Genomic DNA, 97,467 nt, shown 5'->3' with positions numbered 1-97,467 from the left:
TGACCTGCGCGATCTGGCACAACGACCACACCGGCCAGCCCGTCATGCGCTCACTGACCGCCTACGACCACTAACCCTTCGCATCACTCATCTAGAAGGCAGGCAGAGTGCGCCACCGGTGGTGGCGCACTCTGCCCTCCCGGCCGCTACGCCTGGCGTATGCGTTGCGTGCGTCGCCGGGGCCGGGGCCGAGGTCGGCCCGGGTGGCGGAGGGTGGTCACCCTCCGGAGCGGTCCTGGCGCAGGCGGGCCGAGGCGAAGGCGGCGATGAGCCAGCCGAGGCCCAGCAGCGCGCCGCCACCGAGGCCGACCGTGGCCACCGGGGCTCCGGCGCTCGCGAGCATCAGGGCGGGTTCCTGTACGGCGGGTTCCTGCCCGGCGGGTGCCTGCGCGGCGGTGTCGCGCGGGGGAACGGGTGCGGGGTGGGTGCCGGCGGGGTGTTCGGCGGCCGACGTGTCACCGGGGGCGGTGCCGCCGGGGTGGTTGTCCCACTGGCCGGGCCCGGGGTGGTGGTCGCCCCAGCCGCCGTGGCCGCCGGAGTTGTGGCCGTCGCAGCCGCCGTGGTCCTGGTCCTCGCAGGGGGTGCAGGCCACGATCGTCACGGTGTTGCTGGTCGCCGTCACCGGGGTGCCGTCGGGGGTGGTCCCGGTGACGGTCGCGGTGTCGGTGATCCTCCCGGCCTGCACGTCGGCCTCGGCGGTGGAGTACGTCGCGGTGCAGGTCGTGGACGCGCCCGGGGCCAGGGTGGTCATCGGGCAGGAGACGGCCGGCGTGCCCGGACCGGAGTCCGTCACGGCGAGCGAACCGAGCGTCGTGTCACCGGTGTTGGTGACGGTGAAGGTGTAGTGCAGGGCCTGGCCGGCGGCGGAGAACGAGGTCTCCTGGACGGCCTTGACGATCTTCAGCCCGGCGTAGGGCACGGTCACCTTGTTGCTGGTTGAGGTGACGGTCCGGCCTCCGGGGGCGCTGCCGGTCACCTGGGCGGTGTCGACGACCTTGCCCGCGGCGACGTCGGCGTCGGTGGTGACGTAGGTCGCGGTGCAGTTCTCCGAGGCGCCCGGTGCGAGCGGGCCGGCCGGGCAGGTGACGGTCGGCGTGCCGGGGCCGTTGTCCACCACCCCGATGTCGGTCAGCGGCTGGGCGCCGGTGTTGGTGACCGTGTAGGTGTAGTGGATGGTCTGGCCGGCGGCGGTGTACTGCGCCTCGGCGGCCTTCTTCACCACCGTGACCGCGACCAGCGGGGTGTTCACCTTGTTGCTGGTCGTGGTGACGCTCTGGCCGCCCGGGTCGGTGCCGGTGACCTGGCCCTGGTCGGGGACGTTCTGGGCGGCGACGTCGGCGGCGGTGGTGACGTAGGTGGCCTGGCAGGTGGTGGACTGGCCGGGCGCGAGCTGGTTGGTGCCGCAGCCCGAGACGGTGACGCCGGGCGTCAGGTCGGTCACCGTCACGCCGGTCAGCGCGACCTGGCCGGTGTTGGTGACGGTGTAGGTGTAGTTGAGCGTCTCGCCCGGGGCCTGGAAGTTCGGCTGGACGGCGGACTTGGTGATGGTCAGCGCCCGCAGCGGCACGACGACCTGGTTGCTGGTCGAGGTCACGGTCTGGGTGCCGACGGTGCCGGTGAGGTTCGCCGTGTCGGTGATCGTGCCCGCCGTCGCGTCCGCGGCGGTCGCGGTGTAGGTGGCGGTGCAGTTCTCCGTGGCGCCGGCCGCGAGCGGGCCGGGCGGGCAGGTGACCGTCGGGGTGCCGGGGCCGGTGTCGGTGACCACGATGTTCGTCAGCGGCGCACCGGCGTTGTTGGTGACGGCGTAGGTGTAGTGGATCGTCTGCCCCGCGACGAACGAGCTCTCCGCCGCGGACTTGTCGATCGTGGGGGTGGGGACGTTGACCAGCACGGTGGTGGTGCAGCCCGTCGCGGTCGCGCAGGTGCCGCCCGCGATGGTGGGAGCGACGCTGTTGGTCAGTGCGTAGTTGCCGGTGTCGGGGCTGTTGACCGTGACCTGGTACGCCACGGTCACGGTGGACCCGGCGGCGGGCGGTGCGGTCAGCGTGCCCGACCAGGTCAGGGTGTTCCCGGTGACGGCGGCCGTTCCGGAGCTCGCGGTGACGGAGCCGGGCACCAGCGTGGCGTCCGTCAGCACGGCGGAGAGGTCGTCACTGAAACCCGCGAAGGTGGCCGGGTTGGTACCGGTGTTGGTGACGGTCTCGGTGTAGGTCAGGGTGTCGCCCTCGTTCACCGGGCCGGTCGGCGACACCGACTTCGCGACGGTGTAGGAGGTGCCGGCCGGAAGGTTGCAGTTCCCGCTGTCCTGGGTGGAGGAGGCGCCGTAGAAGGGGTGCCCGGTGTTGGCGATCGTCGTGGTGGGCAGCGTCGCGGTCGAGGAGGCGGTCGGGACCGAGTTCAGGGTCTCGATGGTGCCGTTCGCGCGGAAGACGTAGACGGTGCCGCCGGACTGGGCGAGACCGTAGATGGAGTTCGGCGTGGTGCCGATCTCGGTGATCGTGTTGTTCGGGTGGATGCGGAAGTAGCTGGTGGGGTTCTGGAAGAACGAATCGAACGCGACCCCGAGGACGTCGCCGTCGGGCAGGGTGACGAAGTCGCCCGAGGAGACGAGCGTGGCGGGGTAGGCGACGGGGAACAGCGTGCTCACACCGGTGGCCGGGTTGAGCGTCCAGATCTGGTTCGAGTCGAACGATGCGAGGAGCAGGGTGCCGTCGGGCCGGGAGCTCAGCGCGTTGAAGGTGAATCCGTCGACCGCGGCCGGACCGGTGATCACCACCGAGCTGGTCTCCGCACCGGTGGCCGGGTTGATCGTGTACAGCGTTCCCGGGTTTTCCTGCCAGGACACCCCGTACAGCGTCGTGCCGTCCGCACTCCACGCGATGTCCCCGTAGTCCCGCACCAGCGGCACGTCGGACAGCTGCGTACCGGTCGGGCTGTACGAGTACAGCTGGTCACCGCCGCCGCCGGTGTTCGCCCACACCGGCACCGGCTGACAGGTCAGCGCCCGGGGGCCTGACTTTCCGTCCGCGCCGTTCGCGCGGTCCGCGTCGTCCGCAGGTGAGGCGGCGGCAGGTGAGGCGGCGGCAGGTCTGGCGGATGCCGTCTCCCGTGCCGGGAAGGCGTGCGCCGGGAAGGCCTGTGCCGAGCCTCCTCCCCAGCCCGCCGTCATGCCGATGACCGCCAGCCCGATCGCCGCGGCGAGCCCGCCGCGCGACCGGCCGCGTCTGATCCCTGCCATACCGTCTCCGTTCCAGTCGGGCGTGGTCACCGCAAGGCGCCACGCCGCAGCATTGGGATAACGCAAGGTGTTTTTGTGAACACTTTGAGTAACGTGACATGGGTTGGCTCGGGCCGCCATCCGGACCCGAATCGTTTGAGACTGCCGGGTGTCGGCCACCTGGCCCCATCGCGGCCCTTCGCGTGGTGCCCCGGCTGCCGGCGATCCTTCGGCCCGCGCCGAAGAATCCCCGGCCTACCGTCGATTCCCGTGAACACCATGACACCTGGCAGCACACGCACTGACGCACGCACCGATGGCTCGGCGGGCCCGGACCACGTGGCCATCGCGCCGAGCATCCTCTACTTCGGCACACCCGTCGTCCTGCTCTCCACGGAGAACGCGGACGGCAGCGCCAACCTCGCGCCGATGTCCTCGGGCTGGGCCCTCGGCCAGGTGATCGTCCTCGGCATGGGGGCCGAAGCGCAGACCGCGCACAACCTCCGCAGCCGACCCGAGCTGGTGATCAACCTGCCCGCGCCGACTCAGTGGCCGGCGGTCGAACGACTCGCGCCGCTCACCGGGCGCACCCCCGTACCCGCGAACAAGCAGGACACCTTCCGGTTCGAGCGGGACAAGTTCGCGGCCGCGGGACTGCGGCCCGAGCCCTCCGAACTCGTCCGACCGCCGCGGGTCGCCGAATGCCCCCTGCAACTGGAGGCCCGTGCCGCCCGGATCCAGCCCGACGCCTCCGGCGGGTTCCTCATCGTCGAAGCCCACGTGCTCAAGGTCCACGCCGATCCGCGCATCGTCGTCCCCGGCTCCCAGCACGTCGACCCGGCCCGCTGGAGCCCGCTGATCTACAACTTCCGCCACTACTACGGACTCGGCCCCGAACTGGGCCACAGCTTCCGCACCCAGACGCCCCGTTGAAGCCGTTCTGCCGTCCTGCCCGTCAGCCCCAGCTGCCAGGGTGACGGGCATGGACCTCGACACCTTCTGGCAGATCATCGATGACACCCGCGCCGACGCCGCCGACGAGAGCGAACACGCCGACGCACTCACCGAACACCTCGCCGGCCTGGCGCCCGATGAGATCGCCGACTTCGACCGGCACTACGCGCAGCAGAAGGCCCGCTCCTGCACCTGGCTGCTCTGGGGCGCGGGCTACCTCGTCAACGGCGGCTGCAGCGGCGACGGCTTCGACTACTTCCGCGACTGGCTGATAGGTGCCGGCCGCACCCTCTTCGAACAGGTCCTCGCCGACCCGGACAGCCTCGCCGAACTCCTTACCCCCGACCAGGAGGAACTGGAGGCCGAAGACCTCGCCTACGCGGCCACCCACGCCTACCGCCGACTCACCGGCACCGACCTTCCCTCCAACGACACCACCTCCGGCCCCCCAACCGGCGAACCCTGGGATGACGAAGACCTCCCTACCCTCCTCCCCCACCTCTCAGCCCGCTTCGCTGTTTAGCCCCTACTCTCCATACCTGGCGCCGTTTCCACCTCGGGGAATTATGTAGACCAACCGTCATATTCGCAGCCCCAGCCCGCCCGGGGCGCCGCGCAGGAAGTTGGCCAGCCCGACTCCCTGCGCGCAGGGGAGGGGGTTCGCGCCCACCGCGAGTCGACTATGTAGACCGGCCGTCATATTCTGCGCTGGCGATGAGGCGGATCGCCCCGAGCTGAAACTCGCGGGCGTGGTGATCCTGCGTCCTGGGGCGATGTGTGACTGCGATCGATGGATTGCGATTCCGAGCCCTGGCTTGCGAGACGGGCGATCTCTCCGGTTAATCGGCGCCGGCGGGCAGGAGTAGGAGCTTCCCGCGGGCATGCCCGGTCAAGCTGATCTCAAGGGCCTTGCGCCAGTCCGCGAGGGGGAAGGTTCCGGCAACCGGCACGGTGAACCTGCCTTCGGCAGCCAGCTGTGCGAATTCGGGGAAGACGCCGAAGAGTTCGTCGTCGGTCCGCTTCGCGGGGTCTTCGTGAAAGGTGTCGCGTACCCCGAGCTCTGCCGCTGCGGCCATGTCGGAGCAGGTCAGCACACGCTTGGGATCGCCGCCGACGATCTCGACGAGTTCGGGCAGGGCGCCGTTGGGCGGCGCGGTGTCGAAGGCCAGGTCGACCTGGCCGGAGCCAAGGGCCTTGACCCGCTCGGCCAGGCCTTCGCCGTAGCCGACCACTGTGGCTCCGAGGGTGCGCAACTGCTCGGCGTAGGTCTCCCCGGCGGTCGCGATCACCCGCGCTCCGCGGATGACGGCGATCTGCACGGCCGCGTAGCCGATGGTGGTTCCGGCGCCGTTGATCAGGATCGTGCTGTCTGCGGCCAAGCCGATTCGCGCGAGGTGCCAGGACGCGGTGCTCAGCGCCATCGGGAGCGCGGCGGCCCGGGTGAGGTCCAGGCCTCCGGGCACGGCGAACCAGTGATCCAGTACGGCGTGGTCCGCCGCTCCGGCGCTCGGCTGGCGGGCGAAGTCGGCGGTGCCGAACACGCGGTCACCGACGGCCACGTCCGTGACGCCCGTGCCGACGGCCTCGACGATGCCCGAGACGTCGCAGCCGATGCCGCGCGGCAGGGTCCCGGGGAAGAGCCCGCGGCACAGGGCCCAGTCGGCCGGGGCCAGTCCGCACGCGTGCACGGCGACGCGGATGCGGCCGGGCCCCGGCTCGGGCACGGGAGCGGTCTCCAGGCGCAGGACGTCGGCGGGCTCGCCGTTCTCGTGGAAGCGCAGCGTGCGCATGGTGCCCGGTGCGGAAGCGGGTTCGGCCATGAGGTCCCCTCCAGAGTTAATCGGAACGCGTTCCGTTTCTGCTCGGGCCTAGACTAGCCCAATGACCCACTCAAACGGAACGCGATCCGTTTAGACATGACCATCGACCCGTCCCCGGCGGCTCAGCAGCAGCCGCGCGCCGACGCCGCGCGCAACCGTGAGACCGTGCTCGCGGCGGCGACCCGCGCCTTCGCCACCCCCGACACCGAGCCATCGATGCGCGCGATCGCCCGACAGGCGGGCGTCGGCGTGGCCACCGTCTACCGCCACTTCCCGACTCGGGAAGCGCTCGTCGACGCCGTCTATCAGGACCAGGTCGTCCGACTGACGGCCGGGGCACGCGAGTTGCTCGCCAACCATCCGCCCGCGCGGGCGCTGCGGCTGTGGATGGACCTGTTCGCGGAATGGCAGGCCACCAAGCACGGCATGACCGACACCCTGCTCGCCATGATCGATTCCGGCGAAATCTCCCTCGCTCACACCCGGCAGGAGCTCCTGTCGGCCATCACCACGATCCTCGATGCCGGTGCCGCCGCTGGGGACATCCGCACCGACGCTCGCGCCGTCGACGTCTCCGCCGGCATCCTCGGCATGCTCGCCGTCGCCGCCAAGTCCGCAGACCCCGCCCAGGCCCGGCGCCTGCTCGACCTCCTCATGGACGGCCTCAGCCCGCGCTGAGGCGCCACCAGACACTGACACCGCAGATCCGGCTATCCATCGTGCCCATCGGCTCAGCGGAGCCCGGCCCCCGTTCCCCCTGCTCACTCCTCCTGCCGGCGCTGGCCCACCACGCCGACAACCTGCTGGCAACCTGTCAACAGTTCGATCCTTCACCGACAGGCGCCACGGTCGGACGGCCCCTCGCAAGTAACGCTCGGAACGGCGCGCAAACTACAAGTCGAAGCCGCAGCTCGAAGCCGACGGACTCGCAAGCTGTCCATCGGAGTCACACGATGCCGGACGGATCGGGGGAGACCTATCCGGCCAGGCGGGGGAGGGCCGGGATGTGCCGTTGCCCTGGCCGATCTTCTTGTCGCAGCAGGCGCGGGAGGCTGGGTCGCCGAGTGAGGCGCACGCGGTGGCCCGGCCCCTATCGGCGGTCTACCGATGCCTCGGGCCTGGTGCCACCACCCCTGGATCATGCGAACTACGGGGGGCAGTCATGCCGGCCCGGAGGCCGGGAGCTCCGCTGCGGGGCCGCGAAGAAGACATCCGCCAGACGCTGGTTCTCGACCCGGCGGACCATGACCGCGTGTCTCTGCCGGAGGCTCGCGCGATCGGCGCTGATCCGGTGTAGGCCGGGAGGGGGCCGAGGCCGAGTTCCAGGTGGATTCCTGGCGCGCAGGGGCGGAGAATTCAATGCGCTGCGAAATATATCCTGGATGCACGTTTTGCGCCTTGAATGATTTTGCGGAATACGGCCCGTACCATAGGCTCCCCCGTCATGAGCGACGCCCCTGAAAAGCGCCACTGGCGCACGACCCTATTCCTCTGGGTCGGCCTTCCCTTCATTGCCGTCATCGGCATCACCAAGGCCGCACCGGACCTTGTGCCGGCCTGGCAGGCGCAGAGCGGCAGCGGGGTCGTCGGAACGTTCACCGCCGCCCGCACGACCTGCAGTCACGGGTCCTGTGACTTCTACGGGACTTGGACGTCGGCGGATGGCGCCACCGTCCGCACCGACGTCCTCCTGTACGACGAACCGGATTCCCTGCAGATCGGCGGAACGGCCGCGGCGCGGGATTCCGGCGCCCACGGCGGCGTTTTTGGCACGGGGGGCGGCTCCTCCTACCTGCTGGTGACGGCCTTTGCCGTCGGCGGTGTGGCGGCGGCAATTGCCTGGCCGGTTTTTCTCTGGCGAACCTGGCGTGATTGGCGCAAGCGCCGGAATCCCTTGCCGACGGCCGCTGAGGCAACCGCCTGACCCGGGGCTCGGCGCATGCCGGGCAGACCCGGGCTACGGCGCGACGAGGCCCCGCCGACCGGACCGGCAGTCGTGCGGCGCGTCGGCCGTTGGCTGACGGATCTCATCGCGACAGATGCGATCTCGCGTACCGCGCGAGGGTGAGGGTCGGTAGACCGGTCTGCATATTTCTTGGTCAGTGGGTGTGGTGGTAGGTGGCGAGGGTGGTGAAGGCGGCTTTGGGGTCCCAGGGGAGGTCGGGGTAGGTGGTGCCGGAGCGGTCGGCGTAGACCTTGACGATGCCGTAGCTGGCGAGGTCGAGGTCGTCGTGGGGATCGGCGTCGGGGCGGTGTACGTGGTCGTAGAGGGCGAAGGTGAAGACGAAGGTGGCGTCGATGCCGCCGGCGTCGAAGGCCTCCAGCAGTTCGCGCAGGCAGGCGGCCTGGCCGGCCTCGTCGCGCTCGTACACGCCCTTCAGGCGGACGGGGCCCTCGGCGTCGTACTCGACGATGTCCAGGCCGAGCGCGCCCCGGTCGCCCGCGCCGCGGTAGCCGGCGGAGCCGAACTCGGTGATGGCGACGGGCTTTCCCTGCGAGGCCAGGTCGTGGACGCCGTCGGCGAACCGGTCGGCGGTCTCGGCGGAGCGGTAGAGGTCGAGGGAGATGAGGTCGAAGGGCGTCCAGTCGACGCGCTCCAGCGGTACGGCGGCGTAGGTGACGCGCCCGCCGAAGCGCTCGCGGACGACGGCCACGGCCTCGCCGAGGAACGCGTTGACCCGGCCGCTGACCGGTCCGAGGTGTTCGCGGACGAGCTCGGGCCGGCTGAGCAGGGCGACGCGTTCGTCCGTGGTGTCGCCGGGCAGGAATCCCGGGTTCATCAGGCTGAGTTCGGCCCCGGCGACGAACACCACCTCGGCGCCGCGCCGCCGCAGCCGTTCCGCGCGCTCGGCGCAGTCGGCGAACAGGGCCAGCAGCTCGTCGGCGGCGAGTTCCAGCGGGTACGGGGAGTACCAGACCTCCAGTCCGAGGTCGGCGGCGAGTCCGGCGGCGAGTTCGATCCGGTCGGGGTCGCCGCCCATGATGCGGACCGCGTTGCAGTGCAGGTCGTCGCGGATGATGCGCAGTTCGCGTTCGACCTCCTTCGGGTCGAACCGGCTGCGGGAGTACGACCCGTTCCTGACGAATCCGGTGTCGTAGCTGATGCCTTTGGCGCGCACGGTGTCCTGCCTTCCTGGGGTGGGGCGGGGAGCGGGCATATACGGTACGGCCAGTACCCTAGTTGGCGCGGGTTGGAGAAGGCAAGAAGGATGGGAAGGTAGGGGGCGGTGCCGGCGGCAGGGCCGGACTGGATCGGATCGGACGGGACGAGGGCCATGGCCGGGCAGACGCGGCGGCGCGGGGCGGCACTGGAGGAGGCGATCCTCCAGGCGGCGGTGGCGGAGCTCGCCGAGTCCGGATTCGCCGGGCTGACCATGGACAAGGTCGCCGCCCGCGCCGGCACCAACAAGAACGCCCTCTACCGCCGCTGGCCCAACCGCCTGGCCCTCGGCATCGCCGCCTACAAGCAGCTGGCCACCGCCGCCGTGCCCCCAGACACCGGTGAACTGCGCGGGGACGCCCTGGAGTTGCTTCGCCAGGCGAACCGGCACTGGAGCTCCCCGCTCGGCGCGGTCCTGCGCGAACTCCTGGCCGCCGCCGGTGGCGCGGCGGAGTTCCTGGCGCAGCTCCAGGACCAGTCCGGCGAGGCCGCGGCCGCCCCCTGGCTCACCGTCCTGGCGCGCGCGGTCGCCCGCGGCGAAGCGGCTCCCGAGGCGCTCCACCCCAGGGTCGCCACGGTGGCGGTGGTGCTGCTGCGCAACGAGTTCGTGGTGCGGGGCGTGCCGACCGCGCCCGACGACGTCCTGGTCGAGATCGTGGACGAGGTCTACCTGCCGCTGATCCGGCGCCGCGGGCCGTCGGACGTTTGAACGGGCACGGCCCTGGAGCGGCGCCCGGCGGGGCTCGTCGGTCGGGCTGAGGGCGGCGCGGGCCTCCGGGTTCAGGAACTGCCGAGGTAACGGGCCTCCAGGTACACCGTCCGCTCGGTCTGCCCGGGGTCTCGGTGTCGGAGTCGAACCCCGTCCTGGCCCCCTGCCCGGGCCTCCAGTGGACGGGACGGGCCGGCAGTCGACAACGGTGCCAGGACCGGCGGCCTGGCCTTGTCCTTGCCCGAGGCGTTGCGGCCGTTACGCCAGCGCTTACCCGTGCGCAGGTTGATCCCGACGCGTGCGCACGCGTCCCGACTGCTCAGGCCCTGGTCCATGAGTCGGAAGTATTTCTCCTGCTCACAGACCAGGGTCCTCGCCCCCTGAGCCACCGTCCGGTTCTTCCGGATCTCGAACATCGCACCCCTTGAACTGGGGTGTTGCAACGATCCCTAGAACCCAAGATCCCCCGGAGGGGGCCGCACCGCAATGCCGGTGGCTTTGACGGTTTCCAGGGCGAGTTTTCGCAGGTCGGCACCCTGTGGAGCCCGTTTGAGCCAGTGGCATCGGGCCTAGCCGTTCCCGGCGACCAGGGAGTTGGTGAGCCGGTCGGCGACGGTGGCGTCGAGGGGGGCGTGGCCGAGGAGGAAGCGGTACCAGAAGACGCCGTAGACCTGGTCGACGATCAGGTCGAGGTCGGTGTCGTCGGCGAGTTCGCCGCGTTCGCGGCCGCGGGCGAGGAGGTCGCGCAGGGCGGTGCGGCGGCTGGCGGTGAAGGTCTGCATGAGGTCGGCGAGGTGGGGGTCGCGGGCGGCTTCGCGGACGAGGGTGCGCAGGGCGGGGGCGGTGGTGTCGCGCTGGGAGCCGTCGAAGGTGGTGGTGATGAAGGCGTGGAGGTCGGTGCGCAGGGTGCCGGTGTCGGGGCCGGGGACGTCGTGGTCGGCGCGGTCGGTGAGGGCGTCGAGCAGGACGGCGCCCTTGGAGGGCCACCAGCGGTAGACGGTCTGCTTGCCGACGCCGGCGCTGCGGGCGATGGCGTCGATGGTGACGGGGGTGCCGTCGGACTCGGCGAGCAGGTGCAGGGCCGCGTCGAGGATCGCCTGGTGGGCGGCCTCGTTGCGGCGGCGTCCGGTGTGCGGGCGGGCTTCGGTCATCGTGTTCCCTTTCCTCTTCCCCCGCTTGACAAGACTAGCAGTCTCGATAACATTATTGACGGAACTAGCGGTCTCGACAAGAGAAGGACACGCCACCATGAGCACCACGTCAAACCTCTTCACCGGACAGCGAGTCGTCGTGATGGGCGGCAGCTCGGGCATCGGCGAGGCCGCGGCCACCGCCTTCGCCGCGGACGGCGCCGAGGTCGTGATCACCGGCCGCGGCCGGGACCGGCTGGACGCCGCCGTCGCCCGGATCGGCGGCAAGGTCGTCGGCCACCAGCTGGACGCGGCCGACCCCGAGGCCGTCGCGGTCTTCTTCGCCCGGTCCGGCACCGTCGACCACCTGGTCGTCGCGGTCAGCGGCGCGGCCGGCAGCGGCCCGTTCGCCCAGCTCGACCTGGCCGACCTCGCCACCGGGTTCGACGCCAAGTTCTGGCCGCAGGTCCGCGTCCTCCAGGCGGCGCTGCCGCACCTGCGGTCGGACGGATCCGTCACGCTGATCACCGCCGCCTCCGCCCGCGCCGCGATCCCCGGCACCGCCGGACTCGCCGCCATCAACGGCGCGCTGGAGGCGATGGTCCCGCCGCTGGCCGTCGAACTCGCTCCGCTGCGGATCAACGCCGTCTCGCCCGGCGTCATCGACACCCCGTGGTGGGACCGCGTCCCGACCGAGCAGCGGACGGCGCTGTTCGACGGCCTCGCCGCCACCACCCCGGTCGGCCGCGTCGGCCGGGCCGAGGACGTCGCGCAGGCGATCCACCTGCTGGCCGCCAACACCTTCGTGACGGGCGTGGTGTTCGACTGCACGGGCGGGGCCAACCTGCCCACCGGGCGCTGAACGAACCGCGGGCAGGCCGCGCCCGGCCCGGAGTCGTCTCCGGGCCGGGCGTCGTCACGGTGCGGCCGTACGGTGCGGCCATGCGCGTTCGTGGGCCCGGCCCCCGCCGAGGCGGGGGCCGGGCCGTGGGGCGCGGTCAGCCCGCGTACTGGGCGAAGATCTTCGCGAACTCGTACGGCTGCTGAGCGATGTTGGTGCACTTGGAGAGCGAGCCGCCGGTGCAGGCGTTGGCGTCGCGGGTGGCGTCCCAGAAGGCCAGCAGGCCGAGGTGGTTCTGCCGGGCGAAGGTCACCAACTGCTGGGCGGCGGACTGGTTGTAGATCTGGTGGTCGTCGTTCTCGCCGATCATCGGGGTGACGCCGACCATGGCCCACAGCTGGGCGTCGGTCTTCGCCGGGTAGAGCGCCTTGAGCTGGCCAAACAGGGCTTGGGCGGCCTGCACGGCGGCGTTGCCGTAGTCGGTGCCGGTCCGGTAGTAGTCCATCGCCATGATGTTCACCAGGTCGACGGCGACCCCGGCGTCGCGGGCGGACTTGACGATGGCGACGCCTTCGGCGGTCAGGCCCTCGGGCAGGACGGGCAGGGTGAAGGAGACCTTGAGGCCGGGGTGGGCCTGCTGGAGCTTGGCGAGCGCGGCGGAGCGGCGGTCGTTGGAGGCGGTGTCGGCGATGGCCGCGCCCTCGATGTCGAAGTCGACGTAGCGCAGGTTGTAGGCGTTGACGACGGCGTCGTACTCGGCGAACAGCGAGTCCACGGTGGTGCAGGCGGCGGCGAGTTCGGTGCCGCTGGCGCCGCCGAAGGAGAGCTTGACGTCGCCGCCGGCCGCGCGCAGCGCGTCGATCTGGTCCTTGGCCCAGCCGGTGCGCGGGTCGTAGGCGTTGAACCAGCTGGCCTTGCAGCCGACGCCGGTGACGAAGCCCATGGTGTAGGCCTTGAGGTTGCCGGACTTGGCCATGTCGGGCATGGACGGGGTGGGCCAGGCGCCCATGTCGATGTAGGGCGCGACGGGGAGGGCGACGTCCGGCGGCGGGGTGGTCGGGCCGCCGGTGGGCGTGCCGGTGGGGCCGCCGGTCGGGGTGCCCGAAGTGGGCGGCGGGGTGGTGGGGTTGCCGCCTCCGGGGCCGGTGAGCGTGATGTCGTCGGCGAGGTAGGCGCCCTGCCCGTACCAGCCGTGCAGGTAGACGGTGACGCTGGTGGTGGCCGGGCCGGTGGTGAAACTGGTGGACAGCTGCTGCCAGTTGGCGCCGCCCGGCGTCCAGATGGCCGGGTCGGTGACGCCGCTGCCGGTGGCGCCCAGGTAGACGTACTGGCCCTGCACCCAGGCGCTGAGGTTGTACGTGGTGTTGGGCTGGACGGTCACGGTCTGGCCGCACTGCGCGGTGTCGCTCGCGCCGACCGCCCCCTTCAGCGCGTAGCTGCCGCTGTGCGCACCGGAGTTGACGACGCTGCCGGTCCCGCCGGAACAGCTCCACGGGCTGAGCGTGCCGCTCTCCAGGCCCGGGTTGGCCAGCAGGTTGCCGTCGGCGGCACCGGCGTTCCCGGCGAGCGTGGCGAGGCCGCCGGCGGCGAGCGCGGTGGCGGCGGCGATGCTCAGCAGCTTGGTGCGACCGGCGGGGCGGCGGTGCGTGGGGGCGGGCTGGGGCGCGCTGGGCATGGGGGTGCCTCTCGGGACGTGGGGCCGCCCGCGCCGCGAAGGGGGAAACGCGGGGCGGGCGGCAGCATGGGGGCTGGTCCGGTGCGGGGGAGGAGCGCGGTGCTGAGCATCAAAATGGACTAGACCAGCTGTGCACGTCAAGCACTTCCGGGGCATCGGAAGCCCACTGGGGGAAGGTTTTAGGAACGGTTTAAGGCGAGCAGGTGTAGCTCGCGGGCTGGGAGTACTCGTTCCCGATGAGGGTCTTCTCGTCGTTGCTGATCGCCTTGATCGCGAATGTGTCCGGAACCGCCGCCAACGAGTCCGCCACCACGCCGTCACGCCACAGGACGGGCCTCGGAGTCGACCCGACGTACTTCGTGCCGCCCACGATTCCGTTGCCGCCGATGGCACTTGCCGTGATGGCGCCCGCGCCGATGGTCCGGGTCAGCGAACCCTGGGCGTCCCATTCGGCTTCGGCGTAGCTCGTGTCGTTGTTCGTGTCGCCGACGATGCGCCCGTTCCGGATCGCCCCAGGAGTGCCCGTGGCGTTGGAGCCCTGTGCGGCGAGCGCGTGCCACTGGCCGTTGATGTCCGAGACGAAGCCGAACGAGTCGGTGGACCCGACGATCCTGCCCTGCTCGTCGATGCCGTTGAGGAAGAGGAAGCTGCCCGCCGGGAGGGGCGGTTCGCGGGCGGAGGCCCGCCCGCCGGTTCCGGACCGGCGGGCGGGCGGTTCAGCGGATCACCCGCAGCACGGCTTGCACTCCTTGACCTGGACGTCGTCCACGACCGGGCCGGCCGCGCCCGCGTTGGTGCTGGCGAAGGTCAGAGTGGTGGAGGCGTTCCGCGCGACGAAGCTGAACTGGCGCCCCACGTAACCCATGTTGGTCGGCGACTTGCCGGTGATGTCGAAGGAGAAGTCCTGGAAGTCCTGGCCGTCGACGAGCACCCGGCCGGTCTTCACGGTCGGTGCGGCCGACGTGTTGCCGGCCAGCGCGTACGTCACGGAGTAGGTGGCGCCCGGGACGGTGGTGAAGGTCTGGGCGACGGCGCCGGTGGTGGCGCCGTTGAGGTCCACCGACTGGTCGCCCTCGGCGGCCTGCCAGAACCCGGCGCCGATCAGGTCGACGCTGCCGGTGGTGACCGTCCACGGGCCGATGGTCTGTCCGGCGTTGAACTCGGCGAAGCTGTTCGCCGGGGCCTTGGGCGACTCGAAGCTCCCGTCGTCGAAGCGGCTGAGGGCGCGGTGGCCGCCGGCGGCCTGCGCCGGGACGGTCACGGCGGTGGCGGCGGCCACGATCACGGCGACGGCGGCGAGGCGGGTGCGCGAGAACGTCATTGGGTTCCTCCCCAACGGGATACCGACTGGATGAGCCGATGATCGGCTGTGCCCAGAGCGTCCGCCGCCGCCGCGAGCCCTGCCAAGACCGGACGGGTGGCGCCCGGTGGTGCGGAGGTTCCGCCGACGGGCTCCCGCACGCCGGTTTGACGGGTGATCACCCGGCGCCGACCCGGTGGCCGACCTGCGCCCGCCCGGCGGCGGGCCGTGGTGTGAACGCGCGGTTCGGATGGTCGTGTCCGCTCGCATGGTGGTGAAGTCCGTCGCACGCGCTCCGCCGGCACCTCGGGCGCATCCCACCTCCGGGTGAGCCGAGGGCCGCTCATACGATCAACGCCCCCTCTGGCGGTCGGCGGATCGGGAGCGGATCGGGAGCGGATCGGGAGTGGATCGGGAGTGGATCGGGAGTGGATCGGGAGTGGATCCGAAGCGCGTCCGGACGGGCTTGACCTTGAGTGCACTCCAAGGTGAAAGCTGGACGCGTTGATCCACCGCAGCACCCCGCGAGCGGCCAAGCACACCACCACGATCGGAGCACCGTCATGCGCAACGCCACGTTCGGTACCAACGGCCCGGAGACCGGCGTCATCGGCCTCGGCTGCATGGGGATGACCTGGGCCTACGACGTGCAGAACCGGGACGACGAGAACTCCGTCCGGGTGATCCGGCAGGCGCTGGACCTCGGTGTCACCCTGATCGACACCGCCGACATGTACGGCCCCTACACCAACGAGGAGGTGGTCGGCGCCGCGCTGGCCGGCCCGTACCGGGAGCGCGCCTTCCTCGCCACCAAGGTCGGCATCGTCCCGGGCGGGGCCGGCCAGTCGGCCCGCGACGGCAGCCCCGAGCACGTGCGCCGCTCGATCGACGACAGCCTGCGCCGCCTCGGCACCGACCACGTCGACCTCTACCAGCTGCACCGGGTCGACCCGGCCGTCCCGATCGAGGAGACCTGGGGCGCCCTCGCCGAGGCCGTAGCGGCCGGCAAGGCCCGCCGGATCGGGCTCTCCGAGGTGACCGTCGAGGAGATCAAGCGGGCCCAGTCGGTGCACCCGGTGGCGTCCGTGCAGTCCGAGCTCTCGCTCTGGACCCGGGACGTGCTGGCCGAGGTGCTGCCGTACACCGAGGAGCAGGGCATCGCCTTCCTGCCGTTCTCGCCGCTCGGCCGGGGCTTCCTGACCGGCAGCATCGCCTCCTTCGACGAACTGCCCGCCGACGACTTCCGCCGCCGGCTGCCGCGCTTCCAGCAGGACGCGCTGAAGGAGAACCTGGCACTGGTCGGCAGGGTCAAGGAGGTCGCCGAGCGGACCGGCGCGACGCCCGCGCAGGTCGCGCTGGCCTGGGTGCTCGCGCAGGGCCGGTACGTCTTCCCGATTCCGGGCACCAAGACGCCGCGCTACCTGGTGGACAACGCGGGCGCGGCCGAGGTCGTGCTCTCGGCGGCCGACCTGGCCGACCTGGACGCGCTTCCGACGCCGACCGGCGAGCGGTACTGAGCGGCGAGCGGTACTGAGCGGAGGGCGGTGCTGAGCGGAGGGCGGTACTGGGCGGCGGAGGCTGCCCGGGCCCCGGCCCGGATCACCCCCCCGCCTCGGACCGCCGTCAGGCCTCCCGGACCCAGATCAGCTGCCGCCCGGTCTCGGCGGGAGCCCTGACGGCGGTCTCGGCGACCCGGTCGAGCCGGTAGCCGAGCTTGCGCGGGACGGCCGCGCTGGCGCCGTTCGCCTCGTCGCAGTGGATCTCCACCCGCGCGATGCCGGGCAGCGCCAGGGCGGCCTCGGTCAGCGCCCCGGCCGTGGTGGTGGCGATGCCGCGGCCGGCGTGCCGGGCGGCGACCCAGTAACCGATCTCCAGTGCGCCGGGGCCGATCCGGCCGTGCAGGCCGAGGGCGCCGACCACGCCGCCGGGTTCGGTGTCCAGGCCGACCAGGTACATGAAGTCGGTGCCGGCCTCCCAGGCGAGGGAGCCGGCCCGGGCCAGCTCGGCGGTCTGCGCCCGGGTGGGGGGCTCGGCCGCCCACTCCATCCAGGGCCGCAGGTGGTCCAGGTTGGCGCGGACGGCCTTGTTGAGCGCCGCCGCGTGCGTGCTGCGGCGGCGCTGCAGCGAGATCCCGCCGGGCAGCCGCAGTTCCTCGGGCGGCCGCCCGGCGGTGACGGCGGTGGGGCCGGGCACGTGGAGCGGGGTGGGCGGGTACTTGCAGGACCGGGACTGCGGGTGGCTCATGACCGCGATTATGTCCTTGGCCGGGACCTGTCACCAATGAATTCCGGACGGCCTCCCACCAGGCCTCTCGTCAGTCCCCGCCGCGCCCCGGCCGCACCCCCGGCGCACCGGGGCGCACCCGCGCCCGGCGCTCAGAGCCGGATCAGCACCTCGTCCAGCTCCTTGCGCCGCAGATCCGGCACCCGCGCCCCCTCGGCCGGGTAGCCGACCGGGATGACGTACGCGGCGCGCTCCTCCAGCGGGCGCTCGCAGACCTCGTTGAGGAACTTCATCGGGCTCGGCGTGTGGGTCAGCGTCGCCAGCCCGGCCTGGTGGAGCGAGGCCAGCAGCAGTCCGACCGCGATCCCCACCGACTCCTTGGTGTAGTACGGGCGCGGCGAATCGGGCCCCTTGTGCACCTCGAACACCACGATCACCGCCGGGGCGTCCTCCAGGAACGGCTTGCGCCAGTCGGTGCCGATCGGCGCCAGCGCGGCCAGCCACTCCTCCGACGCCCGGTGCGCGTAGAACTCGCGCTCCTCGACCTCGGCGGCCTCGCGCAGCCGCCGCTTGCGCTCCGGGTCGGTGATCACCACGAACCGCCAGGGCTGGACGTGCGCGCCGCTGGGTGCGGTGTTGGCGGTCCGGATCGCCCACTCGACGACCCCGTCCGGGATCGGGCGGGTCGCGTAGTCGCGGACGGTCCGGCGCTGCGCCATCACGTCGTGGAAGGACCTGCTGCGGGCCTCGGCCTCGTGGGCCGGCACCGTCATCGGGGTGAGGGGGACGGTCGGGTAGGGCGTCCCTGCCACTGCACTGTCAACCATGGCCGACAGCACAGCACATGACGGCCGTGCCGGGAAGAGGTCGAGACCAATCCGCAGATCAGGTCCGTCCGGCGGGTCCGTCCAGCAGGCCCACGCGGCAGGCCCACGTGGCAGGCCCACGCGGCAGGGCCGCCCGGCGGGGCCGCCCTGCCGGACGGGACTACAGCTCGTGCACCCGCCCGTCCCGGACCTCGATCCGCCGGTTCACCGAGACGGTGTCCAGCATCCGCCGGTCGTGGGTGACCAGCAGCAGGGTCCCGGTGTACGAGCCGAGCGCCGCCTCCAACTGCTCGATCGCGGGCAGGTCCAGGTGGTTGGTGGGCTCGTCCAGCACCAGCAGGTTGACCCCGCGCGCCTGGAGCAGCGCCAGCGCGGCCCTGGTGCGCTCGCCGGGGGAGAGGGTGCCGGCCGGGCGTTTCACGTGCACCGCCTTGAGGCCGAACTTGGCCAGCAGGGTGCGCACCTCCTCCGGCGTGAACTCCGGGACGGCGGCGGCGAAGGCCTCCGCCAGCGGCTCGCCGCCGAGGAACAGCCCGCGTGCCTGGTCCACCTCGCCGACCACCACACCGGAGCCCAACGAGGCGCTGCCGCCGTCGAGTTCGAGCCGACCGAGCAGAGCGGCCAGCAGCGTCGACTTGCCCGCGCCGTTGGCGCCCGTGATGGCGACCCGGTCCGCCCAGTCGATCTGGAGGTCCACCGGGCCGAAGGCGAAGTCACCGCGGCGGGCGACGGCCGCGCGCAGGGTGGCGACCACCGAGCCGGAGCGCGGCGCGGTGGCGATCTCCATCCGCAGCTCCCACTCCTTGCGCGGCTCCTCGACCACGTCCAGCCGCTCGATCATCCGCTGGGTCTGCCGGGCCTTGGAGGCCTGCTTCTCGGTGGACTCGGCGCGCTGCGCCTTTCCGATCTTGTCGTTGTCGGAGGACTTGCGGCGGGCGTTGCGCACGCCGTGCTCCATCCAGCCGCGCTGCATCCGGGCCCGGGCCTCCAGCCCGGCCTTGGTGTCGGCGTACTCGTCGTACTCCTCGCGGGCGTGCCGGCGGGCCACCGCGCGCTCCTCCAGGTACGCCTCGTAGCCGCCGCCGTACAGGTTGACCTGCTGCTGGTGCAGGTCCAGCTCCAGCACCTTGGTGACGGTGCGGGCCAGGAACTCGCGGTCGTGGCTGATCAGCACGGTGCCCGCGCGCAGGCCCTTGACGAAGGCCTCCAGCCGCTCCAGGCCGTCGAGGTCGAGGTCGTTGGTGGGCTCGTCCAGCAGGAAGACGTCGTAGCGGGAGAGCAGCAGCGAGGCGAGGCCGGCCCGGGCGGCCTGGCCGCCGGACAGCGCCGTCATCGGCAGGTCGAGCGAGACTTTCAGGCCGAGCGAGTCGGCGACCTCCTCGGCGCGCTCCTCCAGGTCGGCGCCGCCCAGCTCCAGCCAGCGGTCCAGGCTCGCCGCGTACGCGTCGTCGGCGCCCGGGCGGCCCTCGACCAGGCCCTCGGTGGCCTCGTCCAGCGCGGTCTGCGCGGCTGCCACGCCGGTGCGGCGGGCCAGGAAGTCGCGCACCGACTCGCCCTCGCGCCGCTCCGGCTCCTGGGGCAGGTGGCCGATGTTGGCGGTCGCCGGGCTGAGCCGCAGCGAACCGCCCTCGGGGGTGTCCAGCCCGGCCAGCAGCCGCAGCAGCGTCGACTTGCCGGCGCCGTTCACGCCGACCAGGCCGATCACGTCACCGGGGGCGACGACCAGGTCCAGGCCGGAGAAGAGGGTGCGTTCGCCGTGGCCGGCGGCGAGGTCCTTGACTACGAGTGTGGCGCTCATGATGAGCCCGATTGTAGGAGGAGCGGGCCGGGTGGCGGAAAAGCCCGGGGCCGCGGCGCGGCTGCCGCGACCCCGGGGACCGGCCACGCGGGCCGGTCAGGAGGTCACGTGGACTTCTCCGAGAAGTAGTCGGACATCCGGGCTTTCGGTGCGCCGAAATTCGGTTGCCCGGGTCCGGTGCCGTGCGTAGCGTGGACGGAGTCATCCGCCAGACAAGGAGAAGGCCGTTGCTCTACTGAGGTCCCGAGACACCGCCCCCGCCGCGCAGGCCCTTCGCCGCGCGGTGTGCGAGTGTGCGACCTCAGTCACGGCCCCGTGGCGAGCCCGATCCGGCTGATCCGGATCCGCCCCGCCCTCCCCCCGGCCGTACCGGCCCGCACCCGCGGTGTCTCCCCGTGTTGCTCATCGTTCCCTTCGGCAACCACCCGGGAGGCCCTCCATGGCACAACCCACCACCGCCGTCCTCTGCACCGATCTCACCTTCGAGTGGCCCGACGGCAAGCCCGTCCTGGACGGCTTCCACCTCGCCGTCGGCCCCGGCCGCACCGGCCTGATCGGGCTCAACGGCGCTGGCAAGTCCACCCTGCTGCGGCTGATCGCCGGCGAGCTGACCCCGACCGGCGGCACCGTCCGGGTCGACGGCGAACTCGGCTACCTGCCCCAGGGGTTGACGCTGGACACCACCGTGCGGGTGGACGAGGCGCTCGGCATCCGGGCCGCCCGTGAGGCCCTGCACGCCATCGAGTCCGGGGACTCCGACCAGCGCCACTTCGACGCCGTCGGCGACGACTGGGACGTCGAGGAGCGCGCCCGCGCCACCCTCGACCGGCTCGGCCTGCACCGCCTCGGTCTCGACCGCACCACCGGGGAGCTCTCCGGCGGCGAGGCCGTCCTGCTGCGCCTCGCCGCCCTGCTGCTGCGCCGCCCCGCCGTCCTGCTGCTCGACGAGCCCACCAACAACCTGGACCGGACGGCCCGGGAGCGGCTCTACGAGACGGTCGCCGGCTGGCACGGCGTCATGCTGATCGTCAGCCACGACCGTGAACTGCTCCAGCACGTCGACCAGATCGCCGACCTGCGGGACGGCGCGGTCACCTGGTACGGCGGCAACTTCGCCGAGTACGAGCGCACCCTCGCCGCCCAGCAGGAGACCGCCGAGCGGCTGCTGCGCAACGCCGAGGCGGACGTCGAGCGCCAGAAACGGGACTTGACCGAGGCCCGCACCCGGCTCGACCGCAGCGCCGGCTACGGCAAGAAGCGCTCGGTCACCCGCAACGACCCGCACATCTTCGCGGGCAAGCTCAAACGCCAGGGCCAGGAGACGGCCGGGCGGCTCCAGGGCATGCACACCGAGCGGCTGGAGGAGGCCCGGCAGCGGCTCACCGCCGCCGAGGAGGCGGTGCGCGACGACGCCGAGATCCGGATCGACCTGCCGCGCACGGCCGTCCCGGTCGGGCGCACCGTGCTCACTCTGCAGAAGGTCCGGCTGCCCTACGGCACCATCGCGGACCTCGACCTGCGCGGCCCCGAGCGGATCGCCCTGGTCGGCCGCAACGGCTCCGGCAAGACCACCCTGCTGCGCACCATCGCGGGCGAACTCGCCCCGCTGGAGGGCGAGGTCGGCACGCCGGTGCCGTTGCGCCACCTGCCGCAACGGCTCGACCTGCTGGACGACAAGCTGACCGTGGCGGAGAACGTCAAGCTGTTCGCCCCCGCCGCCGGGGACAACGCGATCCGTGCCCGGCTGGCCCGCTTCCTGTTCCGCGGCGGCCGGGCCGACCAGCCCGCCGCCACCCTCTCCGGCGGCGAGCGGTTCCGGGCCACCCTGGCCGCGCTGCTGCTGGCCGACCCGCCGCCGCAGCTGCTGCTGCTCGACGAGCCGACCAACAATCTGGACCTCGCCAGCGTCCGCCAGCTCACCCAGGCGCTCGCCGCCTACCAGGGCGCGCTGATCGTGGCCAGCCACGACGTGCCGTTCCTGCGCGGCCTGGGCCTCACCCGGTGGCTGGAGCTGGACGGCGAACTGCGGGGGGTGGATCCGATGTAGGGGGAGCGGTACGGCGCGGGCGGCCTCGCCCGCGCCGCGGCCGCTACTGCCCGCCGAGGACGTGGCGGGCCGTGCTCAGGGCGGAGTCCTTGAGCCCGGCCAACTCGTCATCGGTGAACACCGGTGTGCGGATGTCCGGTGGGATGCCGGGGCCGTCGAAGGTGCTGCCGTCGGGCGTGAGGTACTTCTCGTTCGGCAGCACCACCATGAAGTCCGGCGAGAGGGTCTTGATCAGCACGTCGGAGAAGACGCCCTGGGTGTTCTCGCCGATCCGGACGACGTGCGGGGAGCGGCCCATCAGGGTCTGGGTGAAGGTCTCGGCGGCGCTGATCGACAGTGAGGAGGTGAGCAGGGCGACGGGGCCGGTGAAGTGCTCGGTGTGCGCGGGCCGCACCACGACCGGCTGCGGCCGGGTGAACTTCGTGGGGTCGGCCGGGTCGTCGCGGGCCACCTTGCGGTAGGCGACGTACGGGCGGTCGGTGAGCCGGGCGGCGATCTGCTGCCCGAGCGCGTCCGAGCCCCCGCTGTTCAGCCGGACGTCGATCACCAGGCCGTCGAGCCGGTCGGGGTCGGCGAGCAGGGCGTCCAGGGCCCGGTCGAGCTCCTTGGCCTGGGCGGCGAATCCGCCGGTCGCGTAACCGTCGAAGCCGCTCACCCGCAGGTAGCCGACGCCGTCCGGGAGCCGGCCCACGCCCAGTTGACTCACCCCCTGCGCGTTGACGGCGAACTCCTGTTCGGGGCCGGTCAGTTGTGCGTCGACGGCCTTGCGGGCCGCGTCCCGCAGGGCGGGCGTCGACTTCAGCGAGCCGTCGCGCCGACCGGAGTAGACGCCGGTCGGGCCGGTGCCGGTCACCCGGGCCAGACCGGTGTGCGCGTCCTTGAGCGGGGTCAGCAGGTCGATGAAGATCTGCTGGAGCTGGTCGGTGGTGGTCGCCGGAGTGATCTTCGCGCGCTGCTCCTCGCGGGCAGCGTGCCAGTCGATCCCCTTGGCGGCGAAGAAGGGGTAGTTCTCCTCGAAGGTCTCCCAGAACCGGTCGAAGACCGCGAGCGGGTCGTCGGGGGCGGGCCGGGTGCACAGCGCCGGCAGCGCGTCCAGGCGGCGCAGCGTCTTGGTGCCCGTCCCGCCCTCCTCGGCGTCGGTCGCCCGGCGCCCGCCCGGCTGCGGAGTGAGGGTGACGGCGTTGTCGCCCAGGACGTACCGGACGGTGCCGTCCCGGCCGGGGGCGCCGTCCTGCGTCCCGGTGACCCACCCGGGCACGCAGCTGTGCGTCGTCACGTCGTAGGTGGTCAGGCTGCTCCCGGAGACCACGGCCACCAGGCCGTACCCGTCCATCTGCCAGACCCCTTGCAGGGACCTGCCCCGCCCGTCCTGGCCGTCGGCCCGCGTCGCGGCCACCCCCGGCGCCGCCACCGCGACCGTCGTCGCGAGCGCCACCGCCGTGGCCGCCACCGCCCAGCCGACCGCCGCTCTGCCCACGGCCGCCCCGCTCGCAGCCCCACCTGCGGCCCCGCTCACCGTCGTCCCGCTCGCCGCCGCCCTGCCCACTGCCCTGCGCGTCATCTCCGGCCTCCGCCGAACCGCCCGGCCTCCCCCGCGGAACCGCTCCGCCGCCTTGCCCCCGACGCTACGGCGGCCCCCACCGCCCCGGCGTCATCCCGCGCGCCCGACCCCCGCCCGACTTCGGGGCTACCCGCGGCTCCGCCGAAACCACTCCATGGGGGTATCGACAGCAAACCCCTTTGACGGCGGGTGAAAATCCTCCGCCGGTGGTCCCAACTCCGGTGTGCTCCAGTACCATCGGCGCCATGCCTGCGCTCAACATCGAGTACACGGAGCACGAGCTCGCCGCGATCCGCGAGGCCGCCGCCGCGGACGGGAAGAGCATCAAGGCGTACATCCACGACCTGAGCGTGCGGGAGCAGCAGCGGCGGGTGTTCGTGGACCACGCGGTGGCGTTCTGGAAGTCGCACCGGGCGGAGTTCGACGCCGCGTTCCCGGAGGACGCGCCGGCGGCGTGAACGGCGCGGCGGGGGTGCGGGGATGATGCTGCTCCACGTCGACCTGCGCTGGCTGCTCGACGTGCAGGAGCTGGCCTCGCCGGAGGACCTCAGCGTGCGGGACTACTCCGCGCTCCAGGCCGCCGTCGCCCGGCACCGGGTGAACACCGCGCAACTCGGCCACGACGCCGACGCCGCCTGGTGCGCGGCCACCCTGATGCACACCATCGTGCTGCTGCGCCCCTTGCCGGTGCGCAACAACCTGTACGCCTGCATGACGACGGCCGCGTACATGCACGCGGCCAAGGAGGGCATCGACCCGCCGTACGGGGCGCTGGTCGAGCTGGCCCGTGACATCGCGGCGGGCGGGGCGGACGTGTTCGCGGCGGCCGACCGGATCCGCTCCTGGCGGATCTGAGGCCGGCCGCCGCGCGGACGGTCACCAGGGAAGGGCGTCCCCGGAAAGCGCCCCGGGGGAAGGGGCGCCCCCGAGAGGGGCCGTCATCCGTGCCCGGGGATTCAGGACTTGGTGGACCTCAGCTTGCCCGCGACCAGCGTTCCCAGCCGGTCCAGGCCGACCACGGCGGCGGCCAGCACCACGAACTCGACCGTCAGCAGGGCTATCTGGCCCCAGACGTAGCCGTAGCCCTTGGTGGTGGGATCGAAGAAGAAGTACGGGTAGGGCGTCGGGTAGTCGTCGAACAGCGCGTTCCGGGCGAGCACGATCGCCGCGTAGCCGAGCGGGAAGGCCAGCCAGAGCGGGATGTCCTTCCAGGCCGCCGCGTTGCGCGGCTTCAGCACCAGCCAGTCGGCGATCACCATCACCGGCGTCACGTAGTGCAGGAAGAACGACGACCAGTGCGCGAGCTTGTCCGGCCCGCTGACCAGCCCGGGCAGCGGGTTGGCGCCGTGCTGGAGCAGGACGTGCGAGACCAGCCCGGTGATCAGTATGTACAGGGAGGCGGCGCCGCGAAGCCGGGGCGCGGGCGCGTCCACGGTGTCGCGCTTGAGCATCCAGTACACGGCGCCGATGAAGTAGCCGAGCACGATGACGTTGCTCTGCACGGTGAAGAACACCAGCGGCGCGGTTCCGAGGGTCAGGCCGAGGCCCGCCGAGAGCACGATGCCCATGCGCCACCACAGCGCGGGGCGGGTCCGGACTGTCATGCGGCCACCAGTTCGTTTCAGGCGATACGGGAGGTATCGGACGGTTAAGGGGGAAGATCGCACTCTACTCGCAGGTAGCGGCGGGACGGAAGAAACGGTCCTGCTCGGGGCCGGTCTCGCCGGACCCGCCGGACTCCGCGGCGCCGCCGACCCCTGGGGCGCCAGAGCCCCCTGAGCCCCCCTCGGCTCGACCCGGCAGGACGAAGCCCGACTCGTACACCGCGATCACCGCCCGGGTGCGGTCGCGGGCGCCCAGCTCGGCGAGTGGCGACGATCAGCAGCAGGAGGGCGAGGCCCAGCGCCGGGCCGGTGAGCATCCAGCCGGGGAATCGGTCCTCCCGGTGCCACCGCGCCCGCCGCCAGGGCCGGCAGCAGCCCGGTCGGCGCCGCGCGTCCTCCCTGGTCCTCATGCCGTCCACGGTCCCGTCGCCACCCGGGCCGACGCGTCAACCCGGCGAACGCTCCCGCTCCCCCTCCAGGGGGATCTTGCCCTGCGACCATCCTCCCGGGCCGGGGGAGCGTCGTTGACCCGGGCACACGCCTCACGAGACGCGCAGGTGGACGGGAGAGGACACCGCCATGGCCGAACCGTCCGTACCGGTACCGCCGCCCCGGTACCCGCACCCGCCCCTGCCACCGGTCGCCCCGGCGGCGCCCGACCCGCTGCAGCAGCTCATCCAGGCCCAGGCCGGTGCGCCGCGCGGCGACGCCACCGCCTACCTGCGGGCGGGGGCGCACCTCGACCCGGCCTTCCGGGACGCGGTGATCGAGGAACTCGCCGAACACCCGTACCGGGTACCGCCGCCGACCCCCGGCGTCGACCTGGCGGCGGTGCTCAAGGAGTGCTACGCGGCCCGGCGGCAGGCGGTGGGGCGGGCGGTGCTGGTCCTGCTGGCCGCGGCCGTGCTGCCCGTGCTCGTGGTGTGCGTCGTCGTCTCCCTCGTGGCGTCCGGTCAGGCCGGCGTGCCGCACGCGCTCGACGTGCTGGTGCGGCTCTGGCTGCTGCAACTGGCCGTCCCCCTGGTGTTCGTGGCGGCCTGGCTGATCCGGTCCGACCGGCCCCGGCGCCGCCGGAGCGGCACCTGGCTGGCCGTCGGCTGCCTGCTCGTCGCGGTCGAGGTGCTCGGGTGGCACTGGATCGCCGCCCTGCTCGCCGTCTGGTTCGCGGCGTCCCTGGCCGGCCGGCGGCGGCTCGAACAGACGCTGTACGAGCTCGGCACCGGCCGGGCCGCCACCCCCGAGGACCCCCTCCGCAAGGACCTGTACGAGCGGCTCGCGCGGCAGCAGGCCGACCCCGACGTCGTCTACAGCGACTACGCGCCCTTCGTCGGCGCCGGGATCGAGATCGACCACTGGTCCTTCGCCGACGACCTGCTGCCCGAGGTGGCCAAGGCCGAACCGGACTCCACCGCACAGGCGTTGACCGTCCCGGCCGTCCACGCCCGGCTGCGCACCGAACTCGCCCGCCTCGGCGCCACCGCCACACCCGCCTACCCGGGCGACCGCCTGCACGGGATCGCCGTGCACGACCTCGTGTTCAAGAGCGGCAAGCGCCTCGGCCCCGCCGCCGACTGGTGCGGCCACGGCCCCGGCACCGCGTTCGCCGCCCTCGCCCCGTACGCGGCCCACTGCGCCGCCGCGCCGAACGGGGGCGGGCCGGACCCGGAGCACTGGTGGGTGGAGAGCGTCGACCTCGCCGCCGAGGAACGGCTGCGGCACTACCTGGCGGTGCGGATCGCGGGCTGGCGCGAGGAGATCGTCGTCACCGTGTTCGTACGTGCCCAACTCCAGGGCGGACAGCTGTTCCTGGAGAGCAGGGCCTTCGTGCTGCCGCCGATCGCGCGCGCCTACCACGCGATCGACACCGCGGCACCGCCCGCCGATCTCGGTGACTGGCTCGGCCTCTGCGCGGCGTCCCTGGCGGCGCTGCCCGCTCTGGTGGCGGGCTCGGTCGGCGTGCTGCGCCGCGCCGCGCGCAGCCGGCGGGCCGTCGGGCGCAACGCGCTCCGCTACGCCCGGATGTGCCGGGAGAACCGGCTGGTCGACCACGGCCCCACGCTGTCCGTCCGGGAGCTGGGTGCGGAGCGCGCGTACCAGCAACTGTTCCAGGAGATGGACGTCCAGCGGTACGTGAAGTGCGTCAGGGCCCGGATCGTGTCGGCCGTCGGCGACTGCCTGCGCGACCACGGCTACCGGACGGACGGGGCGGAGCAGTTGCAGCACGTGGTGATCAACAACGGCGTGCAGGTGCACGGAGACGTCCACGGCGTCGTGCAGAGCGGGGACGCGGCCAGCGCCTCGTACCGGACGCTCACCACCCCGGCGCCGCGCGTCGGCGGCACCCGGCAGGACTGAACGGCACCAGGAACAAGCGGCACCAGGAACAGGGGAGCAGTGTGAACGGCGACGGCCACGGGATCAGCATCACCGGCAACGTCACGGGCATCGTGCAGAGCGGCAGCCACGCCCGCGCCGAGTACACCCACCCGCAGACCGCCCCCACCCCGGGCGAGGCACCCGAACTGCGCGCCCTGCTCACGGCGGTGGAAGCGCTGCGCGAGCGGCTGCGGGCGCTCGCCCCGGACGAACTGCCGCCCGCCGCCGCGGAGGTGGCCGGGCAGGCGCTCGACGAGCTGGCGGCAGCCGCCCCTGAGGACCAGCAACGGGACGGCGGCCGCGTCAGGCGCGCCGTGTTCACGCTCACCGGCGCCCTCGGGGCCGCGACGGCCCTCACCGAGGCCCTGCGGGCCCTGACCACGGCCGCCGCCCCCTGGTTCTGAGGCCCGCCCGCAGGCCTTTCGCCTGTCTGCCCGCCTGCCCGCCTGCCCGGCCTCTGGGCTCAGGCCGTCCGGTGGATCAGCCGGTCCTCGTCGTCGGTGCGGCCGTCCGGGTCCGGCAGCAGCCCGAGCCGCTCGGCGAGCCGGCGGGACGGCACGTTGTCCGCGTGGATCAGGGCGACCACCGGCACGCCGGGGAAGCGCGGCAGCGCCTCCGCCATCGCCGCCCGGGCCGCCTCGGCGGCGTAGCCCAGACCCCAGGCGGACGGCCGGAAACGGTAGTAGAGGTTGAACACCCGCTCGCCGTCCAGCGTGTGCAGGTAGAGCCCGGCGAACCCGATGACCGCCTCCGGCTCCGCCCGGGTGGACACGGTGCAGTACCCCACCCCGTCCCGCGCCCAGTCGGCGACGAAGCCGTCCAGCATCTCCCGGCTCGCCGCCCGGTCCCGGTGGGGCCCGTTGGGGTTGTAGCGGTTGGTCTCCGGATCCCCGTGGATCGCGAACACCGCCTCCACGTCCCCCTCCTGGGGCCGGCCGAGGACCAGCCGCTCGGAGGCGGTGACGATCGTGCGGGCGGCGGGTCCGGTGGCGTGTCCGGTGGCGTGTTCGGTGGTGGTCATGGCGCTTCCCCCGTGTCGTGCGTAATAGGTCTACCGCACCTTAGGTCATTACCCCGACAGCCGCCCGACCATTTCCGCCCACCCGCCCCGGCTACAGGATCGGCTCACACCCGATCGCCTTGCCCCCGGCGGTGAGGAACTGGCGCATCAGGTCCATCTGGTCGGGGAACAAGTAGTGCTTGTCGAGGGTGGGTTCGTACCCGCCGTCGACGGAGAAGAAGACGTCCCGGCCGTGGCAGGTGACGACCAGCTCGGCGGGTGTTTCCTTGCCGATCTGATGGGCCCGCCCGAATTCGGACGGACGTGCGCCTTCCTTCTGGTCCAGGGCGGTGGTCCGTGGCTCCGTCGTGATCGCGAAGGTCTGCGGCAGAGTGCCCAATGACCGCCTGGTGATCGTGCAGGACCAGATCGGGTCGGACGCGGTGGTCACCTGCTGCTGGTACGGCCATTGGGCCTCGGGGTCCTTCGCGGGCGCGAACCCGGGCAGGCCGCAGAGCTCGGCCCAGTTCGGCGCCGCCTCGGCCCCCTTGGCCGACAGGCTCTTCGGCATCGGCAGCTTCTGGTCCGCGCACCGGTTCGCCTTGGCGGCCCTGTTGGCGAAGGCCACGGCCAGCCGGGCCCTGGTCTCGTCCCGGCCCTCCTCGACGGTCTCCACCTCGGCGCGCAGACCCTTGTCGCACCCCTCGGGGAGCAGGGCCCACGCCTTTTGAGAGGTCACCGAGCCGACCGAGCCGCCGGAGAACAGTCGGGCATCCGGGGCGGCCAGGTCGTGCGGGCCCTTGGTGTCGAGTGCGATGGTGAACCACACGGTCTTCTTGGCCGTCTCGAACAGACCGGAGCTGACCGTGGCGGAGCAGCTGTAGCCGGAGGAAGCCGCCATCGTCGAGTGCTTCTCGCTCTTGTGTTCACTGATCCGCCCGGACCCCAGCACATCGTGTACCTGGCCCGCCGTGGCCGCCCCGTCGCACACGCTGTCCGGCCCGCCGACGTTCGTCAGCCGGTACAGCAGGAACCACGACACCCCCACCACGAAGACGGACAGCACCGCTGCTGCCCGCACTCGCAGCCGCCAGGTGGTGAACCCGCGCGCAGTCAGCGCGGCGTCCAGGCGCTTGCCCATGCCCTGCGTGTGCCCGGGCTCCTCGTCCGCTTGTTGCGTTGCCTGCTTCATATCGCCCTCTCAGCGTCCGCCCAGCGCATTGCGGTAGGTCCCGTTGACCCCGGTGCTGTAACTGCTGGACACCTGGAACAGCAGGTTCTGCATCACGCCGCTGCTGTCGCCGATCTGCTTGTCGGTGAGGCCGGCCAGTTCGGCCCGCTTCCTGATCATGGTGTCGAGTTGGTTCTCACCTGCGGAGAACATCTTCGCCATCTGCTCCTGCGCTGACTTGTCCTCCTCGGCGTTGAGCCCGTTCGCCCATTCCGACGTGCCGACGTCGACGAGCCGCTGGACGTAGTCCCCCACGACCGGGATGGGGGTCAGCGGAGTGCCGATGAGGTGGTAGTTCACCTTCGCCGCCCAGTTGTTCTTGAACACCGCGTCGTCGTGGTGGTGGGTGATGACATCCGACTGGGTGCCGCTGAGGACGCCCAGGACCTGTCCGGCCTCGTGGACGAACCCCTCGATCCTGGGGTTGGGGCGCCCGGCGCTGTCCGGACCGAACGCATCGGTCGGGAAGGTGTCGAGCCGCCGGGCCAGTTCCTGGCTCTCGGCGTAGTGGATGGTCTGGAACGCCTCCGGGTCCTCGGCCACTCCTCGGATGGCTCGGATCATCTGGTCCCGGTCGATGGCCAGTCCGCTGGTCTCGGAGTGTCCGCCGAGCTTCTTCCCGAGGACCTCGTACGTGTCGGGCGCGTAGTCGGCGATCATGTTGGCGAGCGGACGGCGCATCACGGACGGCAGTTCGGTCGCGTGACCTGCGGTGTCGCCGCCGAACGAGGTGATGGCCTCGGACATGATGCGCGCCATCGCCGCGTCGTGCGGGCGGGCCGGAGGCTGGTTGCCATGGGGGTCCCGACCTGTCGTGGCGGCCTCCAGGGCGTCACCGAACGCGGCGCGGGAGGTGTTGCGGGCGAGGCCGCTGTCGAGGTTCTGCTCGTTTCCCTGGAAGGGCCACTTCCGGTCGTGCAGCAGGTAGTCCAGGTTCTTGCTCTTCCCGGGGTCGAGGAAGTCCTTCGACGCCTCGGGGGTGCGGCTCAGAGCCTTCATCAGACCGCCCATGGGGTCGGTCTGGTCGGCCAGGGTCTCCCAGTTGCGGCCCCAGAGGTCCTCGCCCTTGGTCTTGCTGGTGCGCTCGTAGTCGACCAGGTCGTTGCCGACCTTGAGCAGGAACGCCTTGTCGTACGTCCCCTTCGCCCCCATCAGCGCCGTCAGCGCCGGGTAGTTGTCGTTGAACCCCGCCGCGGAGCCTCCCGGGCGGCGGGCGGCGGCCAGCAGGCCGTCCTCCCAGGCCTGGCCCATTCCGCCGTCATGGGTGGCCGTGGCGAGCACCACCGACAGGTTGCCGTAGACGTCCTGGTAGCCCTTGGCGTTGTGGTTGCCGTGGGCGAGGCCGTCGTAGACCTTGCTGTACTCCAGCAGGGCATCCGGGCCGGTCTTCCCGCCGTAGTCGAGGCCGTTGAGCAGCGTGGTGGAGAAGTCCTTGTTGCCCGCGTTGGCGGCCATGATGTCCTGCAGCTGCTTCAGCTGCGGATCGCTGAGGCTGCCGGCCTTGGCCATCAGGTCCTTGGCCCGGTTGGCGTCGGCGACCGGGCCGCCGCCGTAGGGCGTGGGGTTGAAGGCCGTGGTGCTGGTGCCGATGTCGCCCTGGAGCGCGGCGGTGGCCCGCTGGTCGGCGGAGTCGGCCTTCTCGACGGCCTTCGTCAGCCGGGCCGCGATGGCCTCGGCCTTGGCCGCGAGTGCCTGAGCCAGCTTCGCGCCGTCGGGGTCGTTCCTCGCCTCCTTCGGCAGGGTCCAGTTGACCTGGCCGTCCGCGGCGACGGTCATGTTGTCGCCCTGGGCGTCGTGGATCGCCGTGTCGAGGTCGCGGCGGGCGGCGGCGAAGTCCTCGGCGGCGGTCTTCATGATCGCGGCGAGGGCGGTGGCGACGGCCGAGGCCTGCTTGAAGTCGCCGTCGACGGCCTGGAGCGCCTTGGTCGCGTCGTCGGCCGCCGCGCCCTTCCAGCCGGCCCGCTGCGCGGTGCTGGTGAGGTCCTTGGCGACCCGGCCGTCCAGCGAGGTGAGGGCTTTGGCGACGCCGGCCCAGGCTTCGGCGGCGTCGGTGATCCCGGAGAAGTCGGCCTCGTGCAGTTCCTTGAAGGACACCATGTGTCCGGTTTCCCCCTTCTGGTCTTCCAACTGCTGTTCTTCTGGCGCCGGACAGGATCTAGCGGCCCGCGCGGAGGTCGGCGGCGGTCGCGGCCTCGTTGGCGCTGTAGGACTGCTGGGTCCGGTCGAGGTTGCCGGCGGCCTTGCCGAGCGTGTCGTGCAGGGCCTTGCACTGCTGCATCCAGCGCTCGGTGCAGCCGGTGAGGGCGCCGCCGAAGGAGAAGCCGCGGATCCTGGTCGACGCGGTGCTCGCGTACTCGGTGAGGCTGTGTGCGCCGGGCCCGGCCTTGCCGTTCGCGCTGTCGAGGTCGGTGGCGATCTGTCGGGCCATCCCGGCCGAGGCGTTGAGCTCGTGCGGGACGTCCAGCCGGGTGGTCACCGGGCCCGGGGCGAGGACGGGCGCGGGCGCGTTGCCGCCGCCGGACTGGACGGGTGGGGCGTACGGCGCGGTCCTGGTCGGGCCGGGCGCCGGATCCGAGGCCGGCGCGACCGGCCCGGTGGTGAAGTACGGGCTAACCATGTGTGTGGAACTCCTTCTCGTCGAGAAGGGGTCGATCCCCCCTGTGGCATGACGACGGTACAGGGACCCTCCGTCAGTGCACTGACGCACCCTGCGTGTTCGCGGTCGCACGGCGGGTGGATGGGGGAGGAGGTCTTGTTACCGGCGGGTCGCTTCTCTATCATCACGGGTGTTACAGCTTTACTGTCAAACCCAGAAGGGTTCTGCAGCCAGTGCGTGACACGAGCAGTGCGCCGGGTGCCACGGCCGCCGGCCCCGGCCCGTTGGCGGGGGTGCGGGTGGTCGAGCTCGCGGGGATCGGGCCGGGGCCGTTCGCGGCGATGCTGCTGGCCGACCTGGGCGCCGACGTGGTGCGGGTGGACCGGCCGGATCCGTCACCGCTGGGCATCGATCCGGCGTACGACGTGACCAACCGGAACAAGCGGTCGGTGCTGGTCGACCTCAAGTCCCCGGCGGGGCCCGGCCTGGTGCTGGACCTGGTCGAGCGCGCGGACCTGCTGATCGAGGGCTACCGGCCCGGGGTCGCGGAGCGGCTCGGGGTCGGGCCGCAGCACTGCCTGGCCCGCAACCCGGCGCTGGTGTACGGGCGGATGACCGGGTGGGGGCAGCAGGGGCCGCGCGCCGCCGGCGCCGGACACGACCTCGGGTACGCGGCGGTGGCCGGGGTGCTCGGCCTGGTCGCGGGGCCGGGCGGGCCCGAGGAGGCGCCCGGCATCCCGGCCAACCTGCTGGGCGACTACGCGGGCGGCTCGCTCTACCTGGTCGTCGGCCTGCTCGCCGGGCTGCACCACGCCAGGAGCACCGGCGCCGGCCAGGTCGTCGACGCCGCGATCGTGGACGGCGCGGCGCACCTGTCCAGCATGCTGTGGGGGCTGCTCGCGGCCGGCCACTGGCAGGACCGCCGGGGCGCCAACCTGCTGGACGGCGGCGCGCCGTTCTACGCGGTCTACCGGGCGGCCGACGGCGGGCACCTGGCCGTGGGGGCGCTGGAGCCGCAGTTCTACGCCGAGTTCGCCCGGCTGCTGGACCTCGGCCCGCAGGCGCCCGGGCAGTACGACCTGGCCCGCTGGCCCGAGCTGCGGGCCCTGATCGCCGACCGCTTCGCCACCCGGACCAGGGCCGAGTGGGAGGCCGTCTTCGCCGGGTCCGACGCCTGCGTGGAGCCGGTTCTGACGATGCGTCAGGCCGCGCGGGAGGAGCATCTGCTGGCGCGCGGCACCTATGTCGAGGCGGGCGGTGTCACCCAGCCCGCCCCGGCCCCGCGCTTCTCCGCCACCCCCGGCACGCTGCGCCGCCCGCCGGCCCGGCCGGGCGCGGACACCGCCGAAGTGGCCCGCGACTGGGCCGTCCCGTCCCTCGACTCCGACAACTCCGATGCAGGACAAGGAGCGTAGCGTTGCAGCGCGAGATCTTCACCGAGCAGCACGAGGACTTCCGGGCCGCCGTGCGGGCCTTCCTCGCCAAGGAGGTGCTGCCGCACTACGACCGCTGGGAGAAGGCCGGCATCGTCGACCGCTCCGCCTGGCTGGCGGCCGGCCGCCAGGGCCTGCTCGGGATGGCCGTCCCCGAGGAGTACGGCGGCGGGGGCGCCCCGGACTTCCGCTACGCCGCCGTGCTGGCCGAGGAGTTCGCCCGGGCCGGCGCCTCCGGGCTGGCCATCGGCCTGCACAACGACATCATCGGCCCCTACCTCACCTCGCTCGCCACCGAGGAGCAGAAGCGCCGCTGGCTGCCCGGCTTCTGCAGCGGCGAGCTGATCACCGCGATCGCGATGACCGAGCCCGGCACCGGCTCCGACCTCCAGGGCATCCGCACCCAGGCCGTCGACCGGGGCGACCACTACCTGCTCAACGGCGCCAAGACCTTCATCTCCAACGGCATCCTCGCCGACCTGGTGGTCGTGGTCGCCCGCACCACCCCCGAGGGCGGCGCGCACGGGCTGAGCCTGCTGGTGGTCGAGCGCGGCACGCCCGGCTTCGAGCGCGGCCGCAACCTGGACAAGATCGGCCAGAAGGCCCAGGACACCGCCGAGTTGTTCTTCGAGGACGTCCGGGTGCCGAAGGCGAACCTGCTCGGCGAGCTCAACGGCGGCTTCGTCCACCTGATGCAGAACCTCGCCCAGGAGCGGCTGACCATCGCGGCCGCGGCGATCGCCGGCGCCGAGTACCTGGTCGAGATCACCACCGACTACGTCAAGCAGCGCGAGGCCTTCGGCCGCCCGCTGGCCAAGCTCCAGCACGTGCGCTTCGAGATCGCCGAACTCGCCACCGAGTGCGCCGTCACCCGGGCCTTCGTCGACCGCTGCATCACCGAGCACAACCGCTACGCGCTCACCCCGGTGGACGCCTCGATGGCCAAGTGGTGGGCCACCGAACTGCAGAAGCGCACCGCCGACCGCTGCCTCCAACTGCACGGCGGCTACGGGTACATGAGCGAGTTCCCGGTCGCCCGGGCGTTCACCGACGGCCGGATCCAGACCATCTACGGCGGCACCACCGAGATCATGAAGGAGATCGTCGGCCGGTCCGTCCTCGGCTGAGACCTCCCGCGAAACCCCCTGCCCCGAAAGGCGTTTGACCGTGACCACCGAAGCGTACGTCTACGACGCGATCCGCACCCCGCGCGGCCGGGGCAAGGCCACCGGCTCGCTGCACGGCACCAAGCCGATCGACCTCGTCGTCGGCCTGATCCACGAACTGCGCAACCGGCACCCCGAGTTGGACCCGGCGGCGATCGACGACATCGTGCTCGGCGTGGTCAGCCCGGTCGGCGACCAGGGCTCCGACATCGCCCGGATCGCGGCCATCGCGGCCGGCCTGCCCGACACGGTGGCCGGCGTCCAGGAGAACCGCTTCTGCGCCTCCGGCCTGGAGGCCGTCAACCTGGCCGCCGCCAAGGTCCGTTCGGGCTGGGAGGACCTCGTCCTGGCCGGCGGCGTCGAGTCGATGTCCCGGGTCAAGATGGCCTCCGACGGCGGCGCCTGGTTCGCGGACCCGATGACCGCGTACGAGACCAACTTCGTCCCGCAGGGCATCGGCGCCGACCTGATCGCCACCATCGAGGGCTTCTCCCGCACCGACGTGGACGCCTTCGCCGCCGAATCCCAGGCCCGCGCCGCCAAGGCGCAGGCGGACGGCCTGTTCGACCGCTCGGTGGTCCCGGTCCGCGACCGCAACGGCCTGGTCGTGCTGGAGCGCGACGAGTTCATCCGCCCCGGCACCACCGTCGAGACCCTGGCCGGCCTCAAGCCCTCCTTCGCCGGCATCGGCGAGGCCGGCGGCTTCGACGCCGTCGCCCTGCAGAAGTACCACTGGGTGGAGGCCATCGACCACGTCCACCACGCCGGCAACTCCTCCGGCATCGTCGACGGCGCCGCGCTCGTCGCCATCGGCAGCCGGGAGATCGGCGAGCGGTACGGGCTGCGCCCGCGCGCCCGGATCGTCTCCGCCGCCGTCTCCGGCTCCGAGCCCACCATCATGCTCACCGGCCCCGCCCCGGCCACCCGCAAGGCGCTCGCCAAGGCCGGGCTCACCGCCGCCGACATCGACCTGGTCGAGATCAACGAGGCCTTCGCGGCGGTCGCCCTGCGCTTCATCCGCGAACTGGGCTTCCGGCCCGAGCAGGTCAACGTCAACGGCGGCGCGATCGCCCTCGGCCACCCGCTCGGCGCCACCGGCGCGATGCTGCTCGGCACCGTGATCGACGAGTTGGAGCGGCGCGACCTGCGCTACGGCCTGATCACCCTGTGCGTGGGCGGCGGCATGGGCGTCGCCACCATCGTCGAGCGCATCTGACCCACTGTCCCTCGGATCCCCTCGGAGACCCTGAACTCATGAGCGACACCACCACCATCCGCTGGGAGCAGGACCAGGACGGCGTGGTCACCCTCGTCCTCGACGACCCGACCCAGTCCGTCAACACCATGAACGAGGCCTTCACCGCCGACCTCGACGCCGTCGTCGACCGGCTGGCCGGCCTCGCCGCCGCCGACGGGCTGCGCGGCGTCGTCGTCACCTCCGGGAAGAAGACCTTCTTCGCCGGGGGAGACCTCCGGCTGCTCTCCGCCGCCCGCCCCGAGGACGCCGCCGCCGTCTTCGAGAAGTCCCAGCGGATCAAGCGCGCGCTGCGCAGGCTGGAGACCCTCGGCAAGCCGGTCGTCGCCGCCGTCAACGGCAGCGCGCTCGGCGGCGGCCTGGAGATCGCCCTCGCCTGCCACCACCGGATCGCCCTGGACAACCCGGCCAGCCGGCTCGGCCTGCCCGAGGTCACCCTCGGCCTGCTGCCGGGCGGCGGCGGAGTGGTCCGCACGGTGCGGCTGTTCGGCATCACCGACGCCCTGCTGAAGTTCCTCCTGGAGGGCCGCCAGTACCGCCCGGCGCAGGCCCTGGAGCACGGGCTGGTCCACGAACTCGTCGCCACCCCGGAGGAGTTGACCGCCCGGGCGCGGGCCTGGATCGAGGCCAACCCGACCGCCGTCCAGCCCTGGGACGTCAAGGGCCACAAGATCCCCGGCGGCACCCCCGCGACCCCGGCGTTCGCCGCCAACCTGCCCGCCTTCCCGGCCAACCTGCGCAAGCAGCTGAACGGCGCGCCCTACCCGGCCCCGCGCAACATCCTGGCCGCCGCCGTGGAGAGCGCCCAGGTCGACATCGACACCGCGATGGCGATCGAGACCCGCTACTTCACCGAGCTCGCCTGCGGACAGACCAGCAAGAACATGATCCAGGCGCTGTTCTTCGACCTCCAGGCGGTCAACTCCGGCGCCGGCCGCCCCCAGGGCGTCGAGAAGCGACTCGTCCGCAAGGTCGCCGTGCTCGGCGCCGGGATGATGGGCGCGGGCATCGCCTACACCTGCGCCAAGGCGGGCATCGAGGTCGTGCTCAAGGACGTGAGCACGGCCGCCGCCGAACGCGGCAAGGCCTACTCCGCCGGGCTGTTGGACAAGGCGATCGCCCGCGGCCGCTCCACCGAGGCCAAGAAGGACGCGCTGCTCGCCCGGATCACCCCCACCGCCGAGGCCGCGGACCTCGCCGGCTGCGACGCGGTGATCGAGGCCGTCTTCGAGAACACCGAGCTCAAGCACAAGGTGTTCCAGGAGGTCGAGGGCGTCCTCGCCCCCGACGCGCTGCTCTGCTCCAACACCTCCACCCTGCCGATCGGGCTGCTCGCCGAAGGAGTCGAGCGCACCGCGGACTTCATCGGGCTGCACTTCTTCTCCCCGGTGGACAAGATGCGCCTGGTCGAGATCATTCGCGGCCCGCAGACCGGCGACGAGGCCCTCGCCCGTGCCTTCGACCTGGTCCGGCAGATCGACCGGACCCCGATCGTGGTCAACGACTCGCGGGGCTTCTTCACCTCGCGGGTCATCGGCCAGTTCCTCAACGAGGGCGTCGCCATGGTCGGCGAGGGCGTCCCCCCGGCCAGCATCGAGCAGGCCGCCGCCCAGGCCGGCTACCCGGCCAAGGTGCTCTCGCTGATGGACGAGCTCACCCTCACCCTGCCGCGCAAGATCCGCGACGAGTACCGGCGCGCGGTCGAGGCCGCCGGCGGCGGCTGGACGCCCCACCCGGCCGACGCGGTGGTCGACCGGATGGTCGACGAGTTCGGCCGCCCCGGGCGCAGCGGCGGCGCCGGCTTCTACGAGTACGGCGAGGACGGCAAGCGCGGGCGGCTCTGGCCGGGGCTGCGCGAGCACTTCGGCGAGCCGGCCGCGGACGGTCCCTTCGAGGACCTCCCCTTCGAGGACCTGAAGGAGCGGATGCTGTTCAGCGAGGCGCTGGACTCGGTGCGCTGCCTGGAGGAGGGCGTGCTGACCTCGGTCGCCGACGCCAACGTGGGCTCCATCCTGGGCATCGGCTTCCCGGCCTGGACGGGCGGCGTGTTCCAGTACATCAACGGGTACGAGGGCGGCCCGGCCGGCTTCGCGGCCCGCGCCCGCGAACTCGCCGCCGCCTACGGCGAACGGTTCGCGCCGCCGGCGCTGCTGGAGCGGATCGCGGCGGAGGGGCGCACCTTCACCGACTGACCGTCAGTCCCGAGCGTGTGGGGCCGGGTGCCGGACGGCCCCACCCGGCTCCTCCCGCGGTTCCTCCCGCGGTTCCTCCCGCGGTTCCCCGCCCAGGTCCCCGCTCAGCTCCCCGTCGGGTCCTCCCGCAGCTCCTCGCCGAGTTCCTCCCGCAGCGAGCGCTGGAACGCCGTGACCAGTGCCTGCGCCACCATCGGCTGGATGTGGTCCGTCAGCGCCCTCATCCGGGCCAGCTCGTCCGGCGCCGGCTCGCTCTCCCGGTAGGGCCGCCACACCGTCTCCCGGAACAGCCGCTGCAACTCCCGGGCCGTCGCCCGGCTGTGCTCCAGCACCACCGCCCGCGCGGCCAGCAGCGTCTCCAGCGGGATCGGCACGTCCAGGATCCGCACCCCCAGCGGCAGCAGGCCCGGATCCACCCGGAACAGCTCCGGATCGGCCGTCCGCTCCAACGCCCCCATCGCGACCAGGCGTTCCACCTGTTCCTCCGACAGCCCCCGACCGGCCCGCCGCTCCAACTGGGCCCGGCCCAGTTCCTCCGCCGCCTCGGGCGTCCAGGACGCCACCAGCGCCCGGTGGATCGCCAGGTCCAGCGGCGTGCTGTCCTCCGGCAGCCGGGCCAGGTACCGCTCGATCGCGGCCAACGTCAGCCCCTGACGCTGCAACTCCTCGATCAGCTCCAGCCGGTCCAGGTGCGTCGCCCCGTACAGCCCGACCCGGCGCGGCCCCAACTCCGGCGGCGGCAGCAGGCCCTTCGTCCCGTAGAACCGCACCGTCCGGACCGTCACCCCGGCCCGCGCCGCCAGTTCGTCGACCGTCAGCCGCACACCGCCCCCGTCTCCCACGGCCCCGAGCTCCCCCATCTGCCGCCTCCTGCACTGGCACACTTCCACTGTGACAGCAGTAGTGTGACAGTGCCCGTCCCCCTGGTCCACAGGCTGCCCCACCGGCGGAGGCTTGCCGCGCACGTGAGTCCGCCCCCGCCGCTGGGGAGCGGCGGGGGCGGACTCGGGGTGCTGGTGCCTCTGGCGGCGCCGGTTCCGGCCGGAGCGTGCTCTGACCGGTACTGCTTGACCGGTACTGCTCCTGCGCTGCGGCGCGACTGGTCCCGGCCTCCGCGGCGTGCGGCTACCGGGCGGCGGCGTCGGCCAGGTCGGCGTGGTGGCGGCGGGTGACCTCGGGATGGGCCCTCGTGTAGCCCTTCCACTCGTTGAGGCCGAACTCGGCGAACAGCGGGTTGTCCGGATCCTCGGTGGCGCCGGGGGCGTGCCGGGCGAGTGGGAAGTCCAGCGGCTCGATGTGGGCGTCGAGACGGGGGTTGTAGAAGAACGGGACGGAGAAGCGCTCGCGGGCGCCGACCGGGCTGACCACACGGTGGTTGGTGGCCTTGAGGTAGCCGTCGGTGGCCACCTCCAGCAGTTCGCCGAGGTTGACGACGAAGGCGCCCGGCATCGGCGGGACCTCCAGGAAGGTGCCGTCCGGGCGCTCCACCTGGAGGCCGCCGACGGTGTCCTGGAGCAGCAGCGTGATGAAGCCGTAGTCCTTGTGGGCGCCGACGCCCTGGCCGGCGCCGTCCGGAGCGGTGCCGGGGTAGCGGACCAGCTTGAGCCGCAGGTGGGGGTGGCCGGCGAAGGCCTCGTCGTAGAAGTCGGGGCGGGCGCCGATCGCGGTGAGGAGCTCGTGCAGCAGCCGGCGGGCGGTGTCGCTGAGGTGGTCGATCCAGCCGAGCGCGGCGGTGCGCAGCTCGGGGAGCGCCGCGGGCCACTGGTTGGGGCCCTCCAGCCACCAGTACGGGGGCTCGCCGGTGCCGGGGACGTGCGGGGGCAGCTCGGCGCCGATGTCCAGCTGGTCGCGCCAGTCCTGGCTGCCGCCGGTGCGCTCGTCGCCGGTGCGGGTGTAGCCGCGGTAGTGGGGGGAGTTGAGGTTGCTCACGGCGAGCCGGTCGGCCTCGGGGAGGGCGAAGAAGGCGCGCATCGCGTCGGTGAGCGCGGCCGTCTCCTGCGGGGTGATGCCGTGGCCGACGAGCTGGAAGAACCCGACGCCGGTGGCCGCGGCACGGAGTTCGTCGTGCAGCCGGCGGCGGTCGTCCGGGCCGCCGTCGGCGAGCGAGAGGTCGATCACCGGGAGGGAGTCGGATATGGGGGTGTACTGCTGCGACATGTGTGACATCCGCTGGTCTCGTCCCGGCCGGTCCCGGTGATCGACCGGGGGATGGCCGGAGCGGCCGCCTGGTGCGGCGGGTGCTCCGGGAGCCGGGAGGTGGAGGCGGCCGGGTGGAGGCTGCCCTTGAGGGTGGGTGGCGCGAGGTTCAGCTGGAGCGTCGACAGGACATGCTTGTCACGCGGAGCAGGTCCACGTGGCGACGGCGAACAAGGATGAGCACGTCACCAGCGTAGATGACCTTGACCGGAGCGGGCGAGCCCCTTGCGGCGGAGGGCGGCCTCTCACTTGGCGGTGGCCCTTCAGGGGGTGGAAAGGGGTGACGGCGGGGCGGGGCGGTAGGGAAGGCCCGCCCCGCCCCGCCGTCACTCAGGCCAGCCGCGCCGCCGCGTACGCCTCCAGGGCGGCCCGCTGGTACGCGGCCAGGCCCGGGGTGATGGCCTCGTACGCGGCGCTCCACCGGGCGTTCTCGGTGCAGGAGCGTGCGATCGCGCGGAACTCCTCGACGGAGACCGTCCGGAGCGCGCCGAGCGCCTGGTACTCGGCGTCGATGTGGTTCTGCACGGGCTCGGCGTCCGCCGGGTGGCCGGCCGCCAGCAGCTCCGCCAGGCGGATCATCCGTGCCGTCCGCTCGCGCTGTCCGGCCTCGACGTCGGCCTGGCTCATCGCGGCGGTGGCGCGCCGCGCCGCCTCGGCGTGCTCGGGGAAGTCCCGCAGGCTCTCCTCGACGTCGCCGGGCTGGATGCCCTCGAACAGGTTCTCCGGTCGGTTGATGCTGGTCATGGGTGTGCCGTCCTCTCGGGAACGTTCCAGGTCGGCGATCGTGCGGGAGACGGTGGCGGCCAGGGTGTCCAGCCGGTCGCGCTCGGCGAGCAGCCGGTGCCGGTGGTCCCGCAGGGCCTCCAGCTCGTCCACCTGGTCGCCCAGGATCCGGGCGATCCCGGTCAGCCCGACCCCCAGCGCCCGCAGTACGAGGATCTGTTGCAGCTGGAGCAACTGCCGCTCCTCGTAGTAGCGGTGGCCGTTGGAGCCGATCCGGGCCGGGGGCAGCAGCCCGATCTCGTCGTAGTGCCGCAGGGTCCGGGCGGTCACGCCCGACATCCGGACGACTTCCGCGATCGGCCAGGCCGCTGCCATGCGCCGTCTCCCTCGTTCACGTTCGCTTGGACCAGGGCCGGTTCCTCCGGCCCTGGTCACGACGGTAGAAGCTGACGCTGCGGCAGCTTCAAGCCCCCGAGACCGCCCCGGGGTTGGAACCGGTCGAGGGACCCCCGCGCAGGTCCCCGCCCAACTCCCCGCCCAGCCCCGACAGTCCTGAGACCTACCAGCCCGGCCCGTGCCCCGGCTGCCAGTCCAGCCCCAGGTGCGGGCGCGGGCGGTAGATCCGCAGCAGCGCGGTCACCGACCAGACGGCCAGGGTCAGCAGGGCGTAGAACAGCAGCAGCGCCCAGAACGGCGTGGTGGACATGCTCCCGTCCTCGAACCGGCACCAGGCGTCCGGCGGCAGCCAGGACGCGCCCGTCTCCAGCAGGCGTCCGCCGCCGGGTACCAGGCCCTGCTCGCAGCGCTCGCCGAAGTCCAGTGAGCGCACGTACAGCAGCCCGTACAGCGAGCCCGCCGCCGCGAGGGACAGGACGGCGCCGAAGGTGAGCAGCACCGCCCGCCGTCGCCCGGTCGCCGTACGGATGTTCGTCACCGGGGCAGCGTACCGGCGCACCGTCCGGGGCGCCCCGTGATCACCCGAGCAGGCCGCCCATGTGCGCGTCCTCGGCGAGCAGCCGCCACGAGCACCCGGGCGAGGCGAACGCCTCCGGGTCGACGGCCTCGACGAGCCGGTCCACCACGGTGCTCAGCAGCGACTGCGGGTCGAACACCGCCCAGGTGTCCCGGCCCCGCCCGCAGTCCCAGCGCTCCCACTCGGCGCGCAGCCGCCCGTACGTCCACAGCGCGTACAGCAGGGCGGACAGGTCGCGGTTGAGGTAGGCCTCCGGCTGGCCGTCGTCGTACCAGTCCGGCAGTTCCAGGCGGCCGGTGACACCGTCCAGGGCGATCGTCAGATCCGTCGGCCAGTCCCCGAGCGCCAGGAACTCCCGCTGGTACGGGCGCTCCTCCTCGCCGTCGAAGTACTCCGGGTACGCCTCCGCCATCGTGACCAGCGGCTCCTCGCAGACCCCGAACATCGCCCCGCCCAGCGGCAGCCCGATCTCGGTCAGCAGCCGCCGGGTCGGCTCGTGCACCAGCCCGGCGGGCAGTTCCTGCGCCCGGTAGCGGTGCACCAGGCCCGCGCCGTCCTCCTCGCCCGTCAGCGCGGCGAGCTCCGCCACCAGCTCCGGGCCGACCTCGTACGCCGGACCGCCCGGACCGCCCGGCAGCGCGCCCCAGCCCAGTGTTCGCACGAGCAGCGCCGTGCCCCAGTGGGCGGGCGGTGTCGCGGACCGCCCGAACAGCCCGGGGTCGATCTCCCGCATCCGCCGTTCGGCCCCGGCCGTCACCTCGGCGACCGCCGCGGGGCCGCGCCGCCCGTCCAGCGCGTCCGCCCGCCGGGCCGCCTCGGCGACCGCCTCCACCTCCCGCACCAGCCCGGCCAGCGCGGGCAGACCGGAGGCCAGCAGGTCCCGCCGCGGGCCCGGTTCGCCGAGGAACACCTCGCCGGTCGTTCCGTCGAGCAGCACCAGGACGCCGGCCGCGGCGAACGGCGCGCAGTACTCCGTCTCACCCAGGACGAACAGCCGCTCCGCCTCCGGCAGCGGCGCCAACGCCCCGCCGCCGAGCACCCCGAAGTCCAGGAACGCCCCCGAGAGCGGCAGCCCCTCCCGGATCAGGAACTCCCGGCTCCCCGGATGCACCACCCCGCTCGGCAACCCGTCCGCCGCCACCCGCGCACACCCCGCGTCCCCCACGTCCCCCGCCCTCCGCCACCCCGACCCTTGCCCCCAGACCCTAGCCGCCCCATCCGACACCAGCGGCGGCAAGCCACCGCAGGGCTCCAGTCGTACCGGGCCGGTCAGACGAGCCCGCCGGCCTCCCGGGCGGCCCGCTCCACGCGGGCGTGGTGGGCCTGCCACCAGGCCGCGTCGCCGGGGGCGGTGTTGATCGCGTCTGACCTGTCCACCGTTTTCCGGGCACCCCAGGGGTTGGCAAGGGGGGACTACGGAGTGTGACGGGTGGGGTGGGGAGGGTGTGGACTTGAATCTTTGCGAACGAATGTTCGATCCTGGGGTTGTGTCCGTTTTCGGACCTGCTTTCGATTCCATCGCCGAGCGACCGACGCTCCGGCCGGTGGCGTCGGCCGCCGTGCCGGCGGAAGGGCGGGCCGGGCGGGGCGTGGTGCCGGTGGTGCCGGTGGTGCCGGCGCTGCGGGAGGTGCTGCCGGACGGCGGGCTGCGGCGGGGGACGGCGGTGTCGGTGGCGGGCGGGGACACCGGGCTGCTGCTGGCGCTGGCGGCCGGGGTGAAGGAGACCGAGGGCGGCTGGGCGGCGGCCGTCGGGCTGCCGGACCTGGGGCTGGCCGCGGCCGAGGGGTACGGGCTGGACCTGCGGCGGCTGCTGGTCGCGGACGACCCGGGGCCGCACTGGGCCGAGGTGGTGTCGGTGCTGGCCGGCGCGGTCGAACTGGTCATGCTGCGCCCGGACGGCCCGGTGCCGCCGAAGCTGGCCACCCGGCTGGCGGCGGTGCTGCGCCGCAGCGGCTGCGTGCTGCTGGTGGCCGGGCCGTGGCCGGGGGCGGCCCTGCGGCTCGGGGTGCGGTCCGGGCGCTGGTTCGGGCTGGGGGACGGTTACGGGCAGCTCGCCGGGCGGCAGGTGGAGGTGGTGGCCGAGGGGCGCGGTTCGGCGGTGCGCGGGCGGACCGCCCGGCTCTGGCTGCCGGACGAGCACGGCGCGGTACGGCCGCTCCTGGACGGACCGGCCCTGGAGCGTCCAGTGCCGGAGCGGCCCGGGGCCGTCGAGCAGCCGCTCGAACGGGTGGCGGTGGTGTGAGCGATGGCGGACGACAGGACACCGCGGGTGCTGGTGGTCTGGTGCCCGGACTGGCCGGTGGCGGCCGTCACCGGCGACGACCCGGTGGCGGTGACCGAGGGCGGGCGGATCCTCGCCTGCTCGGCGGGTGCCCGGGCGGCCGGGGTGCGGCAGGGGCAGCGGCTCAAGCTGGCCCAGCGGCTCTGCCCGGCGCTGGAACTGCGCGACCGCGACCCGGAGGCGGAGACCGGCCGCTTCGAGCCGGTGGTCGCGGCGGTGGAGGCGTTCACGCCCCGGGTGGAGGTGGTCCGCCCGGGCCTGTGCGCGATCCCGGTGAAGGGGCCGGGCCGCTACTTCGGCGGCGAGGAGGCGCTGGCGGCCAAGGTCCGGACGGCGGTGGCGGACGCGCTGGCGCGGGAGCCGGTCCCGGACGCCGCCCCCGGTACGGACGCCACCCCTGCCGCGACGGAGCACCCCCTGCCCCCGCCCGCCCAGGTCGGCGTCGCCGACGGCCTGTTCGCCGCCGTGCTCGCCGCCCGCGCCGGAGTGCTGGTGCCGGCCGGGCGGACGGCGGAGTTCCTCGCGCCGTACCCGGTGGGCGTGCTCGGCGACGAGGCGCTGGCGGAGGTGCTGGGGCGGCTCGGCCTGCCGACCGTCGGGGCGTTCGCCGCGCTGCCGCCCGAGGCGGTCGCGGACCGCTTCGGCCCGGCCGGGGCGGTGGCGCACCGGCTGGCCCGGGGCTTGCAACCGCGCCCGCTGGTGCCGCGCGACCAGGAGCCGGACCTCGCCGTCGAGCAGCGCTTCGACCCGCCCGAGCCGCTGGCGGAGCCGCTGGTGTTCGTCGCCCGCACGCTGGCCGAGCAGCTGCACCAGCGGCTGGCCGGGGCCGGGCTGACCTGCCGCCGGGTGGCCGTCGAGGTGGCCTGCGCGGACGGGCGGACGGCCTCGCGGCTGTGGCGGCACGAGGGCGGGCTGTCCGCGACGGCGCTGGCCGAGCGGGTCCGCTGGCAGCTCCAGGCCTGGCAGGGCGCGGGCACGTTCGCCGCGTCCGGGGAGGCGCCCGACGCCGGGTTCGCCCTGCTCCGGCTGGCCCCCGACGGCCTCTCCCCGGACCAGGGCCGTCAGTTGGCGCTGTGGGGCCAGGCGGTCGCGGACGACCGGGTGGAGCGCGCGGTGGCCCGGGTGCAGGCGGTGCTCGGGCATGCCGGGCTGCGCCGGATCGAGCCGGCCGGCGGGCGCGGTCCGGGCGAGCAGGCGGTCAGGGTGCCGTGGGGCGAGCCGTACGAGGCGGCGGGGGCGGCCGACGCGCCCTGGCCCGGGCGGCTGCCGGACGTGTGGCCGGCGGTGGTGCTGCGGGAGCCGGTGCCGGTGCGGGTGCTGGACGAGGCCGGGCTGCCGGTCACGGTGGACGGCCGGGCGGGGGTGTCGGCCCGGCCGGCCCTGGTGGTGTTCCACGAGGGCCGGTCGGGTCGTGAGAAGCAGGGGCAGCAGGGGCGACAGGAGCGACAGGAGCGACAGGAGCGGGTGGACGGCTGGACCGGCCCCTGGCCGGCGGTCGAGTACTGGTGGGACCAGTCGCTCGCCCGCCGCCGGGCCCGGTTCCAGGTCGTGCTGGGCGGTGGCCGGGCGCTGCTGCTCACGGTGGAGGGGGGTGCGTGGTATCTGGAGGCCGGCTACGACTGACGGCCGCCGGCCCGAGGAGGGAACCGAGGGGGTCCGAGGGGGGAAGAGGTGACGAACCGCGAGAACGAAGGCGACCCCCGATGGGCTTCACCAGCCACCCCACCCTCCCCTGGAGCGAGCTGCACCGCCGCCTGACCGGCGCCGCGCCGGACCGTACGGTCGTCCCCCTGCGCCGCCCCGCCCGGCAGGAGCCCGCCCCCGGAACCCCCGGAACCCTTGGAGCCCCCGCCGCCGGAGCCCCCGCCGCCGGAGCCCCCGTCGCCGGAGCCCCCGTCGCCGGCGGCGAGCCCTGGGCCGAACTGCACGTCCACTCCGCCTTCAGCTTCCTCGACGGCGCCAGCGACCCGGAGGACCTGGTCGCCGAGGCGGCCCGGCTGGGCGTGGAGACGCTGGCGATCACCGACCACGACGGCCTGTACGGCGCGGTCCGGCTGGCCGAGGCGGCCCGGGGGACGGGCGTGGCCACCGCGTTCGGCGCCGAACTGACGATCCGTCATGGCAGTTCAGAGGTGGAACACTTGCTGGTCCTGGCCCGCGACCCGGCCGGCTACCGCCGGCTGTCCGCCGCGATCGCCGCCGCCCACCTGGCCGGCGGCGCGAAGGGCCGCCCGTCGTACGACCTCGCGGCGCTGGCCGGGGCGCACGACGGGCACTGGGCGGTGCTCACCGGCTGCCGCCTCGGCCGCGTCCCGGCGAGACTCGACGACGGCACGGCCGGGCACCAACTCCACACCCTGACCGAGGCGTTCGGCCGTGACAACGTCCACGTGGAGCTGATCGACCAGTGGCTTCCCGGCGACGACCGACGCAATGACGCCCTCGCCGCGCTCGCCGCCGAGCAGGGCCTCCCGGTGGTCGCCTCCACCAACGCCCACCACGCCGGCCCGGCCCAGGGCCGGCTGGCGCAGAGCCTGGCCGCGCTGCACGGGCGCCGCACCCTCCAGGACGCGGTCGGCTGGACGCGGGCCGCGGGCACCGCGCACCTGCGCTCCGGCCGGGAGATGGCCGCCCGGCTGGCCCGCTTCCCGGGGGTGCGGCGGGCCACCGCCGAACTCGGCCGTTCCTGCGCCTTCGACTTCACCAGGCTGGACCCGGAGCTCCCGGGCTTCCCCGTCCCGGAGGGCGAGAGCGAGATCAGCCACCTGCGCGCCCTGGTCGCCGCCGACGGCCCGGCCCGCTTCGGGCCCGGCAACGCGGCCGCCCGACGCCAGCTCGCCCTGGAACTGGACGTCATCGAGGACCTCGACCTGGCGGGCTACTTCCTGATCGTGCACGACATCGTCGACTTCTGCCGGAGCCAGGACATCTGGTGCCAGGGCCGCGGCTCGGCCGCCAACTCGGCGGTCTGCTACGCCCTGGGGATCACCGCCGTCGACCCGGTCCACTACAAGCTGCTGTTCGAACGCTTTCTGTCCACCGCCCGGGACGGGCCGCCCGACATCGACCTGGACATCGAGAACCGCCGCCGCGAGGAGGTCATCCAGTACGTCTACCGCCGCTACGGCCGCGAGCACGCCGCGCAGGTCGCCAACGTGATCACCTACCGGCCCCGGCTGGCGATCCGCGACGCGGCCAGGGTGCTCGGCTACCCGCAGGGCCAGGTGGACGCGTTCAGCCGGCAGACCGACTTCCGCTCCGCGCCCGGCGCGGACGCCGTGATCCCCGCCGACGTGCTCTCGCTCGCCGGCCAACTCCACGGCCTGCCACGCCACCTGGGCATCCACTCGGGCGGCATGGTGCTCACCAGGGAGCCGATCGGCGAGATCTGCCCGACCGAGTGGGCCCGGATGCCCGGGCGCTCGGTGCTGCAGTGGGACAAGGAGTCCACGGCCGGCGCCGGGCTGGTGAAGATCGACCTGCTCGGCCTCGGCATGCTCGCCGCGCTGCACGACGCCTGCGACCTGGTCGCCGAGCACCACGGCCTGCGCTACGACCTGGCCACCATCCCGGACGGCGACGCGGGCGTGTACGCGATGCTGCGCCGGGCGGACACCGTCGGCGTGTTCCAGGTCGAGTCGCGGGCCCAGATGGCGACGCTGCCCCGGCTCAAGCCGGACCACTTCTACGACCTGGTGGTCGAGGTCGCGCTGATCCGGCCCGGCCCGATCCAGGGCGGCTCCGTCCACCCGTACCTGCGCCGCCGGGCGGGCGCAGAACCGGCCGGCTGCCCGCACCCGCTGATGGAGAACGCGCTCGGCAAGACCCTCGGGGTGCCGCTGTTCCAGGAGCAGATGATGCAACTCGCCATCGACTGCGCCGGGTTCACGCCCGCCGAGGCGGACCGGCTGCGGCAGGCGATGGGCGCCAAGCGCTCGCACGAGCGGGTCGCCCGGCTGCGCGAGCGGCTGCTCGGCGGGATGGCCGAGCGCGGCATCCCCGAGGAGGTCGCCGAGGACGTCTACGGCAAGATCGAGGCGTTCTCCAACTACGGCTTCCCGGAGAGCCACGCGATCAGCTTCGCCTACCTGGTGTACGCCAGCGCCTGGCTCAAGTACCACTTCCCGGCGGCCTTCACCTGCGCCCTGCTGGCCAACCAGCCGATGGGCTTCTACTCGCCGCTGAGCCTGGTCGCGGACGCCCGGCGGCACGGCGTGCGGGTGCGCGGGGTGGATGTCAACGCCAGCGCGCCGCGCCCCACCCTGGATCCGCACCGGGGGCCGACGCCGGAGCCGCCGCTGACCGCGGGCCGCCCGCAGCCGGCGATCCGGCTGGGCCTGGAGACGGTGCGCGGCATCGGCGCCCCGCAGGCCGCGGCGATCGCGGCCGGACAGCCGTACGCCGACCTGGAGGACTTCGCGCGCCGCACCGGTCTGCCCGCGCCGGCGTTGGAGGCGCTGGCGACGGCGGGCGCCTTCGGCTGTTTCGGGCTGACGCGACGTCAGGCACTCTGGGCGGCCGGGGCGTTCGCCGGAATCTCGGCCGCACTGATCCCGGGGACCACCCCCGGGACGGAGGCGCCGCCGCTGCCCGGCATGAGCCCGGTCGAGGAGACCATCGCCGACCTGTGGGCCACCGGAACCTCCGCCACCAGCCACCCGCTCCAGCACCTGCGCGCCCGCCTGGAGCGCGGCGGCGCCCTGTCCGCCGCCGAACTCCCGGACGCGGCACCGGGATCGGAGGTGGTGGTCGGCGGCCTGGTCACCCACCGGCAGCGGCCGCCGACGGCCGGCGGGGTGCTCTTCCTCAGCCTGGAGGACGAGACCGGCCTGATCAACGTGGTCTGCAACCGCCCGGTCTGGGAGTCCCAGCGCCGCACCGCCCTCGACCGGGCCGGCCTGCTGGTCCACGGCCGCATCGAGCGCGACCGCGGCGCCACCAACCTGATCGCCACCCGGCTCACCCCGCTGCGGATCGGACTCTGAGCGGGGCAGGGGGATGGCCTCCAGACCTGCCGCCCGTACCGCCGCACATGGCGACCCGGTCGGCTCAGGCGGGCGGCCGCCCCTTGCCCGGGGCGCCGGCGAAGACCTGGGCGATGGGGAGCCAGGCGGTCGCGGTGGGGCCGGTGGCGGTGAGGGCGAGGTCGTCGCGGTGGCGGCGTTGGGTCACCAGGAGGCAGAAGTCCAGGGCCGGTCCGGTCACCCGGTCGGTGGCGCCGTCCGGTCCGAAGGTCCACAGGCCGCCGTCGGGCGCGGTCAGTTCGAGCCGGACGGGCGAGTCGGGGGTGGGCAGCCCGTGCAGGGTGAACGCGAAGCCGAGGGTGCGCAGCCCCAGGTGGGCGATGTGCCGCAGCCGGGCGGTGGGCTCGCGGGCGGCGCCGAGCGCGTCGGCGACGTCCTGGCCGTGCGCCCAGGTCTCCATCAGCCGGGCGGTGGCCATCGAGGCGGGCTTCATCGGCGGGCCGAACCACGGCAGCCGGGTGCCGGCCGGGGTGGCGGCCAGTGCGGCCGAGACCTCCTCCCGGCCGGCGCGCCAGCGGGCGAGCAGGTCCGCGGGCGCGGCGGCCGCACCGCTGGCCGCGCCCTCGTCCACCGGGTCGACGCCGGCGGCCGGCAGCGTGCCGAAGCGCTCGTCGACCGTGGCGGCGAAGCCGTCCGCGTCGCGCGCGGCCAGCGTCGTCCAGTCGTCGGTCCAGGCCAGGTGGGCGATCTGGTGCGCGATCGTCCAGCCCTCGGCGGGCGTCGGGCGTGCCCAGCCGGCCGGGTCCAGCCCGGCCACCAGGGCGTCCAGCGCCGCGCTCTCGGCCCGCAGGTCGTGCAGCAGCGCGGTCAGGACGTCCGCCGCGGGCGTCGTCGGGGTGTTCGGGTCCGTCATCGGTTTCCGTCCTTCCGGGTCCGGCGCGTTACCCGCCGGTAGGCCACGGCCGCACCCTACGCCCGGCCCGGCCGCCGTGCCCGCCACTTCCGTCGAAGACGCGGGGAACACCCGCGTCAGCACTCTCGCCAGCGGCCGTGCCGCGTGTGACAATCTCGCGATGACAAGGGCGAAGACGGGCCCCGGGGCCGCGGACACCCTCACCACCCCGGCGCACTCGGACGATCCCGGGCTCGCCGCCCGCGCCGCCGAGTTGGTGCGCGACGCCGTGCTCGGCGACCTCGCGCGGCGGGTGGTGGCCGAGTGCGGGGCCGACGTCGGACTGGTCGGCGTGCCGCAGCCGCCGTCCGGGCCCCGGGGCCACGACGCGGGCATGGTGCTGCGCCACTGGGCCGGCACCCGGGCCGACCTGCTGCACGACCGGGCCGTCCCGACCGGCACCGGCCTGGGCGGGCGGGCGCTGGCCGAGCGGGCGCCCAGCTGGGTGCCCGACTACCGTGCCGCCACCACGATCTCGCACGACCACGACGCCGCCGTCAGCGCCGAGGACCTGTACGCGATGCTCACCGTGCCGCTGCTGCACGGCGACACCGTGTACGGCGTGGTGTACGCGTCGCTGCGCGCCGTCGTCCCGTTCGGGGACGTGCGGATCGCCGCCGTCGGCGAACTGGCCGCGACCGCGACCCGGGCCCTGGCCGGGGCGGCCGCCTGGCGGTCCGCGCCGCCCCGACGGGCCGCCCCCGTAAGGCCGTTGACGCCGCGCGAGCACGAGGTGCTGCGCTGGGCGGCGACCGGCCGGACCAATCCGGAGATCGCCGCCCGGCTGGGCCTCACCTGCAACACCGTGACGGGCTACCTGAAGTCCGCGATGCACAAGCTCGGCGTCCGCAACCGCACCGAACTCGCCCTGGCGGCACGCGAGTCCGGCCTGGTCGACCGGTGAACGTGCCTGGTCGAGCGGTGAGCGCGCCTGGTCGACCGGTGAGCGCGCCCGGTCGGGGCCGGTGGGCGCGACTCAGCCGACCTGCCGCTCCCGCCCCGTCCAGTACGGTTCGCGCAGCCGGAACTTCTGCAGCTTCCCGGTGGCGGTCCGCGGCAGGGCCGCCCGGAACTCCACCGAGGTGGGCGACTTGTAGCCGGCCAGCCGCTGCTTGCAGTGCGCGATCAACTCGGCCTCGGTGACGGGCTCCTGGCCCTCCCGGAGGACCACCAGCGCCTTGACGGTCTCGCCCCACTTCTCGTGCGGCACGCCGATCACCGCGGCCTCGGCGACCGCCGGGTGGCCGTACAGGCAGTCCTCCACCTCGATCGAGGAGACGTTCTCCCCGCCGCTGATGATGACGTCCTTCTTCCGGTCCGAGATGGTCAGTTGGCCGTCCTCGCCGAGGACGCCGCCGTCGCCGGTGTGGAACCAGCCGTCCCGCAGGGCGTCGGCGGTGGCCGCGGGCTGCTGCCAGTAGCCGTCCAGCACGGTGTTGGAGCGCACCAGGACCTCGCCGGAGGCGTCGACCCGCAGCCGGGTGCCGAGCGCCGGGGCGCCCGCCTGCACCAGCTTCTCGGCCCGTTCGGCGGCGGGCAGGGCGTCCCACTCGGCGCGCGAGCGGTTGACCGTGACCACCGGGGAGGTCTCGGTCAGGCCGTAGAGCTGCATGAACTCCCAGCCCAGCTCGGACTCGACCTGCTGCACCACCGAGGTCGGCGGCGGCGCGCCGGCCACCACGATCCGCACCCGGTCCCGGCCCGGCACCGGGCCGTCCCACTCGGCGGCCGCGTCCAGCACCATCTGGACCACGGCGGGCGCGCCGCTGAGGAAGGTCACCCCGTGCCGCTCGACCCGGCGCAGGATCTCCGCGCCGTCCACCTTGCGCAGCACGATGTGCCGGGCGCCGAGTCCGGTGAGGGCGAACGGCAGGCCCCAGCCGTTGGCGTGGAACATCGGCAGGGTGTGCAGGTAGACGTCCCGGTCACCGGCGCCGTAGTGCAGGCCCATCAGTACGGCGTTCAGCCAGATGTTGCGGTGGGTGAGCTGAACGCCCTTGGGGCGGGCGGTGGTTCCGCTGGTGTAGTTGATCGTGGCGGTGTCGTTCTCGGCGATCTCGTACCGCCGGGGGGCGTGGTCGAAGTCGTGCAGCAGCGCGTCGCTGTCCGCGCCGAGCACGAACTTGTGCTTGGCCACCACCCCGTCCAGCGCGTCGGCGAGTTCGGGGTCGACCAGCAGTACGGACGCGCCGCTCTGCTCGACGATGTACGCCACCTCCTCGGCCTTCAGCCGGAAGTTCACCGGGACCAGTACCCGCCCGTGCCCGCTCACCCCGAACAGGGAGGTCAGCAGCCGGGCCGAGTTGTGCGACACGACGGCGACCCGCTCGCCCGGCCCGACGCCCAGCCGGTCCAGCCCGGCCGCCTGCGCCCGGGCCAGTTCGGCGACCCGGCGGTAGCTCAGCTCGCCCCAGGATTCGGCCGGCTGCACCGGCTCGTCGACGATGCCGACCCGGTCGCCGTAGACCAGCTCGGCCCGGTCGAGGAAGTCCATCACGGAGAGTGGAATCTGCATGCGCCCACTGTCCTCTCCCGGCCGCCCGCCGGACACCCCCGATCGGGGGTGTCACCTGCGGGAGGGAATCCCCGAGCCGACCCGAGCCGACCCGAGCCGCCCGGCCGGTCGGCCACCTGCTAGGAAGATCGCAGCGAACGGCCGTACACCCACGGGGAGAACCACCATGAGCGACGAACGACCGGGCACCGTCCACGAGACCGGGGGGCTGCGGTGACCGCCCCCGCCACCGCGCACCCGACGGCCGAGGGCCTGCTGCTGCGCCCCTTCGAGGACGCGGACGCACCGGCCCTGATAGCGGCGTACCGGGACGAGACGCTGCGCCGCTTCACCCGCATCCCGGTGGGGAACGCAGAGGAGGCCGCGCACTGGCTCGGGCTGCAGTACCGGGGCCGGGCGGAGGGCCGCCGGTACAGCTTCGCGGTGCTGGAGCCCGGCACGGGCGAACTGCTCGGCAACGTCGCGCTCAAGCGCGGCACCCCGGGCGGGGAGGCGGCCGAGGTGGGCTACTGGACGGCGGCCGCCGCCCGCGGCCGGGGGGTGGCTCCCCGCGCGGTGACGGCGCTCACCGCCTGGGCCTTCGAGGCGCTCGCCGACGACGGCCTGGTCCGGATCGACCTGCTGCACCAGGTGGACAACCCGGCCTCCTGCCGGGTCGCGGAGAAGAGCGGCTACGCCTTCCAGGAGGTGCTGACGGCCTTGCCGCCGGAGTTCCCGATGGACGGCCACCGGCACGCCAGGAAAAGGCTGGACGGGGCCGAACACGGCAGGTCAGAGTAGCCGGATGGGATCTCTGGTACGACACGTGACGATCGACTGCGCCGACCCGCACGGCCTCGCGCAGTTCTGGGCCCAGGCGCTGGACGGCACCCTGGGCGAGGACGACAACCCGGGTGACGAGGAGGCGGTGGTGGAGTCCGCGGGCGCCTCGCTGCTGTTCATCCGGGTGCCCGACGGCAAGTCGGTGAAGAACCGGGTCCACCTCGACCTCCAGCCGCAGGACCGCAGCCGGGACGAGGAGGTGGAGCGCCTGGTCGCGCTGGGCGCGACGGTGCTCGGCGACCACCGCACCCCGGACGGCAAGGGATGGGTCACTCTGGGGGACCCCAACACACGTGACTACCAGTTCTGCTGAGTTTACCGTCACGTCAGAGCACGCAAGAGGCCCCGCACGGTCAGAGAGACCGCACGGGGCATCGTCGTACATGGGGCCCACCAGATAGGGCGAGCTACTGGGATCAGTCCCACTCGATCCGCTGACCCTCGGCGCTCACGCTCATCCGCAGCCGCTCGCCCGTGGGTTCACCCGCGACGCGCCACCGGGTGATCAGCTCGGCCACCGCGTCCCAGAGCCGGACCGGACCGCCCTGCCGGACCAGCCACCGGCCCCCGTCCTCGAACACCACGGCCCATGACCCGCCGTCCACGTCCACCAACACGTGCTCGGTGCGTCCGTTCCGGGGCATGGCGAAGTACTGCGCCGTGGGCACCGCGAACTGCGCCACGAACCGGGCCGCCCACCGGTCGAGCACGTCAGCGCCGATGCCCGCCGGACGGGCCTCGCCCTGGTCGAGCGCGGGCAGCATGCCGAGCGGCGGGGGCATGTGCGGGCGGGCGAGCATGAACGACACACCGCCGCCGAGCACCGGACCTGCTGCCGTACCGTCCTCGGCCACCGTGAGCCGGACCAGCTCGGAAGCGTTCATCCAGCCGCCCACGGTCACCAGGATTTCGCCGCCCGGCCGGGTCTGCGCGACCCACTCGGCCGGAACGGTCCGGACCCCGCACGTGGCGATGATCCGGTCATACGGAGCCCCCTTGGCATGACCGGCGAGCCCGTCACCGGTCACCAGATCAGGCCAGTAGCCGAGCCCACCGAGAGCCACGGACGCCCGAGCCGACACATCCGCGTCCACCTCGATCGACGTCACCTGATCGTCACCAAGGACGTGCGTCAACAAGGCAGTTGAGTACCCGGTGCCGGTCCCCACCTCCAGCACGGACATCCCGGACTGCACCCGCAGGTCTTCGAGCATCCGGACCACCAGGCCGGGCAGCGTCGAAGACGACGTGGGCACCTGCGCCAACCGGCCCTCGACCTGTCGGGGCACCACACAGCTGGCGAGCTGCGTCACCAACGTGTCGTCCTCGTACACGCGGCCGATCAGCTCGGGCGAGTTCTCCAGCGAAACGGGCCGGTACCACCCGTCGCCGTCGTACTCGAACCAGCCGTCGCGCAAGAACGCCTCGCGGGGGACGGCCAGCACGGCCGCTTCCCACTCGGGGGTGACGATCACCCCCGCTTCCTTGAGCTGTCCGGCCAGTACTGCCCGCAGCCCTTCGGACTCGTTCACTCGGATACTCCGTTCTCCAGAAGATCGGCGATTGCGGACGTGATCGGCAGGCCCGCCGCGTGCTCCAGCCACGCCCATTGACCGTTCGGGTTGCACTCCAGGAACCACCATTCACCCTCGGGGGTCATGGCGAAGTCGAACGCCCCGAAGGACAGGCCGAACTCCCCGAGGAACCGCAGCAGGGCGGCCCGGACCGGCGCGGGGCAGTCCACGGGTTCGTATGTCAGGTTCCGGTACTCGCTGCGCCAGTCGAGCACCCCGGGAGGGGCGGTGATCAGCGCGCAGAACACCTGTTCTCCGACCACCACGGCGCGCACGTCGCCGGACTTCGGTACCTGCGCCTGGAAGAGGTGGGCGCAGGTGCTCACGGCGTCGGTGATCTCCCCGGGCTCGACCGACGCCGCCCAGATACCGGCGGGTTCGCCGTCCACGTGGTAGGCCCCGGCGTGCAAGGGCTTGTAGATCGTGGGTTGCGCGTCGGCGAACAGCTTCGCTTCGGCGGGGTTGTTGGTGATCAGCGTCGCCGGGACCGGCAGCCCGAGCCGGGAGGCGAGCGCGAGTTGTGCGGGCTTGTACTCGGCGCGGGCGATGGCCTGTGGGTGGCTCAGGTAGAGGCAGCCCGGAAGTGCGCCGAGTACCCCGTTGAGCCCCCGGCGGTTCTCCTGCGCGGCGAACCGGTCGGCCTGGTGGTCGGTGTCCGGCGTGTACGGGTTCGGCCGCCGGTGATAGAGCGCGCGAACACCGGAGAGATCGGCAGTGCGCTTGCCCACCGTGAGACTCCCCGACCATCCGTCCGCCGTGATCGAAGCAGCCAGCGTGGCGCGGGTCGGGAAGTCCCGTCCGGGGTCGAACCGGAGGACGGGCACCCGGCGCCGGTTCAACTCCGCTATGACCAGATCGGCGGTCGGGTCCTCGGCTTCGGTGGAGACCAGCACCGGGCGTCCGTCCATGGCGTTACCTCCTAGTCTTGCGTCGCGTCGTGGCCGGAGTCGCCGTCAACCTTGCCGTCCTTGCCGACCTGGGTGGGCGGGTAGGTGCCCACCGACGTGCCGTGCTTGCCCAACTCGGCGGGGCTCATGGTGCCGTCCTCGCCGAACCACAGACCGGTCTGCGTCGCGGGGTCCAGCCCGGCGTACTGCCACTGCGACGGCTCGCCGTTGCGCAACGGCGCCATGCGCCCCATGCCCCACGGGGCCACGGGGGCGAGTTCGGTAGCGGTGCTCAACTTTCCTCCTACGTCTCGGTGTTGCTCGGAGGTGCGAAGGACCACCATGCCCGCTCCAGTCTGTTGCCGGACGGGAACAGGCAAGGTGGGTTTGTACCCCGCCCCGGACATGGGGGTTGATGTGCCCGGAGCGGGAGTTGGGCCCCGTCCCGGCGGGGGTGTTGACCCTTCCCCGCCCGCCGGAACGGGAGTTCACGGGGCGCTACGTTCGGCGCCCGAGGGGGAGCACCTTGCGGGTCGGAGCCAGCTGGCCGGGGCGCGTCCACCCGAGGGGGAACAGCATCGGCTCACCGGGGAACAGCGCGGCCCACTCGGCGGTCATGACGCCGCCCCACCGGCCACACGTCAGGCACCGCCAGACCGGCCCGCTCGGACCGCTCTGCACGGCCCCGGGCCCCGTGGCCGTCTCGACCTCGTGTCCGTAGCCTTCGGGGCACTCGTGCATGTGCCGCCCTCCGTAGCTCAGTTCTCGGTTAGGGCCCCGCCTCAGTCGTCCGGGCCGTCCATGTCCCGTCACCGGGGCGGGGGTTGTGCTTCCTCCGGCGGCAAGCAGGCACCCGCCGGGGGCCAAAGGGGCGGCGGGGCGTCAGGCCGCCAGGTGGATGACGTTCGGGTGGGCGTCCGGGTCGGCGGGGAGGTTCCGGCGGGCGAAGCGCGCCCGGACGGCCGCCGCGTCAACGCCGTGGTAGCGCATCACGCGGTCGTGCACCGCCCGCATCTGGTCGAGCGTGGCGTCCAGCTCGGCCGTGGTCGCGCCAGCCTGCCCCGTCACCTGGTTGTTGAGCGTGCATCCGAGGGTGCGCAGCTCGTTGAACGCGGCGTGCAGGTCGAACGGCTTCCGGATGGGGGTGAGCGTGCCGGTCATTGCGGGATTCCTTCCGTTGCATAGGGGGCGGGGGTTGTACAGCCCGGCGCAGCGCAGGCACCGCCGGGAGTCGGGCGGGCGGGTTACGGCCGAGGCAGCATGCCCCACCTCGATCGGGGCCGGGCGTGCCGAGCGTGGTGGATGCGTTTGGATGCCGCGTCGTCCCGCTGGGCCATCGCGGCAACCGCCTTGCCGTGCAGGGCCGAAATGCAGTCGGCACATGCGAGCAGCCCGGCCGTGACTCCGCCGGCTGCGGTCACCGGGCCAAGCCAAAGCACTCGGACCGAGGTCCGCCCGCAGTAGAGCCAGCAGTCCCCGGCCGTCCACGAGTTTCCGTCATCGGTCTCGGGCGGCTCCGGCAGCCGTCCCGCGCCGATCTCGGCCAGCGTGGGCAACACCTCAGCAGCGAGGGTCACGGCGGCTCTCCGGAACGGACATGGCGAACCGTGACCCGCAACCGGGATCGCCGAGCGGCACGTCTTCGGCGCCACCAGCTTTCCCAGTCCCCGCCGTAGACGATGCCGAGCATGGCGACCGCCAGGGCGAAGAACCACCACACCCACCGACGCGCGGCCTGCGGGTCGAGCTTGGCCAGGGCGACCACCAGAACAGCGGGCCCGAGAGCGACCACTACCGCCAAGGCACCAGTCACGATGCTTGGGTGTTTCACCGCTGTCCCTCCGATCGGCGCCGGACTGTGTGATTCACCAGTACAGGGCTGCCGTCCGCACTTGGACAGAGCAGCGATGACGCATCCGTGCGGCATCCATGTCTCAGAGTCTCTGCATCGAGCGCTCTGACCTGCTAGAACGGGTGGTCAGAGACCGGGAGGCGGCATGGCAGAGCGGCGCAGGGCCCTTGTTGAAAGGCGAAAGGCCCTTGGATTCACTCAGGAGTCCTTTGCTCAGGATCTGGGTGTGGATCGCTCCACTGTGGCGAGATGGGAAAGCGGAAAGGTAGACCCCCAGGATTGGCAGCGCCCGACCCTGGCCAAGGTCTTGCGAGTCACGCTAATTGAGCTCAGCTCTCTCCTGTACACCGCAGTGGCCTCGAAGCCTGCACAGGACGAAAGCTTCCCCGTCGTGACGCTGGAATATGACGATGAGATCGAAGCGCTGGAGCTTGCACGCAGGGTCTCTGCCAGCGATGTAGGCCAGGAGACGCTTGAACGCCTTGAGCTGACTTTCCATGACCTCGCAATCAAATATCCGACCGTAGCTCCCCAGGAACTCTTGGGGCAGGTGCGGAAATATGCGCTCTATGTAGCCAGGCTCATGGATGCAAAGAAGACCCTCGCCGAACATCGGCAGCTGCTCGTGATAGGTGGTTGGTTTTCTCTTCTTGGTGCAACTCTGCACATCGATCTAAATCAGCAAGACGCAGCGACAGCAAGGCTGCGAACAGCGATGACTCTGGCGCAGCATGCCGAAAATTCAGAAATTCAGGCATGGTGCTTTGAAACGGATGCTTGGCGGGTTCTCACTGACGGCGACTATTCCAAGGCAGCAGAACTTAGTGCTACTGCTCAGCAGTTGGCGCCCGCCGGAAGCTCTGTTGAGATCCAGTCTCTTGCGCAGCAGGGGCGGGCATTTGCACGCTTGGGATATTCGGCCGAGACCTATGCTGCAATAGATCGAGTGCAAGCGCTTTCCGCAGTGATGGGCGCTCCAAATCGACCGGAACATCATTTCCAATACGATCCAGCCAAGTCACTCGCCTATGCGGCGACCACACTTGCATGGCTCGGTGATCCGGCGGCCGAAGTATATGCGCGAGAGGTCATTTCGCGACTCTCGCCCTCGGAGGACGCGAGTAAATGGCCTCGCCGGGTGGCATCCGCCAATATCGACCTGGCGCTCTCATTGGTGACCACTAATCGATTGGATGAAGCATGTGATTCGGCGCAGCGTGCCATGCTATCTGGTCGAGTTGCGCCGTCCAACCATTGGCGCGCTCTCGAAGTCGTCAAAGCAGTAGAAATGCGAAAGATATCTGATGCACGGGATCTAAGGGAAGTCTATGAGGGAATGCGCCTACAGATAGCCCCGTCGAGCGACTGATGGCGCGAAAAAGGCCCCGCCCTGTCCCACTGAGGGAAACAGGGCGGGGCCTTTGTGATTTGGGACAATTGACCGGAGCTGCCTTCCTGGTCACCTGTAGCGGCGCCCTGCGCCTGGTCCGCCATGATCCCCCTTTTTTATCTGTGACTCTCCGCGCAAGCCGGTCTAGTTGCGGCGACAGTGTTTTCTCTCCCTGCCGCGCTCTGTGGCGCCGGGAGGGAGTCACCCCCCTGGGTATCACCGCAGGTCAGGACCTCGAACAGGCTTCACACGTTCACTCGCCCATCCTCCGGGCTGATGAACAGCAGTCTCGCGGCTGTGACATTGCGTGCACAGCGGACGAAGACGCAACCACGCGTCCGGACCGGTGACACCTCGGGCGACCAGCTTGCGACGCGACTCCGGGAAGTGGTCCGTGGTTGTCGCCTGTCTCGCGCACAGCACGCACCACGGGTGGGCGTAGAGGTAGGCCCGTCGGATGCGTGGCCAGCGAGGGTTGTACGCGCTTCCGCCTGGTGTGCCTCGCCGTGCGTCCGCCTCGGCCTTGTGCTTGGGGTAGCGACCGCCACGGGCGGTCAGCTTGGGACACCCGGGAACTGGGCACAGGGGACGGGACCTACGCGGCATGGGGCGCCTCCAAGTTTGAGGGGTGCAGCTAGGGATGATCAGGCGCATACTGGATGCCCCCGCCTCAAGCTCGCCCGGGATCTAGCAATGGTTGACACGGAACCAATCAAGATTTCGCCAAATATCATGCTTGCCATTGCCGGTGGCGCGCTATTGGCGGCAGCCCTCGCAGGATTCTTTCTTTCTTTGAACAGCGTAGTTATAGGTGTCCTTCTGCCTCTCGGTGCGTTTCTATTACTGGCATCAGCATTCGCACCTCGACTAGAGGGCGAGCAGCGGTTGCCTGGAGGCGGAAGCCTTAACCTGTGTTCTGTGGCGAAGCCGATAGAGAATGCAGAGCGGCAGATCACGGCGGGCGACGTCGTAGAAATAGAGGAGCTGGCGGAATGAGTGACCCAAAGATCATGTTCACAAAAACCGCCGCGGGGAAAATTAAAAAGCTGTCGAAGTCGAAGAGGAAGTCCGTAGTTGAACTCCTTGCCAAGGAACTTTCGAACCTCGGGTCGGGTAGTGCCATCGTCGGCGAGCGCGCCGTTTCCGGGACCAATTACGTAGTCCTCGATATTGGTGATGACATCGCTCTAGTTCGCCCCATGGACCCAGCGGAACGGACAAAGTTTGACGTTAGTTCGAGCTCCGGGGGATATTTCGTAGCGGACATGCTGTCGGCCAAGAAACTTGTTTAATAGAGTGGTGCAGTCCGAAATCCGAAGCCTTAGAGCGACTTGCCCTGATGGCAGGTGCGGCACAGCGGCCACGCGTTGCTGTCCATGTCCTCGCCGCCGAGGGCGAGCGGAGTGCTGTCGTCTATGGCGATCAGCACGGCGGGCAACCCCTCCCCGCCCCGCGCGGAACCCGCTCGGTCGATCCGCCGGCGAAGCCTCTCGGCGCCGCTGTGGCGCAGACGAGTCCCCTATATCAGCCATTCCATAGAGATACTGATACAGGGGACTCGCTTCGTGCGGTCGGTCTATGGGCCCGGCGGAATGACCGGCGGATCGATCGGGCTGCCGTCCGGACGCCTGGGCGTCACGTCGACGGCCAGCAGCCGGCCGGGGTGCCTGGGGTCGCTCATCGGCTGGATTCCTCGTGGCATTGGCGCCCCACCGTTGCTTACTGGCAGGCCAGTTGGTGCGTCCGACCAGACCGGCCGACCCTGCGCATCCCGGGGAAAGTGTGGATAGGTACCGTCCGGGCCGGGTTCGAGCGCGTCAACGGCCATGTCAGTCGGTCGCTTCGACGTAGGCGTCCCTGGTGGCGGCCAGTTCCTCCGCGAAGGCCGCGCCAAGGGCCTCAGCGGACCGTTCCACCGCGCTGGTGATGTCTTCGATGATCCGCAGGTCGTACCGGCGCGGCTCTGGAACGGTCGGCGGGTCACCGAGGTGGGACTGTGCGTTCTGTGCGGCGGTCAGGATCTTCTCGCGCTTGTAGCGTTCGGCACGGTGTGCGACATATGCCTTGAACCACGGCTCAGCGGAAAGGAGTTCAAGGAACTCCGCATGCAGCTCGTTGCCCCGCGTGGATCGACCCTCGGCCTGCGCCATCCACGTCTTGACGAACGCGCGGTCGTACTCGGTGGCACGCTCGGCACGGCGAGCCTGCTCGACCGCCTCGGCGCCCGCCAAAGCTGCCTCGGCCTCCGCAAGTGGAGCTGTGAGCTTGTCCGCCTGGGCACGCAGCTTGGCGAGCTTGTCGGCAGCCTTGGAAACGTCAGGGTTCACTTTCAGACCTCGCGATCGGTGGGGGCGGAAACGTTGCGGCCGAGCTGCATGGCGGAAGCCTTCGCGATCTCGTAGTGGCCGAGCGAGATACGACTGATCGGGTTGACCTGGTCGTACTGTTCGGGGCGGTCGCGCTTCAGCTTGGCAAGGTGCTCCATATCGGCGCTGTACCGGAAAGAGTCGGCGCTCCTGCGGAGCTTTGCGGTCTCCCGGTCTTCGTACGAGTACTTGGGCGTGCCAGGGTTGGTCACAGTGTTACCTCCGGTTGGTTGCCTGTCGGCGAAATGGGAACGTCCCTGAGGGTCAGCAGGTGTGGTGCACGAGCAGAGCAGCAAGAGAGGTATGGATAATCGGTCCTTCGGGCCCGCCAGTGGGGCGCACGCTAGACCTGCACTCTCGGAGTTAGAAGAGGGGGACGAATTCCCATTGTCTTCGCCAGTGGGCTTGCCCTCCCTACTGTTGTGGAGAGCGCAGACCTTTCCCGCGCCCCCGGAACGGTGACGGGGTGACGCTGGTGAGGCAAATTTCTGTTTCTCTTAGACACTCAACATCTAGAGAAAACTGAAATCACCGTCATCAGCGTCACCCCATCACCACCCCCGCTGTGGGCTACGCCGCGACGGGCTCGGCGAGGCGGACCCGACTTCCTGTCGCGGGGGCTGTCTGCGGCGTCGCATTCAGCTCGGTGCGGAGCCCCACCGTCTCCTCGATCGCCGGGTCCAGCTCACCCGCGATGGTGAAGGTGACCCGGCGGGTGTCGAGCGTCCGCCATCCGCCGCGGACACCCCGCCGCACGTCGAGTCGAACCCCGGCGTCTACGAGCATCCGTCGCCGGCCAGCAACGTCCGCGGTCGCCCAGTAGTCCGCGTAGGTCCGCCCGGTCTCCGTCACGACCCGCGTGGGCTCGGTCTTCTCCCGGGACTCCAGCTCAGCTATGCGGCTATCCAGCGCATCATGTCGCTTCTGCCACTCGTGCGCTGCGTGCCTAGACCTCTGCTGCCCTTGGATTTTCAGGTGCGCCGTGTACTCCGCCACGGTGGCGTTCAACTCGGGCTCGGGGTCGTACCCGGGCACCTCTACGACGGTCTTCGTCTGGATGGGGCCGACCAGCCGGAGAAACTCCTCTTCCACGTGGTCGTCTGCCCAGTCTCCCCGGACGTTCGACGGCGCCTCGCACTTGTCTCCACGGGCGTGGTGGTTGCACTTGTACGTAGCGGTCTTGCCTTCCTGGGCGTTCAGGTACATGCGCCCGCCGCACGAATCGCAGTGGATGACCCGCAGCAGCAGCGCATCCGTGTCGGACCGGTCGCCGTTCTCGATGCTGCGTTCGTCAAGGACGGCGCCGATCCGGTCGAACTCCTCGCGGGTGAGGATCGGGTCCGTGGTGCACATGATCGGGTTGCCGTGGTCGTCGCGCACGGGCACGCCGTTGTGCATCTTCCAGCCGATCAGCGTCTCACTGCGCAGCATCCGGGTAATGACCGCCGGAGTCCACTTGAACACGTCCACCACGACGTGGGAGCCCTTCGCCCCGCCGGTCTTGCCGCCCCGCTTGCGCCCGTTCTTGACGGACCAGTAGTCGCGCGGGCTGAGTACGTCGTCGGTGTTGAGCCCTGCCGCGATGGCGGACACGGTGGCACCCTCCAGCAGCTCCCGGACGATGCGCTCAATGACCTTGACCGCGTCGGGGTCGGCCACCAGGGTCCAACCCTTGCCGCCGAACTCCTCGGGCATGGGGGCGGGCAGGTAGCCGTACGGCGGGCGACCACCGCCACGCCACCGAAGCGGCATCTTGCGCATGGCAGCCATGGCGCCGCTAACTCGGTCACTGATCGACTGTGACTCGACCTGTGCGGCGAACGCCAGCATGAGCATCTGGAGCTCTGCCATGGGGTCCATGGGGTTGCGAAAGTCGAACACCAGGCGCCCGCCGCCGATGCCTTCGGCGAAGACCAACACTTTTCGGTGTTCCCTCGCCCACTTGGCGAGTTCGTTCATGTGTCCCATGGACCGGATGGCGCGGTCGAAGCGCCACCACACCAGGGCGTCGAAGCTGTCCGGGGCGCTCAGCCACTGGCCGAGCTGTGGGCGGTCGAACGGACTCGTTTTGGACGCGCTGATGTCGAGGTCCACCGCTTCCCGGAGTGCGTCACCCTGCCCGAAGTCGATGTGCAGCGCTGCGGCTGCCTGGTCGTCCGCCTCGCGCTGCCGCTCGGGGCTGGTGGTCTCGTCCGTCAGTACGGACAAGCGGACGCAACGAACACCCCGAAGGGTCTCGTTGAACACTGTGCCGGACAACGGATTGCGGAAGTCTTCCATACAGCGTGGGGAGGGGGAAGATTTCCCAGTACCGCGCTCCGATCCCCTGACCAGCACAGATGCCGCTGCCATCTCTCACACTCCAGAACATCCAGTTCTGTGTGTTGGGAGACCCCGAGGGCAACGAGCTGTGCGTCGAGCGCAGCCAGGCCGAGCGCGTCGCCACCGGCAACGCCTGAGCCAACGCCTGAGCCAACGCCTGAGCCAACGCCTGAATGACTGTCTGAACGACCGGCCGCCGAGTCCACGAGGACCTGGCGGCCGTTCGGTTCGCCCCGCCCGGTGCATCCGTCACACGACAGGCCGACGTCGCGGGCCGTCGCAGTGGAACCGTCCGATAATCGAACCTGGCTGATGTCACGTCGCGGCGACCTTCCCCGACCCCGACCCCGAGAGACAGGCAGGTACCCCATGGCCAGGATCGCCGTGATCGGCGCCAACGGCACCATCGGCAGCGCCATCGTCGCGGAGGCGGCCGCGCGCGGGCACGAAGTCACCGCGGTGGTCCGCGACCCGGACCGCTACCGGGGTGAGGCAGCCTTCGCCGAACGCGCGGACGTCCTGGACCCGGCCCAGGTGGCCCGGGTGGCGGCCGGCCAGGACGTCCTGGTGAGCGCGGTCGGTGGCGGGGACGGCCCGGGCCACCTGGCGCTGATCGAGCCGGCGGCCCGTTCGCTGGTGGAGGGCCTGCGCTCGCTCGGCGGCTCGGCGCCCCGGCTGGTCGCGGTCGGCGGCGCCGGCAGCCTGGAGACCGCGCCGGGGGTGCGGGTCTGGGACACGCCGGGGCTGCCGGAGCCGGTGCTGGAGATCATGCACGCGCACGGCGAGGCGCTGGACTTCTACCGGGCGGTCTCCGACGTCCGCTGGACGGTGCTCAGCCCGGCCGCCGAGATCGGCCCGGGGGAGCGGACCGGCCGCTACCGGACGGGCTTGGAGCAACTGCTCACCGATGCTGCCGGGCGCAGCCGGATCTCGGTGCCGGACTACGCGGTCGCTCTGGTCGACGAGGCCGAGCAGCCCGAGCACATCGGCGAGCGCTTCACCTGCTGCGCGCTGTGACTCTCAGTTACGGCAAGCCCGGTCAGCCCAGCTGGATCGACCGCTTGGCGAGCCCCATCCAGAACCCGTCGATGACGCTGCGCTGGCTGCCGAGGTCGGCCTCGCCGGCGCCGAGGGTGACGAACAGCGGGGCGAAGTGCTCGGTGCGCGGGTGTGCGAGCCGCCCGGCGGGGGCCTTGCGCTCGAAGTCGAGCAGCGCGTCCAGGTCGTGGGCGTCCAGGGCGCGTCGGCCCCAGTCGTCGAACTCGGCCATCACCGAGCTGATCCGGCCGTCGTTGCTGAGCGCCCGCAGGTTGTGGGTGAAGAAGCCGCTGCCGACGATCAGCACGCCCTCGTCGCGCAGCGGGGCGAGCCGGCGGCCGATCTCCAGCAGCCGCTGCGGGTCGAGCGTGGGCATGGAGATCTGGAGGACGGGGATGTCGGCCTCCGGGAACATCTCCACCAGCGGGACGTACGCGCCGTGGTCGAGGCCGCGGTCGGGGATGTCCTGGACGGGTGTGCCGGGGGCGCGCAGCAGCTTGCGGACGCGGTCGGCGAGCGCCGGTGCGCCGGGGGCGGCGTACTGGACCTGGTAGTAGTGCTCGGGGAAGCCCCAGAAGTCGTACACCAGCGGCACGGTGGTGACGGCACCGAGGGCGAGCGGTGCCTCCTCCCAGTGGGCGGAGACCATCAGGACGGCCCTGGGTCGGGGCAGGTCGGCGGACCAGGCGGCCAGTTCACCGGGCCAGACCGGGTCGTCGGCGAGCGGCGGCGCGCCGTGCGAGAGGTACAGGGCGGGCATACGCTCGGGGGCCGCGGTGCTCATGGCGTCCTCCTCCTGGGTCGAACGGGACGGGTGGCTCAGCAGAGTAGTTCAAATTTGAACCTCTACTCGCTGACCGTACACCTTCGTTCGAATTTGAACAACAGGAGTAGGCTTCACCACATGTCCACACTGAACGAACCCCGCTGGCTGGACCAGGACGAGATGGCCGCCTGGCGGGGCTTCGTCGTCGCGAGCAACCTGCTCAACCGCCGCCTGGAGCGCCAGCTCAAGGAGGACTCCGGTCTCTCGCACCAGCAGTACGAGATCCTGGTACACCTCTCCGCCGCCCCGGCCCACGCGCTGCGGATGACCGAACTCGCCGACAAGCTGGTCACCTCCAAGAGCGGCCTCACGTACCAGGTCACCCAGCTGGAGCGGATGGGCCTGGTCGCCCGCCGCTCCTGTCCCAGCGACGTGCGCGGCGTCATCGCCGAACTCACCGACCAGGGGCGGGAGTCGCTGCGGCAGGCCGCACCCGGGCACGTCGCCCTGGTCCGCGAGCTGCTGATCGACGTGCTCACCCGCGAGCAACTGGCCGTGCTCGCCGAAAGCCTCGGCGAGGTCAGCGCCCGGCTGCGCCTCGACGACACCCCCTGAGCCCAGAGCCCCCTGAGCCCAGATCCCCCTGAGCCCAGAGCCCCCTGAGTCGCTCAGCCCCCCGCCGCCGCTCCCGTTCGGCGGTCTACCGAGCCTGAACCGGAGCCGGAGCCGGAGCCTGAGCCCGGGTCGGCTGCGGAGCGCAGAGCAGGGCGGTCCGCAGGTCGAGCCGGTCCCGCAGCCGGGCCAGGCTGCGGCCGGTCAGCTCCTCGATCCGGCGGATCCGGTAGTGCACGGTGTTGACGTGGATGCACAGCGCCTCGGCCGTCCGCGACCACGAGCCGTCGTGGTCCAGGAAGACCGCCAGCGTGCCCAGCAGCGAGACGCTGTTCTCCCGGTCGTGGGCGGTCAGCGGGGCCAGCAGCCGGGCGTGGAAGGCGGCCGTCACCTCCGGCGGGATGCCGCGCAGCAGTCCGTCCAGCGAGTCCAGTTCGGCGGCGCTGCCGACCGGGCCGGCCGAGCCCTCCAGTACGTAGCGGGCCTGCACCAGCGCCGCCCGCAGTGCGGCGGGGGCGGGCGGGGCGGCCGGGCCGACGCCGACCCGCAGGGTGCGCCGACCGGTCAACCGGCCCTGCAGCGCGGGCCGGGCTCGGCGCAGCCGTTCGGCGACCTGCTCGACCGGCGCGGCGACCAGCGCGGCGGACCGCCCGTCGCGGTCGGTCCCGGCGGCGTACGGCGCGCCGAGCGGGTGCAGCGCCTCGGCCAGTGCGTGCGCCGCCCAGGCGGCGGGCGGGCCGTCGCTCGGCGCGGCACCCGGCTCGCCCGCCCGGCCGCCGTCGATCCGCGCGGTGACCGCCACCAGCGACTCGGCCCCGCCCAGCCCGCAGGCGGCGAGCGGCTCGCCGAGCCCGGCCTCCCCGGCGAGCGCGTCCAGCAGCCGCCCGGCGGCCCGGCGCCGCGCGCCCGCGTCGGCGTGGGCGCGGGCGGCGAGCGGGGCGAGCAGTTCGGCCAGGGCCTGGAGCGCCGGTTCGGCCGCCGCCGAGCGCTGGTGCGGGCGCAGCCGCCAGCCGTCGAACGGCGAGCCGTCCTGGGGCCCGACGGGCAGCCCGGTGTCGCCTCGCCCGGCGGGCGGGAGGGCGGTGGCGGTGGCAGATGCGGCGGTGGCGGCAGTGGCGGCAGTGGTGGCGGTGGTGGCGACGGCCCGGCCGCCGGCGGTGGTGATCGAGCAGTCCGGGACCCCGAGCCGGCCGACCGCGTGGGCCAGCACCTCGCCGGCCCCGGCGTCCGCGTGCAGCAGGTCGAGCAGTTCGTGCCGGACGGTCTCCGGGATCGCCGCGGTGTCCTGGGCGCCGGCCCGCAGGTCCCCCCAGAGTCGCAGGTAGACGCGGTCGGTGACGGCGCGGAAGCTGACTCCGGCGGGCACCGTCAGCAGCGGGATGCCGTGGGTGCGGCAGGCGTCGGCGAGGCTGTCCGGGACGCTGCCGTGGGTGCCCTCGCCGGCCAGCAGCGCCGCCACGCCCGCGCTGCGCAGGGCGGTGGCGAAGCGCAGCGCGCCGGAGGCGTCGGCGGGCTGCCACCAGACCAGGCCGGTGAGGACGAGTTCGCCGGGCTGGAGGTAGCGGGCCGGGTCCTGGAGGTCGGTGGAGCTGAGCCCGGTGACCGGGCGGTCGAGCAGGTCCGGGGTGCCCCAGGCCAGGCGGATGTCCAGGTCGTCGAGGTGCAGCAGGTCGCCGACGATCATCTCTCGCTCATCTCGCTCTCGCTCTCGCCCTTGTGCGCCGCGCACGGCCGTACCTCGCAGGTGCAAGCTTTGGGTGCGCATGGGCATCGTAAATGCAAGTCATGCGGCGGTGATTCTTCTTGTCGGATCATCCAGTGCGGGCCCCCTCGGCGGGTGTGCGGAACCAGTCGTCCGCCCGATTGCGGTGCCGCTTCCACCGGCTTCCATCGGTTTCCATCGGCTTCCACCGGTGCGGGGCGCGCCGAGCCGTCTCCTCGGACATGCCTGCCTCCGCCCCCGCAGCTGCCAGCTGAAAGTACTCCACTCCATCGCAGATGCCGCTGAAATCATCCTTTCAGCGCCGCAGCTGCGAATGCCCGGGCCCTCCCTCGGGTAACCCCCTCCCGGGCCGCAGCGGCGCGGCCCGGGAGGAGGGAGCACCATGACCCCGTCGAGTCCCACCGTCCGGCTGCACGGCCACTTCGACCGGCCCGCCGAGCTGTCGGTCGACCAGCTGCGCGCCCTCCCCGCGCACCACGTCGAGGTCAGCTTCGACTGCCTGGCCGAGGGTGAGCAGCGGCACGACTACGAGGGGCCCGCGCTCTGGGACGTGCTGTGCGCGGCCCGGCCCCGGATCGACTTCTCCGGCCGCAAGCAGCGGCTGCGCTTCCTGCTGTCGGTCAGCGGCGCGGACGGCCACCGGGCCGTCGTCTCCTGGGCCGAGATCGACCCCGACTTCGGCGGCCAGCGGATCCTGCTGGCCACCAGCATGGACGGCACCCCGCTGGACGCCGCCGGCCCGCAGCTCGTCGTCCCCGACGACCACTGCGGCGCCCGCTACGTCAGCGGGGTCACGGCCGTCTGGCTCGGCCCGCTGGGTGAACCGGCGGCCTGAGCCCCGGCCCCGGGGCGGGCCTTGGCCCCGCCCCGGGGCCCGCTCTCGCCGAGTGTTTCGCGGTGGAGCATCGTCGCTGCTCGGAGGGGGTGCGGGCGATCGTGGGGAATACCGAAAAACAGCTCGCCGGATGCCTGTTTCCGTGCCAACATGCCCCATATGGGGACGATTCTGCACGGCACCCTGGTGACCCTCCGCACCGCCGGCACCGACGACATCCCGGCGCTCGCGGCCATCCGCGGCACGCCCGAGGTGTTCGCCCGCTGGCGGGGCGGTGACGACCTCGCCGACGCCGTCGCCAGCGACCTGGAGGAGCCCGACACCGAGACCCTCGCCGTCGAGGTGGGCGGGAAGATCGTCGGCGCCATCCAGTGGTACGCCAACAACGACGACGAGTACCGGCACGCCGGCATCGACATCTACCTCGACCCGGAGGTCCACGGCGTCGGCCTCGGCACCGACGCCATCCGCACGCTGGCCCGCCACCTCGTCGACCACCACCACTACCACCGGCTGATCATCGATCCGGCGGCCGACAACACGGCCGCGATCCGCTGCTACGCGAAGGTCGGCTTCCGCTCCGTCGGCACCATGCGCCAGTACGAGCGCGGCCCGGACGGCACCTGGCACGACAACCTGCTGATGGACCTCCTCGCGGACGAGCTCCGCTGACCGGTGCGCCCGCGCGGCGGTGGGCGGCCCGGCAGCGGCTCGACCGAACCGGAGCGCGCGTGGCGCGGAGTCAGATCGCGGCTGCGCCCGCGGTCTCCCGCTCCGGCGCCGGGCACCCGCAGGTGCGCCGCAGCACCAGCCGGGCCGGGAAGGTCCGCGCGCCGGTGGAGCGCCGCTCGGCCCCGCCGAGGACCAGGTCCACCGCGGCGCGGGCCATCTCGTCCTGCGCGGTCGCGACGGTGGTCAGCGCCGGGCCGGCGATCACCGCCTCGGCGATGTCGTCGAAACCGGCCACCGCGAGCTGCTCCGGCACCCGGATGCCCAGGTCGTCGGCGGCCCGCAGCAGGCCGATCGCCTGGTCGTCGGTCGTGCAGAACACGGCGGACGGCCGGTCGGGCCGGGCCAGCAGGGCGAGCGCCTCGGCGTGCGCCCGGACGCGGTCGAACGGCGCCGGCACCAGCCGCCCCTCGGTCGCCAGCCCGGCCTCGGCCAGCGCGGCGGCCCAGCCGGCCGTCCGTCCGGTGACCGGGTCGTGCGGGCTGAGCGCGAGGGTGCCGCCGAAGCAGTGCACCTCGGCGTGGCCGTGCCCGAGCAGGTGCCGGACCACCTCGCGGGCGCCGCCCTCGTCGTCCGCCACCACCGCGACGCCGTCGGCGGTCTCCGCCCGGTGGTGCAGCAGCACGACCGAGGTGCCGTCGCCCACGTCGAAGCCGGTGAGCCCGGGGGTGGCCGGGTCCTGGGTGACCAGGATCAGCCCGTCGACCTGCATGCCGAGGAACGCGCGGATGTAGTGCGCCTCGCGCTCGTCCACGTAGTCGGAGTTGCCGATCAGCAGGAGCCGGCCGTGGTCGGCGGCGGCCTGTTCGACGGCGTGCGCGAGCCCGGCGAAGAACGGCTGGCGGGCGTCCGGCACGACCATGCCGAGCAGGTTGGTCCGCCGCCGTGCCATCGCCTGGGCGACCCGGTTGGGGCGGTAGCCGAGCTCCTCGACCGCCGCGAGCACCCGCGCCCGGGTCGCGGGCGCCACCGGCCGCGGCCCGTCGTTGATCACATAACTCACGACCGCCGTGGACGTCCCCGCCACCCGCGCCACATCGTCCCGTGTCACCCTCGCCATGTCCGCGAGCCTACACAGCGCCTCCGACGGCCCCGGGCCGCCGTCGCCGCCGGGCGCCCGCCGCGGTCAGTACGTGTGGTCCGCGGTGATGTCCGCCGAGAGGCCGAGGGCCTGTTCGGCGGGGCGCCCGCGCAGCGCCAGCAGGGTCTGGGCGAGCGCGTCGACGGCGGCCAGGTGGGCGAGCCGGCTGGCCGTGGTCTCCAGGCCGAAGACCAGGTCCTGCCCGCCCGCGACCAGGGTGTGGGTGGCCGTCTCGGTGAGCGGTGAGCGGGCGTAGCTGGTGAGCGCGACCACGGCCGCCCCGGCCGCCCGGGCCCGGCGCGCGGCGTCGATCACCAGCGGGGTGGCGCCGCCGTGGCTGACCGCGAAGCAGACGCCGCCGGGCGGGAGCTGGGCGGCGGCCAGCTGGGCGGTGAGCGGGTCGGCGGGGGCGTCGACGCGCAGGCCGAGCGCGCGCAGCCGGTAGGCGAGGTCGAGCACCACCGCGCCGGACAGCCCGGAGCCGACCAGTACCACCTGGCCGGCGCCGGCCAGCACGTCGGCGGCCGCCCGCAGGTCGTCGGCGGTGAGCGTGGCGGTGATCCCGTCCAGGGCCGCGCGGGCGGCCCGCAGGGTGTCGGCGAGGGCCCGGGCGGCCGGGTCGCGTGCGTCGTCGTCGGCGGGGGCCGGAGCCGTGGCGGGGGAGTGCCGGGCGGCCGCGATCTTCAGCTCCTGGTAGCCGCGGAAGCCGAGCCGCTGACAGGCCCGGACCACGGAGGAGGGGGCGGTGCCGGCCAGCGCGGCGACGTCGCTGACGCTCAGGTGCACCAGGCCGGCGCCCCGGTCGAGCACCACCTCGGCCACCCGTGCCTCGGCGCCGCGCAGTTCGCCGAGCCGGGCCCGGATCCGCGCGGCGAGCTGGGACTCCAGGGGCGTCATGTCGGAATGTCCTTCCATGGCGCTAGGGTAGCGTGGAATTCGATTCCAGGCCGTGCCGGGTCGCCGGAAGGCCGTCGGAGGGGAGCTTCGCCATGCCCGAGATTGTGCCGGCCGTGCCGGTGGCCGTGCTCGCCGCGGCCGTGCTGCACGCCGTCTGGAACGGGCTGGCGCACCGGATCGCGGACAAGCTGGTCGGCTTCGCGCTGATCAACCTGACCTACACCGCGTGCGCGCTCGTCCTGGTGCTGCTCAACCCGCTGCCGGCGGCCTCGGCCTGGCCGTACCTGCTGGCCTCGGTCGCCGTCCAGACGACGTCGACGGTCCTGCTGCTACGCGCCTACCAGCTGGGCGACTTCGGGCAGATGTACCCGATCGCGCGCGGCTCGGCGCCGCTGCTGGTGGCCCTGCTGTCGGCCACCGTGCTCGGTCAGCACCCGGGCGCCGGTGAGCTGCTGGGCGTGGTGGTGATCTCCTGCGGCCTGATCGGGCTGGCCTTCGCCAAGGGCGTCCCGGGGCGGGCGCAACTGCCCGCGCTCGGGGCCGCCGCCGGGACGGGCGTGATGATCGCCGTCTACACGGTGCTGGACGGCAGCGGCGTCCGGCACGCCGGGACGGTCGGCGGCTACGTGGCCTGGCTGTTCCTGTTGCAGGGGCCGACGCTCGCGCTGATCGCCTGGGCCCGGCGCGGCCGTTCGCTGCTGACCGGGGTCGGCAAGGTGGTGCCGGTGGGGATCGCGGGAGGCGTGCTCTCGCTGACGGCCTACGGCCTGGTGGTGTGGGCGCAGTCCCGGGGGGACTTGGCGACGATCGCGGCCCTGCGCGAGACGAGCATCGTGATCGCCGCCCTGATCGCCACCGTGGTGTTCCGCGAGCGGCTCGGCCGTCTGCGGCTGGGCGCCAGCCTCACCGTGCTGGCCGGGATAGCCGTCCTGGAGCTGGTCCGGCCGTAGGGGGTGCCCTAACCAGGCCTGTCCGGCCGATCGCGGCTGATTCCCCGGGACCGGCCGGACAGCGACTGGTGGCCGTCAGCCGTTCTCCGGCACGATCACGGTCAGCGCGGTGCTCAGCAGCTCGAAGCCCAGGGACTCGTAGAGCCGGCGGGCCGGGTTGCCGTCGGTGACGGCCAACTGCACCTCGACGAGCCCGCGTTCGGCGGCGTCGGCGACGGCGCGGCGCAGCAGGTCCGCGCCGAGGCCCCGGTAGCCGAGCTCCGGGTGCCGGAAGACGTCGCCGATCCACGGTATGCCGCCGCGGTCGGTGAGGACGAGCCCGGCCACCACCCGGTCCTGCGCGTCCACGGCGAGCAGGCTGGAGGGCAGCACCGGCCCGATGACCTCGCCGGCGAGCAGCGGGGCGATCCGCTCCGCCAGCGCCTGCCGGTCGTCGCCCGCGAAGTGGTCCGGGTGCCCCGGGGCGAACGCGGCCCGCCAGGCCTCGAACAGGTCCTCGGGCGCGCGGTCGCAGGGTACGGCCCGCAGGCCGTCGCGCAGCGGGGCCCCGGCCCAGTCGGCGGGCGGTGGGTCGGCGACCAGGTCGCGCCGCATGGCGTGGGCGTGCCGGAGCACGGTGGCGCCGTGCTCCAGCAGGGCGAGGCCGAACTCGGGGGTCCCGGAGACCACCCACCCGGCCATCTCGGTGCGCACGAACTCCACCGGGTCGATGCCGCCGGTCTCGTCCACCACCTCCAGCAGGTCGGCCCAGGGCCGGCCCTCCCGCTCGCCCGGGAGGTAGCGCACCACCGGTACGCCCTCGCCGTTTCGCCCGATCACCAGATCCGCCTCGGTCACACCAAGCCCCATTCGTACGGTCGTTCGTCCGCAGTCATGGTCGACGAGAGCGCTCCCGGGGGCAACCGAATTGTCAGGACACCACCGCGGCGCGGACGCAGAGCACGTCCGGCAGGTGGGAGATCAGCAACGACCAGCTCTCGCCCTCGTCGTGGCTGCCGTAGACGTCGCCGGTCCGGTTGCCGAAGTAGATCCCGGCCGGCTCGGCGTCGTCGGTGCGCAGCGCGTCGCGCAGCACGATGCCGTAGTGGTCCTCGCCGGGCAGGCCGTCGGCGAGGGGTTGCCAGCTGGTGCCGCCGTCGGTGGTGCGGAAGACCCGGCACCGGTGGCCGGGCGGGATGCGGTCGTCCCCGCCGCCGAGCGGGAACAGGTAGGCGGTGTCGCCCCGGCGCGGGTGGGCGGCGACGGCGAAGCCGAACGCGGCGGGCAGGCCGTCGGCGACGGAGCGCCAGCTCGCGCCCCAGTCGTCGCTGCGGTAGACGCCGCCGTGGTTCTGCAGGTACAGCCGGTCGGGGTCGACGGGGTCGGGGGCGACCTTGTGCACGCACTGGCCGAACTCGGGGTACTGGCCCTCCTCCGGGAGGAACTCGGCGCGCAGACCGGTGTTGGCGGGCTCCCAGCTGTCGCCGCCGTCCTTGCTGCGGTAGACGCCGCCGGTGGAGACGGCGACCAGCAGCCGCTGCGGGTCGCGGGGGTCGGTGACGACGGTGTGCAGGCCCTGGCCGCCGTAGCCGGCGCCCCAGTCGGTCCGGTGCGGGTGGTTCCAGAGCGACTCGACCAGGCGGAAGGTCTCACCGCCGTCCTCGGAGCGGAACAGCGCGGCGGGCTCGGTGCCGGCGTAGACGACGCCGGGGGCCTCGGGGCCGGCCGGCTGGAGCTGCCAGACCCGGGTGAGCGAGGCGCCGGTGGCTTCGGGGAAGCGGATCGCCGGCTGCGGCGGCTCGTACCAGGTGGCGCCGAGGTCGTCGGAGCGCCAGACGGACGGCCCCCAGTGGCTGCTGTCGGCGCCGACCAGCAGCCGGGTGCGGCCGTCGCGGCGGTCGATGGAGACGGAGTAGATCGCGTTCATCCGGAAGTGCGGCCCGCTGAACTCCCAGTCCAGCCGGTCGCGGCTGCGGCCGAGAAAGAGGCCCTTCTCGGTTCCGACGGCCAACAGCACTTCGGTCATGCCCCACACCACCTGGTGACGAGTACGGCCCCCCGGGACGGCCCCCGACGCCCAGTGTCCCGCCGTCCACCGGCGGCCACATCTCGCCGCGCCCGCTCACCCGGAGGGCCTTCTCGTCGGGAGGGCCCGTCCGCCCGGTTCACCCGCCCGGCTCACCCCCGGCAGCCCTCCAGCAGCCGCAGCCACACCTCGCTGATCGTCGGGTAGGAGGGCACGGCGTGCCAGAGCCGGTCGATCGGCACCTCGCCGACCACGGCGACGGTCGCCGAGTGCAGCAGTTCGGCGACCCCGGGGCCGACCAGGCAGGCGCCGACCAGCACCTCGCGGTCCAGGTCGAAGACCACCCGGGCCCGGCCGCGGTAGTCGTCGCCGTACAGCGAGGCCCCGGCGACGGCGCCGAAGTCGTGGTCGACGGCCTTGACCCGCAGCCCGGCCGCTTCGGCCGCCGCCAGGGTCAGCCCGACGGCGGTGACCTCCGGATGGGTGAAGACGACCTGCGGCGCGCCCGCGCTGTCGGCCGACGCGGCGTGCGCGCCCCAGCGGGAGGTGTCCAGCGCACGCCCCTGGGCGCGGGCCACGATCGCCGCGCCCGTGATCCGGGCCTGGTACTTGCCCTGGTGGGTGAGCAGCGCCCGGTGGTTGACGTCCCCGACGCCGTACAGCCACTCGCCGTCGACGCCGAGCACGGTGCAGCTGTCGTCCACCTCCAGCCAGCCGCCCGGCTTCAGCCCGACCTGCTCCAGCCCGACGTCGGCGGTGCGCGGGGCCCGTCCGGTCGCGTACAGCACCTCGTCCACGGTCAGCCGCTCGCCGTCACCGAGCGTCAGGACCACCGGCCCGGCGCCGTCCGCCCGCTCCAGCGAGGTGGCCTCCGTCCCGAACCGGAGGTCCACCCCGGCCTCGCGCAGGCCCTCCGCGACCAGCTCGCCCGCGAACGGCTCCATCCGCGGCAGCAGGTGGTCGCCGCGTACCAGCAGCACCACCTCGGAGCCGAGCGCCCGCCAGGCGGTCGCGAGCTCCACCCCGACCACGCCGCCGCCGACCACCGCCAGCCGCCCGGGCACGGCCGGCGCGGCGGTCGCCTCCCGGTTGGTCCACGGGTGGGCCTCCGCCAGGCCCGGCACGCCCGTGGGCAGCACCGGACGGCTGCCGGTGCACACGGCGACGGCGTGCCGGGCGGTGAGCACCCGCTCGGTGCCGTCCTCGGCCTCCACGGTGACGGTCCGTACGCCCGCCAGCCGGCCGTGACCGCGCACCAGCTCGATGCCGTTGTCCCGCAGCCACTGCACCTGGCCGTCGTCGTTCCAGTGCGAGGTGAAGGAGTCCCGCCGGGCCAGCACCGCGGCCGGGTCCAGCCGCCTGTCGCCGACCGCCTCCCGGGAGCCGCCCACCGCGCGGGCGTCGGCCAGCGCGGCCACCGGGCGCAGCAGCGCCTTGCTCGGCATGCAGGCCCAGTACGAGCACTCGCCGCCGACCAGTTCGGCCTCCACGACCACCGTGCGCAGGCCGGCGGCGGCCGTCCGGTCGGCGACGTTCTCGCCGGTCGGGCCGCCCCCCAGGACGATGACGTCGTACTCCTCGGCGGTGCTGGTCATACCCGGTCCTCCGTGGTGTCGATGGCCACCCCGGCCCGCAGGGCGAGGGTGACGGGTGTGTGGTCGCGGACGTCGAGCAGCCGGGCGCGCCGGGCGTCGTCCAGCGCGCCGGTGGGGGCGACCTGCCGGGAGATCGGCCCGTGGCTGCCGTTCGTCTCGTACCCGAGCCTGACCCGAACGGCCTCCGGCGGCCACTTCTCGCGCTCCGCGTACATCCTCAGGGGCTCGCTCTCCGGTGGGATCCGGCCCTGGCCGGACGGGCGCCGGGCCGTTCGCCCGGTGCCGTGCCCATCCTGCGACGCCGGCGGGGCTTCGCGCAGACGAACGCGCGGACGAACGCGCCGACGAACGCGCCGACGAACCCGCCGATGGGTCCGCCGACGGGTCCGGGCCGAGGGCGGGTCAGAGCGCCGCGAGCTCGGCCAGCACCGCCGCCGTGTCGGCCGGGCGGGAGAACATCGGCCAGTGCCCGGTGGGCAGTTCGCGCAGCTCCCAGTTCGGCCCGTCGAGCCCGGCGAACCACGGGTGGCCGGCCGTGATCATCGCCTGCACCTGGGCGAGCGGGAAGGAACAGGTCACCAGGGCCTGCGGCAGCGCGGCCGAGGCGCCGGTCAGCCGCAGCCGGTCCCGGTACGCCCCGGCCGGGTGCGGGGTGGCCAGCTCGCGGATCCGGGCGAGCTCGGCCTCGTCCAAGCCCTCCACACTGGCGCCGTCGGCGGCGAGGTCGGCCCAGGAGGGCATCGGGAGGCGGCCGTCGACCACCGCGGCGTCGGCCGCCGCGCGGTGGTCGGGCTGCCAGAGGTCGTACAGCGAACCGCCGTCGATCATCGGGCCGCTGTCCAGGTAGACCACCCGGCGGATCCGCTCCGGCATCCGGTCGGCGAGGCCGCCGGCCGGGACGCAGGCGCCGCTGTGCGCCACCAGCACCACCTCCCACAGGTCCTCGCGGACCAGCAGGTCGGCCAGCGCGGCGATGTGCTCCGCCAGCCCGATCGGCTCGGCCTCGCCCGCGCGCTCCGCCAGCCCGGGCAGGGTCACGGGGTGGACGGTGTGCCCGGCGGCACGCAGCGGCGCGGCGACCTCGTCCCAGGCCCAGGCGCCGAGCCAGAAACCGGGGACCAGTACGAACGTGCTCATGGTGGGTCGCTCCTCGCGGTCGGGCGGGATCTCCGTCGCCGACGACTCTAGGACCGACCCCGGCCGGACTTCGCCCGGATTTCCGAGCGACCGGGCCCGGGGAGTCGCACTCCCCGGGCCCTCGGACCAGCGGACGCCCGGACGGGTCAGGCCTGGCCCCCGGCCGCCTGCTCCTGCGCGACCTTGCGCTTCACCTCGGCCATGTCCAGGTTCCTGGCCTGGCCGATCAGGTCCTCGAACACCGACTCCGGCAGCGCACCGGCCTGCGAGAAGACGAGCACGCCCTCACGGATGATCGCCAGTGTGGGGATCGACTGGATCCCGAACGCGGCGGCCAGCTCCACCTGCGCCTCGGTGTCCACCTTGGCGAAGACGAGGTCCGTGTGGCGCTCGGCCGCCTTCTCGTACACCGGGGCGAACTGGCGGCACGGCCCGCACCACCCGGCCCAGAAGTCGATGAGGACGAAGTCCTGGCCCTCCGGGCCCGGGACGATGTCGTCGAAGTTCTCCTTGGTCAGCTCGACCGTGCTGCTCATCTCGCGATTCCTTCCCTTCCGGAGGCGGCGCTACCGATCACGTGCTCGCGACAACCGTGCGCCCCGACGGGGTATTCCGCAGCCGGAGCCGCCTCCACCGGTAGCTGCCGGCGCCGGTTCAGCGCCCGGGCGCCACACACCGCGCGGAGCGCAGACCCCACGGGCGGGAGACCTCGTACGCCGCCAGCCGCTCGACCCGGGCCGGCCCCTGCACGCCGGGCCAGCGCGGGTTCGGCGTGCCGTCGCCGATCAGGTGCTGCCGTTGCCAGACGCGGTTCCAGCCGACCCGCAGGGTGGGCTCGAAGCTGTGCCACCGTCCGCACGGGCACGGCTGCCGCACCCAGGCGCAGGTCCGGCAGAGTTCGGCCAGGCCGTGGCCGGTCGAGCGCGACAGCACCGGCTCCTCGTCCCCGCAGGCCGGGCAGCCGGGCAGGTCGGCGCCGTCCAGCAGGGCGTTCTGCCGCCGGACGTAGTCGGGCAGCCGCAGCGGCGGGTGGAGGAAGGGGTCCGCCCGCCAGGCCGCGTCCGGTGCGCCCCACCAGGGGCGGTTCCACCACACCGGCTCGGGCGGTTGCCGCCGCCCGGCCCGCTTCTGCGCCCGGCGCCGCGCCTCGTACTCCCGTGCCCCGGCCAGCCACAGGACCCGTGCCTCGTGCAGTTCCTCCACGGCCCGCACCAGCGAGTCCGGGTCGGCCTCCAGCAGCCGGGGCATCCGGGCGCTGAGCGTGAGGTGGTGGTAGGTGGCCCGGAAGCCGTACGGCGCGAAGCAGGTCAGGCAGGTCCGCAGGGCGTTGAACCGCCGGCGCGCCGGCAGCCGCTCGTCGTGCACCCGGGCCCGGTGGGTCAGGAAGCTGGTCACGGCTGCCCCGCGGCGACATCGAGGGCCGACTGCATGCGTATCACCGGGTGATCATGCCGGACGGCCTACCCGGCGGGCCAAGGCATTACCCCGCGTCCGCCGCGATCCGGGCCAGGACCCGGCCGCAGCGCCGGGCGAAGGCCCGCTGCGCGAGCGGCAGCAGCGGCCCCGCCAGCCGGGCGTACCGGGCGACCGGACGGCTGAAGGCGGTGACGCTGAACCAGACCGCCCCGTCCGCCTCCAGTTCGACCAGGAACGTCTCCTCGCCGCGGGCCAGATGGCCGGCCCGGGTGCCGTAGGTGAAGCCGTACCGGTCCGGGCCGTCGACGGTGGCCAGCACCCGGTTGGGGGCGCCGGCCCGGAGCGGGCCGACGCCGATCGCGCAGTGCACGGCGACGCCGGGGGCGGCCCGGTCCGCGTCGGCGTCGATCCGCACGCCGGCCAGCCGGTGCATCCGCCAGCCGAGCAGGGCGGCCCCGGCCACCTCCAGGGCGGGGCGGCCCCGGCCGATGAGTGCCCGGTGCCGCAGGTGGCGGTACCCGCCGGGCAGGTGGCCGGTGGCGCTGGCGCCCTGCTCCGGGTAGCTGAGGTCGGTCATCGGTGGTCCTCCGCGGTGGTGATCCGGCGCCAGGCGAGCAGCGAGCAGAGTGCGAAGCCGAGCGCGTTGCCGACGCCGTGGGTGGCGGCCATCCAGGCCAGGGTGGGGTGGGGGAGCCCGGACGCCTGGCCGAGGGCCCACCACAGGGCGAGCAGCATGGTGAGGGCGAGGACGGCCGAGGAGGCGGTGAGCAGCCGGGCGGTGACCGGGTCGGCGGCGCGGGGCCGCAGATCGCGCCAGGTGACCAGGCCGACCAGCCACATCCCGGTGGTGAGCACGCAGGCCCCGGCGAACTGGACCCAGGTGCCGAGGAAGTACCCGGCGAGCACCAGCAGCGTCCCGGCCGGCACGCTGAACGCGGCGCAGCGGGCGGCGCCGGATCCCGCCCGGGTGCTGCGGCAGACCAGCCCGGCGACGAGGGCGGCGGTGAAGCCGGCGTAGTGGAAGTGCGGGACGGTCAGTGCCAGGACGTGCGGTTCGAAGCCGAACAGCGGGTAGCCGGAGCGTTCGGCGACCAGGGCGGTGCCGGCCACCGCCGGGGCGGCGAGCGCGGTGAGGACGGCGAGTTCGGCGGGCGCGAGCGAGCGGGTCCGGCGCAGCCGCAGCGGGGCGTGGAGGGCGACGGCCAGGGTGCCGAGCGCGTAGAGGGCGGCGCTGCCGGTGGCGAGGCCGCCGCGCGGGAGCCAGAGCGAGAGCGCGCCGGGGACGGCGGCGAGCGGCCAGAGCCGGCGGACGCGGTCGAGGCCGGGTTCGCCGATCAGGGCGAGGCCGAGCGGGACGACGGCGCCCATGCCGAGCAGGACCAGCAGGTTCACCAGCTCCGTCGTGCCTTTCCCCATGCCGGAAGCACCTCCTTGAACGCGTTCAAATCGTGGTCGTCGACGACTCTACGCCGCACAGTTGAACGTGTTCAACTTGCCCCCGGTCGGCCTGCCCTGGTGTTCACGGTGGGTGCGGCGCACTCTGGAGGAGTAACCGGAGGAGTGACCGATGGAGGTGATCCGCCATGCAGACTCTGGTCGGTTGGCACATCGAGATGGAGTTTCGCGAGGACGGCCCGCGCACGACCGCCGCGGCCATGCTGCGGCTGCGCGACGGCAGGGAACTGCGGGCCCACGGCTACAGCAGCCGCCACCCCTCGGACCCGGAACAGCTGCGGGTCGGCGAGGAGATCGCGGGGGCCAGAGCCCTCAACGACCTGGCCTCGCAGCTGCTCACCAAGGCCCACGGTGAGATCCAGGAGGTCAGCCCGATCCCGACCCACCCGTTGACGTGAGTGCCGCGCACCCGGACGGCGGCCACGCCGGCGGCCGGGAGCACCGTCCGCGCATCCCGCTGATCTGCCCGCGCTGCGGGCACGAGCAGCGGGTCGTGCCCGGCGGCCCCGACCGCGCGGTCAGGGTCGTGCACCTGGCGACGGGCCGGGAGGCGTGCGAACCCGGGGACCTGGCGAAGGCGCCGGACGACGGGCCCTGACAGCGGTCCCCGGGCAGCGTGAACGCTTCGGAACACGAACGGCGCCGGGGGCCGGGCGCGCTCGTGCCCGGCCCCCGGCCCCCGGCCCCGCTCCCGGCGCCACCAGGCCGCCCGACGGGGTCAGTTGACGCAGTACGTCGTCGGCAGCTGCCACTCGGGCCCGACCAGCCGCTGCTCCAGCTCGTTGAGCGTGATCCGGATGCCGACCGTCCCGGCCAGCCCGACCCGGAACCGGCTGCGGGCCAGCGCGATCAGCGCCGTCAGGCCGTACTTGTTGATCAGCGAGGTGCGGTAGCGGGCGGTGTCGTCCGGGTCGCAGAGCCGTGCGCGGGCCGGTACCGGCCGCCCGGTCGGGCGCCCGTGGGCGTCGCACGGGCCGACCAGCACCCGGGGGTGGCGCCGGATCCGTTCGGCCTCGCCGGAGTGGGCCGGGGTCCAGACGCCGAGCGCGGTGCCGTCGGGCACCACCCAGATCTGCGAGTCCCGGCGGGTGCCGTCCTCGCCGAAGGTGGTGAGCAGGAGGTATCTGTTGTCGGCGAGCTGGTCGGATCGGTCGTGCATCTGTCCTCCCTCTGGCGTGGGGACCGGGGCCGTGGGTCAGTGCCCGCGGCCCTCGGTGATCTCGCGGTACTCCTCGGCGGTGGGCTTGGCGATCCGGGCGTGTTCGCCGTGGAATCCGCGGGACAGCCGGGCGCGGGTGCGGGTGAGCACGCCCGCGCTCCGGGCGACTCCATTCTCGTCGACGGGGGCCGGCAGTTCGAGGGGGCGGGGCTGCTCGTGTGCGGTGAGCCGGTGCAGTTCGGCGGGCGCGAGCCCGGCGTGCACCTCGGTGAACTCGCCGTGCGGCAGGCGCCTGACGACGCCGGTCTCGCGTCCGTGCAGCACCTTGTCGCGGTCACGGCGCTGGAGGCCGAGGCACCAGCGCCTGGTGATGACGAAGACGGCCACCGGGACGGCGAAGAAGCCGATCCGCACCGCGTAGGTGATGGCGTTGAGCGACAGGTGCAGACGGGTGGCGATGAGGTCGTTGCCGCCGCCGGCCAGCATCACCAGGTAGAGGCTGATCCAGGCGGCGCCGAGCGCGGTGCGGACGGGCGCGTTGCGCGGCCGGTCCAGCAGGTGGTGTTCGCGCTTGTGGTCGGTCACCCAGCTCTCGATGAACGGGTGGACCGCGATCGCGCCGAGGATCACCGGGAACAGCGTGAACGGGATCAGCACGCCGAGGTTGAGGGTGTGCCCCCAGAGCCCGACCTCCCAGCCGGGCATCACCCGGATCAGGCCCTCGGCGAAGCCCATGTACCAGTCGGGCTGGGCGTCGGTGGAGACCTGGTCGGGGCGGTACGGGCCGTACGCCCAGATCGGGTTGACGGTGGCGACGGCGGACATCAGCGCGACGGTGCCGAAGACCAGGAAGAAGAACCCGCCGGCCTTGGCCAGGTAGACCGGCATCAGCGGCATGCCGACGACGTTCTTCCCGGTCCTCCCGGGCCCGGGCCACTGGGTGTGCTTGTGGTGGAAGACCAGGATCAGGTGCGCCACCAGCAGGCCGAGCATGATGCCGGGCACGAGCAGCACGTGGACGGTGAAGAACCGCGGGATGATGTCGTGCCCGGGGAACTCGCCGCCGAACAGGAACATCTGGACGTAGGTGCCGACCAGTGGGACGGCCAGCACCACGCCCTCGATGAACCGGATGCCGGTGCCGGAGAGCAGGTCGTCCGGGAGCGAGTAGCCGAAGAATCCGTCCAGCATGCCGAGGAAGAGCAGCAGGAAGCCGAAGACCCAGTTGACCTCGCGCGGCTTGCGGAACGCACCGGTGAAGAAGACCCGCATCATGTGCACGAACATGGCCGCGACGAAGACGACGGCGGCCCAGTGGTGGATCTGCCGGATCAGCAGCCCGCCGCGGACCTCGAAGCCGATGTCCACCGTGGAGGCGTAGGCCTGCGACATGGGCACGCCCTTGAGCGGGACGTACGAGCCGTCGTAGATCACCTCGCCCATGGAGGGCTTGAAGAACAGGGTCAGCCAGACGCCGGTCAGGATGATGATCAGGAAGGTGTACAGGCAGATCTCGCCCAGCATGAAGGACCAGTGGTCCGGGAAGATCTTGCGCAGGTTGGCCCTGGCCAGGGTGTGGATCCCCAGTCGGCCGTCCGCCCAGTCGACGGCCCGCCGCCCCCGTCCTGGGTTCTGATTCCGGGTCATGTGCACGCACCTCAGTCGGAACGAAGTGGGGATCATTCCCCGCTTCTCGCTGAGGTCACCATAATCGGGGAGTGCTCCCCACTTCTACCCGGGGTGGCTGTGCTCCGGACCCCGGAACGGCGAGCGGCCCGCCCGGCGCCCCAGGAGGGGGACACCGGACGGGCCGCGTACGCACCCGAGCAACCCGCAGGCGTCAGTGCGCCATCACCGGAACCTCGTCGCTCTTCGCCGCACCGGCGCCCGAAGCCGACGCCGCGTCCGGGCGACCGGCGTTCACGAGGGTGAAGGCGATCGCGGAGGCCGCCACCAGGATCCCGAAGGACACCCAGATCGCGGTGGTGAAGCCGTGCACCATGCCCTGGAACTGCAGGGCCTGGGCGGCCGCCGGCGACGAGGCGGCCGCGGCGGTCGCGTGCGAGGCCAGCCAACTGGTGGTGGCACTGGCCGCGATGGTGTTCAGCAGCGCGGTGCCGATGGCGCCGCCGACCTGCTGCGAGGTGTTGACCATCGCCGAGGCGACGCCCGCGTCGCGCGGCTGGACGCCGTGCGTCGCCAGGCTCATCGCCGGCATGAACGCGGTGCCCATGCCGAGGCCCATCAGGACCAGGCCGGGCAGGATCAGCATCGGGTAGGAGGTGTCCAGACCGATGTTGCTCAGCAGCAGCATGCCGATCGAGGCGACCAGGAAGCCGGGGGCCATCAGGAACCGCGCCGGGACGCGGGTCATCAGCCGGGCGCCGATCTGGGTCGAGCCGGTGATCATGCCCGCCACCATCGGCAGGAACGCGACGCCGGTCAGCACCGGGCTGTAGCCGCGCACGAGCTGCAGGTAGTAGGTCAGGAACAGGAACAGGCCGAACATGCCGATCACGGCCAGGCCGAGCGACAGGTACACCCCGCCGCGGTTGCGGTCCAGCACCACGCGCAGCGGCAGCAGCGGGGCCTTGACCCGGCGCTCCACCAGGACGAACGCGGTCAGCAGCACGGCGGCCGCGACGAACAGCCCCAGCGTGCTGGCGGCCGTCCAGCCGCTGGACTCGGCGCGGGTGAAGCCGTACACCAGCGAGACCAGGCCGGTGGTCACCAGCAGCACGCCGGGGACGTCCAGCCGGTTGCGGTTGCGGCCCTCGGCGGGCTCGCGGATCACCAGGACGGCGCCCACGGCGGCCACGATGGCGAACGGGACGTTGACGAAGAACGTCCAGCGCCAGTTCATGTACTCGGTCAGCAGACCGCCGAGGATCAGGCCGATCGCGCCACCGCCACCGGCGATCGCGCCGTAGATGCCGAAGGCCTTGGCGCGCTCCTTGGCCTCGGTGAAGGTCACCGCCAGCAGCGACAGCGCGGCCGGGGCGAGCAGCGCGCCGAACACGCCCTGGAGGGCGCGGGCGCCGAGCAGCATCGCGGTGTTGGCCGCGGCGCCGCCGAGCGCGGAGGCGAGGGCGAAGCCGGCCAGGCCGACCACGAAGGTCCGCTTGCGGCCCCAGAGGTCCGCGATCCGGCCGCCGAACAGCAGCAGGCCGCCGAAGGCCAGCGCGTAGGCGGTGATCACCCACTGGCGGTTGCCGTCGGAGATGCCCAGGTCCCGCTGGGCGGACGGAAGGGCGATGTTCACGATGGTGGCGTCCAGGACGACCATCAGCTGGGCGAGGCCGATGAATATCAGCGCCTTCCAGCGCCGGGGATCGGGCAGCGTCGCCGGTCGGGCGTCGGTTTCAGGCATGGAGGTACTCACTTCGGGGTGCGTGGCGTGCGACAAGGGCCGACCGCCGTACGGGGACGGCTGGTCGCCGTACGGGGCGTCGGTGCGGGGCGGGTGGTGCGGGACGTGCGGGGATCGGCTTCCGGCGGGCCGGTGGTCGGCCCGGTCCGGAGGGTGGGTCGGTCGGTCGGGGTACCGCTGTGGGTCAGTGGTGGGGTTGGAAGTCCTCGAAGGTCGCGGCCCGGCCGGGCAGCACCGAACGGGCCGGCGTGCGCAGCCCGTCCAGGAACAACTGCAGGTGCCGGTGGACGAAGTCGTCGAGCAGCTGGCAGGACGTCCCCGGCAGCGGCCGGGTCAGCTGGCTGATCGCGATGAACAGGTCACCGTGGTCGACGTCCGCCCGCAGTTCACCCGCCGCCCGGGCGCGCTCCATCAGACCGCTCACGGCGGCCGTCAGGCGCACGCGGGCCTCGGTGAGGTCCGGGTCGAACGGGTCGACATGGCTGGTGAACATCGGGCAGAGCGCGCCGAGCTTCTCCGCGACGGTCGCGTGCGCGAACCGCTGCAGGGCGTCGAAGGGGACGCCGTCAGGGGCGTCCGCCTCGACCGTCGCCGTCTCGGCGAGGGCCAGGATACGGCTCTTGACGAGCAGCGCCACCTCGCGGACCAGCGCCGAGCGGTCCGGGAAGTTCCGGTACAGCGTGGCGTTGCCGACCCCGGCCCGCTTCGCGATCTCGTCCAGCGGCACGTCCGCGCCGTGCTCGACGAAAGCGTCGCGAGCCGCCAGGACGATCCGCTCCCGGTTGCGGGTCGCGTCAGCGCGCAGCTTGGGCGCACGGACGGTCTCCACGGGTCGGACCGGCTCGGTGGCGGCGGTGGTCACGGCGACTGCTCCTTCAGGATACCGGGGAAGTTCTCCCCGCTTCTGCCTACGAAAGACCAAACGGGGATTCCGTCCCCGGAAATTTCGGCTTTTGCTGTGACCTGGATCACATTTCCTGTGCCGCCGTCCGGCCATGGGTAGGGCCATGGCCGGACGGCGGGCGCTATCGGCGGAAGCCGGACGGCCCGTAACCACTCGCCGGTGTGTTCGTTGCACGGCAGGGTGCCCAGGCGAAGGAGGAAAGCCCATGACTGCGATCTCCGAGCGCCCGCACATGCTGCCCGAGGAGTTCGAGGAGATTGCCGACCTCGTAGCCCGCCGCGCAGAGGGAATCCGGCTGGAGTTCATCAACGGGAAGCTGGGGATCAAGCCCGTGCCGGACGGCGACCGCAGCATGATCATCGAGTGGCTGACGCGGATCTGCATCCAGGCGCGTCCCGATTTGTGGCTGTACAACCACGGTTTGAAGATTCGGTCCTACCGTGGCGGACGCGCTCACCCGGACGGCACGCTCGCCCCCAGCGGCACCGTTGCCGGTCAAGGGGAGTGGGCCGACGCTGACGGTGTGCTGATGGTCGTCGAGGTCACCTCCTACGACTCGGACACCGACCGGCGCGATCGCGTCGAGAAGCCTCGGGCTTATGCCGAGGCCGGCATCCCGATCTACTTGCTGATCGACCGGGATTCAGCCGAGGTCGTCGTCCATAGCCAGCCCGACGGCGTCCGTTACGAGACCGCGCAGATCCTCCCGTTCGGCAGGACCGTCCACCTCCCCGAGCCGGTGGGGATCTCGCTGGACACCGAGCCGCTCAAGAACTGGGTGCGCTGATCCCGGCCATGCCTCCCGGAACGTGCTACGCCCATCCCCCTAGGCTGTGGGCGTCCCGGGCGGCCGGTGGGCCGTGGGAGTCGGGAGGGGCCCGGCGGCCGGGGGGCGAGGAGGTCCGCGATGGGCAGCGGTGAGACCGCCGAGGTGCGCTGCGTGGCGGCCGTTCCGTGCTGGGTGAGCCTGACGGCCCGGGACCTGGAGGGGGCGAAGGCGTTCTACGGGCCGCTGCTCGGCTGGGAGTTCGAGCCGGGGCCGGACCGCTTCGGCCCGTACCTGCACGCGGTGACCGGCGGGGAGGCGGTGGCCGGGCTGGGGGTCGCGGGCAGCGACTGGGCGATGCCGGTGGCGTGGACCAGCTACTTCGGGACGGAGAGCGCGGACGAGGCCGCCGACGCGGTGCGCGAGCGCGGCGCGACCCTGGCGGTGGGCCCGCTCGCCTTCGACGCCGGGCGGGTGGCCTTCGCGGCGGACCCGGCCGGGGCGGTGTTCGGCATCTGGGAGGGCCCGCTGGGCCGGGCCCGACGGCTGGACCTGCCGGGCGCTCCGGTCTGGATCGAGCTGCGCACGCCGGACCCGTTCGCGGCGGCCCTGTTCTACGGGCAGGTGTTCCGCTGGGACGGCCGTGACCCGGAGCGGTTCGACGTCCGCTGGGAGCACGACCGGGTGGTGCTGCGGGCGGAGGGCCACAGCGTCGCTGCGCTGGCGAGGGAGCAGGCGGGCGGTGCGGCCGGGCTGCCGCCGCACTGGGAGGTGTCCTTCGCCGTTCCGGACGCGGACCGGGCGCTGGCCCGGGCGGTGGAGCTGGGCGGTTCGGTGGTGGGAGCCGCCTTCGACTCCCCGTACGGGCGGGTGGCCCGGTTGCAGGACCGGGAGGGCGGCCGCTTCGCGGTGATCAGCCCGAAGAACTGACGTTCACGGCTCAGTGCTGCCCGCCTCGGCGGGTCCCGCGCCCTCAAGGCCCTCGGCGCCCTCAAGGCCCTCGGCGCCCTCAAGGCCCTCGGCGCCCTCAAGGCCCTCGGCGCCCTCAAGGCCCTCGACGTCCTCGGCGGTTTCCGCGCGTTCGGCCCGCAGCCGGTCGCCGAGCACGGCTCGGGTGGTGGCGGGCAGGGCCTTGCGGGCGGCCGGGAAGAGCTGCTTCTCCTCGACGGCGAGGTGGCGCCGCAGGGTGTCGGCGAGGCCGCGCAGCAGGGTGTCGAAGGCCGGGTCGGCCGGGCCGAGCCCCTGGAGGTCGGAGAGGTACTGCCCGATCGCCAGGTGCTCGTGGATGCTGCCGAACACCAGCGCCCCGCCGTCCGGTACGTCGTGCTGCACGAGCGGGAAGAGGTGTTCCTCCTCGGCCGCGCAGTGGGTGAACAGCAGGTCGGTCAGCCGGGCCAGCAGGTCGGCGCGCTCGGCGGCGCCGGCGGGTGCCCGCTCGATCCGGTCGAGCAACTCGGTGACCGCCCGGTGGTCGGCGGTGAACTCGCCGAGGATGTCCGGCCTGCGGCTCATGGCGTGCCCGCCTCTCGCACGGATCGTGGCCCCCGCTCCTTCCAGTATCCGGCGTCGGGTACCACGCCGGTCGCCGCAGGTCAGGGCCGGTCGTGCCGCCCGGTGAGGGCGAGCAGGCGGGTCTGCGGGCCGGCGTCGTCGGGGACGGGCAGGGGCGGGTCGAACAGGCCGCTCCCGGAGAGGTTCCCGTAGCCGGCGAACTCGCCGAGGGCGAAGTCGACGAGTTCCGCCGGGAGCCGGGTGCGCCGCCCGACGGCTTCGGCGAGGTCCCAGCTGTGGATGACGAGGTCGGTGGTGAGCTGGTCCAGGTAGTACTGCCCGGAGACGTCCCCGAAGGAGAGGTGGACGGTGAGCTCGGTGGCGCCGGGGACGGCGAAGGCGTCCCGGGCGGCGTCGGCGGCTTCCGTCCAGGTGGTGACCGGGTCGTCGCCGAGGACGTCGCCGTCGAAGCGGCCGCCGACCTCGGAGATGGTGGCGCCCATCAGCAGTTCGGGGATCCACAGCTGTTCGCCGGTGAGGTGGTTGACGAGTTCGCGGACGGACCAGTCGGCGCACGGGGTGGGGGCGTCCCACTGGCGGGGGGTGATCAGCCGGACGCGTTCGCCGAAGGCGGCGAGGGCTTCGGGGTAGGGCGTGCCGGGTTTCGCGGTCCGCCGGTGCTGCCTGCGTTGAGCCATGTCTCCACCCTGCCCCGGGCCGGGTCCGGCCCGCGAGTTGTCCACGATCCGTCAGTTGTTCAAATTCGAACTCCAAGGTACGGTCGAGGAGCGGCCGGTTCAAATTTGAACAACAACCGCGGGGTGACCCGCCCGGCCGCACCACCACACCCCTACGACCGATCCCGATCGATGGAGACGCGCATGCCGAGCAGCAGCCCGAGCACGACCGCCCCCACCACCACCGTCCTCCCGGGCCGGGCGACCCCCGACTCCGCGACGACCTCCCCGCACGCCTATGACGCCGGACTCCTGCTCCTGCGCCTGGCCCTCGGCCTGACCATGGCCGCGCACGGCAGCCAGAAACTGTTCGGCTGGTTCGGCGGCGGCGGGATCGACGGCACCGGTCAGTTCTTCACCATGAGCGGCTACCCGGCGGGCAACGCCATGGCCGTGGTCGCCGGCCTCACCGAGACGCTCGGCGGACTGGCCCTCGCCGTCGGCCTGCTGACCCCGCTGGCGGGTGCCGCGATCGTCGGCACGATGGTCAACGCGATCGCCGTCACCTGGGGCGGCGGCTTCTTCGCCCCGAAGGGCAGCGAGTACGAGCTGCTGCTCACGGCGGGTGCCGCCGCGCTCGCCCTGACCGGCCCGGGCCGCTACGCAGTGGACCGCTTCCTGCCGGTGCTGCGCGCCCACCGACTGGCGTACGGCGCGGCGGCGGTTCTGGTCGGCCTGGTGACGGCCGGTGTGATCCTGCTGCTGCGGAAGTAGTGCGGAAGTAGTCGAGCGGGGCGTCAACCCCTGAGCGCAGGGGCCGTGCCGGCGATTCGCCGGCACGGCCCCTGCGTCGTTCCCCCGCCAATCGCTCACATGAGCAGGGCTATCCAACGTCATGTGATGTGTGCCATGGTACATGTCACACTCCCCACCGTGTGTACGACGGAGCCGCCCACAGGCGCCGTCGCCAACGGTCCTCACCCCCCCCACCGGCCGCACCCCCAATGCGGCCGACGACGGCCCGGAGGCCCCCACGTGAGTTCCGCGCGTCTGCTGCGACTCCCGCAGCTGGCAAGGCTGTTAGTGCTCGCCCTGACCATGTTCCTGACGATCGGCCTGTTCGCCCCGCAGAGCAAGGCCGCCCCCGCCGCCGCCCCCGGCGGCGCGTCCGCCCCCACCACCCCCGCCGGACCGGCGCCGCAGCCCGCCGCCGGCGCCCCCGAACGCGGCCACACCGACCGGCAGTTCGCCTCTGTCGACCAGCGAGCCCCGCTCCCGCTCGACACCCGGCCGGCCGAGGCCCGGCCGACCGCCAAGGCCTTCTCCCTCGGCGCGGCCGCCGCCCAGCCCTGCAACGTCGGCGACTTCACCGGCCGGACGGGCGGCGACCTGGTCCAACACATCAAGGCCGCCGACATCCAGTGCGTCAACGGGCTCTTCCAGCTCACCGGCGCGGACGCGAGGGGCGCGTTCCGCGAGGAGCAGATGACCACCGTGGCGTACGCGCTGCGCGACGCGTCCGGCAGCTACCCGGGCGACAACTCGACCTCCGTCGAGCAACTGGTGCTGTACCTGCGCGCCGGGTACTTCGCGCAGTGGTACCACAAGGACGACGTCGGCACCTACGGCACCGCCCTCCAGACGGCGATCCGTTCCGGGCTGGACGCCTTCTTCGGCGGCGCGCACGTGCGGGACGTCGCCGCGGGCAACGCGCCCATCCTGGGCGAGGCCGTCACCCTGATCGACAGCGCGCAGGAGAACATCCGCTACCTCCCGGTGGTCAAGCGGCTGCTGAACGACTACAGCAGCGCCACCTGGAACCCGGCCGGCATGGCCTGGGCGGTGAACCCGGTCTTCACGGTGCTGTTCCGCGGCCACCAGGTGACCGGCTTCGACGCGGCGGTCGAGGCCGACCCGAGCGTGCTGGACGCGCTGTCCGGCTTCGCGACCCGCAACAACGACCAGCTCGGCGGCGACTTCGGCGTACTGGTCTACAACGCGGCCAAGGAGCTGACCCGCTTCCTGAAGGACACGGCGCTCCAGCCCAAGGTCCGTCCGCTCGCCAAGTCGCTGGTCGCGCAGTCCGCGCCGAACGGTCGCACCGTCTACCAGTGGGCCGCGGTCGCGGACGGGGTCGGCTACTACGACGCCGCCAACTGCGCCTACTACGGCACCTGCAACGCCTCCGACCAGCTCAAGGCGGGCGTGCTGACGGTCGACTACACCTGCAGCCCGAGCATCAAGCTGATCGCCCAGGCGCTGGACAACACCCAGCTGGGCACCGCCTGCACCAGCCTCACCGGCCAGGACGCGTACTTCCACTCGGTGGTGCGCGACAACGGTCCGGTCAAGGACGACGGCAACACCACGATCGAGGTCGTGGTCTTCCACTCCTCCCTGGACTACCAGGTGCTGGCCGCGGCCATCTACGGCATCGACACCAACAACGGCGGCATGTACCTGGAGGGCGACCCGGCCAAGGCCGGCAACCAGCCGCGCTTCCTCTGCTACGAGGCCGAGTGGGCCCGCCCGTCGTTCGAGATCTGGAACCTCAACCACGAGTACACCCACTACCTCGACGGCCGGTTCGACATGTACGGCGACTTCAACGCCGGCATGACCACCCCGACCGTCTGGTGGGTCGAGGGCTTCGCCGAGTACATCTCGTACTCGTACCGCAAGGTGACCAACGACGCCGCCATCGCGGCGGCCGCCCAGCACACCTACAAGCTGAGCGACCTCTTCGACACCGCCTACGGTGACCAGGACCGGGTCTACCGCTGGGGCTACCTCGCCGTCCGCTACATGCTGGAGCAGCACCGCGGCGACCTGGACTCCGTCCTCGCCAAGTACCGCGTCGGCGACTGGGCCGGCGCCCGCACCCTGCTCAAGACCACCATCGGCACCCGCTACGACGCCGGCTTCGACAGCTGGCTGACGGCGTGCGCCAACGGCGCCTGCGCCTCCGGCGGCGGCACGCCCACCCAGCCGCAGCTGCCGGAGTGCGCCGGCACCGACATCCGCAAGCTGGACGCCAACTGCGCCCGCAGCAACATCGCGGCGACCACCGGCAACTACGCGCACTTCTACCTCCTGGTGCCGGCGGGCACCAAGCAGGTGAAGGTCACCACCAGCGGCGGCACCGGCAACGGCGACCTCTACTACAACCCGGCCGGCTGGGCGTACACCGACGCCAGCACGGCGCACTCGTCGGGTCCGGACAACTCCGAGACCCTGACGATCACCAACCCGCCGGCCGGCTACGTCTACTTCAGCCTCTACGCCCAGCAGGGCTTCAGCGGGGTGAGCGTCACGAGCGAACTCTGACCGGACGCTCGTCGAGCGACCGAAACACGGACAGGTGACCGCCCCGGCGGAGCGCTTCGGCGCCCCGCCGGGGCGGGTCCGTTCCAGCTGGCGGCTACTCGCCGATCCGGACCAGCGCCAGGGTGATGTTGTCCGGCCCCCCGGCCGCGATCGCCGCCTTCCAGAGCTCGAACGCGGCCCTCCCGTCGGCGCGGTCGGAGCCGTCGTGCGGCTGGGCGAGCAGCGCGGCCAGTTCCTCCTCCGGCACCGGGTCGGTCAGGCCGTCGCTGCACACCAGGTAGCGGTCGCCGGTGGCCAGCGGTGCGGCGCGTACGTGCGGCTCGACGAAGGTCAGTCCGAGCGAGCCGCCCAGGGTCTGGGTGACCACCGAGGTGGTGCGCCGGCCGGGCGGCAGCGGCGGGCTGTCGTCCACGCTCACCCGGCGCAGCCCGTCCGGGGCGACCTGGTAGACCCGGCTGTCGCCCACGTTGAAGGCCACCGCCCGGTCGGGCAGCAGGACCAGGCCGGCCACCGTGGTGCCCATCGCGGCCAGTTCGGGTTCGCCCGCGGCGGCCGCGTACACCGCCCGGTTGCACTCCTGGAGTTCCTCCCGGACGGCCTCCTCGCCGTCCAGTCCGGCGCCGTCGGCGGCCAGTCGGCGGGCCACCAGGGCGCTGGCGACCTCGCCGCCGGGGTGGCCGCCCAGGCCGTCGGCCACGGCGACGACGCAGGGCGGGCCGAGCGGGAACAGCAGGGTCTGCGGGTTGCCGGTCACGGTGGCGCAGAGTGTCCACGGCCCGACCGTGAGGCTGTCCTCGTTGTGCTGCCGCACCAGGCCCTCGTGGCTCAGCGCGCTCACCGCGATGTACGTCGCCATCGGTTCGCCGCCCTTCCGGAGCTCCCCCCTCAATTGTGGGCGGGAATAACGATCCGCACCCGGATGCTAAGGTGGTTGAAAGTTTAACGATCTGCCCCGAGAGCCCCGTGCGCCCCGAGCGCCCGGGCGAGGGGCCGACCTGGAGTGTGGTGAGCAGCATGCAGTTCGGAATCTTCACCGTCGGCGACGTCACCCCCGACCCGACCACCGGCCGCACCCCGAGCGAGCACGAGCGGATCAAGGCCATGGTGGCCATCGCGCGCAAGGCCGAGGAGGTCGGCCTCGACGTCTTCGCGACCGGCGAGCACCACAACCCGCCGTTCGTCCCGTCCTCGCCGACGACCATGCTCGGCTACATCGCCGCGCAGACCGACCGCATCATCCTCTCCACCTCGACCACGCTGATCACCACCAACGACCCGGTGAAGATCGCCGAGGACTTCGCGATGCTCCAGCACCTCGCCGACGGCCGGGTGGACCTCATGATGGGCCGCGGCAACACCGGCCCGGTCTACCCGTGGTTCGGCAAGGACATCCGCCAGGGCATCCCGCTCGCGATCGAGAACTACGCGCTGCTGCACCAGCTGTGGCGCGAGGAGGTGGTGGACTGGCAGGGCCGCTTCCGCACCCCGCTGCAGTCCTTCACCTCCACCCCGCGCCCGCTGGACGGCGTCGCGCCGTTCGTCTGGCACGGCTCGATCCGCAGCCCGGAGATCGCCGAACAGGCCGCCTACTACGGGGACGGCTTCTTCGCGAACAACATCTTCTGGCCCAAGGAGCACTTCCAGAAGCTGATCGCCCTCTACCGCGAGCGCTACGCCCACTACGGCCACGGCACGCCCGAGCAGGCGTACGTCGGCCTCGGCGGGCAGGTGTTCATGCGGCGCAACTCGCAGGACGCGGTGCGGGAGTTCCGGCCGTACTTCGACAACGCGCCGGTGTACGGGCACGGGCCCTCGCTGGAGGAGTTCACCGAGCAGACCCCGCTGACCGTGGGCAGCCCGCAGGAGGTCATCGAGAAGACGCTGGCCTTCCGCGAGTCCTTCGGCGACTACCAGCGCCAGCTGTTCCTGATGGACCACGCCGGCCTGCCGCTGAAGACCGTGCTGGAGCAGCTGGACCTGCTCGGCGAGGAGGTCGTGCCGGTGCTGCGCGAGGAGTTCGCCAGGAACCGCCCGGCCGCGGTGCCGGACGGGCCGACGCACGCCGCGCGGGTCGCGGCCCGCGACGAGGAGTCCGCCGACGGGAAGTCCGCCGACGGGGAGACCATGGAGGTGGCCAAGTGACCGCGTACCGGCTGGTGGTGGTGAGCGCCGGGCTGAGCGAGCCGTCCTCGACCCGGCTGCTGGCCGACCGCCTCTCCGAGTCGACGATCCGTCAACTGTCCGATAGTGGGCGGCAGGTGGACGTCACGGTGGTCGAACTGCGCGACCTGGCCACGGAGATCGCCCACCACTTCGTCACCGGCTTCCCCGGTGCGGCACTGCGCGGGGCGATCGACGCGGTGACCGGAGCGGACGCGGTGATCGCGGTGACGCCGATCTTCACCGCCTCCTACAGCGGCCTGTTCAAGTCCTTCTTCGACCTGGTCGACCACGACGCGCTCACCGGCAAGCCGGTGCTGATCGCCGCCACCGGCGGCACGCCCCGGCACTCGCTCGCCCTGGAGCACGCCGTCCGGCCACTGTTCAGCTACCTGCGCGCGGTGGTGGTGCCGACCGCCGTCTACGCGGCCACCGACGACTGGGGCACGGCGGGGGACGGGCTCACCGACGGCCTCCCGGGCCGGATCGACCGCGCGGCGGGCGAACTGGCGGCCCTGCTGGCCGGCCGCGGCCCGGCGGCGCCGGCGCTGCCCGAACAGGTGGTGCCGTTCGCCGAGCAGCTGGCGGCCCTGCGCGTCTGACGGCGCCTGACAGCCGGGGTGGAAGGGGCGGGCGCGTGACGGCGCGTCCGCCCCTTCCGCGTGCCCACCGGCCGCGGGCGCCCCCGAACGGCCTCGGCGGACGGTGCGTCCGGGAGGGCCGTCCGGGGGAGTGCCGCCCGCGCCGAATGGTCCGCTATGGGGTGTAATCGTACGCATGATCAGATGTCCGCTGGTCCGTCACGCCGCTGGTCCGTCACGCCGTCGGCCCGCCCGGCCGGCAGCGGCCGCGGCAGGCTGACCACCGGCCATGAGCGGGACGCCCCCCGGCCTCCCGCGCCACCGTGGAGGAACCCTCGCCATGCAGGCCGAACCGCAAGCCGTGCTCTCCCCGCTGACCAGCGCGGCGGTCTTCCTGGTCCTCACCGTCGAGCCCGGCGGCGAGGACGCCGTCCGCGACCTGCTGCCCGATCTCGCCGGGCTGCGCCGCGCGGTCGGCTTCCGGGCCCCCGAGGGCGGCCTCACCTGTGTCACCGGCATCGGCTCGGACGCCTGGGACCGGCTCTTCGACGGCCCCAGGCCGGCCGGCCTGCACCCCTTCCGGGAGGTGGCCGGCACCCGCCACCGGGCCCCGGCCACCCCCGGTGACCTGCTGCTGCACCTGCGGGCCGCCCGGATGGACCTCTGCTTCGAGCTGGCCGGCCAGCTCACCGGCCGGCTGGCCGGGGCGGCCACCGTGGTGGACTCCGTCCAGGGCTTCAAGTACTTCGACGACCGGGACCTGCTCGGCTTCGTCGACGGCACCGAGAACCCCGAGGGCCGGGCCGCCGAGACCGCCGCCGTGGTCGGCGCCGAGGACCCGGGCTTCACCGGCGGCAGCTACGTCGTCGTCCAGAAGTACCTGCACGACCTGGACGCGTGGAACGCGCTGAGCGTCGAGGACCAGGAGCGGGCGGTCGGCCGCACCAAGCTCACCGACATCGAGCTCGATGACGACGTCAAACCGGCCGACTCGCACGTCGCGCTCAGCATCGTGACCGGGCCGGACGGCGAGGAACGGAAGATCGTCCGCTACAACATGGCCTTCGGCTCGTTCGACCGCGGCGGCGAGTTCGGCACCTACTTCATCGGCTACGCGCGCGACCCCGAGGTGACCGAGGAGATGCTGCGCAACATGTTCGTGGGCCGCCCGCCCGGCACCACCGACCGGCTGCTCGACTTCTCCACCGCCGTCACCGGCTCGCTGTTCTTCGTCCCGACCGCCGACTTCCTCGACGCCCCGCCGCCCGCGCCACCGGCGCCCCCGGTGCGGTCGGCGCCGCCCGCTCCGCCCGCGCCGAGTGCTCCCCCCGCGACCGGCTCGCTCGGCATCGGCAGCCTGCGCGGCACGCCCTGAACCGGACCTCCCGACAAGGACCCGCACCATGAACAACCTGCACCGCGACCTCGCCCCCGTCTCCGCCGCAGCCTGGGCGGAGATCGAGGAGGAGGCCCGCCAGACCTTCAAGCTCCACATCGCCGGCCGCCGCGTGGTCGACCTGAACGGCCCCGACGGCTCCACCCTCGCCGCCGTCGGCACCGGCCACCTGACCGGCATCGAACCGCCCGCCGACGGCGTCCAGGCCCACGCCCGCGCCGCCCAGCCGGTGGTCGAGCTGCGCGTCCCCTTCACCGTCCGCCGCGAGGCCGTCGACGACGTCGAGCGCGGCTCCCGCGACTCCGACTGGCAGCCGGTGAAGGACGCCGCCCGCACCATCGCCCTCGCCGAGGACCGCGCCGTCTTCGAGGGCTACCGCGCCGCCGCCATCGAGGGCATCCGGGCCGGCTCCACCAACCCGCCGGTCCAGCTCCCCGAGGACGTCCGCGAGTACCCCGAGGCCGTCAGCCGCGCCCTCACCGCGCTGCGCCTGGCCGGCGTCGGCGGCCCCTACTCGCTCCTGCTCGGAGCGGACACCTTCACCGCCGTCAACGAGACCAGCGACCACGGCTACCCCGTCCACAACCACCTCGCCCGCCTCCTCGACGGGGACATCATCTGGGCCCCCGCCATCGAGGGCGCCCTCCTCCTGTCCACCCGGGGCGGAGACTTCGAGCTCTTCCTCGGTCAGGACGTCTCCGTCGGCTACCTCTCCCACGACGCCGACACCGTGCGGCTCTACCTCCAGGAGTCCCTCACCTTCCGCGTCTACACGGGGGAGGCCGCCGTGGTGCTGGCCGCCTGAGGGCGGCCTGAGGCCCAGCGCACACCGGGAAGGGTACTGAGTTCCTTTACCAGGGGTACTGAGTGCCGTATCCTCTTCGTGGAGCCTCCGACACCAGTCGAAGAGCGCCGACACGGTATGCCGGTCCAGGTGGCGCTCACGGCGCGCAGGGCGCGGCCGGGCCGGGATTGGCACTCAGTACCCTCGGCATGACGTGAGGCCATGGACCAGCGCGACCGTGACAGGAGAACCACTCATGAGCTTGAGGATCGTCGTCTGTGTGAAGTACGTGCCGGACGCGACGGGTGACCGTCGGTTCGCGGACGACCACACCACCGACCGGGAGGGTGTGGACGGCCTCCTGTCGGAGCTCGACGAGTACGGCGTGGAGCAGGCGCTGCGGATCGCGGCGGCGAACGAGGGCGCCGAGGTGACGGTGCTGACGGTCGGGCCGGACGACGCGAAGGACGCGTTGCGCAAGGCGCTGTCGATGGGTGCGGACAAGGCCGTGCACGTGAACGACGAGGACATCCACGGTTCGGATGTGATCGGGACGTCGGCGGTGCTGGCGAAGGCGCTGGAGAAGACCGGGTTCGACCTGGTGATCGGCGGGATGGCGTCGACGGACGGTTCGATGGGTGTGCTGCCGGCGCTGCTGGCGGAGCGTCTGGGTGTCGCGC

At 72.6% G+C, this 97,467-nt stretch carries 91 protein-coding genes and 2 pseudogenes; 41 read left to right on the top strand and 52 right to left on the bottom strand.

The features are described from left to right. Positions 1-217 precede the first annotated feature (217 nt). On the bottom strand, positions 218-3,238 hold the full coding sequence (locus ACIQVZ_RS31020) for a hypothetical protein (protein WP_402454458.1): 3,021 nt from the start codon (positions 3,236-3,238) through the stop codon (positions 218-220). Between the two features lie 258 nt (positions 3,239-3,496). Here ACIQVZ_RS31020 and ACIQVZ_RS31015 point away from each other — a divergent pair, with 258 nt between their 5' ends. Continuing rightward, on the top strand, positions 3,497-4,150 hold the full coding sequence (locus ACIQVZ_RS31015) for a flavin reductase family protein (RefSeq protein ID WP_402454463.1): 654 nt from the start codon (positions 3,497-3,499) through the stop codon (positions 4,148-4,150). Positions 4,151-4,199: 49 nt separating this feature from the next. Continuing rightward, positions 4,200-4,694 (top strand): DUF4240 domain-containing protein, encoded by a 495-nt coding sequence (locus tag ACIQVZ_RS31010; RefSeq protein WP_402454455.1) that lies wholly within the window; start codon positions 4,200-4,202, stop codon positions 4,692-4,694. A 316-nt stretch (positions 4,695-5,010) separates the two neighbouring features. Here the strand turns inward: ACIQVZ_RS31010 and ACIQVZ_RS31005 are convergent, their stop codons facing one another. Continuing rightward, positions 5,011-5,961: an NADP-dependent oxidoreductase gene (locus tag ACIQVZ_RS31005; protein WP_402454461.1), complete on the bottom strand. Its 951-nt coding sequence runs from the start codon at positions 5,959-5,961 to the stop codon at positions 5,011-5,013. 126 nt (positions 5,962-6,087) lie between these two features. Between ACIQVZ_RS31005 and ACIQVZ_RS31000 the strand changes: the two genes are divergently transcribed. After that, the gene (locus ACIQVZ_RS31000) at positions 6,088-6,669 is read left to right on the top strand and encodes a TetR/AcrR family transcriptional regulator (RefSeq protein WP_402454453.1); all 582 of its coding nucleotides are present in this window, start codon (positions 6,088-6,090) and stop codon (positions 6,667-6,669) included. Positions 6,670-7,435: 766 nt separating this feature from the next. Further along, positions 7,436-7,915 carry a hypothetical protein gene (locus ACIQVZ_RS30995; protein ID WP_402454452.1) on the top strand — a complete coding sequence of 160 codons (480 nt, stop codon included), beginning with the start codon at positions 7,436-7,438 and terminating at the stop codon, positions 7,913-7,915. A gap of 175 nt (positions 7,916-8,090) precedes the next feature. Here the strand turns inward: ACIQVZ_RS30995 and ACIQVZ_RS30990 are convergent, their stop codons facing one another. Beyond that, positions 8,091-9,110, bottom strand: coding sequence for a hypothetical protein (locus ACIQVZ_RS30990; RefSeq protein ID WP_402454449.1), 1,020 nt, complete (start codon positions 9,108-9,110; stop codon positions 8,091-8,093). Between the two features lie 156 nt (positions 9,111-9,266). On the opposite strand from ACIQVZ_RS30990, the gene ACIQVZ_RS30985 reads away from it, so the two are divergent. Further along, positions 9,267-9,860: a TetR/AcrR family transcriptional regulator gene (locus ACIQVZ_RS30985; protein WP_350884586.1), complete on the top strand. Its 594-nt coding sequence runs from the start codon at positions 9,267-9,269 to the stop codon at positions 9,858-9,860. 569 nt (positions 9,861-10,429) lie between these two features. Here ACIQVZ_RS30985 and ACIQVZ_RS30980 read toward each other — a convergent pair. Then, the gene (locus tag ACIQVZ_RS30980) at positions 10,430-11,011 is read right to left on the bottom strand and encodes a TetR/AcrR family transcriptional regulator (protein ID WP_402454447.1); all 582 of its coding nucleotides are present in this window, start codon (positions 11,009-11,011) and stop codon (positions 10,430-10,432) included. A 97-nt stretch (positions 11,012-11,108) separates the two neighbouring features. Here ACIQVZ_RS30980 and ACIQVZ_RS30975 point away from each other — a divergent pair, with 97 nt between their 5' ends. After that, complete coding sequence (locus ACIQVZ_RS30975) at positions 11,109-11,852, top strand: SDR family oxidoreductase (RefSeq protein ID WP_402454444.1); 744 nt, start codon at positions 11,109-11,111, stop codon at positions 11,850-11,852. A gap of 136 nt (positions 11,853-11,988) precedes the next feature. Here ACIQVZ_RS30975 and ACIQVZ_RS30970 read toward each other — a convergent pair whose 3' ends face one another. The 3 genes from ACIQVZ_RS30970 to ACIQVZ_RS30960 all read right to left on the bottom strand — a co-directional run bounded on the left by ACIQVZ_RS30970 (position 11,989) and on the right by ACIQVZ_RS30960 (position 14,827). Next, positions 11,989-13,506 (bottom strand): carbohydrate binding domain-containing protein, encoded by a 1,518-nt coding sequence (locus ACIQVZ_RS30970; RefSeq protein WP_402454442.1) that lies wholly within the window; start codon positions 13,504-13,506, stop codon positions 11,989-11,991. A 190-nt stretch (positions 13,507-13,696) separates the two neighbouring features. Then, positions 13,697-13,876: a hypothetical protein gene (locus ACIQVZ_RS30965; protein ID WP_402454440.1), complete on the bottom strand. Its 180-nt coding sequence runs from the start codon at positions 13,874-13,876 to the stop codon at positions 13,697-13,699. Between the two features lie 354 nt (positions 13,877-14,230). Continuing rightward, the gene (locus ACIQVZ_RS30960; protein WP_350884576.1) at positions 14,231-14,827 is read right to left on the bottom strand and encodes a choice-of-anchor C family protein; all 597 of its coding nucleotides are present in this window, start codon (positions 14,825-14,827) and stop codon (positions 14,231-14,233) included. A 542-nt stretch (positions 14,828-15,369) separates the two neighbouring features. On the opposite strand from ACIQVZ_RS30960, the gene ACIQVZ_RS30955 reads away from it, so the two are divergent. Next, positions 15,370-16,323, top strand: a complete 954-nt coding sequence (locus tag ACIQVZ_RS30955) for an aldo/keto reductase (RefSeq protein WP_402454437.1) — start codon at positions 15,370-15,372, stop codon at positions 16,321-16,323. Positions 16,324-16,429: 106 nt separating this feature from the next. On the opposite strand, the gene ACIQVZ_RS30950 is transcribed toward ACIQVZ_RS30955, so the two are convergent. The 3 genes from ACIQVZ_RS30950 to ACIQVZ_RS30940 form a co-directional block, all read right to left on the bottom strand. Beyond that, the gene (locus ACIQVZ_RS30950; RefSeq protein WP_350884570.1) at positions 16,430-17,050 is read right to left on the bottom strand and encodes a GNAT family N-acetyltransferase; all 621 of its coding nucleotides are present in this window, start codon (positions 17,048-17,050) and stop codon (positions 16,430-16,432) included. 131 nt (positions 17,051-17,181) lie between these two features. Then, the gene (locus ACIQVZ_RS30945) at positions 17,182-17,856 is read right to left on the bottom strand and encodes a nitroreductase family protein (protein ID WP_350884568.1); all 675 of its coding nucleotides are present in this window, start codon (positions 17,854-17,856) and stop codon (positions 17,182-17,184) included. Positions 17,857-18,016: 160 nt separating this feature from the next. Then, entirely contained in the window at positions 18,017-19,654 is a 1,638-nt protein-coding gene (locus ACIQVZ_RS30940; protein ID WP_402454433.1) for an ABC-F family ATP-binding cassette domain-containing protein, read from the bottom strand. Positions 19,655-20,093: 439 nt separating this feature from the next. Here ACIQVZ_RS30940 and ACIQVZ_RS30935 point away from each other — a divergent pair, with 439 nt between their 5' ends. Next, positions 20,094-21,701 (top strand): ABC-F family ATP-binding cassette domain-containing protein, encoded by a 1,608-nt coding sequence (locus ACIQVZ_RS30935; RefSeq protein WP_402454431.1) that lies wholly within the window; start codon positions 20,094-20,096, stop codon positions 21,699-21,701. Between the two features lie 43 nt (positions 21,702-21,744). Here ACIQVZ_RS30935 and ACIQVZ_RS30930 read toward each other — a convergent pair whose 3' ends face one another. Continuing rightward, complete coding sequence (locus ACIQVZ_RS30930) at positions 21,745-23,178, bottom strand: S41 family peptidase (RefSeq protein ID WP_402454429.1); 1,434 nt, start codon at positions 23,176-23,178, stop codon at positions 21,745-21,747. Between the two features lie 329 nt (positions 23,179-23,507). Here ACIQVZ_RS30930 and ACIQVZ_RS30925 point away from each other — a divergent pair, with 329 nt between their 5' ends. After that, entirely contained in the window at positions 23,508-23,720 is a 213-nt protein-coding gene (locus tag ACIQVZ_RS30925) for a hypothetical protein (protein WP_063351004.1), read from the top strand. 25 nt (positions 23,721-23,745) lie between these two features. Further along, a complete protein-coding gene (locus ACIQVZ_RS30920) occupies positions 23,746-24,117 on the top strand; it encodes a toxin Doc (RefSeq protein WP_350884595.1) in 372 nt (123 codons plus the stop codon). 101 nt (positions 24,118-24,218) lie between these two features. Here ACIQVZ_RS30920 and ACIQVZ_RS30915 read toward each other — a convergent pair whose 3' ends face one another. Further along, entirely contained in the window at positions 24,219-24,866 is a 648-nt protein-coding gene (locus tag ACIQVZ_RS30915) for a Pr6Pr family membrane protein (RefSeq protein ID WP_402454425.1), read from the bottom strand. 190 nt (positions 24,867-25,056) lie between these two features. Further along, positions 25,057-25,140 (bottom strand): annotated as a pseudogene (locus tag ACIQVZ_RS30910) (DNA-binding response regulator); the annotation flags it as partial. A gap of 305 nt (positions 25,141-25,445) precedes the next feature. Here ACIQVZ_RS30910 and ACIQVZ_RS30905 point away from each other — a divergent pair. After that, positions 25,446-27,221, top strand: a complete 1,776-nt coding sequence (locus tag ACIQVZ_RS30905) for a hypothetical protein (protein WP_402454423.1) — start codon at positions 25,446-25,448, stop codon at positions 27,219-27,221. A 41-nt stretch (positions 27,222-27,262) separates the two neighbouring features. Next, positions 27,263-27,646 carry a DUF5955 family protein gene (locus ACIQVZ_RS30900; protein ID WP_402454422.1) on the top strand — a complete coding sequence of 128 codons (384 nt, stop codon included), beginning with the start codon at positions 27,263-27,265 and terminating at the stop codon, positions 27,644-27,646. A gap of 59 nt (positions 27,647-27,705) precedes the next feature. Here ACIQVZ_RS30900 and ACIQVZ_RS30895 read toward each other — a convergent pair whose 3' ends face one another. From ACIQVZ_RS30895 to ACIQVZ_RS30880, 4 genes are all read right to left on the bottom strand, one after another. Next, positions 27,706-28,263 carry a GNAT family N-acetyltransferase gene (locus ACIQVZ_RS30895; protein WP_402454419.1) on the bottom strand — a complete coding sequence of 186 codons (558 nt, stop codon included), beginning with the start codon at positions 28,261-28,263 and terminating at the stop codon, positions 27,706-27,708. 91 nt (positions 28,264-28,354) lie between these two features. Further along, on the bottom strand, positions 28,355-29,434 hold the full coding sequence (locus tag ACIQVZ_RS30890) for a hypothetical protein (protein WP_402454417.1): 1,080 nt from the start codon (positions 29,432-29,434) through the stop codon (positions 28,355-28,357). A 9-nt stretch (positions 29,435-29,443) separates the two neighbouring features. Then, positions 29,444-31,570 (bottom strand): hypothetical protein, encoded by a 2,127-nt coding sequence (locus ACIQVZ_RS30885; protein WP_402454415.1) that lies wholly within the window; start codon positions 31,568-31,570, stop codon positions 29,444-29,446. A 58-nt stretch (positions 31,571-31,628) separates the two neighbouring features. Continuing rightward, on the bottom strand, positions 31,629-32,090 hold the full coding sequence (locus ACIQVZ_RS30880) for a hypothetical protein (protein ID WP_402454414.1): 462 nt from the start codon (positions 32,088-32,090) through the stop codon (positions 31,629-31,631). 212 nt (positions 32,091-32,302) lie between these two features. On the opposite strand from ACIQVZ_RS30880, the gene ACIQVZ_RS30875 reads away from it, so the two are divergent. The 4 genes from ACIQVZ_RS30875 to ACIQVZ_RS30860 are packed head-to-tail and all read left to right on the top strand — an operon-like array spanning position 32,303 to position 38,115. After that, a complete protein-coding gene (locus ACIQVZ_RS30875) occupies positions 32,303-33,484 on the top strand; it encodes a CaiB/BaiF CoA transferase family protein (RefSeq protein ID WP_402454412.1) in 1,182 nt (393 codons plus the stop codon). 2 nt (positions 33,485-33,486) lie between these two features. Then, complete coding sequence (locus ACIQVZ_RS30870; RefSeq protein WP_371516393.1) at positions 33,487-34,629, top strand: acyl-CoA dehydrogenase family protein; 1,143 nt, start codon at positions 33,487-33,489, stop codon at positions 34,627-34,629. A 40-nt stretch (positions 34,630-34,669) separates the two neighbouring features. Next, complete coding sequence (locus ACIQVZ_RS30865; RefSeq protein ID WP_350884542.1) at positions 34,670-35,884, top strand: acetyl-CoA C-acetyltransferase; 1,215 nt, start codon at positions 34,670-34,672, stop codon at positions 35,882-35,884. Between the two features lie 38 nt (positions 35,885-35,922). Next, complete coding sequence (locus ACIQVZ_RS30860; RefSeq protein WP_402454410.1) at positions 35,923-38,115, top strand: 3-hydroxyacyl-CoA dehydrogenase NAD-binding domain-containing protein; 2,193 nt, start codon at positions 35,923-35,925, stop codon at positions 38,113-38,115. Positions 38,116-38,219: 104 nt separating this feature from the next. Here ACIQVZ_RS30860 and ACIQVZ_RS30855 read toward each other — a convergent pair whose 3' ends face one another. The 5 genes from ACIQVZ_RS30855 to ACIQVZ_RS30835 form a co-directional block, all read right to left on the bottom strand. Next, positions 38,220-38,975, bottom strand: coding sequence for a MerR family transcriptional regulator (locus ACIQVZ_RS30855; protein ID WP_350884538.1), 756 nt, complete (start codon positions 38,973-38,975; stop codon positions 38,220-38,222). A 265-nt stretch (positions 38,976-39,240) separates the two neighbouring features. Beyond that, positions 39,241-40,272 carry an isopenicillin N synthase family dioxygenase gene (locus tag ACIQVZ_RS30850; RefSeq protein ID WP_402454408.1) on the bottom strand — a complete coding sequence of 344 codons (1,032 nt, stop codon included), beginning with the start codon at positions 40,270-40,272 and terminating at the stop codon, positions 39,241-39,243. A gap of 369 nt (positions 40,273-40,641) precedes the next feature. Continuing rightward, a complete protein-coding gene (locus tag ACIQVZ_RS30845; RefSeq protein WP_402454406.1) occupies positions 40,642-41,409 on the bottom strand; it encodes a MerR family transcriptional regulator in 768 nt (255 codons plus the stop codon). A gap of 184 nt (positions 41,410-41,593) precedes the next feature. Beyond that, positions 41,594-41,968, bottom strand: coding sequence for a hypothetical protein (locus ACIQVZ_RS30840; RefSeq protein WP_350884532.1), 375 nt, complete (start codon positions 41,966-41,968; stop codon positions 41,594-41,596). Between the two features lie 40 nt (positions 41,969-42,008). Continuing rightward, positions 42,009-43,232: an SUKH-4 family immunity protein gene (locus ACIQVZ_RS30835; RefSeq protein WP_402454404.1), complete on the bottom strand. Its 1,224-nt coding sequence runs from the start codon at positions 43,230-43,232 to the stop codon at positions 42,009-42,011. A gap of 319 nt (positions 43,233-43,551) precedes the next feature. Between ACIQVZ_RS30835 and ACIQVZ_RS30830 the strand changes: the two genes are divergently transcribed. From ACIQVZ_RS30830 to ACIQVZ_RS30820, 3 genes are all read left to right on the top strand, one after another. Next, positions 43,552-44,250 carry a hypothetical protein gene (locus ACIQVZ_RS30830; protein WP_402454403.1) on the top strand — a complete coding sequence of 233 codons (699 nt, stop codon included), beginning with the start codon at positions 43,552-43,554 and terminating at the stop codon, positions 44,248-44,250. Positions 44,251-44,253: 3 nt separating this feature from the next. Further along, entirely contained in the window at positions 44,254-45,912 is a 1,659-nt protein-coding gene (locus ACIQVZ_RS30825; protein WP_402454401.1) for a DNA polymerase Y family protein, read from the top strand. A gap of 80 nt (positions 45,913-45,992) precedes the next feature. Continuing rightward, positions 45,993-49,274, top strand: coding sequence for an error-prone DNA polymerase (locus tag ACIQVZ_RS30820; RefSeq protein WP_402454398.1), 3,282 nt, complete (start codon positions 45,993-45,995; stop codon positions 49,272-49,274). 64 nt (positions 49,275-49,338) lie between these two features. Here the strand turns inward: ACIQVZ_RS30820 and ACIQVZ_RS30815 are convergent, their stop codons facing one another. Further along, entirely contained in the window at positions 49,339-50,166 is an 828-nt protein-coding gene (locus ACIQVZ_RS30815) for a TIGR03084 family metal-binding protein (RefSeq protein ID WP_402454396.1), read from the bottom strand. A 160-nt stretch (positions 50,167-50,326) separates the two neighbouring features. Between ACIQVZ_RS30815 and ACIQVZ_RS30810 the strand changes: the two genes are divergently transcribed. After that, positions 50,327-51,109 (top strand): LuxR C-terminal-related transcriptional regulator, encoded by a 783-nt coding sequence (locus tag ACIQVZ_RS30810; RefSeq protein ID WP_350884520.1) that lies wholly within the window; start codon positions 50,327-50,329, stop codon positions 51,107-51,109. Between the two features lie 72 nt (positions 51,110-51,181). Here ACIQVZ_RS30810 and ACIQVZ_RS30805 read toward each other — a convergent pair whose 3' ends face one another. Further along, on the bottom strand, positions 51,182-52,720 hold the full coding sequence (locus ACIQVZ_RS30805) for an AMP-binding protein (RefSeq protein ID WP_402454393.1): 1,539 nt from the start codon (positions 52,718-52,720) through the stop codon (positions 51,182-51,184). Positions 52,721-52,933: 213 nt separating this feature from the next. On the opposite strand from ACIQVZ_RS30805, the gene ACIQVZ_RS30800 reads away from it, so the two are divergent. After that, a complete protein-coding gene (locus ACIQVZ_RS30800; protein ID WP_350884516.1) occupies positions 52,934-53,500 on the top strand; it encodes a GNAT family N-acetyltransferase in 567 nt (188 codons plus the stop codon). Between the two features lie 4 nt (positions 53,501-53,504). Then, the gene (locus tag ACIQVZ_RS30795) at positions 53,505-53,855 is read left to right on the top strand and encodes a VOC family protein (protein WP_402454391.1); all 351 of its coding nucleotides are present in this window, start codon (positions 53,505-53,507) and stop codon (positions 53,853-53,855) included. A 103-nt stretch (positions 53,856-53,958) separates the two neighbouring features. Here the strand turns inward: ACIQVZ_RS30795 and tgmC are convergent, their stop codons facing one another. From tgmC to ACIQVZ_RS30775, 4 genes are all read right to left on the bottom strand, one after another. Continuing rightward, positions 53,959-55,074 carry an ATP-grasp peptide maturase system methyltransferase gene (tgmC, locus tag ACIQVZ_RS30790; protein WP_402454390.1) on the bottom strand — a complete coding sequence of 372 codons (1,116 nt, stop codon included), beginning with the start codon at positions 55,072-55,074 and terminating at the stop codon, positions 53,959-53,961. Beyond that, on the bottom strand, positions 55,071-56,024 hold the full coding sequence (gene tgmB, locus ACIQVZ_RS30785) for an ATP-grasp ribosomal peptide maturase (protein WP_402454387.1): 954 nt from the start codon (positions 56,022-56,024) through the stop codon (positions 55,071-55,073). The genes tgmC and tgmB overlap by 4 nt, the downstream gene beginning before the upstream one ends. 11 nt (positions 56,025-56,035) lie before the next feature. After that, positions 56,036-56,299, bottom strand: coding sequence for a putative ATP-grasp-modified RiPP (gene tgmA / locus ACIQVZ_RS30780; RefSeq protein ID WP_380370984.1), 264 nt, complete (start codon positions 56,297-56,299; stop codon positions 56,036-56,038). Positions 56,300-56,885: 586 nt separating this feature from the next. Beyond that, on the bottom strand, positions 56,886-57,164 hold the full coding sequence (locus ACIQVZ_RS30775; protein WP_402454385.1) for a hypothetical protein: 279 nt from the start codon (positions 57,162-57,164) through the stop codon (positions 56,886-56,888). An 836-nt stretch (positions 57,165-58,000) separates the two neighbouring features. On the opposite strand from ACIQVZ_RS30775, the gene ACIQVZ_RS30770 reads away from it, so the two are divergent. From ACIQVZ_RS30770 to ACIQVZ_RS30760, 3 genes are all read left to right on the top strand, one after another. Next, the gene (locus ACIQVZ_RS30770) at positions 58,001-59,224 is read left to right on the top strand and encodes a helix-turn-helix transcriptional regulator (protein ID WP_402454383.1); all 1,224 of its coding nucleotides are present in this window, start codon (positions 58,001-58,003) and stop codon (positions 59,222-59,224) included. Positions 59,225-59,938: 714 nt separating this feature from the next. Further along, the gene (locus ACIQVZ_RS30765) at positions 59,939-60,241 is read left to right on the top strand and encodes a hypothetical protein (RefSeq protein ID WP_402454381.1); all 303 of its coding nucleotides are present in this window, start codon (positions 59,939-59,941) and stop codon (positions 60,239-60,241) included. Then, the gene (locus ACIQVZ_RS30760; protein WP_402454380.1) at positions 60,238-60,537 is read left to right on the top strand and encodes a hypothetical protein; all 300 of its coding nucleotides are present in this window, start codon (positions 60,238-60,240) and stop codon (positions 60,535-60,537) included. The genes ACIQVZ_RS30765 and ACIQVZ_RS30760 overlap by 4 nt, the downstream gene beginning before the upstream one ends. Before the next feature lie 29 nt (positions 60,538-60,566). Here ACIQVZ_RS30760 and ACIQVZ_RS30755 read toward each other — a convergent pair whose 3' ends face one another. The 4 genes from ACIQVZ_RS30755 to ACIQVZ_RS30740 form a co-directional block, all read right to left on the bottom strand. Further along, the gene (locus tag ACIQVZ_RS30755) at positions 60,567-60,674 is read right to left on the bottom strand and encodes an HNH endonuclease (protein ID WP_402454378.1); all 108 of its coding nucleotides are present in this window, start codon (positions 60,672-60,674) and stop codon (positions 60,567-60,569) included. Between the two features lie 400 nt (positions 60,675-61,074). After that, positions 61,075-61,572 carry a hypothetical protein gene (locus ACIQVZ_RS30750; protein WP_402454376.1) on the bottom strand — a complete coding sequence of 166 codons (498 nt, stop codon included), beginning with the start codon at positions 61,570-61,572 and terminating at the stop codon, positions 61,075-61,077. Positions 61,573-61,574: 2 nt separating this feature from the next. Then, on the bottom strand, positions 61,575-61,823 hold the full coding sequence (locus tag ACIQVZ_RS30745; protein ID WP_402454373.1) for a hypothetical protein: 249 nt from the start codon (positions 61,821-61,823) through the stop codon (positions 61,575-61,577). Positions 61,824-62,181: 358 nt separating this feature from the next. Next, positions 62,182-63,891: a recombinase family protein gene (locus tag ACIQVZ_RS30740; protein WP_402454371.1), complete on the bottom strand. Its 1,710-nt coding sequence runs from the start codon at positions 63,889-63,891 to the stop codon at positions 62,182-62,184. Between the two features lie 411 nt (positions 63,892-64,302). On the opposite strand from ACIQVZ_RS30740, the gene ACIQVZ_RS30735 reads away from it, so the two are divergent. Next, on the top strand, positions 64,303-64,950 hold the full coding sequence (locus tag ACIQVZ_RS30735) for an NAD(P)-dependent oxidoreductase (protein ID WP_402454369.1): 648 nt from the start codon (positions 64,303-64,305) through the stop codon (positions 64,948-64,950). Positions 64,951-64,972: 22 nt separating this feature from the next. Here the strand turns inward: ACIQVZ_RS30735 and ACIQVZ_RS30730 are convergent, their stop codons facing one another. After that, entirely contained in the window at positions 64,973-65,755 is a 783-nt protein-coding gene (locus ACIQVZ_RS30730) for a dioxygenase (protein WP_402454368.1), read from the bottom strand. Positions 65,756-65,884: 129 nt separating this feature from the next. Here ACIQVZ_RS30730 and ACIQVZ_RS30725 point away from each other — a divergent pair, with 129 nt between their 5' ends. Beyond that, entirely contained in the window at positions 65,885-66,352 is a 468-nt protein-coding gene (locus ACIQVZ_RS30725) for a MarR family winged helix-turn-helix transcriptional regulator (RefSeq protein WP_063350998.1), read from the top strand. 85 nt (positions 66,353-66,437) lie between these two features. Here the strand turns inward: ACIQVZ_RS30725 and ACIQVZ_RS30720 are convergent, their stop codons facing one another. Beyond that, a complete protein-coding gene (locus tag ACIQVZ_RS30720; protein WP_402454366.1) occupies positions 66,438-68,033 on the bottom strand; it encodes a PucR family transcriptional regulator in 1,596 nt (531 codons plus the stop codon). A 421-nt stretch (positions 68,034-68,454) separates the two neighbouring features. Between ACIQVZ_RS30720 and ACIQVZ_RS30715 the strand changes: the two genes are divergently transcribed. Together ACIQVZ_RS30715 and ACIQVZ_RS30710 are read left to right on the top strand one after the other, a co-directional pair. Further along, the gene (locus ACIQVZ_RS30715; RefSeq protein ID WP_402454365.1) at positions 68,455-68,907 is read left to right on the top strand and encodes a molybdopterin-dependent oxidoreductase; all 453 of its coding nucleotides are present in this window, start codon (positions 68,455-68,457) and stop codon (positions 68,905-68,907) included. A gap of 159 nt (positions 68,908-69,066) precedes the next feature. Continuing rightward, on the top strand, positions 69,067-69,579 hold the full coding sequence (locus ACIQVZ_RS30710; protein WP_350884504.1) for a GNAT family protein: 513 nt from the start codon (positions 69,067-69,069) through the stop codon (positions 69,577-69,579). Positions 69,580-69,649: 70 nt separating this feature from the next. On the opposite strand, the gene ACIQVZ_RS30705 is transcribed toward ACIQVZ_RS30710, so the two are convergent. Together ACIQVZ_RS30705 and ACIQVZ_RS30700 are read right to left on the bottom strand one after the other, a co-directional pair. Then, positions 69,650-70,696, bottom strand: a complete 1,047-nt coding sequence (locus tag ACIQVZ_RS30705; protein WP_350884502.1) for a LacI family DNA-binding transcriptional regulator — start codon at positions 70,694-70,696, stop codon at positions 69,650-69,652. A 66-nt stretch (positions 70,697-70,762) separates the two neighbouring features. Then, positions 70,763-71,632, bottom strand: coding sequence for a MurR/RpiR family transcriptional regulator (locus ACIQVZ_RS30700; protein ID WP_350884500.1), 870 nt, complete (start codon positions 71,630-71,632; stop codon positions 70,763-70,765). A 74-nt stretch (positions 71,633-71,706) separates the two neighbouring features. Between ACIQVZ_RS30700 and ACIQVZ_RS30695 the strand changes: the two genes are divergently transcribed. Further along, complete coding sequence (locus ACIQVZ_RS30695) at positions 71,707-72,564, top strand: EamA family transporter (protein ID WP_402454364.1); 858 nt, start codon at positions 71,707-71,709, stop codon at positions 72,562-72,564. 75 nt (positions 72,565-72,639) lie between these two features. Here the strand turns inward: ACIQVZ_RS30695 and ACIQVZ_RS30690 are convergent, their stop codons facing one another. The 9 genes and pseudogenes from ACIQVZ_RS30690 to ACIQVZ_RS30650 form a co-directional block, all read right to left on the bottom strand. Further along, the gene (locus ACIQVZ_RS30690; RefSeq protein ID WP_402454363.1) at positions 72,640-73,401 is read right to left on the bottom strand and encodes a GNAT family N-acetyltransferase; all 762 of its coding nucleotides are present in this window, start codon (positions 73,399-73,401) and stop codon (positions 72,640-72,642) included. A 73-nt stretch (positions 73,402-73,474) separates the two neighbouring features. Further along, entirely contained in the window at positions 73,475-74,569 is a 1,095-nt protein-coding gene (locus ACIQVZ_RS30685) for a WD40/YVTN/BNR-like repeat-containing protein (RefSeq protein ID WP_402454360.1), read from the bottom strand. 152 nt (positions 74,570-74,721) lie between these two features. After that, positions 74,722-76,164 (bottom strand): dihydrolipoyl dehydrogenase family protein, encoded by a 1,443-nt coding sequence (locus tag ACIQVZ_RS30680; protein ID WP_402454359.1) that lies wholly within the window; start codon positions 76,162-76,164, stop codon positions 74,722-74,724. Further along, a complete protein-coding gene (locus tag ACIQVZ_RS30675; RefSeq protein WP_402454357.1) occupies positions 76,161-76,379 on the bottom strand; it encodes an OsmC family protein in 219 nt (72 codons plus the stop codon). The genes ACIQVZ_RS30680 and ACIQVZ_RS30675 overlap by 4 nt, the downstream gene beginning before the upstream one ends. Before the next feature lie 187 nt (positions 76,380-76,566). After that, positions 76,567-77,301 carry an alpha/beta hydrolase gene (locus ACIQVZ_RS30670; protein WP_350884488.1) on the bottom strand — a complete coding sequence of 245 codons (735 nt, stop codon included), beginning with the start codon at positions 77,299-77,301 and terminating at the stop codon, positions 76,567-76,569. A 146-nt stretch (positions 77,302-77,447) separates the two neighbouring features. Then, positions 77,448-77,849: pseudogene (locus tag ACIQVZ_RS30665) on the bottom strand (thioredoxin family protein); the annotation flags it as partial. Between the two features lie 106 nt (positions 77,850-77,955). After that, entirely contained in the window at positions 77,956-78,696 is a 741-nt protein-coding gene (locus tag ACIQVZ_RS30660; protein ID WP_402454355.1) for a hypothetical protein, read from the bottom strand. An 85-nt stretch (positions 78,697-78,781) separates the two neighbouring features. Continuing rightward, a complete protein-coding gene (locus ACIQVZ_RS30655) occupies positions 78,782-79,294 on the bottom strand; it encodes a DUF1990 family protein (RefSeq protein WP_402454353.1) in 513 nt (170 codons plus the stop codon). Beyond that, the gene (locus ACIQVZ_RS30650; protein ID WP_402454351.1) at positions 79,291-80,133 is read right to left on the bottom strand and encodes a YndJ family protein; all 843 of its coding nucleotides are present in this window, start codon (positions 80,131-80,133) and stop codon (positions 79,291-79,293) included. Before ACIQVZ_RS30650 ends, ACIQVZ_RS30655 begins: the two co-directional genes overlap by 4 nt. A 167-nt stretch (positions 80,134-80,300) precedes the next feature. Here ACIQVZ_RS30650 and ACIQVZ_RS30645 point away from each other — a divergent pair, with 167 nt between their 5' ends. Together ACIQVZ_RS30645 and ACIQVZ_RS30640 are read left to right on the top strand one after the other, a co-directional pair. Then, entirely contained in the window at positions 80,301-80,570 is a 270-nt protein-coding gene (locus ACIQVZ_RS30645; protein WP_350884480.1) for a DUF1876 domain-containing protein, read from the top strand. Continuing rightward, positions 80,567-80,770: a hypothetical protein gene (locus ACIQVZ_RS30640; protein ID WP_350884478.1), complete on the top strand. Its 204-nt coding sequence runs from the start codon at positions 80,567-80,569 to the stop codon at positions 80,768-80,770. The genes ACIQVZ_RS30645 and ACIQVZ_RS30640 overlap by 4 nt, the downstream gene beginning before the upstream one ends. A 120-nt stretch (positions 80,771-80,890) precedes the next feature. Here ACIQVZ_RS30640 and ACIQVZ_RS30635 read toward each other — a convergent pair whose 3' ends face one another. The 4 genes from ACIQVZ_RS30635 to ACIQVZ_RS30620 all read right to left on the bottom strand — a co-directional run bounded on the left by ACIQVZ_RS30635 (position 80,891) and on the right by ACIQVZ_RS30620 (position 85,563). Beyond that, complete coding sequence (locus ACIQVZ_RS30635; protein ID WP_350884476.1) at positions 80,891-81,331, bottom strand: PPOX class F420-dependent oxidoreductase; 441 nt, start codon at positions 81,329-81,331, stop codon at positions 80,891-80,893. Between the two features lie 36 nt (positions 81,332-81,367). Beyond that, positions 81,368-82,978 (bottom strand): cytochrome bc complex cytochrome b subunit, encoded by a 1,611-nt coding sequence (locus ACIQVZ_RS30630; RefSeq protein ID WP_402454348.1) that lies wholly within the window; start codon positions 82,976-82,978, stop codon positions 81,368-81,370. Between the two features lie 193 nt (positions 82,979-83,171). Further along, on the bottom strand, positions 83,172-84,701 hold the full coding sequence (locus tag ACIQVZ_RS30625; RefSeq protein ID WP_402454345.1) for an MFS transporter: 1,530 nt from the start codon (positions 84,699-84,701) through the stop codon (positions 83,172-83,174). Positions 84,702-84,885: 184 nt separating this feature from the next. Then, complete coding sequence (locus ACIQVZ_RS30620; protein WP_350884470.1) at positions 84,886-85,563, bottom strand: TetR/AcrR family transcriptional regulator; 678 nt, start codon at positions 85,561-85,563, stop codon at positions 84,886-84,888. Positions 85,564-85,810: 247 nt separating this feature from the next. Here ACIQVZ_RS30620 and ACIQVZ_RS30615 point away from each other — a divergent pair, with 247 nt between their 5' ends. After that, entirely contained in the window at positions 85,811-86,392 is a 582-nt protein-coding gene (locus tag ACIQVZ_RS30615) for a Uma2 family endonuclease (protein WP_350884467.1), read from the top strand. Positions 86,393-86,512: 120 nt separating this feature from the next. Further along, positions 86,513-87,301, top strand: coding sequence for a VOC family protein (locus ACIQVZ_RS30610; RefSeq protein WP_350884462.1), 789 nt, complete (start codon positions 86,513-86,515; stop codon positions 87,299-87,301). A gap of 3 nt (positions 87,302-87,304) precedes the next feature. Here ACIQVZ_RS30610 and ACIQVZ_RS30605 read toward each other — a convergent pair whose 3' ends face one another. Together ACIQVZ_RS30605 and ACIQVZ_RS30600 are read right to left on the bottom strand one after the other, a co-directional pair. After that, the gene (locus ACIQVZ_RS30605; RefSeq protein ID WP_402454342.1) at positions 87,305-87,883 is read right to left on the bottom strand and encodes a hemerythrin domain-containing protein; all 579 of its coding nucleotides are present in this window, start codon (positions 87,881-87,883) and stop codon (positions 87,305-87,307) included. 80 nt (positions 87,884-87,963) lie between these two features. Continuing rightward, on the bottom strand, positions 87,964-88,560 hold the full coding sequence (locus ACIQVZ_RS30600; RefSeq protein WP_350884458.1) for a TIGR03086 family metal-binding protein: 597 nt from the start codon (positions 88,558-88,560) through the stop codon (positions 87,964-87,966). 183 nt (positions 88,561-88,743) lie between these two features. Here ACIQVZ_RS30600 and ACIQVZ_RS30595 point away from each other — a divergent pair, with 183 nt between their 5' ends. Together ACIQVZ_RS30595 and ACIQVZ_RS30590 are read left to right on the top strand one after the other, a co-directional pair. Continuing rightward, entirely contained in the window at positions 88,744-89,313 is a 570-nt protein-coding gene (locus ACIQVZ_RS30595) for a DoxX family protein (protein WP_063346958.1), read from the top strand. Positions 89,314-89,637: 324 nt separating this feature from the next. Next, positions 89,638-91,866 (top strand): M9 family metallopeptidase, encoded by a 2,229-nt coding sequence (locus ACIQVZ_RS30590; RefSeq protein ID WP_402454459.1) that lies wholly within the window; start codon positions 89,638-89,640, stop codon positions 91,864-91,866. Between the two features lie 94 nt (positions 91,867-91,960). Here the strand turns inward: ACIQVZ_RS30590 and ACIQVZ_RS30585 are convergent, their stop codons facing one another. Next, on the bottom strand, positions 91,961-92,722 hold the full coding sequence (locus tag ACIQVZ_RS30585; protein WP_402454340.1) for a PP2C family protein-serine/threonine phosphatase: 762 nt from the start codon (positions 92,720-92,722) through the stop codon (positions 91,961-91,963). 158 nt (positions 92,723-92,880) lie between these two features. Between ACIQVZ_RS30585 and ACIQVZ_RS30580 the strand changes: the two genes are divergently transcribed. From ACIQVZ_RS30580 to ACIQVZ_RS30560, 5 genes are all read left to right on the top strand, one after another. Further along, entirely contained in the window at positions 92,881-94,008 is a 1,128-nt protein-coding gene (locus ACIQVZ_RS30580; RefSeq protein WP_402454337.1) for an LLM class flavin-dependent oxidoreductase, read from the top strand. Further along, positions 94,005-94,628 carry an FMN reductase gene (locus ACIQVZ_RS30575; RefSeq protein ID WP_402454335.1) on the top strand — a complete coding sequence of 208 codons (624 nt, stop codon included), beginning with the start codon at positions 94,005-94,007 and terminating at the stop codon, positions 94,626-94,628. The genes ACIQVZ_RS30580 and ACIQVZ_RS30575 overlap by 4 nt, the downstream gene beginning before the upstream one ends. A gap of 319 nt (positions 94,629-94,947) precedes the next feature. Then, the gene (locus ACIQVZ_RS30570) at positions 94,948-95,982 is read left to right on the top strand and encodes a Dyp-type peroxidase (protein ID WP_350884448.1); all 1,035 of its coding nucleotides are present in this window, start codon (positions 94,948-94,950) and stop codon (positions 95,980-95,982) included. Positions 95,983-96,010: 28 nt separating this feature from the next. After that, complete coding sequence (locus ACIQVZ_RS30565) at positions 96,011-96,808, top strand: family 1 encapsulin nanocompartment shell protein (protein WP_350884446.1); 798 nt, start codon at positions 96,011-96,013, stop codon at positions 96,806-96,808. A 235-nt stretch (positions 96,809-97,043) separates the two neighbouring features. Next, positions 97,044-97,467, top strand: a 424-nt coding sequence (locus ACIQVZ_RS30560) for an electron transfer flavoprotein subunit beta/FixA family protein (RefSeq protein WP_402454332.1), incomplete at its 3' end; no start/stop codon positions are given.

It is taken from the genome of Kitasatospora sp. NPDC098663, from assembly GCF_044760075.1.
Taxonomy (GTDB): domain Bacteria; phylum Actinomycetota; class Actinomycetes; order Streptomycetales; family Streptomycetaceae; genus Kitasatospora.
This window is presented reverse-complemented; position numbering and strand designations above follow the sequence as displayed.

Bases quoted from the DNA above. Each gene is read 5' to 3' on its own strand.
- ACIQVZ_RS30950 (WP_350884570.1), bottom strand. From the start codon at position 17,050: ATGAGCCACCCGCAGTCCCGGTCCTGCAAGTACCCGCCCACCCCGCTC.
- ACIQVZ_RS30825 (WP_402454401.1), top strand. From the start codon at position 44,254: ATGGCGGACGACAGGACACCGCGGGTGCTGGTGGTCTGGTGCCCGGAC.
- ACIQVZ_RS30680 (WP_402454359.1), bottom strand. From the start codon at position 76,164: ATGACCAGCACCGCCGAGGAGTACGACGTCATCGTCCTGGGGGGCGGC.
- ACIQVZ_RS30700 (WP_350884500.1), bottom strand. From the start codon at position 71,632: ATGGAAGGACATTCCGACATGACGCCCCTGGAGTCCCAGCTCGCCGCG.
- ACIQVZ_RS30720 (WP_402454366.1), bottom strand. From the start codon at position 68,033: ATGATCGTCGGCGACCTGCTGCACCTCGACGACCTGGACATCCGCCTG.
- ACIQVZ_RS30630 (WP_402454348.1), bottom strand. From the start codon at position 82,978: ATGACCCGGAATCAGAACCCAGGACGGGGGCGGCGGGCCGTCGACTGG.
- ACIQVZ_RS30765 (WP_402454381.1), top strand. From the start codon at position 59,939: ATGGTTGACACGGAACCAATCAAGATTTCGCCAAATATCATGCTTGCC.
- ACIQVZ_RS30740 (WP_402454371.1), bottom strand. From the start codon at position 63,891: ATGGAAGACTTCCGCAATCCGTTGTCCGGCACAGTGTTCAACGAGACC.
- ACIQVZ_RS30610 (WP_350884462.1), top strand. From the start codon at position 86,513: ATGGGCAGCGGTGAGACCGCCGAGGTGCGCTGCGTGGCGGCCGTTCCG.
- ACIQVZ_RS30845 (WP_402454406.1), bottom strand. From the start codon at position 41,409: ATGGCAGCGGCCTGGCCGATCGCGGAAGTCGTCCGGATGTCGGGCGTG.
- ACIQVZ_RS30905 (WP_402454423.1), top strand. From the start codon at position 25,446: ATGGCCGAACCGTCCGTACCGGTACCGCCGCCCCGGTACCCGCACCCG.
- ACIQVZ_RS30795 (WP_402454391.1), top strand. From the start codon at position 53,505: ATGGGATCTCTGGTACGACACGTGACGATCGACTGCGCCGACCCGCAC.
- ACIQVZ_RS30760 (WP_402454380.1), top strand. From the start codon at position 60,238: ATGAGTGACCCAAAGATCATGTTCACAAAAACCGCCGCGGGGAAAATT.
- ACIQVZ_RS30890 (WP_402454417.1), bottom strand. From the start codon at position 29,434: ATGAAGCAGGCAACGCAACAAGCGGACGAGGAGCCCGGGCACACGCAG.
- ACIQVZ_RS30940 (WP_402454433.1), bottom strand. From the start codon at position 19,654: ATGAGCGCCACACTCGTAGTCAAGGACCTCGCCGCCGGCCACGGCGAA.
- ACIQVZ_RS30730 (WP_402454368.1), bottom strand. From the start codon at position 65,755: ATGAGCACCGCGGCCCCCGAGCGTATGCCCGCCCTGTACCTCTCGCAC.
- ACIQVZ_RS30675 (WP_402454357.1), bottom strand. From the start codon at position 76,379: ATGTACGCGGAGCGCGAGAAGTGGCCGCCGGAGGCCGTTCGGGTCAGG.
- ACIQVZ_RS30615 (WP_350884467.1), top strand. From the start codon at position 85,811: ATGACTGCGATCTCCGAGCGCCCGCACATGCTGCCCGAGGAGTTCGAG.
- ACIQVZ_RS30885 (WP_402454415.1), bottom strand. From the start codon at position 31,570: ATGGTGTCCTTCAAGGAACTGCACGAGGCCGACTTCTCCGGGATCACC.
- ACIQVZ_RS30670 (WP_350884488.1), bottom strand. From the start codon at position 77,301: ATGAGCACGTTCGTACTGGTCCCCGGTTTCTGGCTCGGCGCCTGGGCC.
- ACIQVZ_RS30685 (WP_402454360.1), bottom strand. From the start codon at position 74,569: ATGACCGAAGTGCTGTTGGCCGTCGGAACCGAGAAGGGCCTCTTTCTC.
- ACIQVZ_RS30590 (WP_402454459.1), top strand. From the start codon at position 89,638: ATGTTCCTGACGATCGGCCTGTTCGCCCCGCAGAGCAAGGCCGCCCCC.
- ACIQVZ_RS30805 (WP_402454393.1), bottom strand. From the start codon at position 52,720: ATGCAGATTCCACTCTCCGTGATGGACTTCCTCGACCGGGCCGAGCTG.
- ACIQVZ_RS31010 (WP_402454455.1), top strand. From the start codon at position 4,200: ATGGACCTCGACACCTTCTGGCAGATCATCGATGACACCCGCGCCGAC.
- ACIQVZ_RS30695 (WP_402454364.1), top strand. From the start codon at position 71,707: ATGCCCGAGATTGTGCCGGCCGTGCCGGTGGCCGTGCTCGCCGCGGCC.
- ACIQVZ_RS30850 (WP_402454408.1), bottom strand. From the start codon at position 40,272: ATGTCGCAGCAGTACACCCCCATATCCGACTCCCTCCCGGTGATCGAC.
- ACIQVZ_RS30895 (WP_402454419.1), bottom strand. From the start codon at position 28,263: ATGACCACCACCGAACACGCCACCGGACACGCCACCGGACCCGCCGCC.
- ACIQVZ_RS30645 (WP_350884480.1), top strand. From the start codon at position 80,301: ATGCAGACTCTGGTCGGTTGGCACATCGAGATGGAGTTTCGCGAGGAC.
- ACIQVZ_RS30650 (WP_402454351.1), bottom strand. From the start codon at position 80,133: ATGGGGAAAGGCACGACGGAGCTGGTGAACCTGCTGGTCCTGCTCGGC.
- ACIQVZ_RS30955 (WP_402454437.1), top strand. From the start codon at position 15,370: ATGCGCAACGCCACGTTCGGTACCAACGGCCCGGAGACCGGCGTCATC.
- ACIQVZ_RS30710 (WP_350884504.1), top strand. From the start codon at position 69,067: ATGGGGACGATTCTGCACGGCACCCTGGTGACCCTCCGCACCGCCGGC.
- ACIQVZ_RS30770 (WP_402454383.1), top strand. From the start codon at position 58,001: ATGGCAGAGCGGCGCAGGGCCCTTGTTGAAAGGCGAAAGGCCCTTGGA.
- ACIQVZ_RS30995 (WP_402454452.1), top strand. From the start codon at position 7,436: ATGAGCGACGCCCCTGAAAAGCGCCACTGGCGCACGACCCTATTCCTC.
- tgmB (WP_402454387.1), bottom strand. From the start codon at position 56,024: ATGGACGGACGCCCGGTGCTGGTCTCCACCGAAGCCGAGGACCCGACC.
- ACIQVZ_RS30915 (WP_402454425.1), bottom strand. From the start codon at position 24,866: ATGACAGTCCGGACCCGCCCCGCGCTGTGGTGGCGCATGGGCATCGTG.
- ACIQVZ_RS30735 (WP_402454369.1), top strand. From the start codon at position 64,303: ATGGCCAGGATCGCCGTGATCGGCGCCAACGGCACCATCGGCAGCGCC.
- ACIQVZ_RS30635 (WP_350884476.1), bottom strand. From the start codon at position 81,331: ATGCACGACCGATCCGACCAGCTCGCCGACAACAGATACCTCCTGCTC.
- ACIQVZ_RS30925 (WP_063351004.1), top strand. From the start codon at position 23,508: ATGCCTGCGCTCAACATCGAGTACACGGAGCACGAGCTCGCCGCGATC.
- ACIQVZ_RS31000 (WP_402454453.1), top strand. From the start codon at position 6,088: ATGACCATCGACCCGTCCCCGGCGGCTCAGCAGCAGCCGCGCGCCGAC.
- ACIQVZ_RS30810 (WP_350884520.1), top strand. From the start codon at position 50,327: ATGACAAGGGCGAAGACGGGCCCCGGGGCCGCGGACACCCTCACCACC.
- ACIQVZ_RS30595 (WP_063346958.1), top strand. From the start codon at position 88,744: ATGCCGAGCAGCAGCCCGAGCACGACCGCCCCCACCACCACCGTCCTC.
- ACIQVZ_RS31015 (WP_402454463.1), top strand. From the start codon at position 3,497: ATGACACCTGGCAGCACACGCACTGACGCACGCACCGATGGCTCGGCG.
- ACIQVZ_RS30985 (WP_350884586.1), top strand. From the start codon at position 9,267: ATGGCCGGGCAGACGCGGCGGCGCGGGGCGGCACTGGAGGAGGCGATC.
- ACIQVZ_RS30585 (WP_402454340.1), bottom strand. From the start codon at position 92,722: ATGGCGACGTACATCGCGGTGAGCGCGCTGAGCCACGAGGGCCTGGTG.
- ACIQVZ_RS30625 (WP_402454345.1), bottom strand. From the start codon at position 84,701: ATGCCTGAAACCGACGCCCGACCGGCGACGCTGCCCGATCCCCGGCGC.
- ACIQVZ_RS30580 (WP_402454337.1), top strand. From the start codon at position 92,881: ATGCAGTTCGGAATCTTCACCGTCGGCGACGTCACCCCCGACCCGACC.
- ACIQVZ_RS30775 (WP_402454385.1), bottom strand. From the start codon at position 57,164: ATGACCGGCACGCTCACCCCCATCCGGAAGCCGTTCGACCTGCACGCC.
- ACIQVZ_RS30705 (WP_350884502.1), bottom strand. From the start codon at position 70,696: ATGGCGAGGGTGACACGGGACGATGTGGCGCGGGTGGCGGGGACGTCC.
- ACIQVZ_RS30855 (WP_350884538.1), bottom strand. From the start codon at position 38,975: ATGGGGGAGCTCGGGGCCGTGGGAGACGGGGGCGGTGTGCGGCTGACG.
- ACIQVZ_RS31005 (WP_402454461.1), bottom strand. From the start codon at position 5,961: ATGCGCACGCTGCGCTTCCACGAGAACGGCGAGCCCGCCGACGTCCTG.
- ACIQVZ_RS30565 (WP_350884446.1), top strand. From the start codon at position 96,011: ATGAACAACCTGCACCGCGACCTCGCCCCCGTCTCCGCCGCAGCCTGG.
- ACIQVZ_RS30605 (WP_402454342.1), bottom strand. From the start codon at position 87,883: ATGAGCCGCAGGCCGGACATCCTCGGCGAGTTCACCGCCGACCACCGG.
- ACIQVZ_RS30860 (WP_402454410.1), top strand. From the start codon at position 35,923: ATGAGCGACACCACCACCATCCGCTGGGAGCAGGACCAGGACGGCGTG.
- ACIQVZ_RS30820 (WP_402454398.1), top strand. From the start codon at position 45,993: ATGGGCTTCACCAGCCACCCCACCCTCCCCTGGAGCGAGCTGCACCGC.
- ACIQVZ_RS30570 (WP_350884448.1), top strand. From the start codon at position 94,948: ATGCAGGCCGAACCGCAAGCCGTGCTCTCCCCGCTGACCAGCGCGGCG.
- ACIQVZ_RS30600 (WP_350884458.1), bottom strand. From the start codon at position 88,560: ATGGCTCAACGCAGGCAGCACCGGCGGACCGCGAAACCCGGCACGCCC.
- ACIQVZ_RS30815 (WP_402454396.1), bottom strand. From the start codon at position 50,166: ATGACGGACCCGAACACCCCGACGACGCCCGCGGCGGACGTCCTGACC.
- ACIQVZ_RS30920 (WP_350884595.1), top strand. From the start codon at position 23,746: ATGCTGCTCCACGTCGACCTGCGCTGGCTGCTCGACGTGCAGGAGCTG.
- ACIQVZ_RS30960 (WP_350884576.1), bottom strand. From the start codon at position 14,827: ATGACGTTCTCGCGCACCCGCCTCGCCGCCGTCGCCGTGATCGTGGCC.
- ACIQVZ_RS30980 (WP_402454447.1), bottom strand. From the start codon at position 11,011: ATGACCGAAGCCCGCCCGCACACCGGACGCCGCCGCAACGAGGCCGCC.
- ACIQVZ_RS30935 (WP_402454431.1), top strand. From the start codon at position 20,094: ATGGCACAACCCACCACCGCCGTCCTCTGCACCGATCTCACCTTCGAG.
- ACIQVZ_RS31020 (WP_402454458.1), bottom strand. From the start codon at position 3,238: ATGGCAGGGATCAGACGCGGCCGGTCGCGCGGCGGGCTCGCCGCGGCG.
- ACIQVZ_RS30945 (WP_350884568.1), bottom strand. From the start codon at position 17,856: ATGGTTGACAGTGCAGTGGCAGGGACGCCCTACCCGACCGTCCCCCTC.
- ACIQVZ_RS30655 (WP_402454353.1), bottom strand. From the start codon at position 79,294: ATGACCGACCTCAGCTACCCGGAGCAGGGCGCCAGCGCCACCGGCCAC.
- ACIQVZ_RS30880 (WP_402454414.1), bottom strand. From the start codon at position 32,090: ATGGTTAGCCCGTACTTCACCACCGGGCCGGTCGCGCCGGCCTCGGAT.
- ACIQVZ_RS30975 (WP_402454444.1), top strand. From the start codon at position 11,109: ATGAGCACCACGTCAAACCTCTTCACCGGACAGCGAGTCGTCGTGATG.
- ACIQVZ_RS30715 (WP_402454365.1), top strand. From the start codon at position 68,455: ATGACCCCGTCGAGTCCCACCGTCCGGCTGCACGGCCACTTCGACCGG.
- ACIQVZ_RS30970 (WP_402454442.1), bottom strand. From the start codon at position 13,506: ATGCCCAGCGCGCCCCAGCCCGCCCCCACGCACCGCCGCCCCGCCGGT.